The organism is candidate division TA06 bacterium (genome assembly GCA_016235665.1).
In the GTDB taxonomy this organism is placed as follows: Bacteria; Edwardsbacteria; AC1; order AC1; family EtOH8; genus UBA5202.
This window is the reverse complement of record JACRJI010000008.1, coordinates 115,344-230,686: the sequence shown is the minus strand read 5'-3', so window position 1 is coordinate 230,686 and position 115,343 is coordinate 115,344. Positions and strand designations below refer to the sequence as shown.

General features: G+C 54.0%; 95 protein-coding genes and 4 tRNA genes (2 of these 99 cut by a window edge). 90 read left to right on the top strand and 9 right to left on the bottom strand.

Translation table 11 applies throughout. The annotated features are described in order from the left end of the window. The 4 genes from HZA73_03705 to HZA73_03690 form a co-directional block, all read left to right on the top strand. Positions 1-459, top strand: partial view of a DEAD/DEAH box helicase family protein gene (locus tag HZA73_03705; GenBank protein MBI5805129.1) — the 3' end only. It extends 2,100 nt beyond the left edge of the window; the window shows 459 of its 2,559 coding nt (coding positions 2,101-2,559); the start codon falls outside the window, past its left edge; its stop codon occupies positions 457-459. A 101-nt stretch (positions 460-560) separates the two neighbouring features. Next, a complete protein-coding gene (locus HZA73_03700) occupies positions 561-1,499 on the top strand; it encodes a tetratricopeptide repeat protein (protein MBI5805128.1) in 939 nt (312 codons plus the stop codon). Continuing rightward, positions 1,500-1,751 (top strand): hypothetical protein, encoded by a 252-nt coding sequence (locus HZA73_03695; protein MBI5805127.1) that lies wholly within the window; start codon positions 1,500-1,502, stop codon positions 1,749-1,751. Between the two features lie 478 nt (positions 1,752-2,229). Continuing rightward, positions 2,230-2,673, top strand: coding sequence for a hypothetical protein (locus HZA73_03690; GenBank protein ID MBI5805126.1), 444 nt, complete (start codon positions 2,230-2,232; stop codon positions 2,671-2,673). A 206-nt stretch (positions 2,674-2,879) separates the two neighbouring features. On the opposite strand, the gene uvrA is transcribed toward HZA73_03690, so the two are convergent. Then, the gene (gene uvrA / locus HZA73_03685) at positions 2,880-5,696 is read right to left on the bottom strand and encodes an excinuclease ABC subunit UvrA (protein MBI5805125.1); all 2,817 of its coding nucleotides are present in this window, start codon (positions 5,694-5,696) and stop codon (positions 2,880-2,882) included. 384 nt (positions 5,697-6,080) lie between these two features. Here uvrA and HZA73_03680 point away from each other — a divergent pair, with 384 nt between their 5' ends. From HZA73_03680 to HZA73_03315, 74 genes are all read left to right on the top strand, one after another. Beyond that, positions 6,081-6,341, top strand: coding sequence for a hypothetical protein (locus HZA73_03680; protein MBI5805124.1), 261 nt, complete (start codon positions 6,081-6,083; stop codon positions 6,339-6,341). 51 nt (positions 6,342-6,392) lie between these two features. Further along, entirely contained in the window at positions 6,393-6,992 is a 600-nt protein-coding gene (locus HZA73_03675; GenBank protein ID MBI5805123.1) for a fused MFS/spermidine synthase, read from the top strand. Between the two features lie 56 nt (positions 6,993-7,048). Beyond that, complete coding sequence (locus tag HZA73_03670) at positions 7,049-8,521, top strand: aminotransferase class I/II-fold pyridoxal phosphate-dependent enzyme (protein MBI5805122.1); 1,473 nt, start codon at positions 7,049-7,051, stop codon at positions 8,519-8,521. Between the two features lie 294 nt (positions 8,522-8,815). Next, positions 8,816-9,037 carry a DUF1858 domain-containing protein gene (locus HZA73_03665; protein MBI5805121.1) on the top strand — a complete coding sequence of 74 codons (222 nt, stop codon included), beginning with the start codon at positions 8,816-8,818 and terminating at the stop codon, positions 9,035-9,037. A 477-nt stretch (positions 9,038-9,514) separates the two neighbouring features. Next, entirely contained in the window at positions 9,515-10,510 is a 996-nt protein-coding gene (locus HZA73_03660; GenBank protein MBI5805120.1) for a dienelactone hydrolase family protein, read from the top strand. A 60-nt stretch (positions 10,511-10,570) separates the two neighbouring features. Beyond that, positions 10,571-11,029, top strand: coding sequence for a DUF3795 domain-containing protein (locus HZA73_03655; GenBank protein ID MBI5805119.1), 459 nt, complete (start codon positions 10,571-10,573; stop codon positions 11,027-11,029). A 171-nt stretch (positions 11,030-11,200) separates the two neighbouring features. Beyond that, positions 11,201-12,067, top strand: a complete 867-nt coding sequence (locus HZA73_03650; GenBank protein ID MBI5805118.1) for an ABC transporter ATP-binding protein — start codon at positions 11,201-11,203, stop codon at positions 12,065-12,067. A 6-nt stretch (positions 12,068-12,073) separates the two neighbouring features. After that, positions 12,074-15,664 carry a hypothetical protein gene (locus tag HZA73_03645; GenBank protein ID MBI5805117.1) on the top strand — a complete coding sequence of 1,197 codons (3,591 nt, stop codon included), beginning with the start codon at positions 12,074-12,076 and terminating at the stop codon, positions 15,662-15,664. Positions 15,665-15,887: 223 nt separating this feature from the next. Next, positions 15,888-16,604 carry an SDR family NAD(P)-dependent oxidoreductase gene (locus HZA73_03640; protein ID MBI5805116.1) on the top strand — a complete coding sequence of 239 codons (717 nt, stop codon included), beginning with the start codon at positions 15,888-15,890 and terminating at the stop codon, positions 16,602-16,604. 26 nt (positions 16,605-16,630) lie between these two features. Then, entirely contained in the window at positions 16,631-17,002 is a 372-nt protein-coding gene (locus tag HZA73_03635; GenBank protein MBI5805115.1) for a cupin domain-containing protein, read from the top strand. Positions 17,003-17,364: 362 nt separating this feature from the next. Beyond that, entirely contained in the window at positions 17,365-18,771 is a 1,407-nt protein-coding gene (locus HZA73_03630) for an MATE family efflux transporter (GenBank protein ID MBI5805114.1), read from the top strand. A 56-nt stretch (positions 18,772-18,827) separates the two neighbouring features. After that, on the top strand, positions 18,828-19,613 hold the full coding sequence (locus HZA73_03625) for a GNAT family N-acetyltransferase (GenBank protein ID MBI5805113.1): 786 nt from the start codon (positions 18,828-18,830) through the stop codon (positions 19,611-19,613). Continuing rightward, a complete protein-coding gene (locus HZA73_03620) occupies positions 19,610-20,431 on the top strand; it encodes a class I SAM-dependent methyltransferase (protein ID MBI5805112.1) in 822 nt (273 codons plus the stop codon). Before HZA73_03625 ends, HZA73_03620 begins: the two co-directional genes overlap by 4 nt. 306 nt (positions 20,432-20,737) lie before the next feature. Continuing rightward, on the top strand, positions 20,738-21,742 hold the full coding sequence (locus HZA73_03615; protein MBI5805111.1) for an ATP-binding cassette domain-containing protein: 1,005 nt from the start codon (positions 20,738-20,740) through the stop codon (positions 21,740-21,742). Further along, positions 21,739-22,542, top strand: a complete 804-nt coding sequence (locus HZA73_03610) for an ABC-2 family transporter protein (GenBank protein ID MBI5805110.1) — start codon at positions 21,739-21,741, stop codon at positions 22,540-22,542. Before HZA73_03615 ends, HZA73_03610 begins: the two co-directional genes overlap by 4 nt. 517 nt (positions 22,543-23,059) lie before the next feature. After that, positions 23,060-23,860 (top strand): ABC-2 family transporter protein, encoded by an 801-nt coding sequence (locus tag HZA73_03605; GenBank protein ID MBI5805109.1) that lies wholly within the window; start codon positions 23,060-23,062, stop codon positions 23,858-23,860. 158 nt (positions 23,861-24,018) lie between these two features. Continuing rightward, entirely contained in the window at positions 24,019-25,083 is a 1,065-nt protein-coding gene (locus HZA73_03600; protein ID MBI5805108.1) for a rod shape-determining protein, read from the top strand. Between the two features lie 217 nt (positions 25,084-25,300). After that, on the top strand, positions 25,301-26,254 hold the full coding sequence (mreC, locus tag HZA73_03595; protein MBI5805107.1) for a rod shape-determining protein MreC: 954 nt from the start codon (positions 25,301-25,303) through the stop codon (positions 26,252-26,254). Continuing rightward, positions 26,251-26,751 (top strand): rod shape-determining protein MreD, encoded by a 501-nt coding sequence (gene mreD, locus HZA73_03590; GenBank protein MBI5805106.1) that lies wholly within the window; start codon positions 26,251-26,253, stop codon positions 26,749-26,751. Before mreC ends, mreD begins: the two co-directional genes overlap by 4 nt. 22 nt (positions 26,752-26,773) lie before the next feature. Beyond that, positions 26,774-28,585, top strand: coding sequence for a penicillin-binding protein 2 (gene mrdA, locus HZA73_03585; GenBank protein MBI5805105.1), 1,812 nt, complete (start codon positions 26,774-26,776; stop codon positions 28,583-28,585). Further along, positions 28,582-29,805, top strand: coding sequence for a rod shape-determining protein RodA (gene rodA / locus HZA73_03580; GenBank protein ID MBI5805104.1), 1,224 nt, complete (start codon positions 28,582-28,584; stop codon positions 29,803-29,805). Before mrdA ends, rodA begins: the two co-directional genes overlap by 4 nt. Positions 29,806-29,873: 68 nt before the next feature. Beyond that, the gene (lgt, locus tag HZA73_03575; protein MBI5805103.1) at positions 29,874-30,656 is read left to right on the top strand and encodes a prolipoprotein diacylglyceryl transferase; all 783 of its coding nucleotides are present in this window, start codon (positions 29,874-29,876) and stop codon (positions 30,654-30,656) included. Between the two features lie 146 nt (positions 30,657-30,802). Then, a tRNA-Thr gene (locus tag HZA73_03570) sits at positions 30,803-30,878 on the top strand. A 171-nt stretch (positions 30,879-31,049) separates the two neighbouring features. Further along, entirely contained in the window at positions 31,050-31,685 is a 636-nt protein-coding gene (locus HZA73_03565; GenBank protein ID MBI5805102.1) for a class I SAM-dependent methyltransferase, read from the top strand. Between the two features lie 39 nt (positions 31,686-31,724). Then, positions 31,725-33,047, top strand: coding sequence for a phosphoglucosamine mutase (gene glmM, locus HZA73_03560; protein MBI5805101.1), 1,323 nt, complete (start codon positions 31,725-31,727; stop codon positions 33,045-33,047). A 52-nt stretch (positions 33,048-33,099) separates the two neighbouring features. Continuing rightward, positions 33,100-34,932 carry a glutamine--fructose-6-phosphate transaminase (isomerizing) gene (glmS, locus tag HZA73_03555; protein ID MBI5805100.1) on the top strand — a complete coding sequence of 611 codons (1,833 nt, stop codon included), beginning with the start codon at positions 33,100-33,102 and terminating at the stop codon, positions 34,930-34,932. Positions 34,933-35,079: 147 nt separating this feature from the next. After that, on the top strand, positions 35,080-36,510 hold the full coding sequence (locus HZA73_03550) for a tetratricopeptide repeat protein (protein ID MBI5805099.1): 1,431 nt from the start codon (positions 35,080-35,082) through the stop codon (positions 36,508-36,510). Positions 36,511-37,554: 1,044 nt separating this feature from the next. Beyond that, positions 37,555-39,648 carry an excinuclease ABC subunit UvrB gene (gene uvrB, locus HZA73_03545; GenBank protein MBI5805098.1) on the top strand — a complete coding sequence of 698 codons (2,094 nt, stop codon included), beginning with the start codon at positions 37,555-37,557 and terminating at the stop codon, positions 39,646-39,648. 318 nt (positions 39,649-39,966) lie between these two features. Continuing rightward, positions 39,967-41,220, top strand: a complete 1,254-nt coding sequence (locus tag HZA73_03540) for a M20/M25/M40 family metallo-hydrolase (protein ID MBI5805097.1) — start codon at positions 39,967-39,969, stop codon at positions 41,218-41,220. A 71-nt stretch (positions 41,221-41,291) separates the two neighbouring features. After that, positions 41,292-42,155, top strand: a complete 864-nt coding sequence (nadC, locus tag HZA73_03535; protein MBI5805096.1) for a carboxylating nicotinate-nucleotide diphosphorylase — start codon at positions 41,292-41,294, stop codon at positions 42,153-42,155. 169 nt (positions 42,156-42,324) lie between these two features. Further along, positions 42,325-43,113, top strand: a complete 789-nt coding sequence (locus tag HZA73_03530; protein MBI5805095.1) for a biotin--[acetyl-CoA-carboxylase] ligase — start codon at positions 42,325-42,327, stop codon at positions 43,111-43,113. Between the two features lie 2 nt (positions 43,114-43,115). Beyond that, a complete protein-coding gene (locus HZA73_03525; GenBank protein MBI5805094.1) occupies positions 43,116-43,874 on the top strand; it encodes a type III pantothenate kinase in 759 nt (252 codons plus the stop codon). Positions 43,875-43,881: 7 nt separating this feature from the next. Continuing rightward, positions 43,882-45,378 carry an Rne/Rng family ribonuclease gene (locus HZA73_03520; GenBank protein ID MBI5805093.1) on the top strand — a complete coding sequence of 499 codons (1,497 nt, stop codon included), beginning with the start codon at positions 43,882-43,884 and terminating at the stop codon, positions 45,376-45,378. A gap of 186 nt (positions 45,379-45,564) precedes the next feature. Continuing rightward, positions 45,565-45,649 (top strand) — tRNA-Leu (locus HZA73_03515). 127 nt (positions 45,650-45,776) lie between these two features. Further along, the gene (locus tag HZA73_03510) at positions 45,777-46,742 is read left to right on the top strand and encodes a tetratricopeptide repeat protein (GenBank protein ID MBI5805092.1); all 966 of its coding nucleotides are present in this window, start codon (positions 45,777-45,779) and stop codon (positions 46,740-46,742) included. Then, the gene (locus tag HZA73_03505) at positions 46,729-47,385 is read left to right on the top strand and encodes a DnaJ domain-containing protein (GenBank protein ID MBI5805091.1); all 657 of its coding nucleotides are present in this window, start codon (positions 46,729-46,731) and stop codon (positions 47,383-47,385) included. The genes HZA73_03510 and HZA73_03505 overlap by 14 nt, the downstream gene beginning before the upstream one ends. Positions 47,386-47,589: 204 nt before the next feature. Further along, complete coding sequence (locus HZA73_03500) at positions 47,590-47,967, top strand: hypothetical protein (protein MBI5805090.1); 378 nt, start codon at positions 47,590-47,592, stop codon at positions 47,965-47,967. Between the two features lie 28 nt (positions 47,968-47,995). Next, entirely contained in the window at positions 47,996-48,346 is a 351-nt protein-coding gene (locus tag HZA73_03495; GenBank protein ID MBI5805089.1) for a hypothetical protein, read from the top strand. A 4-nt stretch (positions 48,347-48,350) separates the two neighbouring features. Then, complete coding sequence (locus tag HZA73_03490; GenBank protein ID MBI5805088.1) at positions 48,351-50,243, top strand: hypothetical protein; 1,893 nt, start codon at positions 48,351-48,353, stop codon at positions 50,241-50,243. Next, positions 50,243-50,587, top strand: coding sequence for a hypothetical protein (locus HZA73_03485; protein ID MBI5805087.1), 345 nt, complete (start codon positions 50,243-50,245; stop codon positions 50,585-50,587). Before HZA73_03490 ends, HZA73_03485 begins: the two co-directional genes overlap by 1 nt. Positions 50,588-50,713: 126 nt before the next feature. Next, a complete protein-coding gene (locus HZA73_03480) occupies positions 50,714-51,286 on the top strand; it encodes a hypothetical protein (GenBank protein ID MBI5805086.1) in 573 nt (190 codons plus the stop codon). A gap of 4 nt (positions 51,287-51,290) precedes the next feature. Beyond that, entirely contained in the window at positions 51,291-52,328 is a 1,038-nt protein-coding gene (locus HZA73_03475) for a V-type ATPase subunit (GenBank protein ID MBI5805085.1), read from the top strand. Between the two features lie 41 nt (positions 52,329-52,369). Continuing rightward, positions 52,370-53,524: a fibronectin type III domain-containing protein gene (locus tag HZA73_03470; GenBank protein ID MBI5805084.1), complete on the top strand. Its 1,155-nt coding sequence runs from the start codon at positions 52,370-52,372 to the stop codon at positions 53,522-53,524. Between the two features lie 178 nt (positions 53,525-53,702). Beyond that, complete coding sequence (locus HZA73_03465; GenBank protein ID MBI5805083.1) at positions 53,703-54,362, top strand: hypothetical protein; 660 nt, start codon at positions 53,703-53,705, stop codon at positions 54,360-54,362. 16 nt (positions 54,363-54,378) lie between these two features. Then, a complete protein-coding gene (locus tag HZA73_03460) occupies positions 54,379-55,215 on the top strand; it encodes a hypothetical protein (protein MBI5805082.1) in 837 nt (278 codons plus the stop codon). 1 nt (position 55,216) lies between these two features. Then, positions 55,217-55,822, top strand: a complete 606-nt coding sequence (locus HZA73_03455) for a hypothetical protein (GenBank protein MBI5805081.1) — start codon at positions 55,217-55,219, stop codon at positions 55,820-55,822. A 75-nt stretch (positions 55,823-55,897) separates the two neighbouring features. Beyond that, entirely contained in the window at positions 55,898-56,221 is a 324-nt protein-coding gene (locus HZA73_03450) for a V-type ATP synthase subunit F (GenBank protein ID MBI5805080.1), read from the top strand. 36 nt (positions 56,222-56,257) lie between these two features. Further along, positions 56,258-56,782, top strand: a complete 525-nt coding sequence (locus HZA73_03445; protein ID MBI5805079.1) for a hypothetical protein — start codon at positions 56,258-56,260, stop codon at positions 56,780-56,782. Between the two features lie 10 nt (positions 56,783-56,792). Next, a complete protein-coding gene (locus HZA73_03440) occupies positions 56,793-57,677 on the top strand; it encodes a hypothetical protein (GenBank protein MBI5805078.1) in 885 nt (294 codons plus the stop codon). A gap of 15 nt (positions 57,678-57,692) precedes the next feature. Beyond that, the gene (locus HZA73_03435; GenBank protein ID MBI5805077.1) at positions 57,693-58,178 is read left to right on the top strand and encodes a hypothetical protein; all 486 of its coding nucleotides are present in this window, start codon (positions 57,693-57,695) and stop codon (positions 58,176-58,178) included. A gap of 43 nt (positions 58,179-58,221) precedes the next feature. Continuing rightward, on the top strand, positions 58,222-59,964 hold the full coding sequence (locus HZA73_03430; protein ID MBI5805076.1) for a V-type ATP synthase subunit A: 1,743 nt from the start codon (positions 58,222-58,224) through the stop codon (positions 59,962-59,964). Between the two features lie 40 nt (positions 59,965-60,004). Beyond that, the gene (locus HZA73_03425; protein MBI5805075.1) at positions 60,005-60,919 is read left to right on the top strand and encodes an exopolyphosphatase; all 915 of its coding nucleotides are present in this window, start codon (positions 60,005-60,007) and stop codon (positions 60,917-60,919) included. Positions 60,920-60,929: 10 nt separating this feature from the next. Next, positions 60,930-61,823 (top strand): cysteine synthase family protein, encoded by an 894-nt coding sequence (locus HZA73_03420; GenBank protein MBI5805074.1) that lies wholly within the window; start codon positions 60,930-60,932, stop codon positions 61,821-61,823. Positions 61,824-62,295: 472 nt separating this feature from the next. Then, positions 62,296-63,708: a V-type ATP synthase subunit B gene (locus HZA73_03415; GenBank protein ID MBI5805073.1), complete on the top strand. Its 1,413-nt coding sequence runs from the start codon at positions 62,296-62,298 to the stop codon at positions 63,706-63,708. Between the two features lie 135 nt (positions 63,709-63,843). Further along, positions 63,844-64,641 (top strand): hypothetical protein, encoded by a 798-nt coding sequence (locus HZA73_03410; protein MBI5805072.1) that lies wholly within the window; start codon positions 63,844-63,846, stop codon positions 64,639-64,641. A gap of 24 nt (positions 64,642-64,665) precedes the next feature. After that, entirely contained in the window at positions 64,666-65,289 is a 624-nt protein-coding gene (locus HZA73_03405; GenBank protein ID MBI5805071.1) for a V-type ATP synthase subunit D, read from the top strand. Continuing rightward, positions 65,286-65,963 (top strand): hypothetical protein, encoded by a 678-nt coding sequence (locus HZA73_03400; GenBank protein MBI5805070.1) that lies wholly within the window; start codon positions 65,286-65,288, stop codon positions 65,961-65,963. Before HZA73_03405 ends, HZA73_03400 begins: the two co-directional genes overlap by 4 nt. A gap of 43 nt (positions 65,964-66,006) precedes the next feature. Beyond that, a complete protein-coding gene (locus HZA73_03395) occupies positions 66,007-67,260 on the top strand; it encodes a GWxTD domain-containing protein (GenBank protein MBI5805069.1) in 1,254 nt (417 codons plus the stop codon). After that, positions 67,257-68,675, top strand: a complete 1,419-nt coding sequence (locus HZA73_03390) for a GWxTD domain-containing protein (GenBank protein ID MBI5805068.1) — start codon at positions 67,257-67,259, stop codon at positions 68,673-68,675. Before HZA73_03395 ends, HZA73_03390 begins: the two co-directional genes overlap by 4 nt. A gap of 114 nt (positions 68,676-68,789) precedes the next feature. Beyond that, entirely contained in the window at positions 68,790-70,319 is a 1,530-nt protein-coding gene (hutH, locus tag HZA73_03385; GenBank protein ID MBI5805067.1) for a histidine ammonia-lyase, read from the top strand. Positions 70,320-70,429: 110 nt separating this feature from the next. After that, on the top strand, positions 70,430-71,953 hold the full coding sequence (locus HZA73_03380) for an aromatic amino acid lyase (GenBank protein MBI5805066.1): 1,524 nt from the start codon (positions 70,430-70,432) through the stop codon (positions 71,951-71,953). 36 nt (positions 71,954-71,989) lie between these two features. Next, positions 71,990-73,261, top strand: a complete 1,272-nt coding sequence (locus tag HZA73_03375; GenBank protein ID MBI5805065.1) for a M48 family metallopeptidase — start codon at positions 71,990-71,992, stop codon at positions 73,259-73,261. Positions 73,262-73,374: 113 nt separating this feature from the next. After that, positions 73,375-73,812 (top strand): IS200/IS605 family transposase, encoded by a 438-nt coding sequence (tnpA, locus tag HZA73_03370; protein ID MBI5805064.1) that lies wholly within the window; start codon positions 73,375-73,377, stop codon positions 73,810-73,812. Between the two features lie 140 nt (positions 73,813-73,952). After that, positions 73,953-75,602, top strand: coding sequence for a urocanate hydratase (hutU, locus tag HZA73_03365; GenBank protein MBI5805063.1), 1,650 nt, complete (start codon positions 73,953-73,955; stop codon positions 75,600-75,602). An 8-nt stretch (positions 75,603-75,610) separates the two neighbouring features. Next, the gene (locus HZA73_03360; GenBank protein ID MBI5805062.1) at positions 75,611-76,939 is read left to right on the top strand and encodes an imidazolonepropionase; all 1,329 of its coding nucleotides are present in this window, start codon (positions 75,611-75,613) and stop codon (positions 76,937-76,939) included. A 36-nt stretch (positions 76,940-76,975) separates the two neighbouring features. Continuing rightward, the gene (locus HZA73_03355) at positions 76,976-77,392 is read left to right on the top strand and encodes a four helix bundle protein (GenBank protein MBI5805061.1); all 417 of its coding nucleotides are present in this window, start codon (positions 76,976-76,978) and stop codon (positions 77,390-77,392) included. Next, positions 77,389-79,059, top strand: a complete 1,671-nt coding sequence (gene ftcD, locus HZA73_03350) for a glutamate formimidoyltransferase (protein ID MBI5805060.1) — start codon at positions 77,389-77,391, stop codon at positions 79,057-79,059. Before HZA73_03355 ends, ftcD begins: the two co-directional genes overlap by 4 nt. A 75-nt stretch (positions 79,060-79,134) precedes the next feature. Continuing rightward, the gene (locus HZA73_03345) at positions 79,135-80,754 is read left to right on the top strand and encodes a tetratricopeptide repeat protein (protein ID MBI5805059.1); all 1,620 of its coding nucleotides are present in this window, start codon (positions 79,135-79,137) and stop codon (positions 80,752-80,754) included. 17 nt (positions 80,755-80,771) lie between these two features. Beyond that, positions 80,772-81,647, top strand: a complete 876-nt coding sequence (locus HZA73_03340) for an AAA family ATPase (protein MBI5805058.1) — start codon at positions 80,772-80,774, stop codon at positions 81,645-81,647. Between the two features lie 156 nt (positions 81,648-81,803). Further along, positions 81,804-84,365 (top strand): tetratricopeptide repeat protein, encoded by a 2,562-nt coding sequence (locus HZA73_03335; protein MBI5805057.1) that lies wholly within the window; start codon positions 81,804-81,806, stop codon positions 84,363-84,365. A 12-nt stretch (positions 84,366-84,377) separates the two neighbouring features. After that, positions 84,378-86,711 carry a DNA internalization-related competence protein ComEC/Rec2 gene (locus HZA73_03330; GenBank protein MBI5805056.1) on the top strand — a complete coding sequence of 778 codons (2,334 nt, stop codon included), beginning with the start codon at positions 84,378-84,380 and terminating at the stop codon, positions 86,709-86,711. 439 nt (positions 86,712-87,150) lie between these two features. Continuing rightward, positions 87,151-88,767: a CTP synthase gene (locus tag HZA73_03325; GenBank protein ID MBI5805055.1), complete on the top strand. Its 1,617-nt coding sequence runs from the start codon at positions 87,151-87,153 to the stop codon at positions 88,765-88,767. A gap of 186 nt (positions 88,768-88,953) precedes the next feature. Next, a complete protein-coding gene (locus HZA73_03320; protein MBI5805054.1) occupies positions 88,954-90,207 on the top strand; it encodes a redoxin domain-containing protein in 1,254 nt (417 codons plus the stop codon). A 60-nt stretch (positions 90,208-90,267) separates the two neighbouring features. After that, a tRNA-Gly gene (locus HZA73_03315) sits at positions 90,268-90,342 on the top strand. Between the two features lie 99 nt (positions 90,343-90,441). Here HZA73_03315 and HZA73_03310 read toward each other — a convergent pair. Continuing rightward, entirely contained in the window at positions 90,442-90,750 is a 309-nt protein-coding gene (locus HZA73_03310) for a DUF3467 domain-containing protein (GenBank protein MBI5805053.1), read from the bottom strand. Positions 90,751-91,085: 335 nt separating this feature from the next. On the opposite strand from HZA73_03310, the gene HZA73_03305 reads away from it, so the two are divergent. The 12 genes from HZA73_03305 to HZA73_03250 all read left to right on the top strand — a co-directional run bounded on the left by HZA73_03305 (position 91,086) and on the right by HZA73_03250 (position 107,634). After that, the gene (locus HZA73_03305) at positions 91,086-92,474 is read left to right on the top strand and encodes an MBL fold metallo-hydrolase (protein MBI5805052.1); all 1,389 of its coding nucleotides are present in this window, start codon (positions 91,086-91,088) and stop codon (positions 92,472-92,474) included. 80 nt (positions 92,475-92,554) lie between these two features. Next, positions 92,555-93,355: a hypothetical protein gene (locus HZA73_03300; GenBank protein MBI5805051.1), complete on the top strand. Its 801-nt coding sequence runs from the start codon at positions 92,555-92,557 to the stop codon at positions 93,353-93,355. Positions 93,356-93,397: 42 nt separating this feature from the next. After that, on the top strand, positions 93,398-93,664 hold the full coding sequence (locus HZA73_03295; GenBank protein ID MBI5805050.1) for a hypothetical protein: 267 nt from the start codon (positions 93,398-93,400) through the stop codon (positions 93,662-93,664). 289 nt (positions 93,665-93,953) lie between these two features. Next, positions 93,954-94,030: transfer RNA gene (locus tag HZA73_03290), tRNA-Arg, on the top strand. Between the two features lie 60 nt (positions 94,031-94,090). Next, positions 94,091-96,055: a DUF2723 domain-containing protein gene (locus tag HZA73_03285; protein MBI5805049.1), complete on the top strand. Its 1,965-nt coding sequence runs from the start codon at positions 94,091-94,093 to the stop codon at positions 96,053-96,055. A gap of 137 nt (positions 96,056-96,192) precedes the next feature. Continuing rightward, positions 96,193-100,179 carry an Ig-like domain-containing protein gene (locus HZA73_03280; protein ID MBI5805048.1) on the top strand — a complete coding sequence of 1,329 codons (3,987 nt, stop codon included), beginning with the start codon at positions 96,193-96,195 and terminating at the stop codon, positions 100,177-100,179. Between the two features lie 122 nt (positions 100,180-100,301). Further along, positions 100,302-101,300 (top strand): DNA polymerase III subunit delta, encoded by a 999-nt coding sequence (gene holA, locus HZA73_03275; protein MBI5805047.1) that lies wholly within the window; start codon positions 100,302-100,304, stop codon positions 101,298-101,300. Positions 101,301-101,324: 24 nt separating this feature from the next. Continuing rightward, positions 101,325-102,365 carry a hypothetical protein gene (locus tag HZA73_03270; GenBank protein MBI5805046.1) on the top strand — a complete coding sequence of 347 codons (1,041 nt, stop codon included), beginning with the start codon at positions 101,325-101,327 and terminating at the stop codon, positions 102,363-102,365. 94 nt (positions 102,366-102,459) lie between these two features. Further along, the gene (locus HZA73_03265; protein MBI5805045.1) at positions 102,460-103,731 is read left to right on the top strand and encodes a hypothetical protein; all 1,272 of its coding nucleotides are present in this window, start codon (positions 102,460-102,462) and stop codon (positions 103,729-103,731) included. 6 nt (positions 103,732-103,737) lie between these two features. Next, positions 103,738-106,344 carry a leucine--tRNA ligase gene (locus HZA73_03260; GenBank protein MBI5805044.1) on the top strand — a complete coding sequence of 869 codons (2,607 nt, stop codon included), beginning with the start codon at positions 103,738-103,740 and terminating at the stop codon, positions 106,342-106,344. 131 nt (positions 106,345-106,475) lie between these two features. Further along, positions 106,476-107,453 carry a DUF4350 domain-containing protein gene (locus HZA73_03255; GenBank protein MBI5805043.1) on the top strand — a complete coding sequence of 326 codons (978 nt, stop codon included), beginning with the start codon at positions 106,476-106,478 and terminating at the stop codon, positions 107,451-107,453. 19 nt (positions 107,454-107,472) lie between these two features. Beyond that, on the top strand, positions 107,473-107,634 hold the full coding sequence (locus HZA73_03250; protein ID MBI5805042.1) for a hypothetical protein: 162 nt from the start codon (positions 107,473-107,475) through the stop codon (positions 107,632-107,634). Between the two features lie 214 nt (positions 107,635-107,848). On the opposite strand, the gene HZA73_03245 is transcribed toward HZA73_03250, so the two are convergent. From HZA73_03245 to HZA73_03215, 7 genes are all read right to left on the bottom strand, one after another. Then, positions 107,849-108,439 carry a prepilin-type N-terminal cleavage/methylation domain-containing protein gene (locus HZA73_03245; GenBank protein ID MBI5805041.1) on the bottom strand — a complete coding sequence of 197 codons (591 nt, stop codon included), beginning with the start codon at positions 108,437-108,439 and terminating at the stop codon, positions 107,849-107,851. 185 nt (positions 108,440-108,624) lie between these two features. Beyond that, positions 108,625-110,763: a hypothetical protein gene (locus HZA73_03240; GenBank protein ID MBI5805040.1), complete on the bottom strand. Its 2,139-nt coding sequence runs from the start codon at positions 110,761-110,763 to the stop codon at positions 108,625-108,627. Between the two features lie 16 nt (positions 110,764-110,779). Further along, entirely contained in the window at positions 110,780-111,421 is a 642-nt protein-coding gene (locus tag HZA73_03235) for a tetratricopeptide repeat protein (protein MBI5805039.1), read from the bottom strand. A 134-nt stretch (positions 111,422-111,555) separates the two neighbouring features. Next, positions 111,556-112,638 carry a sn-glycerol-3-phosphate ABC transporter ATP-binding protein UgpC gene (ugpC, locus tag HZA73_03230; protein ID MBI5805038.1) on the bottom strand — a complete coding sequence of 361 codons (1,083 nt, stop codon included), beginning with the start codon at positions 112,636-112,638 and terminating at the stop codon, positions 111,556-111,558. A gap of 15 nt (positions 112,639-112,653) precedes the next feature. Continuing rightward, entirely contained in the window at positions 112,654-114,144 is a 1,491-nt protein-coding gene (locus tag HZA73_03225; GenBank protein MBI5805037.1) for a DHH family phosphoesterase, read from the bottom strand. A gap of 2 nt (positions 114,145-114,146) precedes the next feature. Further along, a complete protein-coding gene (locus tag HZA73_03220) occupies positions 114,147-115,034 on the bottom strand; it encodes a hypothetical protein (GenBank protein MBI5805036.1) in 888 nt (295 codons plus the stop codon). Next, on the bottom strand, positions 115,031-115,343 hold the end of the coding sequence (locus HZA73_03215) for a CehA/McbA family metallohydrolase (GenBank protein ID MBI5805035.1). 1,049 nt of this gene lie beyond the right edge of the window; only the last 313 of its 1,362 coding nucleotides appear in the window; the start codon falls outside the window, past its right edge; it ends in the stop codon at positions 115,031-115,033. Before HZA73_03215 ends, HZA73_03220 begins: the two co-directional genes overlap by 4 nt.

The following is a 115,343-nucleotide window of genomic DNA, read 5'->3' as shown; positions in this document are numbered from 1 at the left end:
CTGTCCGACACACCGCCCTTTGTCTGGCAGTTGAATGTTTACCCGGCCAACAAGTGCATTTTCAATTATGCACCTTGCGATAACGCCTACGAGGTGGATTTTGCCAAATTCCTGGACCAGGCCGAGGATGTAAAAGCCTTCTGCAAACTGCCCGGCAAAGTCGGCTTTTTCATAGAATACCAGGACAAGGAAAGCAGCCGGCGCATGTATTACCCGGATTTCATAGTTCTTACAACTGGCAATGAGCATGTTTTGGTGGAAACCAAGGGGCTGGAGGATGTCAACGTCCAATTCAAGGACGCCCGGGCTGTTCAGTGGTGCCAGGACGCTGAGAAGAACACCGGCAACAAGTGGCGCTTTGTGCGGGTGGATCAGAAAGTGTTTGAGCAGTATCCGTATAATAAGTTCAGAGAGATAATGGCACCAAGAGATGACAAGGAAACCAGACTGCCGTTTTAATATTTATTGAACTCAAAACTACGGTTCGGCACGGCTCATCGCAGGCACGGCTCAGCCTGCAACTCAGGGCACGTAAACAGCAATTGTAAATCGTAAACAGCATGCCCCACTCCCGCCGGCATAAACTAAACGAACCCCTAACCTCCCTGTTCCAGCTTTACCGCAAACGGGGGGAGGTTTACCGCTTGATAGGCAGTTACGACAAGGCCCTGGGCGACTTTGTGCGGATGCACGCCGCCGCCGCCCTCCAGGGCGACCAGGTAAGGCAGGCCGAGGCCATCAGTTGTCAGGGGCTGGTAAGCCTGGTCAAGGGCGAGTTCGCCCAGGCCGAGGCCCATTACAACCGGGCCTTGGAGAAATACCTGGCCCACCGGGACCTCTCCGGGCAGGTGGAGTGCTACAACGGCCTGGGCAAGCTGATGCAGTACCTGGAAAAGAACGACAAGGCCTATGAATACTACGCCTCCGGCCTGGAGATCTGCAAAAAGAACGGGGATAGGAAGAATGAGTGCATATGTCTGGAGAATATAGCTGATAGTTACCATGCCACCGGGAAAGTAAATGAGGCCATAAAAATATTGGAAGAGTTGGTAGCCTATTATGAAGGCCTATCGGATATTAGAAACATCGGACATATTTATGGGTCGTTGGGTTTTTTATACAGTGAAGTTGATAATCACCAATCAGCGATTAAATATTTAAAGACATCAGAAGACATAGCCACTAAAATTGGCGATACTACTAACTTATTGAATAGTTGTTGTTTCGCCGGGCTTGCTTGCTTCAAAAGTCACCAATACAAGGAGGCCAACGCATCATTTTACAAATGCTATGATATAGCAGTAAAACAAGGAACTAAATACATGCAGGCAGTTTCCCTCTTGAACATTGGGGATGTTTACAACGAAATGAACGAGATCGGCCAAGCCCGGGAATACTTAGATAAAATGAGAGCTTTGAACATAGACATCCCCGGTCTTAACGAAGAAGCAAAAAGAATAACCAACCAGTTAAACCAAAAAGAAAAGGAGGTGAACTGAATGTACATTTGCATCCGTGAGGCAGGACCCAAATACGTGGTACACCCGTCATCCGACCAGGCCTATCAGCAATCGGTGGCAAAGCAGGAGTCCGGAGTCTGGTATTATTCCTCGGAAAAGGACGTCAACGACTTTGCCATGGCCAATGTCTTTGGAGCCTACGACACCCTGGCGATGGCCGAATCGGCCATTATCGCCTTTGATCCCGGAGCATCCAAGGTATATAAACCACCCCAGTTACCCAACGCCTAAAGACCAAAAAGCCGCCCGAGTGGGCGGCTTTTTTAATTCCCCAAAATACTATTGACACCCCTTGCCAAACGCAGTATCATCCCTTATACTTAGCAAACAGCCTAAACACAAACCGCGAAGCCGCGAAGTACGCCAAGGGGATATTAATATTCTTAGCGATCGCTTCGGTATTGCACTTCAGGTGCCAACCTCGGTAAGTCGCGTTAAAACGATCAGTGAGCATCGCAGTTGATGGCGGAAAAAGCTTGTCTGCATGTTTGAGGGCTGGACAAAGCCCGAGTTCAGACAAGCCCGTCATCAACGAGAAGCACAACGCCCGGAGAGTTTTTAGCGACGAGCTTTTTCTTTTGGTTCTTTTCTTGTTGGCGGCACAAAAAGAAAAGAACATAGTTGAGATAATATCGGAGTTATTACCGAACCTGCTTTATTCTTTTACTGATAAATTTAGAGAGACATTAATAAAGAAAAGGGGTAAGCAATGCTGCTGTTGTTCGCCGGGCCTTCAGGCTCTGGCAAATCCAGCGCCGCGGCCCTGTTAAAGGACAAGCTCAAGGCCGAGGTCTATTCCGGCAAGGGCTATTACCGCATGGCCAAAAGCCCGGCCGAGGCCTGGAGGAAGTTCCAGGCGGTGCTGCAGGAAGCCATTGACGGCAAGCGGAACGCCATCCTGATCCTGGTGGGCACCGCCAACCTGGAGAAGTTCAAAGCCATGGGCAAGTTCTGCCTGGTCCGGTTCACCGCCCCCCGGGCGGTGCTGGAAAAGCGGTTTGCCGGGCGCTCCGGCCAGGTCACCCCCCAGATATCCAAGATGATACAGGACCAGGAGGCCATGTGGCAGGACGTGCCCTGCGACCTGGTGATAGATACCAGTCTTAAGCCGGTGGAGGAAGTGGTAAAGGAGATCGAAAGGCTGGCGGGGTGACCGACCGCCCCCTCGTTCCCCCTCCGTTGCGGAGGGGGAAGCAAAAGGCCCCTCTCCACATTGGAGAGGGGTTGGGGAGAGGTCAAGAACGGGGCGGGTCAATTACATTGACCCGCCCCGTTAACGTTGACCGCCCCCTAATCCCCCTCCCGGTAGGAGGGGGAGGCTTGAACCCCTCTCCTTACGGGGGAGGGGCAGGGGAGGGGTCACAATTCCTTCTTCAAATACTGCCCGGTATAAGACGCCTTGTTGGCCGCAACCTGTTCCGGGGTGCCGCAGGCCAGCAATTGCCCGCCTTCGTCGCCGCCCTCGGGACCCAGGTCAATTATCCAGTCGCAGGACTTCACTATGTCCAGGTTGTGCTCTATCACTATCACGGTATTTCCCATGTCGGCCAGACGGTGCAGAACAGCCAAGAGCATCTTGACGTCCTCAAAGTGCAATCCAGTCGTCGGCTCGTCCAATATGTACAGGGTCTTGCCGGTGGCTATCTTGGACAACTCGGCCGAAAGCTTCACCCGCTGGGCCTCGCCGCCGGAGATGGTGGTGGCCGACTGCCCCAGCTGGATGTACCCCAGGCCCACATCGGCCAAAGTGGTCAGCTTGCGGGCCACTTTGGGGATGTTGGCAAAGAACCCCTGGGCCTCGGCCACGGTCATCCGCAGTATCTCGGCGATGTTCTTTCCCTTGTACAGTACCTCCAGCGTCTCCCGGTTGTAGCGCTGGCCCTTGCAGACCTCGCAGGGAACGTAGACATCCGGCAGGAAGTGCATCTCTATCTTCACTATCCCGTCGCCCTCGCAGGCCTCGCAGCGCCCGCCCTTCACATTAAAGGAGAACCTTCCGTTGGCGTAGCCCCGCAGTTTGGACTCCTGGGTCATGGCAAAAAGCTCGCGCAGGGTGGTGAACAGCCCGGTGTAGGTGGCGGGGTTGGAGCGGGGGGTGCGCCCGATGGGCGACTGGTCTATGTTGATCACCTTGTCCAGGTTCTCCCAGCCTTCCATTTTCCTATGCTTGCCGGGCTGGGTGCGGGAGCGGTACAGCTTTTGGGCCAAAGCCTGGTACAGGGTGTCGTTGATCAGGGTGCTTTTGCCGGAGCCGGAGACCCCGGTGATGCCGATCAGCTTTCCCAGCGGGAACTCCACGTCCAGATCCTTTAGATTGTTCTCCCGGCAGCCCAAAAGCTTCAGGCTCAGCTTGTTCCCGGCCCGGCGCTTCTTGGGCACCGGTATCTTCCTTGTCCCGGCCAGATACTGCCCGGTCAATGAAGCCTTGGTCTGCATCACCTTTTTGGGAGTGCCCAGGGCCACGATCTCGCCGCCGCCGGCCCCGGCCCCCGGGCCCAGGTCCACTATGAAATCGGCGGCCAGCATGGTCTCCTGGTCGTGCTCCACCACTATCACGGTGTTGCCGATGTCCCGCAGTTTGATCAGGGTGTTCAGCAGTTTCACGTTGTCCCGCTGGTGCAGGCCGATGGAGGGCTCGTCCAGCACATAAAGCACGCCGGTCAAGCTGGCGCCTATCTGCGTTGCTAGGTGGATGCGCTGAGCCTCGCCCCCGGAAAGGGATTCCGAGCTGCGGTCCAAAGACAGGTAATCCAGCCCCACGTCGGTCAAAAAGCCCAGGCGGGAGTTGATCTCCTTGAGCACCTGCTTGGCGATGGTCTTTTCCTTTTCGCTCAGCTTCAGCTCGGAGCCGAAGAACAGCCGGGAATTTTTCACCGATAGTTTTGAAAGCTCGTTGATGGACCTTCCGGCCACCTTCACCGCCAGGGATTCCGGCTTCAACCGCGCCCCCTGGCAGACCGGGCAGGGCAGGATGGACATGAACTTTTCCACCTCGTAGCGGACGTAGTCGGAATCGGTCTGATGGTAGCGGCGCATCATCATGGGGATGATGCCCTCGAACTTCTTGGAGAACTGGTAGACGTTGTCGTTGGAGGCCGACTCGTAGCGGACCTTGATCTCCCTGTCGGTGCCGTAGAGCAGGATGTCCCGGTTCTTCTGGGACATCTTGCCCCAGGGCTCGTCCAGCGAGAAGTTGTAGGCCTTGGCCACCGCCTCCAGGTGGCTGCCGATCCAGTGGCCCATGGGGTCGCCGTAGTGGGATATGGCCCCCTGGTTGACGGTCAGCTCCGGGTTGTGGACCAGGGCCTCGGGGTCTATCTCCATCTTGGTGCCCAGCCCGGAGCAGGCCGGGCAGGCCCCAAAGGGGCTGTTGAAGGAGAACATCCGGGGCGAAAGCTCGCCCAGCGAGATGTGGCACTTGGTGCAGGAGAGCTTTTCGCTGTACAGCACTTCCTGCTTGTCGTTGTAAATGGCCGCCACCAAACCTTCCGAAAGTTTCAGGGCGGTCTCCAGCGAATCGGCGATCCGCTTCTGGGCTTTTTGGCCGATGGTCATCCGGTCCACCACCGCGTCTATGGCGTGCTTCTTGTTCTTGTCCAGCACCGGCAGGGCGTCGATGTCATAAAGCTTCTTGTCTATCCGCACCCGCACAAAGCCCTCGCGCCGCAGTTTGTCGAACAGCTCCCGGTACTCGCCCTTGCGGCTCTGGATCAGCGGGGCCAGAATGGCCAGCTTGGTGCCCTCGGGCTGTTCCAATATGGCGTCGGTGATCTGCTGGACGGTCTGCGATGAGATGGGCTGGCCGCACTTGGGGCAGTGGGGGCGGCCGATCCGGGCGAACAGCAGTCTCAGGTAGTCGTGGATCTCGGTGACCGTGCCCACGGTGGAGCGGGGGTTCTTGCTGGCCGCCCTCTGCTCGATGGCGATGGCCGGGGACAGCCCGTCGATGAAGTCCACGTCGGGCTTCTCCATCAGGCCCAAAAACTGCCGGGCGTAGGCCGACAGCGATTCCACGTAGCGGCGCTGGCCCTCGGCGTAAAGGGTGTCGAAGGCCAGGGAGGATTTTCCCGAGCCGGACAGCCCGGTGATCACCACCAGCCGGTCGCGGGGGATCTCCAGGTCTATGTTCTTGAGGTTGTGCTCCCGGGCCCCCCGGATGGTCAGTTTGTCCATCATGTGATTGGGTGTCCTAAAAAGAATGAGGATTGATAATTGTAAAAAACATATAACTCATCCCCCGTCCCCTTCTCTTGGGAAGAGAAGGGGTTCAAGGGGTTGAGTTCAGAGACCGGGTAAGGGAAAAAGCAACCTTTGATTATATTAGCATTTGGGGCAAATGTCAAGGGACGACCTCACCCTGCCGGATTCAGACCGCCCCCTCGCTCCCCCTCCTGGCAGGAGGGGGAGGCTTGTTCCCCTCCCATTCCAGGGGAGGGGCAGGGGAGAGGTCCGGCCTAACCAATAAAATAATCATTGATTTTTTCCCAATATATAGTATCATTAACCCTCAAACATATTCTGTCAACAACAATCCAAATACAAACCACCGGAGAATTCCAAATGCCCGCCAGCAACTACTACCTGGAACACTGGATGGACGAGATCCACCTGCACGGGGTCAAAAAGACCGTGGTCAGCACCCAGACCAAATACCAGAAGATAGACATCGTGGACACCAGCAACTACGGGCGCTGCCTGTTCCTGGACGAGCGGATGCAGAGCTCGGAAAAGGATTCCTTCATCTACCACGAGGCCCTGGTGCATCCGCCGCTGCTGCTGCATCCCGACCCCAAGAAGGTGATGATCGTGGGCGGGGGGTAGGGCGAGACCCTGCGCGACATCCTTAAGCACAAGTCCGTCAAACAGGCGGTGATGGTTGACATCGACAAACAGCTGGTGGACTTCTGCCGCAAGGAACTGCCGGAGTGGGCCGGAAAAGCCTTCACCGACAAGCGTTCCAAGGTCCTGTACATGGACGCCCGGACATATTTGGAAAAGTCAAAAGAGAAGTTCGATGTCATCATCATAGACCTGACCGAGCCCATAGAGGGCGGGCCGTCCTTCAAGCTCTACACTAAGGAATTCTACCAGCTGCTCCACAACCGGCTGACCGAACACGGCATCATCACCCTTCAGGCCGGGACGACCAGGGTCCACGACACGGACATGCTGACCTCCATCGCCAAGACCATTTCCACGGCCTTCCCGGTGGTCAACATCTACCAGGTGATCATCCCCTCGTTCGGCCTGCCCTGGGGCTTCATCATGGGCTCCAAGACCTATGACCCGCTGACCTATTCCCCGGCCCAGATAGACCACCTGATCCAGAAGCGGGGACTGAAGAAGCTGGAGTTCTACGACGGCGTGACCCACCTGGGGATGTTCTGCCTGCCAAAATTCCTGCGCCGGGACTTTGAGAAACAACAGCGGGTGATCACGGACAAGAAACTGATGACGGCGAAATTTCAATAAATCGTTATTTTTAGCCCAGGCCTTAAGGCCTGGGCTAAAAAAGTAAAAAGAAAATCATGAAACATCGCACATCCCCCAACCGTTCCCCCCAGAGCCGGGCACCGCTGTACGAGGCCCTGGCCGACTACGTCAAACAGCCCAAGGTGGCCTTTCACACCCCCGGCCACAAGCAGGGCAGGGGCATAGACCAGGCCTGGCGCCAGTTAGTAGGGGACAACATCTTCCGGATGGACCTGACCGTCCTGCCGGAGACAGACTGCCTGTTCCATCCCACTGGCGTCCTAAAAGCAGCCCAGGCCCTGGCCGCCAAGGCCTACCAGGCCGACCACAGCTATTTTCTGGTCAACGGCTCCACCGGCGGCAACCTGGCCATGCTGATGGGCGTGCTGTTCCCCGGCGACAAGATCATCGTCCCCCGGCACACCCACAAGTCGGTGATCGCCGGGCTGATCATGTCCGGGGCTTTGCCGGTCTACATCCATCCCGAGGTCAACCAGGAGTGGGGGCTGATCCTGAACGTCTCGCCGGAGTCGGTGGAGCGGGCCATGGAAAAGAACCCCGGGGCCCGGGCGGTGTTCGTCTCCTCGCCCACCTACCACGGCATATGCTGCGACCTGGAGAAGATAGTGAAGGCCGCCCATCTGCGCGACAGGGTGGTGATGGTGGACCAGGCCCACGGCCCGCATTTCCTGTTCCACCCGAGTTTGCCCACTTCGGCCATGGAGGCCGGGGCCGACATCTGCGTGGAGAGCACCCACAAGCTGATCTCCGGCCTGACCCAGGCCTCCATGCTGCACGTCAAGGGGCCCAACATAGACATCCGCGATCTGGAGGAAGTGCTTTTGCTGACCCAGAGCACCAGCCCGTCCTATCTGCTGATGGCCTCGCTGGACCTGGCCCGCCGGCAGATGGCCCTGCACGGCCGGGAACTGCTGGAAAAGTCCATCAGGATCTCGGTCAAGCTGAAGAAGGACATCAACGCCGTCAAGGGCCTGTACTGCCTGAATGCCGAGGACGTCAAGCCGTTCAAACTGGACCCTTCCAAGCTGATCGTCTTCGTGGACAAGCTGGGACTGACCGGCTACCAGGCCAGCCAGATACTTAATGAGAAGTACGGCATCCAGGCCGAGATGGCCGACTGGGACCACGTGGCCTTCATCTTCACTTTGGCCGACGGACAAGCCGAGGCCGGCAAACTGCTGGCGGCGCTAAAATCATTAGCCGGTTCCTGCCAGCCCAACGCACGGCTGAAAAAACTGGACATCCAGTTCCCCTCCAACTATCCCGCCATGTCGCTGACCCCGAGAGAGGCTTTTTTTGCCGGTTACAAGGCCATACCCTTAAAGGATTCGGTGGGCGAGATCTCGACCGAGTTCTTTACCGTCTATCCGCCGGGCATCCCGGTGATAGTGCCGGGCGAGCGGATCACCAAAGAGGCGGTGGAGTATCTTAGGGACATGAAGAAGATCGGGGCCATCCTGGTGGGGCCGGAGGCCGGGCAGCCGGGGAAGATAAGGGTTGTGGCTTGAAACAATGAACAATTAACAGTAACAGCCCTTCGACATGCTCAGGGCACGTAAACAGTAAACAGGTCGTAGGCTAGGTACTTGACAAATAGCTTTTTTAGAGTGATAATTACTTATCTTTGAAAACAAACGGCCAAAAAACAAAACTCAATAAACAAGGAGCGACTTAAAATGTGCAATTGTTGCGGGTGCGGAAGCAAGATGGACTACAAGTGCGATGACTGCGGCAAGACCTCCAAGGTTCCCAAGGAGTGCTGCGGCAAGCAGATGAAGAAGCAGAAATAAACTGACTGCTTTATGGACCAGATCACCAAGGAAATGACCATCATGGAGGTGGTCAACCAGCACCCCAAGACCATCAAGGTATTCTATTCGCACGGTCTTTTCTGCGTGGGCTGCAGCGTGGCCTACCGGGAAACGGTGGAACAGGGGGCTATCACCCACGGATTGGACGCCGGCCAGCTGGTGGTAGAGCTTAATGCCTGTCTTAAGGAAGCCGAACCGGCGGAGAAAAAGTAAGTTACCTTTAAAAAGCGGCCTGTTAAAACAGGCCGCTTTTTTGTTTGACTGCGGGGAGAAGATGTATTAAAATACTTTAAATGCCTGTATGTTCTTTTCTTTTTGTGCCGCCCCTTTCGTTTGCAAGGCAGGTTGCCTTGCTCAGGGCAGGCTCCCAGAAAAAGAACCAAAAGAAAAAGCTCGTCGCTTAAAACTCTCCGGGCCACGCTTACGCCCTGCCTACGCAAAGCTTCGGCGGGCAAGCAAGGCTTCAGCGGGCCCGCGCTGCGCTTCTCGTTGCTGGCGGGCTTGTCTGAACTCGGGCTTTGGCTAAGCCCTCAAACAGGCGCAGACAAGCTTTTAACCGCCATCAACTGCGATGCTCACTGATCGTTTTAACGCGACTTACGGGGCTGGCACCGGTTGAGTATTTTGTTTCCAAAGGTTGTTGAGTAAACATAACATAAAATCTCAAATATTCAAAACGGATGGTTCAAAATGAGACACTTTAAACTCCTGTTACCACTGCTGCTGTTGCTTCTTATGTCTTCGCCCAGCATTGCCCAGAACGCCGATTCGGCCAACTACTACCTGAAACTGGCCGCCCAGGATTATCAGGCTAAGGATTATCAAAAAGCGGCCCAGGGTTACATTTCAGCATTAAGGCATTATCCCGGCTATACGGCGGCAGTCTATAACACGGCCTGCTGTTACAGCCTTTTGAACAACCAGGCCGAGGCCATTAGATGGCTGGAAAAGGCGGTGGACCTGGGTTATTACAAATTTGATCAGGACCAGGACCTGAATAATATCCGCAGCACCAAACAATACAGAAAGATCCTGGCCCGGGCTCAAATGCTTGCTGCTGAATTGAAAAACAAAATGGATAACCCTGTCATCGGGCTGCCCCAGGATATGGATACCGCCAAGACCTACGGCCTGCTGGTGGCCCTGCACGGCTACGGCAGCGATCCCAACAACATCATGCAGGCCCTGGCCGGCGTTCCGCAGCAGATGGGTTACATAGTGCTGGCCCCCTACGGTCATGAACCGGCGGGGAGGGACGGATACAGCTGGGGCGACCGGGACACGGCCGAACAGAGGGTGCTGGCCGCCATAAAAAATGCCCAGGCCCAATACAAGATAGATCCTTCAAAGCTAATACTGATGGGCTTTTCCCAGGGAGCCACCACTGCTTATTATATCGGCACCAAGAATGCTGCTCTTTTCAAGGGCATCATCCCCATGGCTGGGATGTACGATTCTTCGCTGGACCAGTTCCTGCCCCGCAGCCGGGAGAATAACCTTAAAGTCTATATCATGTTCGGGGAGCTGGAATCTGAGGCCATGATCAAGTCCAATCTGGAGGCCATAAGATCGTTCATCATGTCGGGGGTAACCGCCAGTTTCAATGTCTACGCCCGGCTGGGGCATGCCTTTCCGCCCAATCATGAGTTTGAGCTGCGGCGGGCCATCGAGTGGATAGAGAAGTAATGACCAATCCATCGCTTTTTTAATGTGATAAAACATTCAAAAATTACTAAAGGAGAATAGATGGATCATAAGAATATGACTGCGCCTTGCGGAATAGCCTGTTTCGAGTGCATCGTATTCAAGGCCAGTTCCAACCAAGCGATAAGGCAACAGATCTCGCAAAGGATCGGAATGGACCTGGAAAAGTCATCTTGCGATGGCTGCCGAGCCAGGAAAGGGAAAGCTTTTCTGGCCGACCAGAACAAAATATTTCCGGAGGGCAAGTGCTGTCTGATAGGAGAGAACGGGCAATGCCGAATCTACAGCTGCGCCGAAGACCATGGTTTGCATAACTGCAGCGAGTGTGGGGATTTCCCCTGCGAACTGCTCCAGCCGTTTGCTGATAGGGCCAATATGCTGCCCCAAAACCTGAAGGTTTATAATCTGTGCCTGATAAAGAAGATGGGGCTGAAGAAGTGGGCTGAGGAAAAGGCAGGAAAGGTATGGAGCGATTATAAGACGAAGAAAATGGATGTTTAACAATATAAAAATCACTTGAGCCCGAATGGAAAACCATTCGGGTTTTAGTCTTTTAAGAGCAAAAAACTTGAAACAAATGGCAGGGCCGGTGCGTAATCTTAATAATAACCGGTTGGAACATTAACTACTTCCATTTATTATCCTTCCAATAATTTTTAGGAGAGCACTTCCATGAACCTAATAATCAGCAATCTCACCAAGAAATATTCCAACGGAGTGACGGCCTTGAACAACGTTTCGGTGGAGATACCCACCGGCATGTTTGGCCTTTTGGGTCCCAACGGAGCCGGCAAGACCACCCTGATGCGCACCATCGCCACCCTCCAGGAACCGGATACCGGACAAGTTTATTTCGGTGAAATAGATGTGCTGAAAGAAAAAATGGAGGTCAAAAAAACACTGGGCTACCTGCCCCAAACATTCGACTTTTATCCCAAGGAAACAGCCGAATCTATGCTGGATCATTTCATATTGCTCAAGGGCATCAAAGCTAAAAAGGCCCGGCGGGGCAAGGTGGATGAACTTTTAAAAAGGGTCAACCTGTGGGAGCAAAGAAAGCAGAAACTGGGGACTTTTTCCGGCGGCATGAAACAGAGGTTCGGCATCGCCCTGGTGCTGCTGGGAAATCCGCAGCTGATAATTGTGGACGAGCCTACCGCCGGGCTGGATCCGGCCGAGCGGGTGCGGTTCCACAACCTTTTAAGCGAGATAGGACAGGACAAGGTGGTCATACTATCCACTCATATCGTAGACGACGTCTCCGACCTCTGCCCCAGTCTGGCCATCATCGATAAGGGGCGGATAGTGCTGCAAGCCAGGACGCTGGATGCCATTGCTGCATTAGAGGGAAAGGTCTGGGAGAAGGAGATACCAAAATCGGAGATACCCGAATACCAGAATAAATATGATCTGCTGTCATCGCGACTGTTTGCCGGCAGGACTTTAATTCGCATCCACAATGCCGGCGATCCGGGGGATGGTTTTATCCCCCAACCAGCCGGTCTGGAGGATGTCTATTTCCACACTCTTAAAAGGTAGTCGGCTATGATGTGGAAGATATTTATAAAAGAGCTGAAAGATCAGCTTAAAAGTCCGGTGTTTTATATCTTTGCCGGACTGCTGGCGTTAGGCACTGCCAAATTCATCGCCGAAACCAGGCCGGGTGTGACTTTTTTGTATATCACCTTCGGGCGGGAATGGCACAACGCACCGATAATAATCGCCAGACTATTAGGGAGCTATACACTGGCAGGGATACTGTTCACTATGATCATGGTGGGCCGGGCTGTGGCCAAGGATTTCAGCGCCGGGGTTCACGAGTTCTTCTTTACTGCACCGGTGACCAAGTTCCAGTATCTGGCAGGGCGATTTTTAGGCGGACTGGCGGCCAACCTGCTGGCCTTTTTAGGGATAATCCCCGGGCTTTTTATAGGAGGAATGCAGCTGCCCGAAGGTTATTTGGGACCATGGAGCATCTGGTCTTTTCTGCTGCCTTTGCTGGTGATAGTACTGCCCAATCTGATACTGGCCGGCAGCGTATTCTTCTCACTGGCCAGCCTGACCCGCAAGATGGTTAATACCTACGTGGCCGGAGTGGTATTTTTTATAGCCTATGTGCTGTCCTCCATCGCTTTTGCCAAAATGCAAGCTATCACAGCAAAAATACTGGCAGACCCCTTTGGTATTTCCGCCCTGAACGAATTGACCAAATTCTGGACAGTGGCCGAAATGAACGCCAATACCATGCCCCTTGATTATCGGTTGCTTTTGAACCGCGGCCTGTGGCTGTTTTTTGCCGCCGCATTAATGTTCTTCACTTGGAAGAGGTTTAAACTGGTATCGGTGCTGGAAGGCAGGAAGCAATTGCTTAAATCGGATGAAGCCCCTTTGGAGACGGGCGAGATCAAAACCTTAAAACCGTTGGCCGAATCCAAGCCGCAGCATTCTTTGGCCGTACATTGGTCTCAGTTTTTGGGACTGGCCGGCCGGGAATTCAAACGGACAGCCCTGCATCCTGCCTTCATCATCCTTACTTTTATGGCCATGGGCGAGATACTGACGAATTTTATCGGAAACGTCAATGAGGCCAATTATGAGGTCTATCCCTTTACTTCGTTTTTCCTGCAGTACACCAGCCATATCTGGATATACATGATACCCATCACCATTCTGTTCGGCGGGTTTATCGTATGGCGGGAAAGGGACAGCCGGTCGCACGAGTTCTACGATACCATGCCGGTGCCGCACTGGGCCAGGCTGGGCTCCAAGTTGACGGCATTGCTGTCCATCCAGTTCTTCTATGTGCTGCTTTCGATGCTGGTGGGCGTCGGCGTGCAGCTTAGTCTGGGTTTCTACGACATCGAGCCGGTGCTGTACCTGAAAGGGCTGTTCGGGATCGAGTTCGTGAAATTCGGGCTGATGGCGGTGCTGGTAGTCTTCATCCAGAATCTTTCGCCCAACAAGTATGTCGGTTTTTTCATTTCCACTGCCTGGTTTTTGGGCGACATGGCCCTGTATGAGACGTTCAAGTCGGCCTCGCCCATATTCCGCTACGGGCACATACCCAAGTATGTTTACTCCAACCTCAACGGTTTCGGGCATTACGGCCAGACGATACTGTGGTACACCTTTTACTGGCTGCTGCTGGCGGCGCTGATGCTGCTGGTCACCTCTCTTTTATGGCGGCACGGCAACGAAACCTCGCTTAAACACCGGCTGCGCCTGGCCAAGCAGAATATGAAGCCCCTGCATGTCTCTGGGATGGTGATTTTATCGCTCATGTTTTTGGGCACCGGATGGTTCATATACTACAACCGGCACATTCTGAACAAATACCAGTCCCAGGACGACCAGAAAAAGGAACAGTCCGTCTATGAGAAAAGATTCGGCCAGTACCAGGATGTCCCCCAGCCGGGCACCAGGGAGGTGAGTCTGAAAATCGATCTCTATCCTAAACAACGAAAAGTATTTCTAAAAGGCAGCTATCTGCTGGTAAATCAAACGGCAAACGTCATTCCTGAAATATACCTCAACCTGTTCGATAAATACATAAGCGGCATAAATAGCCTCAGCTTCGACAAGCCGGCCCAACTGGTCATGGGACCTGAGGAGATGGGCTTTCATATTTACAAACTGCAAACGCCGTTGCGGCCCGGCGATTCCATAAAACTTGATTTCGATCTGGTGGCCGAGGCCAAGGGTTTCACCGATAATAATCCCAAGGACGAGCTGGCGGCCAACGGCAGTTGTCTGATCTTCTCAGGTGCCGGAGGCAACGCCAAATATTTTCCCGGCATCGGGTTCAACAAGGAGCTGGTGCTGAAGGACCGCTACGACCGCAAAAAATACGGCCTGCCGGAGAATAGCCCGGTGCCAACCTTGGAAAAGGCCGATCCTACGATCCCCTACAGTGGCAACCTGATGGTCACCTATGAGGCCGAGATATCAACCAGCGGAGATCAGAAAGTGGTCTCCAACGGCGATCTGGCAAGACAATGGCAGGAAGGAGGCCGTAACCATTACCTCTATAAATCCGACATTCCCATTCACGATGAGTTCATCATCGCCTCGGGTCGTTACCAGGTGATGCGTGAGTCTCATGCCGGGGTGGCCATCGAGATCTATCATGATCCAAAACATGCCTACAATGCCAAGCGGATGATAAACGGCGTCAAAGCCGGGTTGGACATGTGCAATAGCGCCTTCTCCCCGTTTCCTTATAAGGCCCAGCGGATTGTGGAGATCCCCGATTACCTGGAGGAGGGCGGGGCCCGGTCCCAGCCCACTGTGTTCATCTGGCGGGAGAGCGCCGGGTTCGTCAGCAATCTGGACAAGCCGGACCGGCCCGACCGGGTGTTCGGCATTGCGGCCCATGAGCTGGGCCATCAGTGGTGGGCCTACTTCGTATGCCCTGCCTATGCCGAGGGACTATACCTGCCCACCGAGAACGTCTGCCAATATGTGTGGGTGATGTGTCTGGAAAAGGAATACGGCAAAAAGATGTCGCGCGACTTTCTGAAGGAGGAGATGGACATTTATCTGCGGAGGCGCAAGCGGGATACCAAGGGCGAGCGGCCGTTGCTTAGGAGCCTGGACGGACAGAGCTATCTGGCCTATCAGAAGGGCGGCCTGGCGCTGTATGCCCTGCAGGAGTACATCGGGAAGGACAAGGTCAACAACGCTTTGGGAAACATCGTCAAAAGGTTTGGCTCCCGGCGGGACAGCTTTGTCACTTCAAAAGAGATGGTGGAAGAACTTAGGGCCGCAGCCCCTGACAGTTTAAAATATCTGATAGAAGACTTATTTGAAACCATCACCATCTTCGAAAATAAGGCAGTATCCGCCGAAATCCAAAAGCTGGAAGACGGAAAATACCAGGTGACCCTGAGCGTTGAAACCAAAAAATTCCGGGCCGACAGCATCGGCAACCAGACCGAGATTCCGGTAAATGATTATATCTATCTTGGAGTGATGGACGAAAAGGGCGGGGAGCTGTATCTAAAAAAACATAAGATAGCCGCCAGCCCGGCAACCTTCCAGATTACGGTAGACGGCCAGCCGGCCAAAGCCGGGATAGACCCGCATCTGGTTTTAATAGACCGCAACCGGGAGGACAATATAGTGAGGGTGAAGTAACTCATTCCCCGTCCCCTTCTCTTTATAGGAGAAGGGGAGTAAGACCTGCACTGAGGATAGAATATATAATACTTTTGAAGGGGGTTGGATCTTTAGCCCGGATGGGAAACCGTTCGGGTTTATTTTTTATAAAATATTCTTGATTTTATATCAGAGCGGGGTGTATAGTTAGTATATTAAAAATCGGTCGATAACACATACAAATTTTTACGAATTATAACAAATGAAAAAAGCGGTAATAATTGGAGCAACCTCCGGAATCGGGAAAGGTCTGGCAGAAATTCTGGCTAAAAACAATTATCTGGTCGGAATAACCGGCAGGCGAAAAGAGTTGCTGGAAAAGCTTAAAAGCGAAACGCCGGAGAGGTATTTTGCAAAAGTCATTGATGTGACCGATACTATAAACACGATCCAACTGCTGGAAGAACTGGCGGCGGAACTGGGTGGGCTGGACTTGCTGGTCATAAGTTCCGGCACGGGCGACCTGAACGACGATCTCGATTTTGCCATAGAGAAAAGGACCATCGAAACGAATGTGACCGGATTCACCGGCATCGCCGACTGGGCCTTTAGATATTTCGAAGGTCAAGGATCGGGACACTTGGCGGCGATTAGCTCCATTGCCGGGATCCGCGGAAGCAGGCAGGCACCTTCTTACGGCGCCACCAAAGCCTACCAGATCAACTATCTGGAAGCCCTGCGGCAGAAAGCGGCCAGGTTGAAAAAGCCCATTTACGTAAGCGACATCCGGCCTGGTTTTGTGGACACCTCCATGGCCAAGGGCGAAGGACAATTTTGGGTGGCTTCGGTAGATAAAGCGGCCCAGCAGATATTCCACGCCATAAAGGGAAAAAAGAAAGTGGCTTATATAACAAAACGGTGGAGCATTATTGCTATCATCCTGAAACTTTTACCCAACGTTGTTTACGACAGAATCTAATAAACAAACCTTTAAAGGAGCAAAATATGCCAAAAGCGATAAATCTGGAAAAATGTTTCGAAATGTTCCAGGATACCTTTTCGCCCAAGATAATAGGCGAGCTTAACGGACAGCTGGTGATGGTGGTGAAATGTCAGGGCGACAAGGTGCCGTGGCACACCCACGAGAACGAGGACGAGATGTTCCTGGTGATGGACGGGGAGCTGGAGGTCCAGGAGAAGGGCGGCAGTGCGACACTGCAAAAGGGGGAGATGTATATCGTAAAGCGGGGCACCGAGCACCGGGTGGTTCCCAAGGGGCTGGTGAAGCTGATGCTGTTCGAGCCGGCCGGGATAGAACATACCGGGAAGGTGAAGTCCGAGATCACAAAGAAGAGTTTCGAGCGGCTTGAGGTATGATGAATTAGCTTGGCCTGAATGGAAGACTTTTGAGATTTAGTTTTTTTAGCTGACTATTCTTGATTTTGCCATAGCCCAGAAGTGAAAAACCCTATAAAAAATTGAAAGCAATCCGGGTGAATCTTTAAACATGTTTAATCAAAAATATGATACTTTGCTAATGCAGACAAAAACATATAAAAAGTAAAAAGACATGGCTTGAATATAAAATTTTATTCGGTTATAATACATTTTACGGTGCGGGTATCACTGCCCGCACCACTTTGTTTCGGTCCGCCAAACCTGCGAAAAGACGCCAAAATATTTTAGTGGTTTTCGCATATTTTGCGGGCAATGGTAATGAACTATTCAGGAGAAATCATTTGGACCGCACCCAGGAACTGGGCCATACCCCGGTAGGAAAACTGCTGTGGAAATACTTCGTCCCGGCCATCGTCGGGGTGCTGACCAACGCCCTGTACAACGTGGTCAACCGCATCTACATCGGGCGGGGGGTGGGCTCGCTGGCCCTGGCCGGACTGACCGTCACCTTTCCAATCATGATCATCGCCATGGCCTTTGGGATGCTGGTGGGCATGGGGGCCTCATCGCTGGTCTCCATCCGGTTGGGGCAGCAGAACAAGCCCGCGGCCGAGAAGATACTGGGCAACGCCTTCACCCTGATGGTGCTGGTGGCTGTTTCCATGACCAGCCTGGGCCTGCTGTTCCGCGACCGGATCCTGGCGCTGTTCGGGGCCGGGCCTGACACCCTGGGCTACGCCCGGGACTACATCACCATCATCCTGTGGGGGAATATCTTCGAGGTCACCGGCTTCGGCATGAACAATCTGATCCGGGCCGAGGGGAACGCCAAAACGGCCATGTACACCATGATCCTGGGGGCGGCGGCCAACGCCCTGCTGGATCCGCTGTTCATTTTTGTCTTCAAGATGGGGGTCAGGGGCGCGGCCATCGCCACCGTGCTGTCGATGGCCATGTCCAGCCTTTGGGTGCAGTCGCATTTCCTTAGGAAGGACGGGTTCCTGCGGCTTAAATGGCCGAACCTGAGGCTGGAGAAAAGCATCGTGCTGGGCATCTTCTCCATCGGAATGGCGCCCTTCGCCATGCAGCTGGCCGGCAGCGTCATCAATGCCCTGTTCAGCATCCAGCTGATCAAGTACGGCGGGGACCGGGCGGTGGGGGCCGTGGGCATCATCGGCAGCATATCCATGATGGTGGTGTTCTGCGTGGTGGCCATCAACCTGGCCTCCCAGCCCATCATCGGCTTCAACTACGGGGCCCAGCAATACGACCGGGTCAAACGGACCCTCAAGATAGCTGTAATCGCAGGAACCTCCATCACCTCGGCCGGCTTTCTGGCGGTGCAGCTGTTCCCCGGGGCGATCATCGGGCTGTTCAACCGCAGCGATCCGGCGCTGATGGCCATCGGGGTCCGGGGGATGCGGCTTCTGCTGGCGGCCTTCCCGGTGGTGGGCTTCCAGGTGGTCAGCTCCAATTTCTTCCAGGCCATCGGCAAGGCAAAGATCGCCATGTTCCTCAACCTTCTGCGCCAGGTGATCGTGCTGATCCCCCTGGTGCTGCTGCTGCCTCCGCTGCTGAAGATGGACGGGATCTGGCTGTCCGGGCCGATCGCCGATATTACTGCGGCGTCCATAACCGCGGTGATGATATTGAGGGAAGTGAAGAAACTGAATGAGAAACACGCTGCCTTAAATGGGGCGCAGACTTCGGCTAACGCTCAGTCGAGCGATAAACGCAGATTGAACTGATCTTTTGACAAATTAAAAGGTAATATCAGCGTTCATCAGCGTCCGGAAAATATTTTATGGTTATTTTAAAAGATAAAGCTGTCATCGAGTCATTCCTGCGCCAAAACACCGTCCTGCACCTGTACGAGCTAGGCGACCTGGATGATTTCTTTTTTCCCTATACTGCCTGGTACGCCTTGGAACAGAAGGGAATGATCAGTGCCCTGGCGCTCTTGTATACAGGCACAGAACTCCCGGTGCTGCTGGCATTGGATGATTCCGGTTCTGCTGCAATGCCGGGGCTGCTTGATGAACTTAAGGATAAAATCCCTAAAAGGTTCTATTGCCATTTGACTCCGGGTCTGGAAAGCTCCATGGAAGACAGATTTTTGATAGAACCACACGGCACCCATTATAAAATGACCTTGACCGGCAGCAGCAAATTGGGTGATATCGACAGCACCGGCGCCATTCAACTTGACGCCAGGGACAAAGATGAGATTCTGGACTTCTACGCTTCCGCCTATCCCGGCAACTGGTTCGACGCACGGATGCTGGAGACCGGGCAGTATTTCGGCCTCCGGCAGAAAGGCCGTTTGACCAGCATCGCCGGGATCCATGTCTATTCTCCGAAATACAAAGTGGTGGCATTGGGGAACATCGCCACTTTGCCTGAGTTCCGGGGCCAAGGGCTGGGAACCATTGTCACGGCGGCCTTGTGCCGGAACCTGCTGAAGACGGTTGATATCATCGGGCTCAATGTAAAGACCGACAACGCGGATGCCATCAGATGCTACCAAAAACTGGGTTTTGAAATAACCGCAGAATACAACGAATTCATGGCCAATGAAAGGATACTATGATCAAGCAGGAAGAGATAATCGCTTTTGCCAAGGAGGCAGGGATCTCCGAAGACGAGTCCCGGCAGTACTTTCTAAAGGAAGAAGCCCTGGAGCTCGAGGAGCAGAAGTCGCTCAAGCCGTTGTTCGATAAGCTCGTCCTGCCGGCGGTGGAGCTGGGGGCGGGCATGGGAGATTTCACCGACGAACTGCTGCAGAAATACATCAAGATCACCGGGAAGCTGTACGCGGTGGAGCGGCTGGATACCACGGCCGCCAAGCTTAAGGAACGGTTCAAGGACCTTCGGCTGGAAGTGCTGCAGTCTGATTCCACCAGCCTGCCCCTGCCGGACGGATCAGCCGGGCTGGTGATCTCCCGGATGGCCCTGCACGACTTCGTCAGCCAGGACGGCGACGTGGCCAAAGCCCTGGCCGACTGCATCCGGGTGCTGGCCCCGGGCGGGGTGTTCGTGGTCTACGATAAGATCAGGGACGGCTTTGCCGACGTGGAAACCCAGTCGGCAGAGGGGAGGATGGAGCGGATGAACGTCCAACTGGCGGCTTTGGAAGGGAAAGCCTGCTGGGGCCTGCATCTGCTGGAGGATTACATTGCTCTTCTGGGAAAGCTGGGACTGAAAGACATCCGGTCGTCAGGTCTGGATGTCCCCGACACCCCGGGTTATGTCGGAATCATGTCCAAGACCCTGGAGGAGCGGCGGTCCGCCTATATAAAACGCTGGGGGCCGGAGGCTGGGAAGCTGATAGACTCCGTTTTGGAGGATTTTGCCAAGATCCCGCTCAAAGCCCTGTCGCGGATGATAGTTTGGGGAATAAAAGTATAAAAAAACACATGGATTGCTCTAAACGCGTTAAAAAGAACGAAGTATTAGCTTCGTTCTTTATTTTTTACATAATTATTTTTGATAGCTTAATTTATTGCATTGACAGTATTTAGGACTTGTGATAAAATACAAGTTTGAATAAAATGCCATAAATTTCATAAATTCTAAGCCCTAATTCTTAAAAACTAAACAATCTCAAATATAAAAATCACAAAACTTTAAACTGATTTTAGTGTTTGAACATTATTATTTGTTTATGATTTGGGATCTTGATTTTTTCTTTATTATTCTGCCTTAAATGAGTTTATGCCGATCATCGAAGTAAATAACCTGGTCAAGGATTTCAAACGCTACCGCCGGAGGCCCGGTCTGACGGGGGCTTTCAAGGATCTTTGGGCCCGAAAATACGAGACCGTTCACGCCGTGAACCAGGTCAACTTTTCCATTGATGCTGGGGAGATCGTGGGCTACATCGGCCCCAACGGCGCGGGAAAATCCACCACCATCAAGATCCTGACCGGGATCCTGGTGCCCAGCTCGGGCCGGGTGCGGGTCCAAGGGCTTATCCCCTACAAGCAGCGCTACCAGCACGTCAAGCAGATCGGGGTGGTCTTCGGCCAGCGTACCCAGCTGTGGTGGGACATCGCGGTGATGGAGTCCTTCAACCTGCTGCAAAAGATCTACGAGATCCCGGTGTCCGATTACAAGGCCCGGCTGGAGAAATTTGACCGGGTGCTGGGACTGAAGGAACTGCTGGAGGTCCCGGTGCGCAAGCTTTCCCTGGGCCAGCGGATGCGCTGCGATCTGGCGGCCTCGCTGCTTCACAATCCCAGGATAGTCTTTCTGGACGAGCCCACCATCGGGCTGGACGTGGCGGTCAAGGCCAACATCCGGGAATTCATCAAAGAGATCAACCAGGAGTACGGCACCACCGTCATCCTGACCACCCACGACATGTCCGACATCGAGGAACTGTGCAGCCGGGTGCTGATGATAGACGCCGGAAAGATCATCTACGACGGGGAATTGAAGGCCCTCAAGGACGGGGTGGACGCCAGCCGCCGGCTGCTGCTGGAGACCATCTTCCCGGTAAAGCTGTCGGGGCTGGCCGACCTGCTTAAGGACTTTCCCCTGGACCTGCAGTCCACCGACGCCTACCACTGGGAGATCAGCTTCAACCGCAGCCAGGTGAACGTCGCCCAGCTGATGCACCTGCTGCTGTCCAGCCTGGACGTCCGCGATATCGGGCTGGAGGAGCCGCCGATCGAGGAGATCGTGCGCAAGGTCTATGAGGGGCGGAAGGTCCAATGAGGATGCGGTCCGCCAAATACTGGCAGTTCATGCGGCTGGGCTACATTACCTACCTGGCCTACCGCTTTCAGGTGCTGGCCAGCTTTGTCTCCTATCTGCTGATCATCGCCCTCAACTATTTCCTGTGGAAGGCGGTCTATTCCGGCCGGCAGGTGATAGCCGGGTTCACCATGGAGCAGATGATGACCTACGTGGTGATCGGCTGGTCGGCCCGGACCTTTTTTGCCAATCGGATAGACCGGATGATCGGGGACGCGGTCAAGGACGGATCGATAGTGATGGACCTGCTGAAACCCACCAATTTCCAGCTCTACCACTATTTCCGCTCCTTCGGCCGGGCCGTGTTCATGTTCATCTTCATGACCCTGCCCATCATAGTGGTGGCTTCGCTGCTGTTCCCGGTCCAGCTGCCTTCGGGCAAGCTGGGGCCGTATCTTTTTCCCCTGAGCATGGTCTTAAGCTTCTTCCTGCACGCCGGCATCAGCTATCTGACCGGGCTGGTGGCCTTCTTCACCCGCAACAACGAGGGGGTGTTCCGCTTCAAGCAGCTGCTGGTGGAGGTCTTCTCCGGGGTGATGATCCCCATCACTTTTTTCCCGGGCTGGGTCCAAAAGGCCCTGTTCTGGCTGCCCTTCAAGTACATCGCCTACGCGCCGCTCCGGATCTACCTGGGCATGGAACCGCTGTCCCGCGTCCACCAGGGGGTGCTGCTGCAGATAATGTGGATCATCATCATCTACGCCGCCGGGCAGCTGCTGTGGCACTATGGGATCAGGAGGCTGGAGATACAGGGGGGGTAATGAATCACACTTTGTCAAAGAAACTTTATTTCATTATTGGTATTGTATTTCTTTGTTTAACATTGCATTTTTTGAACACTAAAATGCTTTTCGGTAATATGCAGTATATTGTCAGTTTATTTATAAATTTTATTTCGTTATTAACGATTAGTATCTGTACGTTATCTTGTATTTTTTACCGAAAAACGATACCTTATTTCAGTTTCTTTACGCTTTACATAGCTATACTAATATTATCATTTATGTGTTTGTTTGCAAAACCCTATGATATATATAACCCACTTTATGGAACGCTATTTTACAAAATTCCGAGACTGTTTTCAGCAATGGGTCTATGGTCAACATTGATACTGAGTTTTTTCGGTTTCAGAATCGTTAGATCTTCGCATGGCATATTTAGAAAAGTATTTGGCTATATTGTGATTTTTTTAATATTGGCAATCAGCGCAATAATGTGTTTTAAACTAAATCCAATTGACACCCTGATTTGGTAATATATCTGAATTTTGATCATTAGATGCGACGAATTATATTCTACATAAACCTGGCCTGGGCCAACGTTTCCAACTCGCTCAAGTCCCGGCTGGCCTACCGCGAGGACTTTTGGGCCGGGTTCATAGCCAATTTCATGACCCAGATGATCGGGGTGCTTTTCGTGGCCGCCCTGTTCGGCAAGGTGCCGCACCTAAAAGGCTGGTACCGCTACGAGATATTCTACATCTACGGATTCTCCCAGCTGACCCTAGGCCTGTTCTTTTTGTTCTTCTCCAACCTGTTCGAAGTGAGCGAGCGCTACATCGTGGAGGGCTGGTTCGACCGGGTGCTGCTGCGGCCCCTGGACAGCTTCTTTCAGGTGATCATCGAGCGGGTGCACTTTGAGGAGATCTCCAACATCCTGGTGGGACTGATGATCATGGCCTATTCCCTGCACCACCTGAAAATATCCCTTTCCTTTCTGCAGCACCTGATGATCCTGGGAATGGTGGTGTCGGCCTGCCTGATCTATCTGGGGATATTCACCGCCGTTATCAGCGCCACCTTCTGGTTCAACGACCGGGGCAGCCTGGTCTCGGTGCTTCACCTGATGCAGAATTTCTCCGGCTACCCGGTCACCATCTACGATCCCAAGTTAAGGTTCATTTTGTGCTGGATCATTCCCTACGCCTTTACCGCCTTTTATCCGGCGGTGCAGGTGCTGGGCCGCAAGGGATACGGGATCTACGCCTGGCTGACCCCGGCCATCGGCCTGATCTTCTTTGGGCTGGGGATGTTCACTTGGAAACAGGGGGTCAAGGCTTACGAGAGCACCGGGAGCTGATTCTTCCTGCTGCGATAGCCTAAAGACTATCGCTAGTATCCATCAAGGCCTCCGGTGAGGCCTGCCATATACATTTGCGCTTTGCTCGATTCTCACTTTACTACTGATTCTACTTTGATACTTTAATACTTTGAACATACCATCCAATTGGAGGAATAATGATAAAACTGCCTGACCTCAGGGACATACTAAGCGACATCTTCGGATCCGTGATCTCCCACGACATGGCCATGGATCTGGGAACCGCCAGCACCCTGGTCTACGTGGCCGGCAAGGGAATCGTGCTGAACCAGCCTTCGGTGGTGGCCATCGAAAAGAAGACCGGGATGCCGATCGCAGTGGGCAACGAGGCCAAGAAGATGCTGGGCCGCACCCCCGACGAGATCCGGGCCATCCGGCCCATGAAGGACGGGGTGATCGCCGACTTTGAGATCTGCGAGGAGATGATCAGGGCCTTCTTCAAGATGGCCCAAAAGCGCCGGACCCTGATCCGGCCCCGGGTGATCATCTGCGTTCCCTCGGGCATCACCGAGGTGGAGAAGCGCGCGGTGCGCGACTCGGCCGAGCACGCCGGGGCCCGCGAGGTCTTTTTGATCGCCGAGCCCATCGCCGCCGCCATCGGGGTGGGCCTGCCAGTGGATTCGGCCATGGGCAGCATGGTGATCGACATCGGCGGCGGCACCACCGAGATTGCGGTGATTGCCCTTTCCGGCATCGTCCGCAACACCTCCATCCGGATAGCCGGCGACGAGATGGACGAGGCCATCCTGGAATATCTGCGCAAGACCCACAACCTTCTGATCGGGGAGCAGACCGCCGAGGAGATCAAGATCAGGATCGGCTCGGCCTTCCCGGTGGAGGAAAGCAAGGAGATGGAGGTCAAGGGCCGGGACGTGGTGCAGGGCATCCCCCGGGCCATCAAGATCAAGAGCGAGGAGATCCGCGAGGCCTTGCGCGAGCCGGTGTCACAGATCGTGCTGGCGGTCAAGAAAGCGCTGGAGCAGACCCCGCCGGAACTGGCGGCCGACATCGTGGACGCCGGGATTACCATGACCGGGGGAGGATCCCTGCTGAAGGGCCTGGACGCCCTGCTGCGGGAGGAGACCAACCTGCCGATCAAACTGGCGGTGGAAACCCAGCAATGCATCGTGCTGGGCGCCGGCAAGGTGCTGGAGTCCCCGGCCGATTATGAAAAGGTGCTGATGCAGAGCCGCAAGGAATAAGAACAAATAATATTTTTCCGGACGCGGATTAACGCTGATCGTATGGATAATAATCTGCGTTTATCAGCGGCCAATGAGGGTTCCCAGTCCTTCCCATAAAGAAAGGGATAATTAGTCTCATATTTTTCAATTAAGCTTATTTGTGCCCTTTATGCCACTTCGGCTCTGCTCAGTGCAAGCTTTTGTGGCTAAAGAGTTCATAAAATACTGAACATACATGCGGCTGTTAAACTTCAGATTTCTTAAAAAGACCGACTGGGCCTCGCTAGGAGCCGCAGTCATTCTGTCAATCACCCTGATGATCCTGCCCCAGGGCGCCAAACTGTGGCTGGGGCAGAAAGTGGTGGGCACTATCTTTGCTCCCCTGGAATGGCCTTTGTCCCGGGCCCGCTCTCTGCTGGCCAGCTGGAAAGAGAACGCCGTTCTAAAGGACCAACTGGCCAGCCTCAGCCTGGAGCATTCTACGCTGATGGAAGCGGCCCGGCAGAATGCCGGGTTGCGCCAGGCGTTGGAACTCAAGCAGCTGTCTTCCTGGAATCTGGTTACCGCCCAGATAGCGGGAAGGGAGCCGGTGCTGCTCAGTCCTGATCTTTTGATCGACAAGGGCGCCGGAGACAGCCTTTCACCGGGAATGGTGGTGATCTCCACCCTGGGCCTGGTGGGCCTGATCTCCAGCGCGGATGAGAACCAATCGGCGGTTCAGACCGTGTTCAGCCCGGATTCCAGGGTCAGCGCAATTGACTTGCGCAGCAGGGTGCTGGGGATATTCCGGACCCAGGCCGGAATGTCCTGCCTGTTCGACCGGGTTCCCCTGCGGGCCGATGTGGCCGTAGGCGACACCATAGTATCCTCCGGCTACGGCGGGGTGTTCCCCTACGGACTGATGCTGGGGGTGGTGGAGAAGGCGGGGGTGGACAAGAGAAAACTGGTGCTGGACGTGGAGGTCCGGCCGTCCCTGGACCTTAACCGCATCAATCAGGTGCTGGTGATCAGGGGCGGGCAGAACCCGCCGCTGCCATTGCTGACCCCGGTGGCGGCCCCGGATACCATGGCCGCCAGAGCCAGGAAAATGAAAAGATCATACCAGCCTCAGATAATCATCCGGGCGCCGGAATTCAGGATAGAACTTCCCGATACCACTCCGCTGCAGATGGAGAAAGCCCCGCAATGAGGAATTTAAAACTGTTTTTGTTGGCCTGGCTGGCGGTGTTCGTCCAGTACTCGCTTTCCGGACTTTTGTCGGTCTGGAGGCTGCAGCCGGATTTCATCGCCATGATCATCGGGCTGACGGCCCTGACCCTGGGCACCGGCCCGGGGATATTGACCGGGGTGACGGCCGGCTTCATGGCCGACTGTTACCACCCGTCCACCATGGGCCTGTTCACCCTCAGCGGAGCGGTTTCAGGATACTGGGCCGGGTCATTGCGGGAAAGGCTCTACAAGGACCAGCTTTCCAGCCAACTGCTGGTGGCCGGGCTTTTGACCCTGGTCCGGCAGTTCTTTGAATATTGGGGCCGGGGCGGAGGGGGGCCGGGCGGATACTTTTCGGTTTTACTCCGTTTCGGCCTGGGCAGTGCGCTGTTCACGGTCCTGCTGGGCGCTCTATTGATGCCGCCGATGAAGCATTTCCTGCCCCGACCCGGGAAAACAAAATTGAGCCTGGTCTAACCTTTCAACGGGGGATACATCCTTGGCAAATGAACTGGGAAGCAGGGAAAGGGTCCTTTCCATTCTGGCATTGCTGGCCCTGGGTTTTTCCGCCCTGCTGTTCAGGGCCGGATACCTGCAGGTGGTCAGGCACGGACATTACGCCAGGCTTTCCCAGCAGAACCGGCTGCGGAGGCTGATGATCCCGGCCCCCCGGGGACTGGTCTTTGACTGCAGCGGTGTGCTGATAGCCCAGAGCCGTCCTGGGTTCGATCTGGTGCTGGTGACCGTTAACGACTGGCAGGCCTCGGTCAGCAAGGCGGCCGCCCTGCTGGGGCTGGACAGCCTGCTGCTGAAAAACTCGGTGATCTCCCAGCGCCGGATATTTCCCAAGGACCCGGTGGTGCTGGTCAAGGATCTTTCTCCCGAACAGGTGGCCCGGATCGAGGAGAATATTCTGAACCTGCCGGCTTTGCGGCTGGAGGTGGAATCACTGCGCAAGGTTGAATACGGCCCCCTGGCAAGCCATCTGGTGGGATACACCTCGTCCCTGGGCCAGTCCGAGTACGCCAAATACCGGGACCAGGGCTACAGCTACGGCGATTACATCGGCAAGGGCGGACTGGAGCTTAAATACGAAAATTATCTGAAGGGGGTCAACGGCTGGGATTTCATCGAGGTCGACGCCAGGGGACGCGACCTGGGAACGGTGTCCGAAGCCGAAAGGATAGAGCCCGACCCCGGCAGCAACATAACCCTGACCATCGACTGGCGTCTGGAGGCCCTGGCGGAAAGCCTTTTTACCGGGGACATGATCGGGGCGGCGGTGGCCATAGAACCCCGGACCGGCCGGGTGCTGGCCCTGGTCAGCCGCCCCAACTTCGATCCCAACCTTTTTGCGGCCGGCATCCGGGCCGATGACTGGAACCGCCTGGTCAACGATCCCAGCTACCCCTTGTGGGACCGGGCCATCCGCAGCGCTTACCCGCCGGGCTCCACCTTCAAGGTGGTCACGGCCGCCGCGGCCCTGGAGGAATCGCTGATCACTCCGGAAACAAGGATGAAGGCCTCCTGTCATGGCAGCCTGGTGATAGGCAACCGGGCATTTAAATGCTGGAAAAGGGGGGGACACGGCTCGCTGGAACTGCACGGGGCCATAGTCAATTCCTGCGATGTTTATTTCTATCAATTGGGAATGCTGCTTAAGATAACCGGGATGGCCAAATGGGCTAAGGATCTGGGATTCAACTCTGAGACAGGAATCGACCTCCCTCAAGAGAATTCCGGTCTGATCCCGGATGATGCCTGGTATCAGAAGCGTCTGGGGAAATACGCAAAGACGGTGGGACATTCGGCCAACATGTCCATCGGCCAGGGCGAGGTGATGGCCACCCCGCTGCAGATGGCATCGCTATACGCGGCCCTGGCCAACGGGGGAGTGTGGTGCCAGCCCCATCTGCTTTTAAAGGTCGAGGATCATGCGGGAAAAGTGATGACCGGCGAGGTCATCAGCAAAAGGAGGCTGCCTCTTTCTGAAAGCACGGTGTCGGTCATAAAACAGGCGCTGTACGGGGCGGTCAACGAGCCCGGCCACACCGGGGGGGCCGCCCGGATAGAAGGGGTGAGGGTCTGCGGCAAGACCGGGACCGCCCAGAATCCCCACGGCAAGGACCATTCCTGGTTCGTGGGTTTTGCCCCCCAGGATGACCCGGCCATAACGGTGGCGGTGCTGGTGGAGAACGCCGGTCACGGTTCGGAGATCGCCGCTCCCATAGCCGGAAAGATCATGCATAGATATCTGGAAATAAGGGGCCTGCTCCCGCAACCAGGCCAGACAACGGCGGGGACACAATGAAGATCAAATTTTTAGGCTCCCGCGATTTTGACCTGCAGCTGGTGGCGGCGGCCCTGTCGCTGTGCGCCATCGGCATCGTGGCCATATACAGCGCCACCCAGATCGACCAGCCCCAGCTTTTGGGGCTGTGGCAAAAGCAGCTTTTCTCGCTGGGGCTGGGCCTGCTGCTGATGGCTGTGACCATCGCCGTTCCCTTCCGTTATTTCGAGGCCTTTGCCTGGCCTCTGTATATAGTTTCGATGATACTTTTGGTGGCGGTGCTGTTCGCCCCCCCGGTGATGAAGGCCCACCGCTGGATAAATTTCGGATTCGTCAGGTTCCAGCCCTCGGAACTGGCCAAGCTGGCCACGGTCTTCGTGCTGGCCAAGGTGCTTTCGGCCCACGATTTTTCCTTCGATAAATTCTGGAAACTCCTGGTTCCAGTCGGCATAGTGCTGCTGCCGGCGGCCCTGGTGCTGGTGGAGCCCGATCTGGGGACCTCACTGTCGTTCGCCGCGCTTTTTCTGACCATGGTGTTCTGGCAGGGGCTTTCCTTCGGCAACTTTTTTTTCATGGTCTCGCCGGTGCTCTCGATGGTGGCCGTGATCTCGATGCCCAGCTGGATAGGTTTCATGCTGCTGATGGCCCTGGCCTTCTGGTTCTTTAAGGTCAAATTCAAGTACGCCCTGCCCATATTCCTGATCAACATTCTGATCGGCAGTCTGGCCCCGGCCGTCTGGTACGGGCTCAAGGGGTATCAGCGCAAAAGGCTGCTGACCTTCATCAATCCCGACCTGGACCCCAAGGGGGCCGGCTGGCACGTATTGCAGTCCAAGATAGCGGTGGGCTCGGGCGGACTGCTGGGCAAGGGTTTTCTGCAAGGCACCCAGAAAAAACTTTCCTTCCTGCCGGAACAGCATACCGATTTCATCTTTTCCACCTTCGCCGAGGAGTTCGGCTTCATCGGGGTCCTGGTTGTGCTGTCGCTTTTCTTCTGGCTTTTGTTCCGGGGGATGACAATTGCCCGGCAGGCCCGCAACCGGTTCGCCAGCTTCACCGCCATCGGGATCATCGCCATCATAGGGTTCCACGTTTTCCTGAACATCGGGGTCACCCTGGGGATCATGCCGGTGACCGGGATACCCCTGCCGTTCCTGAGTTACGGCGGAACCTCCCTGATCACCATGCTGGTGATGACCGGGATCCTTTTGAACATCGGCCTGAGGCGGTACGAGTACTGATACAGAATGCTGAATATTGAATACTGAATACTGAATTTTGAATACTGAATACTGAATACTGTAGATAGATGCTTCCAGACATTTTTAAAATAGGGCCCCTGACACTGCACAGTTACGGGTTGATGCTGGCCCTGGCTTTTCTTGCCGGGATCTGGCTGATGGAACTGCAGGCCAAGAAATTCGGGCTGGACAAGAACCTGATAGTTGACCTGGGCGTGTTCATCATGGCCGGCTCGGTCATCGGTTCCCGGCTGATGTATGTGGCCACCCATTGGAACGAGTACTCTTCAAACCCCTGGCATGCTTTGGCGGTGTGGGAAGGGGGGCTGACCTTTTACGGCGGGTTCATTTTGGGGACCCTGACAGCGGTTATTTATTGCCGGGTGCGGAAGCTGTCATTCTGGACCATCGCCGACATTGCGGCGCCCGGGTTTGCAGCGGGCCTGGGGCTGGGGAGGATCGGCTGTTTTCTTAACGGCTGTTGTTTCGGCAAACCAAGCAGTCTTCCCTGGGCGGTCACTTTCCCGGCCAACGGCGCGGCTGGGTTTGCTTCGGGTTGCCCGGTGCATCCCACCCAACTTTACGAGGCCCTGTTTGGTTTTGCCGCCTTCGGCCTGCTGTGGGCCCTGCGGAACAGGAGAAAGTTCCCCGGCTTTTCCCTCTGTCTGCTCTTTTTGTTTTACGGGATATGGCGTTTCGTCAGCGACCAGTACCGTATCTACGAGCAGTCCCAAAAATGGAGCTTTGGTTTGACCAATAATCAGTGGATCAGCTTGGGCATCATTTTATTTGCAATCACGGCCGGTTTGATGTTAAAATTAAGGCATGAAAGGAAAATATCTGCCCACTAAAAGGCACAAAATATTATTAGCATTTCTTAGTGTATTTTGGTGTGTTTTAGTGTATTTAGTGGGATCGTTTCAGCCGCTGTAGCTTCCTTCGACAAGCTCAGGACGAGACGCAAGGGAAGCCCAGCACAACAAGATAGCACCTCCAGGCCGCTGTAGCTCAGTTGGTAGAGCGACGCTCTCGTAAAGCGTAGGTCACCGGTTCGATTCCGGTCAGCGGCTCCATGCTTGGCTTATACCTTGCCCCGCCCTGGCGGGGTCAGCGGCTCCATGCTTGGCTTATACCTTGCCCCGCCCTGGCGGGGTCAGCGGCTCCATGCTTGGCTTATACCTCGCCCCGTGATGACGGGGGCAGAGGCCCCAAATCACAATCACCAACTTGACTGCATTGACAGCATGAACAGCAGACAGATCAAAGAGACCAGGTTCTGGGATAAGTTCGCCGGAAACTACGACTCATTTATAAAGAACACGGTCAGCAAGACATACGGCATCATTCTCGATAAGATAAGCACCGAGTTGCAAAACGACCAAACTGTGCTGGAGATCGGCACCGGGACCGGGATACTGTCTTTTGCTCTTTGCACTAAAGTCTCATCCATAACCGCCTCGGATATATCGCCTGAGATGATCCGTATTGCCCGGCAAAAGCAAAAAGATCTGGGCATCGGGAACATTGACTTTCATGTCCAGGATTGTTACAGCCTGAAGATCCCCGACGGTTCTTTTGACATAGTGATCGCATCCAACCTGCTGCACCTGCTGTATGAGCCGGAGAAGCCGGTGAATGAGGTCGGGAGGATATTGAAGCCCGGCGGGATCTTTATTGCCCCGACCTTTTGCGTGGGGGAAAACTTGAAGAGCCGGATCATCGCCAGTGTGGCTGGGGCCTTGAGCGGTTTCAGGGTCGTCAATAAATGGAGCGTTGACGGGCTTAAGGTCTTTCTGCAAAACAACGGTTTCACGATCATCAAGGATGAAAAGATCGACGGCAGGTTTCCCCTGGCTTACCTGGTGATGAAAAAAACATAAAACAACAGGCGGTATATTTTGACCTCTCATGACAAATTGATGATCAGCGTGGCCGGGATCCGGGGAGTAGTGGGCCAGAGCCTGACCCCGGAGAACGTCTCCGGCTTCGCCGCGGCCTTCGGCACCTTCTGCGGACAGGGACGGATCGTGGTGGGACGCGACTCCCGCCATTCCGGGCCGATGCTGGAATCGGCGGTGGAAGCTGCTCTGCAGTCTGTCGGCTGCGACGTGATAAAGATCGGGATCGTCCCCACCCCCACCGTCCAGCTGATGGTCCGGGAGCTGGGGGCCAGGGGCGGCATCGCCATCACCGCCAGCCACAACCCGCCCCAGTGGAACGCCCTGAAGTTCGTCTCCGGCGAAGGGATCTTCCTGAGCCAACCGCAGGGCCGGAAGGTGATCTCGCTTTTCCAGGACAAACAGCAGAGATATTTGGGCTTTGATGATCTGGGTTTCTCGTTCCGCTACCAGACTGCCATCGAGGACCATGTCCAAAGGATACTGGACCTGCCTTTTCTGAATATTCCCCTGATAAAAAAACAAAGATACAAGGTGGTCACCGACACCTGCCACGGGGCCGGCGGCCCGATATTTGAAACGCTGCTGAAGAAACTGGGCTGTCAGGTGATATCGCTTTATCCCGAGACCAACGGCGATTTCCCCAGGCCCATCGAGCCCCAGGCCAAGAACCTGAAAGCGCTGGAAGCCGCGGTCAAAAGGCACAAAGCCAACATCGGCTTTGCCACCGACGCCGACGTGGACCGGTTGTCCATCGTCTCTGACCATGGGAAGGCCTTGGGCGAGGAATATTCCCTGGCCCTGGCCGTGATGTTCATGCTGCAGAACAAGAAAGGCCCGGTGGTGACCAACCTTTCCACCAGCCGGATGGTGGAGGATGCCGCAGGCCAATACGGGGCCAAGGTCATCCGAACCGCCATCGGCGAGGCCAACGTGGTAAGCGCCATGAAAAAGAGCCGGGCCTTGATAGGCGGAGAGGGCAACGGCGGCATCATAATCCCGCAGCTGAACTACGGGCGCGACGCCACCGCCGGGATGGCTTTGATCCTTCAACTGATGGCTCAAAGCGGCCAGAGCATCAGCCAACTGGCCGGGAAACTTCCGGCATACGCCATGATCAAGGAAACGCTGGAGGTGAAAGAGCCTGCAAAACTCCTGGCTTTGGTAAAAAAGAAATATGCCGGGCAGAAGATTGATGCCAGCGACGGGGTGAAGGTCATATTCCGGGATTCCTGGGTGCATGTCCGGTCTTCGGGCACCGAGCCGATAGTGCGGGTGATAGCCGAGGCTAAGGACGGGAAGACGGCCAGGGAACTGGTGAATAGCGTGAAACGTGAATTGTGAAACGTGAAGCTTACAGCTGACAGCTTAAAGCAGAAAGCTTAAGGAATAAAATATGTGCGGAATAGTAGGTTACATCGGCGGGGGCAAAGCCCTGCCGGTCTTGCTGGAGGGCTTAAAACGCCTGGAATACCGGGGCTACGACTCGGCCGGGGCGGCCCTGATCAAGGACGGCAGGCTGACGGTCAAGAAGAAGGCCGGCAAGGTCAGCGATCTGGAACACTTGCTGCAGGGCCAGGACCTGGACTCCGGGCTGGGCATCGGCCATACCCGGTGGGCCACCCACGGCGAGCCCAGCGACCTTAACGCCCATCCCCATGTGGACTGCAGCGGAACCATCGCCCTGATCCACAACGGGATCATCGAGAACTACGCCACCATCAAGAAAAAACTGCTGCAGGACGGCCACCTCATCAAGACCGCCACCGACACCGAGGTGCTGGTACACCTGATAGAGGAGATGCTGAAGAAGACCGGCGACCTGCTGACCGCGGTGCGCTACGCCCTGCTGGAGGTGGAGGGCACCTTCGGGATCCTGGTGATATCCCAGAATGAGCCCGACAAGATAATCGCCGCCCGCCGCGGCAGCCCCATCGTGATCGGACTGGGCGAGGGCCAGAATTACATCGCCTCCGACGCCTCGGCCCTGGTGGAGCACACCCGGCAGGTGGTCTACCTTAACGACGACGAGATCGCCTGCATCACCAAGGACGCCTGCGCCATCAAGACCATCCGGGACCAGGAAGTGGTAAAACAGGTGGAGCAGATCACATTGTCCCTGGCCCAGATCGAGAAGGGCGGCTACGACCATTTCATGCTCAAGGAGATATACGAGCAGCCGGAATCCATCCTTAACTGCCTGCGGGGGCGTTTGCGGGCGGAGGAGGGCGACGCCCACCTGGGCGGCCTGCATTCGGTGATCGACCGTCTGGTGAACTGCCGGAGGATCATCATCACCGCCTGCGGCACCTCCTGGCATGCGGCCCTGGCCGGAAAATACATGCTGGAGCAGATGGCCCGGATCCCGGTGGAGGTGGACTACGCCTCGGAGTTCCGCTACCGCAGCCCGGTGATCGGCCCGGAGGATGCGCTGTTCGTCATCAGCCAGAGCGGCGAGACCGCCGACACTCTGGGCGCCCTGCGCGAGGCCAAACAGAAGGGGGCGGCAGCGCTGGGAATAGTGAACGTGGTGGGCAGCACCATTCCAAGAGAGACCGAAGCCGGGATCTACATCCATGCCGGGCCGGAGATCGGGGTGGCATCGACCAAGGCCTTTACTTCGCAGATCGCAGGTTTGGCGCTGATCTCCATCATGCTGGCCCGGCGCAAGGGCATGGGCCAGACCCGGGGCAAGGTGCTGGCCGGAGAACTGGCCACCATCCCGGAGAAGGTCAAGAAAGTGCTGGAGCTGGACCAGCAGATAAAACAGCTGGCCGAAGAATTCAAGAACGTCCGCAACTTCCTCTACCTGGGCCGGGGCAGCAATTTCCCGACGGCTTTGGAAGGCGCGCTGAAGTTAAAGGAGATCTCCTACGTCCACGCCGAGGGATATCCAGCGGCCGAGATGAAGCACGGGCCGATAGCCCTGATAGACGAGAACATGCCGGTGGTCGTCGTTGCTCCCAAGGACGCCCTGTACAGCAAGGTCATCAGCAACATCCAGGAAGTGCGGGCCCGCAAGGGCCGGGTGATAGCCATAGCCAACGAGGACGACCACGAGATAGACAGCCTAGCCGAGTTCGTGATCCGGGTGCCCCGGACGGTCAGCTATTTTGGGCCGATAGTTAACGTGGTACCGCTGCAGCTGCTGGCTTATCATATGGCGGTGGCCAGGGGGTGCAATGTGGACCAGCCGAGGAATTTGGCGAAGAGTGTGACGGTGGAATAGATAGAAGCCCCGATGCGAGAGCATCGGGGCTTTGTGTTGACCCCTCCCTAAATCCCTCCCCGCTGCGGAGAGGGACTGTAAACAGCCCTTCCCGAAAAGGGAAGGAATTGGGTCAAAGTAAAACAATTTATACAATTAAGAGATGATATGTCTACGGAATCAATAACTATACTTAGTATATTAGCGGGCGGCTTATTTGGACTGCTTTTTTGGCGTAATAGTGCTTCAAAGAAAGATGCACAAAATATTCTAGCCGAGATAAAGGAACTACAAAAGCAAGTTGAACAGTCATCCAAGGTGGAGCTTTATCTTAATGGTCTCCCTGAACGAGCGAATACAAAGATACAGGGGCTTCTGAGGGATGGCCTTAAAGCTATGACCAATTATGAATGGGATAAGGCCATAGAAATATTTGAAAAGTTATTGCCCTGTGCAAGAAAAAAGGATAAAGCGATAATCTATTCCCAAATGGCATTGTGCTGGCAGAATAAAGGTAACAATGAAATTGCCATGAGGGATTATAAAAAGGCTTTTGATATATTTAATGAAATTAACGATAAATATGGCATATCGGCATGTTTTTGTAACATGGGTATTGTATTTAAGATATTGGGCGATTTACCCAAAGCATTGGTACATTATCAAAAAGCTTTGGACATATATCAAGAGATAGACAACAAGGAAGGCGTAGCCAATGCTCTCTGCAACATGGGCAATGTGCATCAGACATTGGGCGAAATGTCAAAAGCCTTGGAGCATTATCAAAAGGCTCTGGAGATATATCAAAAGATAGACAATAAGGAAGGCGAAGCAAATGTTCGCTGCAACATTGGCATTGAATATAAAACATTTGGTAAAATGCAAAAAGCCTTAGAGCATTATCAAAAGGCTCTGGAGATATATCAAGAGATAGACAATACGCAAGGCGAAGCTAGTGTTTACGGCAACATGGGCGTTGTGTATGGGATATTGGGTGAACTACCAAAGGCATTGGAACATTATCAGAAAGCTTTAGAAATACATCAAGAGACAGGCAACAAACTAGGAGAAGCCAATGCTATAGGCAATATGGGTAATGTGTATGGGATATTGGGTAAACTACCAAAGGCATTGGAACATCAGCAAAAGGCTTTGGAGATGCATCAAAAGATAGGTAACAAGGTAGGCGAAGCCAATGCTTTCTGTTGCATAGGTAATGTGTATGAGATATTAGGCGAAACGCTAAAGGCCTTGGGCCATTATCAGAAAGCTTTAGAAATGCATCAAGAGATAGGTAACAAACTAGGAGAAGCCAATGCCATCGGCAATATGGGTAATGTTTATCAGACATTGGGCGAACTGCCAAAGGCCTTGAAGCTTCATCAGAAATCTTTAGAGATTCACCAAGTTGTTGGCAACAAGGAAGGTGAAACCAATGCTCTTTGCAACATAGGCAATATATATGTGACATTGGGTGACCTACAAAAAGCCTTGGAATATTATCAGAAGGTTTTAGAAATATGCCAAGGGTATAACTTGCCGGTAATAAAGGAAAAAATTGAAGCGTGTATTAAAATTATTAAAAACCAGAGCGTTTAGATTGTACACTACCGTTTTTCATATTTCACTGACAAGCAACCACATTCCAATCTTAAGGAGGCTCATTCCACTCGTAAGGAATGGCCTTCTTTGCTTAAGGACGCTCCGTCATCGTCTAAGGAAGCACATTCCACCCTTAAGGAACCGTATTTCCCCCGTAAGGAAGCGTATTTAACCTGTAAGCAAGCATATTTTACCAGTAAGCAACCATATTTCACCCTTAAGCAAGCGCATTTAACCTGTAAGCAAGCATATTTTACCAGTAAGCAACCATATTTCACCCTTAAGCAAGCGCATTTCATCTGTAAGCAAGCATATTTCACCTTTAAGCAGGCACATTTCACCTTTAAGCAAGCGTATTTCACCTGTAAGCAAGCATATATCGAGTGTAAGGAAGCGTATTTCATGTGAAAGGAAGGACATATCAAGGGAGAAAATGCGTATAACGTGGGAAAGCAAGAGTATATCATGGGAAAGGAAGCATAAAACGAGGGAGAGAATGTGTATAGCATGGGAGAAGATGTATAAAGCGAGTGAGTAGGAAACGTATTGCATGGGGTAGGAGGCATATCACCGGTGAACCCGCGATACCGTAAACGATATCGATAGTAAATCATCAATGGTCATAAATGACCATACGTAGCAGGCCGGCGGAGTTCGGCCTTGATGAGTATGTAGCGATACCATTCATGGTATCGCTGATAATTGGTAGAAAGCATATTTGGGCACAAAACATGGGGTTTATGGGGGTAAGGGGCCAGCCCCGGGCTTCGGACCGCCCCACTTCGGTAGAAAAACAAGTTTGTCCTTCTCCGTGCGTCGCCTAATCCCCCTCCCGGTAGGAGGTGGATGCAAGTTTCCCTCTCCACCCTTCGGCAATGCTCAGGGCAAGCATTGGAGAGGGATTAAGGGAGAGGTTCGGACCCAACCAGGTTAGGTCAAAACAGAACCCCGCCTTCCCGCCTCCGCTAAAGCTTCGGCGGACAAGCCGGCGGGGTTCTGTTTTACATTGACACTTAATATCTCTTATGCTACAATAATTTCATGAACCAGTTCAAACTCGAATCCACCTACAAACCCACCGGGGACCAGCCCCAGGCCATCCAGCAACTGCTGGAAGGCATCAACGCCGGGGTCAAGGACCAGGTGCTGCTGGGCGTTACCGGCAGCGGCAAGACCTTTGCCATGGCCAACGTCATCGCCCAGCTCAACCGGCCCACCTTGATCATCTCCCACAACAAGACCTTGGCCGCCCAGCTTTACGGCGAGTTCAAGGGATTCTTTCCCCACAATGCGGTGGAATATTTCATCTCCTATTACGACTACTACCAGCCCGAGGCCTACATCCCGTCCAGCGACACCTACATCGAGAAGGACGCATCCAAGAACGACGACATCGACCGCCTGAGGCTTAAGTCCACCGCGGCCCTGCTGGAGCGGAGGGACGTGATCATCGTGGCCTCGGTCTCATGCATCTATTCCCTGGGCTCGCCCGACGAGTGGAAGGAGTACGTGCTTCTGCTGGAACTGGGGCAGAAGGCCGAACGGGAGGAGATCATGAAACAGCTGGTCCGCATCCAGTACTCCCGCAACGACGTGGCCTTTGAACGGGCCACTTTCAGGGTAAGAGGCAACTTCATCGAGGTCCATCCCGGCGACGAGAACATCGGCATCCGGATAGAGCTGGACGACGAGAAGGTGGTAAAACTTTCCCAGTTCGATCCATTGACCGGCACGGTGATGGAAACCCGCGATAGGGTGGCCATCTATCCCACCAAGCACTTCGTGGTCTCCCCGCCCCGGCTGGAGACGGCCTTTCAGGGCATCGAGGAGGAGCTCAAGTGGCGGGTGGCCGACCTCACCAACCAGGGGAAACTGCTGGAGGCCCAGCGGATCCAGCAGCGCACCAAGTACGACCTGGAGCTGATCAAGGAACTGGGCTACTGTTCGGGCATCGAGAACTACTCCCGCTATCTCTCCGGTCGCCAGGAGGGCGAGCGGCCCTTCTGTCTGCTGGATTTCTTTCCCAAGGATTACCTGCTGATAGTGGACGAGTCCCACGTCACCATTCCCCAGATCGGCGGGATGTACGCCGGGGACCGCTCCCGCAAGGAGACCCTGGTTGACTTCGGATTTAGGTTACCCTCGGCCATGGACAACCGGCCGCTAAGATTCCCGGAATTCGAGTCCATGGTCAACCAGGTGATATACACTTCCGCTACTCCGGCCGACTACGAACTCAACCGGTCACAGGGAAGGGTGATAGAGCAGATCATCCGGCCCACCGGCCTGGTGGACCCCGAGGTGGAGGTGAAGCCCATCGCCGGACAGATAGACGATCTGTTGGAGCAGATCCGCCAGCGGGTGGAGCGGAAGGAGCGGGTGCTGGTCACCACCTTAACCAAGAAGATGTCGGAGGATCTTTCGGAATATCTTGACCAGGCCGGGGTGCGGGTGCGCTACATGCATTCGGAGATAGACGCCATCGAGCGGGTGGAAATATTAAGAGGCCTGCGCCTGGGCGAGTTCGATGTCCTGGTCGGCATCAACCTCTTGCGCGAAGGCCTGGACCTGCCCGAGGTGTCTTTAGTGGCCATCCTGGACGCCGACAAGGAGGGCTTCCTCCGTTCCGAGCGCTCGCTGATCCAGGTCTCGGGCCGGGCGGCCCGCCACGTCCAGGGCAAGGTCATCATGTACGCCGACCGGGTCACCGACTCCATGAAGAAAGCGCTGGGCGAGATGAACCGCCGCCGCGCCGTCCAGCTGGCCTATAATAAGGAGCACGGCATCACGCCGCTGTCCATCATCAAGTCCATCGAAGAGGTGATGCTGGCCACTTCGGTGGCCGACTCCAAGCAGGAGGTGGTCCGGGACGAGCTGGCGGCCTACCAGGTCTCGGGGCTGTCCAATGAGGAGATCATGGCCCAGCTGGAGAAGGCCATGTTCGAGGCGGCCGCGGCCATGGACTTTGAACGGGCGGCGGTGATCCGGGACCAGATCAAGACACTGAAGGGGGACGAGGCCCCGGGAAAACCCAAGCGGACCGGAGGGATCAAGGCCCCCGCTTCCTTCGGGGCAGGCAAGCCGGACTTCGGGGTGAAGAACGTCCGTAGCAGCAAGAGAAAACCAAAAACTTAATAGGACACGGAATGACGCTGATGTATTTCTTTTCCTCCCCAACCGGGGCTCGGCCGGTACCAACCAGGGTATGTCGCGTTAAGAACCATCAGTGAGCATCGCAGTTGACGGCGGTTAAAAGCTTGTCTGGCGTGTTTGAGGGCTGGGCCAAAGCCCGAGTTCAGACAAGCCCGCCGGCAACGAGAAGCACAGCGCCCGGATGGTTCTTTGCGACGAGCTTTTTCTTTTGGTTCTTTTCTTGTTGGCGGTACAAAAAGAAAAGAACATAATTGTAAAGAATTAAGATTGACAGCCATTAAACATAATAATAGGATTAAAATGCTCAACGCTCACCAGATCCTCAAAGAGCTCAACTTCGAGCGACTGGCCGGTTCGGCCAACGAGACCAAGGCCATCAAGATCATCACCAAATACCTCGGCCAGCTTAAGGTCAAGCACCAGCTTGAGCCGTTCCAGCTACACGCTTTTGACACCGGCACCGCCAGCATCTCCTGCGGGGGAAAGACCTTCAAGGCCCATCCCTTTGGCCTGACCAAGAGCCAGATCATCAGCGGCGAGCTGGTCTACCTGGAAGACCTGGAGGTCTTGACCAACGACCGGGGCTCATACAAAGACAAGATCATCCTGACCTATTCCTACGGCCGCAAACTGGTGGAAGCCATCAAAAGGTCCGGGGCCAAGGCCCTGATAGACATTGGCAGCCCGCAACGGGAGGCCCCCAGCTGGTCGTACCGCCAGAAAAACTATGAGGAGGGATACATCCCTTCGGCCACGGTGTCCTACGAAGACGGCGCCAAGCTGGCCGGGCTGTCCGGTAAAAAAGCGATTCTCAAAATAAAGCAGACCGTTTCCCGGCGCACCGCCCGCAACATCATCGTGGACATCAAGGGCACGGGCAAAGACCGCACTTTGACCCTGGCGGTGGGGCATTACGACAGCGTGGCCCGCTCTCCCGGCTCCTGCGACAACGGCGGCGGGGTGGTCTCATTGCTCAAGGCCGTCGAGCATTTCTCCAAGAACCCTCCGGCCCGCGACCTGCGGGTGATATTCTTCTCCGGCGAGGAGATGGGCCTGCGTGGCAGCTTTTCCTATGTGGAGAAACACAAGAAGGAGATCGCGGAACGGGCCGGGCTGGTGGTCAACATCGACGTAGGCGGAGACGATCTGGGGCTGAACCATTTTGAGGTGCTGGGCACCGCCCAGCTGCAGGGGTATGTCTGCGGCATCACCCGTGAGATCGGCCACTATTTCCGCAGCGCGGTGGACATATATTCCAGCGACTGCATGCCGTTCTCGGTCTACGAGGTGCCTTCGGTCAACATTTCCCGGGAGGGCGGCCAAAGCTCGTTCAATATCCACACCCCGGGGGACACGGTGGAGTACACCTCGGCCCGGGGCCTGCAGCCCACCATCGAGGCCGGGATAAATCTTCTGGACCGGGCGCTCAACGCCAAAATATATCCGGTCAACAAGGAGATAGACCGGACGCTGAAAGACAAGATAGAGAAATACCTGTGGAACGCCCTGCAGGTGCCGCCGGAGATGAAATGGGCGCCGGAGTACAAGAAGTAACTTATAGCTGTAAGCTGTCAGCTATAAGCTGTAAGCAATGACAATCAAAGTATAATATTTGATTAAGTGCCATGAAGCTCAATCTTAAAAAAGTAAATCCCCTGATCAAACAGGCCCTCAAGGAGGACATCGGCAAAGGGGACATCACTACTTCTTACACCGTTCCGGAAGAGGCCCGGGGGCTGGCCCTGATACTGAACAAACAGGAGGGCGTGCTGGCCGGGATAGATGTCTGCCGGCAGGTGTTCTTGGCGGTGGACAAAGACCTGCAGATGGAAGCTCCACTGGCCGACGGCATCTGGCTGGAATACGGCCAGGTGGTGCTGACCATCCAGGGCCGGACCAAAAGCATCCTGACGGCCGAGCGGACCGCCCTGAACTTTCTCCAACATCTCTCCGGCGTGGCCACCGCCGCCAACGATTTCGTTAAAGCAGTGGAGGGCACCCGGGCCAAGATACTGGACACCCGCAAGACCACTCCCGGCCTGCGCTATCTGGAAAAGTACGCGGTGGCCTGCGGCGGCGGCCAGAACCACCGGATGGGGCTGTACGACATGGTGCTGATCAAGGACAACCATATCGAGGCGGCCGGCGGCCCGGCGGCGGCCATTGAGATGGTCAGGCAGAAGAACAAGAAGGTGCAGATAGAGATCGAGGTCCAGAGCCTGGCTCAGCTGGAGGAGGCGGCTGCGCTGGAGCCGGACGTCATAATGCTGGACAACATGAAGCCGGAGATGATGGCCGAGGCCTGCCGGATGGTCTTTTCCCTGCCAGCCCGGGACAGGGGGAAGCTCAAGCTGGAGGCTTCGGGGAATGTCAGCCTGGAAACTGTCCGCCAGATCGCCGAGTGCGGGGTGGATTACGTTTCCGTCGGCGCCATCACTCATTCGGCCCCGGCCCTGGATTTTTCTTTGGGCTTGAAATCCCTTGGGTGATGCATAAAGTGCTTTTATAAGGAATCCATGAAACCATGAACACTCAACATTGGAAACTTCAATAGATTCCTGCATTCCTGGTTTCCTTATAAAATTCGTATTCTGAACTCAATATCCGTAGCAATGGTTTTTTCTTGAATTGTCAATGCTTTTAGGTTATTATTACACCATGCATATATTAGAAATAGACTACATAAAACAAAACCTCAAGACCGCCGGTTTCGGCCAGAGACTTTATTACTTTGAAAAGCTGGGATCCACCAGCGATCAGCTGAAGGAACTGGCGGCGGGCAATGTGCCGGACGGCACCATCGTCATCGCCGAGGAACAGAAGGCCGGGCGGGGGCGTTCCGGGAATTCATGGTATTCACCGCCCGGAGTGGGCCTGTATCTTTCATTGCTGCTCCGGCCCAAAGCCAATCCCATCAAAATGCAGGGGCTGACTTTGGCCCTGGGCTGTTCGGCCGCCAAAACACTGGAAGCCGCAGCCGGGATCCCGGTGGAGATAAAGTGGCCCAATGATCTTTACTGCAGGGGCCGCAAGCTGGGCGGGATATTGTCCGAGTCAGATCTCAAGGCCGGACTGGTGGACAACGTAGTCATAGGTATGGGATTCAACCTGAACAACCAGATGCTTCCCCTGGAACTGTGCGAAACCGCCACCTCGCTGGAACTTGAATCCGGCAAACATATTTTCCGGGAGGACCTGCTGATAGCCCTGCTGACGAACTTGGAAAAAGATCATCAGAGATTTATGGAACAGGGTTTTTCGGCCTTCACCGGGGAACTTAAGCCCAGGTTCTTCCTCAACCAGAAATGGGTGCTGGTCTCCGGCGATGACGGGCAGTTCCAGAAGGGCGTGGTCACCGGATTTGACGCCCAGGGCGCTTTGCTGCTGCTGGACCAGGACGGCCAGGCCATTTGCTGCAGTTCCGGCACGGTGGCGGAGATCGGCTGATCATGCGGCTGCTGATAGACATCGGCAACAGCAAGCTGGGGCTGGCGGTCTTCTCCAAGAACAAATGCGTCCGCCAGGCCAGGATGGAGCACGGCGGCCGGCCGGACTACGACCGGGTGTACAACTTCCTGGACAAGGCCATGGGGGTAAAATCCATCAAGTCAGCCGCCATCTGCTCGGTGGTCCCGGAAATAACCCAGCATACAGTGACGGCCGTCAAACAGCTGCTGGATATTCACTGCCTGGTGGCCGACGCTTCAACCTTGAAAGGTTTTAAGACCCGGTACCGGTTGCCCCAGCAATTGGGCTGCGACAGGGCGGTCTGCTCTTACGCTGCCGCCAAACTTTACGGAATGCCGGTGATAGTGGTGGATATCGGCACAGCCATCACTTGGGACGCCGTGGATCCTTTGGGCCGGCATCTGGGCGGGGCCATTGCCCCGGGGCCGGCGACCATGGCCAGGTCCTTGAACGAAAAGACGGCACAGCTTCCGTTGATCCCCATAAAAAGGCCCAGGGCAGCCATCGGCCGCGACACCGCCGGGTCGGTAGAATCCGGTATATACTGGGGAACCATCGGGATGGTAAAGGAACTTGTCGCTGTCATCTCCGCCGAGATGAAGGGGCGGCCCAAAATAGTTGTTACCGGTGGCCTGGCCGGAATGGCCGGGCCGCACATCAAAAATTCAATAACCGACCAACTGCTGATCTTCAAGGGTTTGAACCTGGCTCTGCAGGAAAAAGAGGAACAAGAAAGGTAAACTTTACATGGCCATAGATATCATCATAAATGCCACCGACCGCGAGATGCGGATAGCCGTATTGGAGGACGAGGGCAAGCTCTCCGAGTTCTGGGTGGAGCGCCCCCAGGAAACACTTTCGGTGGGCGACATTTACAAGGGGGTGGTGGAAAAGGTGCTGCCGGGACTGAACGCCGCCTTCGTCAACATCGGGACCTACAAAAGCGGTTTTCTGTCGCTGGATGACGCCATCTTTGACCTGAGCGACCTGGCCGATGATGAAGCCGGGGCCAAGCCCGCCTTTAAACCGCAGAAAGCCGCCCTGAAGGCCGGTCAGGAGATCATGGTCCAGATCTCAAAGGAACCGTTGGGGAGCAAAGGCCCCCGGCTTACCTCCTACGTCTCTTTCCCCGGCCGCTTCTGCGTGCTGATCCCCAACCAGGGCGGCATCGGCATTTCCCGCAAGATCGAGAACCGGGAGGAACGTTCCCGGCTGCGCAAGGCTCTTCAGCCTTCGCTGCCCAAGGGATCCGGCCTGATAGTCAGGACCGCCGCGGTGGGGGCGGACCAGAAGGTTTTGGAACGCGACGTCAAGGAGCTGGTGAAGAACTGGCAGCAGGTGCAGAAACAGTATGTAAGGGCTAAAGCGCCCTACCGGGTGCACGCCCAGCCGCCCTTCATCATCAGCCTGCTTAACGACCTGGCTTCCTACGACATCCACAGCATAGTGACCGACCACAAGAACACATTCAACCAGATCGCCGGCCACCTGAAGGGGACCGATGACGGGCTTAAGAAAAAACTGCTGTGGTACCGGGAGGAGATCCCCCTGTTCGAGGCCTACCAGGTAGAGACCCAGGTGGAGAAGGCGCTGAACCGCAAGATCTGGCTGAAAAGCGGGGGCTATATCGCCATCGACCAGACCGAGGCCCTGACAGCGGTGGACGTCAACTCCGGGAAGTTCACCGGCAAGAAGGACGCTGAGGCCATGGTGCTAAAGGTCAACCTGGAGGCGGCCCAGGAGATAGCCCGCCAGGTGCGCTTAAGGGACATCGGCGGCATCATAGTGGTGGATTTCATCGACATGAAATATTCCCAGCACCGCAACCGGGTGCTCCAGGAGTTCACCCTGGCGGTCAAGGCCGACCGGTCCAAACCCAATGTTTACGCCATCTCTCCGCTGGGGCTGGTGGAGATGAGCCGCAAGCGGATCAAACCCAGCCTCTGGCAGTCCCTGACCGAGACCTGTCCGGCCTGTAACGGGGCGGGCAGGATATTCACCGCCTATACCAGCGCCCAGATGCTGGAGCGCAAGATGCTTTCGCTGAAGCCGGACGTCAAGCGTCGCCGGCTGGCCATCAAGGCCGGCAACCTTTTGTTCGATTATCTCTCCGGCCCCGGCCAGGCCATCCTCAAGGCGCTCAACCGGGAGCTGAGGACGGAGCTGAGGATCTCTTCCGACCGGAAGATGCCGGTCAATTCCTTCAAGATCATCAATCTGGAGGACGAGCAGGAGATAGTCTGATTTCCGCGGACCAAATATAAATGTAAAAAAGCGAGAGCTGACTCTCGTTTTTTTATTGACAAAAGATGAATTTCTGCAGGATTTTTGTTTGAACCGATTTTTAGTATTGACAGCAGGTTAAGTTTGTTATAAAATATTAGTTCTCTAACGATTTAACCCGCCCTGAATGGTTAAATTGACTGAGAAGCCGGGATGGTGAAATTGGTAGACACGTACGTTTGAGGTGCGTATGGCGCAAGCCTTGTGGGTTCAAGTCCCACTCCCGGCACCATTATTTAAACCTTTGGTTTTAAAACCCGCTTAAGCTATAGGCTTGGCAGGATCTTTTCCGGGAACTGCACATCGGGTAACGACCTAAAATCCTGTTTTCGCATAACCCCAATGAAAGGCCTTGAGCTATGGTGTTCGTCAAACAGATATTTGACCAGCATTGCGCCCACCAGCTTTTAAAGCTGTCCATCAATGCCTTCAACCAGGGTGATTACCAGACAGCCATAGACCATCTTACCGTAATCCACGAACACGAAAGTTCAGTGGGGAGACGGTGCAGCGAGGTGGTCCTTTTTTATTTGATAGAGGCTCACACTTCTTTGGGGAAGATCTACTGGCAGCGGGGCAGCCTGGATGATGCCATAGAGGAATACCATACCGCTTTGGGGCTGGCCCCCAAATATGCCGACCTGTATTTTACCCTGGCTAAAATATATTCCGAGCACAAAGAACCTGCCAAGGCCCGCCAGGCTTTGAGTCAGGCGCTTTCCATCAATCCCAATTACAACGAAGCCAAGCTGAATCTGGCTTTTCTGGAAGCCCAGGCCGGCAACAATAAAAAGGCGCTGGATATATTCTGCGGGTTGTCCCAGACCGACAGCTTTTACGACCAGGTGACGTACGATAAGGCGCTGGAGGCCTCTGCCAAATCGGATTTCCGGGCAGCCTTTAAGCTGTTTGCCCAGGCTTTCCGGGTGACGCCCGACCGGGCCCGCTCGCTTTGCGCCATGGGCCAGGACGCCCACCGGGAATGCCGCTACGACGAAGCCATCAAATATTATCATCAGGCAAAAAAACTTCAACCAAAATATGCCGATGTATACAACCTGCTGGGAGTCAGTCTGGCCCAGAAAGGGTTGAATAAACAGGCCATAGTGCAGTTCCAGAAGGCTGTGAAACTGGCCCCGCGCTTCAGCCGGGCCTGGCTTAACCTGGCCTATGCCTGGAACCAATTGGGACAAGTCTCCAAGGCAAAGACGGCTCTGTCCAAGGTGCTGGGCATAGACCCCAGCAACCGTCTGGCCAATGAATTGGCTAAAAAAATGAAAAATACCCCAGCCAGCAGGAGAGGCAAAGGCGATGTCCGAAAATAGGGATTATTACAGCATTTTGGGAGTGGACCGGATGGCGGGAGAGGCTGATATCAAAGCGGCCTACCGCAAGCTGGCTCTAAAGTATCATCCCGACCGCAATCCCGGTGAATCCCGGGCCGGTCTGGCCAGCACTTCTTTCCAGTCCGTCAACGAGGCCTACCATACGCTGATCGACAAGGAAAAGCGGGCCAAGTACAACAAGGCCCTAACCGAAAAGGCCGCCGGGGTGGAAGGAGCCACAGTCCAGTCAAACCAGGCCGAGATGTCTTACCGCTACGGGCTGGAGGCCTATAAGACCTCGCAGTTCAAGCGGGCGGTGGAATATTTCCGGGTGGCGGTAAAACTTAATCCCAAAAAAGCCATTTATTTCAACCGGCTGGGGCTGTCCATCATCAAGGCCGCCGGGCCGCTGGAGGATGCCAAGGCCAGTTGTGAGCGGGCCATTCAGATAGAGATGTACAATCCCGAACATTATCTCAGTCTGGGGATAGTCTATCAGACAGCCGGCATGAACGACAAGGCCCGCGATCAGTTCAAGGAGGCTCTTAAATGGGATCCCAAGAATGTCCAGGCCCAGAAAAGGCTGGAGATGGTGGGCAAGGGCGACAAGGGGTTTCTGGGCGGACTTTTCGGCAAGAAGTGATAACGGAACAGACAGGAGTGCCGCCCTCGAGAGCGACAAATAATAGCGTAAGCGAATTAACGTGATTCTAATGGATAAATAAAAGGTGATATTCAGTCAGTATAAATCATGTAAATTCTGTCAAAAAGTACCTCTATTCTTCTACCTGAACATAAGGCAAAGTTCAGACGGTTAATTCCCAAATCAAAGCATTGAGGTGATACTATGGAATCAGCCAGCAGCAATTACGAAAAATTGTTGAAGGAACTGACCGATCTTATCCCCGGAGCGGTCTCGGCCAGCCTGACCGGCGTAGACGGCATCGGAATTGCCTTCTACAACATCGACCCGGCCTTCGATCCCACCCTGGCAGACGCAGAGTTCGCCACCATGCTGGCCACCGCCAACCGGGCCGCCCAGAGCCTGGCGGTGGGCGACATTTCCGAGCTGATATTTTCCACCCAGAAGATCACCATAATCCTCAAGATGGTGGGGACTGATTTTTATCTGGAAGTGGGCCTTCAGGCCGGCATGGGGAACATCGGCATGGCCAGGATGCAGATGCGCAGGGCATCCGAGGCATTCATCAAGGTGCTGTATTAATCTGTAAGCAAATAATTGGAGTTTAAAATTGTCAAACCACGAACACAATAGCCCCGATCAGGCCGGTCAGGTGATAGAAAGCATCGCCCAAAGGGAGCAGGAGCTGCAGGGCATGCTTAAAGGCGCCCAGGCCGAGGCTGAAAGAATATTGAACGAAGCCAGGACCCAGGCCGGGCAGCTTTTGAAATCAGTCCAGCAGGATCTTTTGCAGCAGGCCGGCCAGCAGAAAAAGTCCAGGGAAGAAAAAGAACAGAAGATCAGGGAGCAATTGTTGGACAAGGCCGGTAACGAGGTGGCCGCCCTGGAACAAAAAGCGCTGGCCAACCGCCAAAAGGCCGTGGAGGCAATAGTGCAACAGGTACTGCCGGAGGAGCAATAACAGCATGATCGTGGCAATGGCCAAAGCGCTGGTGATAGGACCCAAGGCCCTGCAGCCCCGGGTCATCAAAACATTGCAGACCATGGGCCGGGTGCATCTATCCGGCCTGGACTGGAATGGGCACAAGCTAAAACCATATGATCTGAGTCCCCAGCAATTGGCCCGTAAACAGTGGCTGGAACAGATCGGTTCGGACATCGACCAGGCCTTGGCTCTGCTGGGCTTCCGGGGTAAGCCAGCCAGGATATCCTCGCCTGATTGGGAAACCCTGCCTGCGGTTATTGCCGCCTGCCAGCAAAAGGCCAAGGAGCTGGCCCGGGAGAAAATGGAATTGGAGGATGAATTGTCGCTGGTGGAAAGCTACCGCGAAGCCTACCGGGCGCTGGCTCCTTTGATGTCGCGGCTGGAATCCAGTCAAAAGCTTAAAGCATTCGGATTCATAGTCAAAAGCGGCGATGTTAAAGTAATAACTGCGCTTTCTCTCCAGCTGAAAAAAGCAACCTCCGGACGGTGTGAGTTATTCAGCCACCCTTTGAACGACGGCCGGACCGCGGCCCTGGCGGCTTATCACGCAGCAGATACCGACAAGATAAAGGCCTTCTTTTCCAAGGCCGGGATCAGCGAGCTTAAATTACCTACCTCCCTGGAGGCTAGGCCCATGGCCGAGGTGGTGTCTTTGCTTAAGGAAAAATCTTCGGCCCTGCCTAAAAGAATGGAAGAGATCGGACGGGAGCTGGCTGAATTGTCAAGTTCGTCAGGTCCCGTTTTGCTGGGTTACCGGGAGCTGATGGCCGATGAGCTGTCCCGCTTCGGGGCCTCGGCCCAGACCGGCCAGGGGAGCCTGACCTTCGTTATACAGGGCTACCTGCCCCAGAGCCAGGTGGAAGAATTAAAATCCCTGCTCCGGAAAGAGTACCAGGACCAGGTCACCGTGCAGATAGTGGAGATAGACCATCACCAGGCGGAAAATGTCCCGGTGGTGTTAAAGAACCACAGCCTGATAAGACCTTTTGAGATGATGCTTTCCATATTCAACCCGCCCCGGTATGGAACGGTGGATCCCACGCCTTTTATAGCTTTTTTCTTTCCGTTGTTCTTTGGGTTCATAGTCGGCGACATAGGTTATGGGATTCTAATGCTGGTTGCCTCAATTCTGGTCATGATCAAGCTTAAAAATAACGCGCTGGCCAGGTCGCTGGCAACCATCTTCATGTTTTGCGCCGTATGGACCACCATCTTCGGAGTTATTTTCGGGGAGCTGTTCGGTGATTTCGGCGAGCACATGCACTGGATCAAACCAATGGCCGAGAATCTTAATCGCCTGAGCAGCGAGTCCATCATGACCCTTTTCAAGATCGCGTTGATGATCGGTGTGGTTCAGGTCTATGTAGGTTTTGGGATCATGCTTTACATCGGCATCAAGCACCGTAACCTGCACCATATTCTGGAACCGCTGGCCTTTGCCCTGGGTATTATCGGTGTTTTCGGTGTATTCTTTACCATGATGATCAAAATGCTGCCGGCATCGTTCATGTGGCCGTCAATAATCCTGACCGGAGCCAGCGCGGTTACCCTGGGCATCCTGGCCGGGGTGGCCGGCCCTATCGAGATCTTCGGAGCTGTCGGCAACATCCTGTCCTATGCCCGTCTCTTTGCCATCGGGCTCTCGGCGGCCTACCTGGCTTACGCCGCCAACCTGATAGGACGGACCATTGGAGGCGTGGCTGGTTTCCTGGTGGCGGCCCTGGTCATCCATCCGCTGTTCTTTGCCCTGGGCCTGATCAGTCCCATCATGCAGCCTTTCCGTCTGCAGGTGGTGGAATTCATGACCAAATTCAAATACCACGATTATCCAGGTAAACAATACAAACCATTAAAAACAATAGGAGGTAAGTAATGCGGAAACTTTTGGTTGTGGTCCTGTTATCCCTGATCTTAGCGCCCCTGGCTTCAATCGCTTTTGCCCAGGATCACGGTGCTACCCCGGCCACCGAAACCCAGCCGGCCGCCCCGGCCAACAATAACAGCGTCGTGATCTGGAAGGCCCTGGGAGCCGCTCTGGCCATAGGCATTTCGGCCCTGGCCACTGCCTGGGCCCAGAGCCGGATCGGTTCGGCCGCAGCCGGAGCCATGGCCGAGAAGCCCGAGATCGGCGGCGTGATGATCGTGCTGGAGGCCCTGCCCGAGACCATCATCATCCTGGGATTCGTGATCGCCATCATGATTGTGGGTATCAAGTAACCAATTTCCCGGTCATTTGCTGACAGGCGCTGCGCTATGCAGCGTCTGTCAAAACGATTATCTTTGGAAGATATTCCGGCCCTTAACTTCGCAATCAATGCAATTAAATTTTAATATATAAGCTTTATGGAATCCGAACTCTTAAAACTGATAGAGAACGAGGCCCAGGCCGAAAAGCAGAGGATACTGGATGCTGCCCGGCAGGGCGCCCAGGATATTATGGACAAAGCCCGAGCCCAGGCTGGCCAGATGAAGGAGTCCCAGCAAGCCCTGCTTGCCGCTGAAGACAGCATTGCCATGCTCAAGTCTCAAAGCGCCGCCCACCTGGAATCATCGGCTTTGGTGCTTTCGGCCAAGGACAGGATCATCAGCGGCATCTTTGCCGAAGCAGCCCAGCAGTTGAACTCGCTGAGCGGAGCCCCGCTGAAGAAGGCCCTAAAGAACCTGATGGCCGAGGCCTGTTCCCAGTTCGGACCCGGCATGGTGGTGACGGTGAAAAAAGAAGATCTGGCGCTGGCCCAGCAGATAGCCAAGGAACTGAAGCTGGACGCCAAGCTGGAAGCGGATCCTCAGGTCAAGGACGGGGTGATCGTCTCCAGTCCTGATAAGACATCGGTGGTGCTGAACCGCTTTGCCGACCGGATGGCCCGGGCCAAGCCGGCTTTAACCTCGTCATTAGCGCAATTATTGTGGGGTTAATATAATGCCGTCGGATTATGGTTACATAAACGCCAGGATCAGGGGGCAGCACAGCCGTCTATTAAAACCGGGTGCCTACGAAGAACTGCTGGCTTTGCCGGGGTTTCAGCCTATGGAAAAATGGATGGAATCCAGCCCGTATTCAAAGCAATGGCATCTGGCCAGGGCCAGGTATCAGGGGCTGGAGGCCTTGGAGTGGTCGCTGGAGAAGAATTTCTGCCAGACCACAGAATTGCTTTTGAAGATAGCCGAAGGCCGGCCGCATGATCTGATCACCATCATTCTAAGGCGCTGGGACCTTTCAAACCTGATCGCAGTGGCCCGAGGGATATACGGCGGGTGGAGCACGGCCGAGATACTGAAAAGCGTTCTGCCGGCAGGCAGCATCAGTGAAGTGAAATTGCAGGAACTGGCCAGCCAGCCGGATCTGGCCGGACTGGCCGATACCCTGTATACCTGGGGAGATGATTTTCATCTGCCCATTAAACAGGCGCTGGAAGAGTATCAAAAGGAAAAGGACCTGGCTCCGGTGGAACTGGAGTTGTATAAATATTATTATTCCCGGGTCTTTAAAAAACTTCCGTTATGGGGTGAAGATTCCGCCTCGCTGAAAGCTCTTTTCCAAAGGGAGATCGACATACTGAATGCCAAGGCCCTAAAAAGGCTTAAGGAAAAAAAAGATTTGAAGCCCGAGTCGATCCAGAAATATTACATCCCCGGCGGCACTCTTCTATCTAAAGAAAGGTTCATAAGATATTTTGACCGCAAGGAGGGGCCCAAGGTGCTAGCCTCGCTTAAAGGATCGCCATATTACAGCTATCTGTCCGGCAAGGGCAGCGACCAGAGAACGGAAGAGAACCTGGAGCAGGAACATTTCAAGGAATTGTCAAAACTTTATCAGGGGAACCCGCTGGGCATAGACCTGGTGCTGGGCTTTCTCTGGCAGAAGTATTACGAGGTCATAAACCTGAGGCTGGTGGCCCGGGGCAAGTTTTACGGCATCAGCGGCGACCAGATCCGTGACCAGCTTTTGCTGTGGTGAACATCCATAAAGAAGGAAAAATTACAGGTAAGGGGTTTTAAATGAAAAAATGCTTGATAGTGCTGCTGGCGGCCGGGTTGTTCCTTCCGGCTCTGGCCATGGACCCGCCGGGGAACCTGCAGGTACGGGATGTTCCCAATGACGACGGGCGTTCGTTGATCCTGACCTGGGACAAGGCGGCCGCCGAAACAGCCGATCCGGCCGCTTTCAAAGGCTACCGGATACTGCGGTCAGAAACTGCCGGCGGCCCCTATGCCGAGGCGGGCTATGTTTTTCCGGGCAGCCTGGAGTTCACCGACAACACGCTCACCCCCGGCGTGCAGTACTACTATCAGATCAACGCCGTTACTTTTACCGACTCCGCCCAAACCGCACCTTTAGGTCCGGTGCAGTCCAGCGCCCAGTGGTTCAACACCGCCCGGGCAAACATTTTGATAGCCTTTTTGGTTTTTACCGGACTGATACTGCTTTACATCTATAAGGCCCGGCACGGGGCCGATCTGTTTGTCCGCCGCATCGCCGGACTTTCGGCGGTGGATGAGGCCATCGGCCGGGCCACCGAAATGGGGCGGCCCATCCTTTATCTGCCTTCGGGCGGTCTTTCGGCGGTGTCCGACATCCAGACCCTGGCCAGCCTGGTGATCCTGGGCCGGGTGGCCAACAAGGCGGCCGAATATGACACCCCGTTGCTGGTTCCCTGCTCCGATCCCCTGGTGATGACCCTGGCCCAGGAGATAGTGAAATCAAGCTATATGAACGCCGGACGGCCCGATGCCTACCGGGCGGAGAACATCCGCTACCTGACCAACGAGCAGTTCGCCTACACCGCCGGGGTGGACGGGATGATGGTCCGGGAAAAGCCGGCCGCCAACTTCATGATCGGTACTTTTTACGCCGAATCGCTGATCCTGGCCGAGACCGGCTATTCCACCGGAGCCATCCAGATCGCCGGTACCGCCATGATCACCCAGCTGCCGTTCTTTGTGGCGGCTTGCGACTATACCCTGATCGGCGAGGAGATCTATGCTGCCTCGGCCTATCTTTCCAAGGAGCCGGTGCTGTTGGGCACCATCAAGGCCCAGGATTGGGGCAAGGCGGCGGTGATATTCCTGATCCTGATAGGTGCGGTGATGCAGACTTTGGCCCTTAAATTCCCCCAGCTGGGTTTCTTCGCCGGCTGGCTGATGCCGCGGTAAACAAGAACACAAGTTTACTGCTAAAAAAGACTATATTATCATGGAACTGACCGGATTTGCGGGATAAATTAAAGGTATGGTAATCAATCCTGTTAAATCATGTAAATCCTGTCTGTTTCGTAAATATTTTTCAGTTGTTTGAAACATAATCATCCGGCGATAATTTCGGAGACCTGATATGAAAAAAACAATTCCTCTGGCGATAACCTTCCTGGCCGGGTTTTACATGATCCTGGCCTTCTTTGTACCGCATCCCATAGTGGCCAATTCGGCCCAGGAGATGCAGTCCTGGGAGATCATCATCGTGGCCTTTACCCTGGTGCTGGGGATCGGAAACCTGATCTTCGTTCACGCCGAGAAGATCCAGCGCCGGCGCCAGGGCTGGTTCTACAGCCTGACCCTGCTGGTCTGCCTGGCTTTTATGATGGTGCTGGGATTGTTCTGGGGCATCAAAGAGGGAACTGCCTACTACTGGCTTTATGACAACGTGATGGCCCCGCTGTCCTCGGCCATGTTCTCGCTGCTGGCCTTCTTCATAGCTTCCGCCGCCTATCGGGCTTTCCGGGCCCGCAACAAGGAGGCCACCCTGCTGCTGATAGCCGCCGCCATCATCATGATCGGGCGGGTGCCGCTGGGTAGCTGGCTTTGGCAGCATGTTCCGTTTTTGGGCGCCAAGGTCCCGGCCCTGCTGGACCAGGTCACCCAGTGGGTGATGGAGATCCCCAACACGGCCGGCCAGCGGGGCATCAAGATCGGGGCCGCCCTGGGAGCGGTTTCCATGGCTTTGCGGATGCTGCTGGGGATCGAGCGCTCCTACCTGACCACCGGCGGCAATTAGAGGGAGGATGACGAATATGAAAACATTTTTGGAAAGATTGACCCGGATAGACCGGCGCTGGATATTTTTGGCCATGGGCCTGACCGTGGCTTTGGCTTTGCTGATAAACGTCAAACTGCCCATGACAGTCTCCGGCGACGTGAAGCAGGCCTATGACCTGCTGGAAAAACTGCCCGAGGGAAGCCCGGTGCTTTTCTCCTGGGATTACGATCCCGGCTCCATGCCCGAGCTTTATCCATTGTCGGCTGCCATGCTGCGCCATGCCATGCGCCGGAACCTGAAAGTAGTGATGATGGGTCATTGGGTAACCGGGACCCCGCTGATCGAGAAGCAGGTGTCCGAGGTCATCCGGACCGAATATCCCGGCAAGGTCTACGGCCGCGATTACGTCAACCTGGGCTACAAGTCGGGCCAGGCGGTGCTGGTGGTGACCATGGCCAAGAGCATTGCCGACGCCTTCCCCCAGGATTATTACAAGAACAGGACAGACACTCTGGAATTGATGAAGCAGGTCAAGTCGCTTAAGGATATGGGGGCGGTGGTCTCTTTTTCGGCCGGCGACCCGGGGCTGATAATGTGGATACAGTTCGCCTGGCAGCGGTTTGGGGTCCCGGTCACCGGGGGCTGCACCGCGGTCTCGGCCCCGGAGTTCTCGGCTTATTTGCAGTCGGGCCAGCTGGTGGGTCTGATGGGAGGGATGAGGGGCGCAGCCGAATACGAAGTTCTGGTAGATCATCCGGGCGCGGCCTCCACCGGGATGTCGGCCCAAAGCCTGGCTCATTTCCTGATAGTGGGATTCATTTTGGTGGGAAACATAGCCTTTTTCCTGACCCGCAAAAAGGAGGAGAAGTAAAATGGCAGTTTTCGGAATATGGCTGGGCGCTCTTTTAACGCTCTGCATCTACAGCTTTTTGTACAAGGACAACCCCCTTTACAAATTTGCCGAGCACGTCTACGTGGGGATCTCGGCCGGATACTTTGTGGCGGCCGAGTTCCATAACGTGGTGCTGCCCAATCTGTGGAATCCACTGACCACGAATTTCGCCCACAAGTATTATCTGATCATTCCCGGGGTGATGGGACTTTTGGTCTTCTTCGCCTTCTCCCGCAAACACAATTGGCTGCTGCGTTTCCCCATCTCCATGGTGGTGGGGATGGGCGCCGGGCTTTCGGTGACCGCCTTTTTGTCCACCGACGTCCTGGCCCAGACCCAGGCCACTTTGATCCCGATGAATTCCCTCAACAACTTCCTTTTGGTCTTGGGAGTTCTGGCCACCCTGGTCTATTTCTTCTTTTCGGCCGAGCATAAGGGGTTCATCGGAGCCGGAGCAAAGCTGGGGGTCTGGTACTTGATGATCGCCTTCGGGGCGGCCTTCGGGTACACGGTGATGGCACGGATCTCACTGCTGATCGGCCGGATGCAATTCCTGCTGGGAGACTGGCTGCACATACTGAAATAGAGAGGCCTTTTGGGTCCTCAATTAGCCACAGAGGCTCAGAGGCACAGAGAAAACCAATTTAAAGTAAAAGGTTGCATGAACCGTTTAGCTATAATAACCGACAGCGGCACGGCCACCGGGTTCCGGATGGCCGGAGCCGAGACTTTTGAGGTCAAAGATAACAGCGAGCTTCAGGCAAAAGTGCTGGAGTTGATCCATGCCGAAAGCTACGGGCTGATAGCGGTCAACGATCAGCTGGCCGGAGACCTGGGCGAGGATGTGGCCCGGGCCCTTAAGAACAAGGCCTTGCCTGTAGTTCTGCCGTTCCCGGTGCCCAAGGAGGGCCAGGTGATTAGCGGGGAGCAGTATCTGGCAAAATTGGTGAAGGATGCCATAGGATTTTACGTAAAACTTAAATAAACGAGCATTAACATTAAATAATGGAATCAGAAAATTATGAAGCCTGCGAAATTTGTTCTGTTTGTTTTCTCTTTTGTTGCTGTTTTGTCTTTTTATGCGCAAGCTCAAGACATAGGAACGTCTTCTATGATAATCGGGCAAAAGTATGATTCGTTATATCAATACAAGTCTATAAGGACTCTGCATACTTTTTGGAGCGGCCCAAAGCTATTAATAAACGGCGATACATATTCATTGAAATATATGTCGGATATTGGTAAACCATTTAAATCTGTGATGTCGGAATATAAATACTACCAATCTTCAAATAGAATAAAAAACATTTCATTCACGACGGCTTTTATACTATATTGTGCGGCGTTCATTCCGCAATCTAAGGATAATCCCAGCAATAGCGATTATACTTTATCGCTTTCCTTGCTCGCCGGTTCGCTTGTAAGTATCATTATTGGCGGGATAAATGAGATTGCTGAAGCGAACCATATGGAAAAGACCATATGGCTTTATAACCGGGAAGTAATGAGACCTCAAATTACAATATCTGATACGTTAAATCAATGATTTGGTTAGAATGAATCTGAAAAGACTTTTACTTGGTACTTATATATTATTTTCGGCCTGTACTTTTTCTGCTGCCAGCCCCGTACCGGGTATGGCTTCGCTGGAAAGGCTGCTGAATAAGTTTGAATTCATGCCGGAGTTCCATCTTACCGCAGATGTGATGGTCTATGCCAATCACAAGAGCACCGAGTACCGTCAGCGCTTTTTCATAGAGACCAATTCCGACATGGAGTTCGTCTTTGTTTCCTGGCGTAACCTGATCTTTTCGGACTGGGCCCTTTACGTCAAAACCGGCATGGGCCGGCAGGACGGGGCGGTGATCTTCGATCCCAGGGACGTCCGATATGGAATAACACCCTCGATCGAACTCAGACTAAAACCGCTGGATTGCAAACTGGGGCTGGAGCATTTCTGTTTTCACGACATTGACCGGGACGACGGGGTGACCGAATATTGGAACAAGGGGTTCGGGGAGATAGGATCCAAGAACTTCAAACTGCCGGTCTACCGCCAAAGACTCAATGCCGATAGTGTTTGGGATTTCAAAACACAGTTCAGCTATGGAGTGAGGCTGGGCCATTACTTTAAACGGGCGCTGGGCCTGCTGCCCGAGGCCGTGCTGGGCGGAGGGCAAAGATACAACTGGGAACTAACCTTGGATAACCGCTATGCCTTATTTAAGACCCATGACTGGCTGGTGAACGTCAAGACCCTGGTCAATGTCAATTATAGCCGCGAGTACCGGCCGATGCAGACCTACGTTGCAGGAATAGAAGGGCATTTCAGAAGGGGGGCCGGCGGATCTCTGTTGTTCGTCAATTACAATATCCTTGACCAGCTGACGGTCAGGCCCAAGGATAAATTAATTGAGTTGGGTGTGAGATTCTACAATTAATGGATATATGATGATATGAAATCAAAGATCTTCAGGAAGATAGCTGCGATTGCATTGTTTGCTACCATCTCAATACTAATGACGGGTTGCAGCAAAGACCCTTCCGAAGTGGAAAAAACTCCGGCACTTACTTCCGTCAGTCTGACGGATTCGATACATGCGGCATTCAACAGTACTTATGCCAGGGAATGCCAGATCGACATTCAACTGGTTTATAAAATTCAGGACTATTCTTTTATCCAATCAGGTTCTGATTCGGAGGATGTATTGGTATATTTACACAATGGCAAAACAATAATCGAGCCTTTCAATTGTTTCAGTCTTTTTAGCATTGAAGAAACATCGGGTCTTATGACAAAAACTATTGGAACCGGTTGGATTTCCGACACCACGGCCTATTTGCTCAGGGCTTCGGATACCCTGACCACCATAGACAGTGCTGCAGTCAACATCTGGTGGTGGTACAACGGCAGCCGCCAGACATTCCATAATAAGTTTTAAATTGTTCAGTAAATAATATCTTCATATAACCTCAGGAGAATCTATGCAGGGCATCATTCAGAAAATATCGGGACCGGCAGTCATCGCCAAGAACATGATGGGCGCCCGGATGTACGACATCGTCAAAGTGGGCAAATTAGGTTTGGTGGGCGAGATCATCCGCCTGGACGGGGACACCTGCTTTATCCAGGTCTACGAGGATACCTCCGGCCTGTTTGTGGGCGAGCAGGTGATCACCACCGGCGAACCTCTCAAGGTGGAACTGGGCCCCGGACTATTGGAAGCCATCTTCGACGGCATCCAACGGCCCCTGGACCAGATCAAGAAGAAGGAGGGCGACTTCATCGCCCGCGGGGTGGAGGTGCCCAGCCTTAACCGTGAGAAGAAATGGAAGTTCAAGCCAACTGTTAATAAAGGCGACCAAGTGGATGAAGGCGATGTACTTGGCGAAGTCCAGGAGAACGCCTGGTTCATGCATAAGATACTGGTCCCGCCGGCCAAAAGCGGCAAGCTTAAAAGCATTGTCAAGGAAGGCGAATACACCGTGGCCGACCCCATCGCAGAGTTGGAGGACGGTACCAAGCTTTTCCTGATGCACTCCTGGCCGGTGCGCCAGCCAAGGCCTTTCAAGAAGAAAATGGACCCGGACGAGATGTTCATCACCGGACAGAGGATCCTGGACACCCTGTTCCCGGTGGCAATGGGGGGGACCGCCGCCATTCCCGGACCCTTCGGATCCGGCAAGACCGTGGTCCAGCAGACCCTGGCCAAGCACTCCAACGCCCAGGTGATCATCTACGTGGGCTGCGGCGAGCGGGGCAACGAGATGACCGAGGTGCTGACCGAGTTCCCGGAACTGCTTGATCCCAAGACCAAACGCCCCCTGATGGAGCGGACGGTGCTGATCGCCAACACCTCCAACATGCCGGTGGCGGCCCGCGAGGCCAGCATCTACACCGGTATCACTTTGGCCGAGTATTTCCGCGACATGGGCTTCTCCGTGGCCATGATGGCCGATTCCACCAGCCGCTGGGCTGAGGCCCTGCGCGAGATCTCGTCACGGCTGGAGGAGATGCCGGGCGAAGAAGGCTATCCCACCTATCTTTCCAGCAAGCTGGCCGCTTTCTACGAGCGGGCCGGCCGAACGGTCTGCGTCGGCAGGGACGCCCGGGTGGGCTCGGTGACCATCGTGGGGGCGGTTTCGCCTCCGGGCGGAGACTTTTCCGAGCCGGTCACCCAGAGCACTTTGCGGATCGTGGGCACCTTCTGGGCATTGGACGCCAGCCTGGCCCAGCGCCGCCATTTTCCGGCCATCAACTGGAACCGGTCATATTCGCTCTACGCCGAGATGCTGGGCGGCTGGCTTAAGGAGCATGTGGCCCCCGACTTCGCCGAGGTCCGCAAGCAGGCCTCGGAGCTGCTGCAGAAGGAGGCCGCCCTGCAGGAGGTTGTCCAGCTGGTGGGCCCCGACGCCCTGCAGGACCAGGAGCGGATGGTGATCGAGGTGGGCAAGATGCTGCGCGAGGATTTTTTGCAGCAGCACGCCTTCTCCGAGGTGGACGGCCACTGCAGCCTGGAGAAATCATACTGGATGCTAAAAGCCATCCTGGCCTTCTACGACGGGGCCCGCCAGGCCATCGAACGGGGAACCATGCACATCAACGACATCCTGAACCTACCCCAGATAGAACAGTGCGCCCGGTTCAAGGAAGTGCCCCAGGCCCAATTCAAAGCGCACATAGATGCTTTCATCGCCGGGCTGGGCGAGACCTTTGCCAAGAAATAGCCAGACCAAGAATACTGAATACTGAATACGGAGGTTTACCATGCGCCTTGTTACCAGATCCGATTTTGACGGCCTGATCTGCGGGGTCCTGTTAAAGGAGGCCGGGGTCATCGATCAGTTCAAATTCGTCCATCCCAAGGATGTTCAGGACGGCAAGGTGGAAGTGACGGCCGATGACGTGCTGGCCAACGTGCCCTACGCCAAGGGCTGCGGGATGTGGTTCGACCATCATTTGTCGGAAAGCGAGCGCAAGGCCTTTCCCGATGATTTCAAGGGCAAGTCCGAGCCGGCCAAAAGCTGCGCCAGGGTGATCTACGATTTTTACGGCGGGGAGAAGAAGTTCCCCAACTTCGCCGAGATGCTGAAGGCGGTTGACAAATCCGACTCCGGCGACCTGACGGTGGAGGAGATCGCCGCGCCCAAGGGCTGGATCCTGCTGGCCTTCATCATGGACCCCCGCACCGGGCTGGGCCGCTACTCCGACTACCGGATCAGCAACCTGCAGCTGATGCAGGACCTGATGGAATACTGCCGTACCATGAACATCGTGGAGATCCTGGACCTGCCGGACATCCGGGAGCGGATCCAGCGCTATCACGAGTCGGAATGGCTGTACAAGGAGATGATCAAGAAATACTCCACCGTCCACCAGAACGTGCTGGTGACCGACCTGCGCAAGGTGGAGGAGATCCCCACCGGCAACCGTTTTGTGGAATACGGGATGTTCCCCAACATCAACATCTCCATCCGGATGATGTGGGGGATGAAAAAGCTGAACGTGGTGTTTGCCGTCGGGCACAGCATCATCAACCGGACCTCCAGGACCAACGTGGGCTCGCTGATGCTGAAATACAACGGCGGCGGCCACGCCAAGGTGGGCACCTGCCAGGTGGCGATAGAGAAGGCGGACGAGGTGCTGTCTGAATTAGTCAAGCAGATGAACGAGGACGGGTAAACGATATTAAATGATATACGAGAATATACTCCAGACCATCGGCAATACACCACTGGTAAGGATAAACCGTCTAAACCCCAATAAACACGCGGACATTTACGCCAAGATAGAGGGAGCCAACCCCACCGGCAGCATCAAGGACCGGATAGCTTTGAAAATGATCGAACAGGCCGAGGCAGAAGGGGCGCTGTCAAAGAACAGGGCCATCATCGAGCCCACCTCGGGCAACACCGGCATCGGCCTGGCAATGATCGGGGCGGTCAAAGGCTACAAGGTGGAGATCGTTCTGAGCCGGGCCGTCTCAGCCGAACGGGTCAAGATGATCAAAAGTTTTGGGGCCAAGGTCACACTCACCGATGCCAGGCTGGGGACCGACGGGGCGATCATCAATGCCCGGGAATTGGTCAAAAAAAATCCCCAAAAGTATTTCATGCCGGATCAGTTCTCCAATCATTACAACAAGATGGCCCATTACAAGACCACGGCCCAGGAGATCTGGAAGCAGGTCAACGGCAATATCGATTATCTGGTCTCCTCCGTTGGCACCTCGGGCACCATCATGGGAGTTGGACGGGCCCTTAAGGAGAACGACCCCCGGATCAAGATAGTAGAGGCTCATCCCGTTAAGGGCCACTATATCCAGGGCTTGAAAAACATGGAGGAGGCCATAGTGCCTTCCATCTATGAGCCTTCGCTGATAGACGAGACCGTGATGGTCAGCACCGAACAGGCCTTTGACACCGCCCGGAAGATAGTGGAGAAAGAAGGGATCTTTGTGGGGATGAGCAGCGGCGCGGCCATGTACGCGGCCATTCAGGTGGCCAGGAAGATCAAAAAGGGCAGGATAGTGGTCATCTTCCCGGACCGGGGGGAGAAGTATTTAAGCACGAAGCTATTCAAGTGATAATTGAGCGGCGACGGACGAGGTGCTTAAGGAACTGGTAAAATAGATGAATGCGGACGGGTATAATATTTTGCGATCATTTGCGATAGGCTGAACCCTATCGCTGGATTTCATCAAGTCCGCTGGTGCGGCCTGCTCTGGTAGGCTCAATAGAGCCTTGATGAATTAATAGCGATATCGTTTACGGTATCGCGATAATGAGAAGGATAAAAATCCAATCCGACATACAAACAACGAGGCATTCATGGACCTAACCACCAAAAAATACCAGAGCATTTTACAATTAGGTGGTTATTCGGTACAACGAGGGATGCGATAGGTTGAAACCTATCGCTTGATATCAACAAGGCCGCCGGTACGGCCTGGGGTTTAGGTTTGGAAGAACCTTGATGATAACCAGCGATATCATTCATGGTATCGCGATAATGAGAAGAATAAAAATCCAATTCGACATACAAACAATGAGGCATTCATGGACTTAACCACCAAAAAATACCAAAGCATTTCCTACATCTCCGGCCCGCTGCTGTTCGTGGACAACGCCAAGGGGCTGTCCTACGGCGCCATCGTGGAGATAGAACTCCCCGACGGCAGCAAGAAGGGCGGGCAGACCATCGAGGTTTCGGAGAAATACGCCGTGATCCAGGTGTTCGAGGAGACCCGGGGCCTGGACCTGGCCAAGAGCTCGGTCAGCCTTAAGGAGGACGTGGCCCGCATCCCCGTCTCCCGCGACATGATCGGACGGCGCTTCAACGGGCTGGGCGAGCCCATCGACGGCCTGCCGCCCATCATCCCGGAAAAGAGACTGGAGATCATCGGGCAGCCCATGAACCCAACCTCCCGGGCCAAGCCCGAAGAATTCATCCAGACCGGCATCTCCACCATCGACGGCTTCGCCACTTTGGTGCGGGGCCAGAAACTGCCCATCTTCTCCGGCGCCGGACTTCCGGCCAACGAGATCGCCGCCCAGATCGTCAAACAGGCCAAGGTGCTGGGCGAGAAGGAGGAGTTCGCTGTGGTCTTCGCCGCCATGGGCATCACCTCGCGCGAGGCCACCTTCTTCATCACCGAGTTCGAGCAGTCCGGTGCCCTGGCCAAGACAGTGGTCTTCATGAACAAGGCCGACGACCCCACCATCGAGCGGATCCTGACCCCGCGGTGCGCCCTGACCTGCGCCGAGCACCTGGCCTACGACCACGGCATGCAGGTGCTGGTGATCCTGACCGACATGACCAACTACTGCGAAGCCCTGCGCGAAGTGGGCACCGCCCGCGAGGAGATCCCCGGCCGGCGCGGTTATCCCGGCTACATGTACACCGACCTGGCCCAGATCTACGAGCGGGCCGGCCGCATCCACGGCCGCAAGGGATCCATCACCCAGATCCCGATCCTGACCATGCCCGACGACGACATCACCCACCCAATAGCCGACCTGACCGGCTACATCACCGAGGGCCAGCTGGTGCTTTCCCGGCAGCTGCACCGGATCGGCTGCTATCCGCCCATCGATCCGCTGCCCTCGCTGTCCCGGCTGATGAACAACGGCATCGGGGAGGGGCACACCAGAAAAGACCACCGGGAATGGTCCAACCAGCTTTATTCGGCCTACGCCACCGGCCGCGACCTGCGCAAACTGGTGGCCATCATCGGCGAGGAGGCTTTGACCGAGGTGGACCGCAAGTACCTGAAGTTCGCCGAGGGCTTTGAAAAGGAGATGATCAACCAGGGCCAGGCCGACCGCAGCATAGAGGACACCATGAACACCGGCTGGAAACTGCTGTCCCTGCTGCCGGTCAAGGAACTGAAGCGCATCAGCAAGGATCACATCCATAAGTATTACCACGGCGAGACCATGGAGCAAATGCACGGGAAGACGGGGATCTGATAACCGGGAACTAAAGTATTAACGTAGGAAAGTATTAAAGGAGGAGGCAGTTCAATGTTTTCCCAAAAATCAAATCGTTGGTGCTTGCTTGCGGAACTTTGCATCTTTACTACTTTACTACTCAGTACTACAGCGTTGAGCGAAACGTTAGACGTTACCATCAAGGGCTTTGACAACGGCAAGAAGACCTCCCGCCAGCAGGACTACAAAGAGGCGGTGCTGGATGCCAAGCGCCAGGCCATCGAGCAGGCCGGGGTGACGGTGGAATCCAAGTCCACTGTCAAGAACTCGGTGCTGCAGGAGGATTACATCGAGTCCCAGGCCAAGGCGGTGCTTCTGCCCGGTTTCCAGATCATGGACATCGGCTACATGCAGGACGGCACCTATCAGGTGGTGCTTTCCGGCAAGGTCCAGGTCCAGCCCAAGCCTGTCTCAGCCGAAGGCGACAGCGGGGCACTGATGTTGCTGATGGATGTTTACAGCGTGCCCGTCACCTTCCAACTGGACAACAAACCTTTGGACGCTGCCGGGAAATTCACGGCCCTTGTACCTCTCAAGGACAGCACCGGTCTGACAGTCCTTAACAGCATCCGCGAGGTCAAAAGGAATTACAACAACCTGACGCACTACTTTGTCTACCTGCTTAAACTTCCGGCCGGAAAGCATAATATCAAGATCACCGCCAGCATCATCGGCGGCAGCGGCCCGGACAAGGATGGCAATATAGTGGAAGCCGAGATCCCATCAGGCAGACCGCTGTTCTATGAATACCGGGCCGACCCGGAATACAACTTTGCCGCAGCCGACAGCGGTTTCCTGTTCAGAAAACTGGGATCAAACCAGAAACCGGCCGACACCACCGGGGCTTATGGGCGGAAGTTGAGGCAGGATTTGATCGCCCAATACGAGAAATTCACTGGCTTTAAATTCTAATTTCATTCATTCGATTTGCTTTAAATGGAAAACGTATCACCAACCAGAATGAACCTGCTGGGCCGCAAGGCCCAGGTATCCCTGGCCAAACAGGGCGTGGACCTGCTTAAAAAGAAACGGGACGCCCTGGTCACCGACTTCTTCGTGGTGGTCAAGAATTCCCTGGCTTCCCGGGAACAGCTGAACCAGACCTCCCAGCAGGCGGTGGAGCTATTGAACCTGGCGGTGGCCTTTGAAGGCCGCCAGCCCTTGGAGTCTTCGGCCCTGCCGGGCCGCCGCGACATCCGGCTTAATGTCTCGGAAAAGAACGTCTGGGGCATCAAGATCCCGGAGGTCTCGGCCGGCAGCGTGGTGCGCGACCAGTTCACCCGGGGATACAGCCCCACCGCGGCCACCCACCGTTCGCTGAAGACGGCTGATTCCTTTGAACAAATGATAGACCTGCTGATAGTGGTGGCCGGCAGCGAGACCCGGCTAAAACGCCTGGGTTCCGAGATCAAGAAGACCACCCGCCGGGTCAACGCCCTGGAGCAGGTGGTGATCCCCAGGATATACCGGGAGATGAGCTACATCAAGGGCGTGCTGGAACAGAGGGAACGGGAGGACATCTTTAGGCTTAAGATGATCAAGAAAAAAGGCGAAGAATGAAGCTTCGCCTTAAACTTTATCCGGCCATTTTGCTCCTGAGCATTGCCTGCTGCGGCTGTTTTTCGGTGGATGTCCAGACTGCGGTCAACCGCCGGGGCGGCGGAACCAGGACGGTTGAGGTAATAATGGATCCGATGATGGCCGGATTGTATAATAAGACTGCAGGGTCGGGGAAACTTTTCAGCATCCCGGGCCAGGGTTTGCAGGAAAAGCCGGGAGTAAAATTGACCGGCTCCGCCAAAACTGAACTGGAAGACGGCAGCCTCAAACTTACATGGAATTACAAGTCTGACAAGGTGGGGCTATTCTCCAGCGGGAACGATTCAGTAAGGATCAATATCATAAACGCAGGTCTGTGGGTTTATTACGAATATTTGGAAAGTATCCCAGCCGCAAAGCCGGAACCTGCCTATCCTGGTGACGGCCGGGATGTTTACCGGATCAGACATGAACTGTCTCTGCCTGGACAAATCGTCAGCCACAATTCCGATTCAATCCAATCCGGTCGTCTGGTCTGGAACCGCCCGCTGGGGCAGGTTACTGCTTCAGGATTGTTCATGGAAGCCCGCAGCCGGGAGTTAAATCCCTGGTATCTTTTGCTGGCGTCAATATCACTGGCGGCCGGAGTCGGATATTTTTACTGGCATAAGGTCAAACCTGTAAATAATCCATAATATTGCTTGATATCCGGCCGTTTTTATAATAAACTTGAGTGTTATGAGAAAAATCAAGATACTGCTTCTTTTGACCGGCTTGAACGCTTCGTTCCTGTGGGCTATGGGGACAAGATCATCTGGCCTGGGGCAAAGTTTCGGCCTCAGCCAGGGGGCGGTCCGGTTTTACTATCAGGTGACCCAGTTCCAGACCCCGGACGGGATCAGGGCGGAGATCTCCTATTCCCTGCCTTATGACCAGGTCCAATTCGTGTCCCAGGGAACTCAATTCAGGGCAGCCTACAGTTTTTCGGTGATCGTGACCGATGCCAAAGGCGGCCAGGTAGCCGGTGATTCCTGGGAAAGGTCCCTGACGGTGGGAAAATATCAGGAACTTCAGAAGGGCAATTATCTGGCCTGCGACACCTTCAGTCTGAAGGTCATTCCCGGGAGGTACAAATTCCTGATAATCTGCACCGACAACAACTCGGAACGCCGGGGCGAATCGGAAATGAATGTTGAAATAAGGGACCTTTCGGGGGGTCTGCTTGAATTAAGCGGCCTGAGGTTCCAGAAGATGCAGAACGAGAAACTGGTTCCCTGGCCCAAAAGGCAGTACGGTGACGGCCACGGCGACATCATGTTTTATTATCAGATCTATTCATCCCAGCCGGAATCCATCCTGGCCGGTTATAGCCTGTCCCGCATTGGTTCCACCGACGCCGCCTGGTCGTTGAATGAGACTCTGGGACAGTCCGGGAATCCGGGCATAACAAAGTCCGTCAGGTCCGACAGCCTTTTGACCGGAAGTTATATTCTGAAGCTGGAAGTCCGGCAAGCCGGGCGATCTGTCGTTTCCTCCGAATCTCTTTATGTCCGCAACTCAAAATTCATAACAGACCGAGATTACCGGGAACAGGTTGATCAACTGGAATACGTTTCCAAGGGCAGGGAGTTTGATTCATTGCGTAAGGCCTCTCCGGCTTTAAGGGAAACATTGCTGCTGCGTTTCTGGCAATTAAGGGATCCCGATACCACCACCATGGTAAACGAATTCCGAGACGGCTATTACGACCGGATAAACTATGCCAACGAACAGTTCGGGTCGATATTTAAACCTGGCTGGAAAAGCGACAGAGGAATGGTCTATATCCTTTTCGGACCGGCCGATGAAATTGAAAGGCATCCTTTTGACATTGAATATCCGGCATACGAGATCTGGTATTACTACTCTGACGGGCGCAGGTATGTGTTCATGGACCGCAAGGGAATTGGCGAGTATGAATTAATTTATCCAAAAAGGGAGAAGATAAGATGAAATATACTTTAAAAATACCGAGGACCCGGATAATGACCCTGGTCCTGGTCTTGGCGGCCTTCTCTCTGGCTCACGGCTGGCCTTTTAGCTCTGACGGGACCATAAAGTTCTGGGTGGACGGAGCCGGTTTTGCCGGAGACAGCGGAAAGACCTGGCAGGAGATCTACTGGAGCTTTCCCGTCGGCGATTTCGTGGTCAGGCAAAACGCAGGACTGAGAACCATCAGTTTTAAGACAGTGATTCAGCTGCGGGATTCAAGCGGAAGGTATTTAATCAACGAGGACTGGATTTCAACCCTCAATGTCCCGACCGCTCAAGAGATAGAGCGCCGGGATCTGGCGATACAAGACCTGTTGGTATCCAACAATTTAAAACCTGGGAACTACTCACTAAAATTCATGATCAGCGATTTGCAGGGAGGAAAGATTGGCACCCTGGAAAAGGAGATAATCGTTCCGCAACTCAACCCCATCCATCTGACCATAAGCCAGATAGAGGTGGCTGCGGACATTTTTGTTGATTCTAACAAAAGCCGTTTTTCCAAGGGAAATCTTCAGATCAAACCCCATCCTTCCCGGGAGTTCGGGGGAGCCTATGGCAATCTATATTATTATTTTGAGATATACCGCCCGGCCTACGATACGGCAGGCGGAGGAAGATTTGTGCAGATATCCCTGAATTCAACCACCCAACCTGTGATCACTAATATCGCCAATAATGAGATCACCGCCAGGACCGGGCAGATCATTCAGACCGGAGGCGTCAATCTGGACAGTTTCCCTGACGGACTCTATATTCTGAAGGCTCAGTTGAAGGATGGAAGCGGAAGGGCATTAGCCTATTCCCAGGCAGGGATAAAGATCAACAGGAAATCACTGGCCGAAGTGACCGGGGCGAAGGATAAACTGGATGACGAAATTCAGGCTTTGCAGAAGGAGGGCGGTGAATATTTTTATGAAATCGAGTACATAGCCCACTCCAGGGAAATTGAGCAGCTGAAGAAACTTGATGAAAACGGGAAAAATGAATATTTAAGGAGGTTTTGGAAAGCCCGCGACAGTGATCCGACTACCCCGGAGAATGAAACCCTGCTTGAGCATGCCAAACGTTATAAAACGGCCGATATCAAATTTGGAGAAAAAAACCGAGGCGGTATGAAGGGTAGCCGTACCGACCGGGGCAGGCTATACATCAAATACGGACTTCCCAATGAGGTTGAGACCAAGACCATGCAGGGGCAATACCGCCCGATTGAGATATGGCGCTATTATAACGGCGACAAATTTGTTTTTGTGGACAGATCAAGCTTTGGCAGATTTCAGCTGATGTATTCAAAATCAAAGGACGAGAGGACCGATCCCAACTGGAGCAAATATATCAGCCCCGACGTTATCCAAACCGAAGAGCTGAAATAACCTCCATCTCCATTTTTTCTTAAAGCTCCCGCTGTTTTCCGGGGGCTTTTTTCATTGACTTATTCGGGCAAATTGGCTAAAATATAAGTTTAAAATGCTATAGAAGTTGATATGATGCAAAAAGTTATTATCGGGCATAAGCCGTTGGTGCTGGAAACTGTCGGAGCGGTGGCGTCAGTGAAAACGCAGCTGTCGTTATCGGAGTCCGCTCTGTCCCGCCTGGTTTCCGGCCGCAAAGTGGTGGAGCGGATCATCAAGGAGAACCGGACGGTCTATGGCGTTACTACCGGTTTTGGAAAGTTCGCCGAGATCCGGATCTCGCTGGATGAGATCGACCGGCTCCAGGAAAACCTGATAAAAAGCCACGCCACCGGGGTGGGGCAGATGTTCCAGCCCAGCCAGGTCAAGGCGATCATGCTTTTGCAGGCCAATCAGCTCTGCCAAGGAGCTTCTGGAGTTCGTCCGGTGGTGGTCCGGCAGCTGCTGGGGCTTTTAAACAACGACATCATACCGCTGGTCCCGCAGCAGGGTTCGGTGGGCGCCTCCGGCGACCTGTCGCCCCTGGCCCATATCGGGCTGGTGATGATCGGGCGGGGGCAGGCCTTTTATATGGGCAAGATCGTCAATGGGGCCGATGCCCTGAAAAAAGCGGGAATGAAACCGTTGGTTCTTAAAGCCAAAGAGGGCTTGGCGATAACTAATGGTACCGAAGTGATGACTGCGATCGGCATCCTGAATCTGCTGGAGGCTGAAGATCTCTGCAAAATGGCAGATATTGCCGGGGCCATGTCTTTGGAAGCTTTGCGGGGTACCGACAAGGCTTTTGATCCCCGGATCCACGCCTTAAGGCCGCACGGCGGACAGATGGATTCGGCCGAAAACCTCAGAAAACTTCTTTCCGGCAGCCAGATCAGAAGTTCCCATAAGGACTGCCAGAAGGTGCAGGATTCCTATTCCCTGCGCTGCATGCCCCAGGTGCACGGGGCCACCAAGACCGCCCTGAAGCACATCCGCCAGGTGCTGAAGACGGAGTTGAATTCGGTCACCGACAATCCCCTGGTATTCGCAAAAGAGCACGAAGTGCTCTCGGGCGGAAATTTCCACGGACAGCCGGTGGCTTTGGCCATGGATTGCCTGGGCATCGCCGCGGCCGAGCTGGCCGACATCTCCGAACGGCGTTTGGCGCGGCTGCTTGACGCCTCGCTCTCCGGACTGCCGGGTTTCCTGACCGAGCACGGGGGCCTGAACTCCGGGCTGATGATCACCCAGAACACAGCCGCCTCCCTGGTCTCCGAGAACAAGGTGCTGGCCCACCCTTCGTCGGTCGATTCCATTCCCACCTCGGCCAACCAGGAGGACCATGTTTCCATGGGCACCTTCGGGGCCCGCAAGGCCGGGCAGATCTGCCGCAACGTCCGCTATGTGCTGGCCTGCGAACTGCTGGCCGCCGCCCAGGGGCTGGAGTTCCTGAAGCCGCTGAAGCCGGGGAAGGGGGTGGATGCGGCTTATCGGGCCATTCGCCAGGGAGTCAAAGCGTTCAAGCAGGACCGGGAGTTTCACCTGGACATCGAAGCCATAAATGATATGATGCTGGATGGAGATATCTTGGATGCTGTTGAAAAGCAGATCGGAAAACTCAAATAACCTAACTCAACCCCCTGTCCTTTCGCTTTGCTTTGGCATGCTCAGCACGGGTCCATGAGAAGGGGAGAAAGGGGATGAGTTTAAAAAATAGATTGCAGGAGAACAGTAACATGCCCATCATACTCAGCGGTTACGGGTTGACCATCGATAAAATAGTAAGGATCGCCCGCCATAACGAAAAAGTGGAGCTGGCCCCCGAGGCTTTGGAGCGGATCAAAAAATGCCGGGCCATGCTGGAGAAGAAGATAGCGGCCCATGAGATCATGTACGGGGTCAACACCGGAATCGGAGAATTCTCCGAAGTTGTTTTGAACGACGACCAGGTCAAGGACTTTCAAAAATACCTGATATACAACCACGCCGCCGGGATCGGCGACCCGGCCCCCATAGAATATGTGCGGGGAGCCATGGCCGGGCGGATCAACGTCCACGCCCACGGCAACTCAGGAATTCGGCCGGAGGTCACTTTGACCCTGGTGGAGATGCTGAACAAGGGGGTTACCCCATATGTCTGCCAGAAGGGGTCAGTCGGCGCCTGCGGCGACCTGGCTCCCATGTCCCAGATAGCCCTGCTTCTTTTGGGGGAGGGACAGGCCTATTACCAGGGACAGCTGCTGCCCGGCAAAGAGGCCATGGATAAGGCCGGGATCATGATACCCGGACTGCAGGCCCGCGACGGACTGGGCACCATTAACGGCTCCAACGTGCTGACCGCCATGAGCGCAATCTTCCTGTACGACGCCAACCGCTGGCTTAAGCAGGCCGAGATAGCGGCCGCCATGTCGCTGGAGGCCCTGAAAGCCAACATGAAACCGTACATCGCAAAATTGCATGAGGCCCGCGGCTTCAAGGGCGCGGTGCGGAGCGCGGCGGCCATCCGCAAAATGGTGGCCGACGGCGACCTGAACGAGGGCCGGGTCAAGTGCAAGGTCCAGGACGCTTATTCCATGCGCTCCACCCCCCAGGTGATCGGCGCGGCCCACGACGCCCTGGCCTATGCCCGGTCCCAGGTGGAGATAGAATTGAACGGGGTGGGAGACAATCCAATCTTCTTCCCGGAGGAGAACCTCCAGCTGTCCGGGGCCAATTTCCAGGGTTCGCCGGTGGGGGTGCCGATGGACATGGCCGGGTACTGCATCACCATGGTCAGCATCCTTTCCGAGCGCCGGATGAACCGGCTCAACAATCCAGCTCTCAGCGTCGGGCTTCCCGCTTTTCTGACCAAAAGCGGAGGGATGTTCTCCGGCCTGATGCTCTCCCAGTACACCGCCGACACCCTGATAGTTGAACAGAAGATACTTTCAACCCCGGCCTCCATCCAGTCCATCCCGGCGGCGGCCGACCAGGAGGATTTTGTTTCCATGGGCATGAACACCGCCATCAAGAATTTCCAGATACTGGACAACGCCTATGGCATATTGGGCATCGAGATGATGGCCGCCGCCCAGGCTCTGGATCTGCGCGATTACAAGTTCGGAACCGGCACCGCCAAGGCCAAGGAGATCGTCCGGAAACACGTTGATTTCCTGGAGATCGACCGCCCGCTGTACAAGGATCATACTGCCATGAAGGAATTGGTCAGGTCCGGCCAGGTATTGGAGGAAGTGGAGAAGGCAGTAGGGAGCCTTGACTAAAAAACAAATCTAAAAAATCAAAAATAAAATATTCTCATGATTTTGGTCATAGGCATATTGATTTTCGGATACCTGGTTTCCAGCCTGTTGTCCTGGCTGAATCTGTCTCACCTGAGAGCTAGTATTAAGAAAGGTCTGCCGCCGGAGGTTTCGGATCTGTTTGACGCCGCAAAGGTGGCCCAGATCGCCGATTATACCGGGGCGAAGACCAAACTGGGTTACTGGAGCGAGTTCGTGTCGACCATAGTGGTGATAATTCTTTTTACCGCCGACATTGTGACCAAGATAACCATTTGGGCCGATGGGTTGAATATCGCTCCGTTGCTGCAGGGTCTGGCCGTGATGCTGGTTCTGCTGCTCATCGGCTATCTGTCCGGCATCCCGGCCTCGCTCTATTCCGATTTCAAGCTGGAAAAGAAATACGGGTTTTCCACCATCACCATCAAGACCTGGATGGGAGATCAGGTAAAGAGCCTGCTGGTCTCGGGAGTTTTGATGGGCCTGCTGTTCTCCGGTTTCTACCTTTTCATCAACTGGCTGGGGAACTGGTGGTGGCTGGCAGCCTGGGGACTGGTGGTGGCCTTTGCCTTCCTGATGATATTCCTGTCGCCGGTGGTTTTGATGCCGCTGTTCAACAAATTCGTGCCGCTGGAGGATGAGGAGTTAAAAACAAAGATCCTCAACATGGCAAAGCAAGCTGATTTCCCTTTGGCCGGTGTCTATCAGATGGACGCCTCCAAGCGCAGTACCCACGACAACGCTTTCTTCACCGGAATGGGCAAGACCCGGCGGATCGTGTTTTACGATACCATGGTCAAAAATTACAGCCACCGGGAACTGTTGTCAGTGATGGGCCACGAGATCGGCCATTGGAAGATGAAACATGTTTTTAAGTTGATAGCCGCGGTTTCGCTGCTCTCGGGGGTTTTATTGTTCGCCGCGTCAAGGATCCTGGCCCATCCCTGGATATACAATGCCATCGGACTGGGCGGGCTGTTTGAACAACAGGGTTTCAAAGGACCGTTGGTCGGCGTGGCCCTTTACGTGGTGTCGATCCTGTTCGAGCCGCTGAATCTTCTGATCTCACCGCTGATGAACTGGCAATCGCGCAAATATGAATACCAGTCAGATGCCTACGCATTACAGCTCAATCCTTCGGCGGCGGATATGAAGGGGGCGTTGATGAAACTCAGCCAGAAGAACCTGAGCAACCTTTTCCCGCACCCGCTGTATGTCATCTTTCACTATTCCCACCCGCCGCTGCTGGCCCGGCTAAAGGCGATAGACGAGATAGGCAAAAGGCCGTGAACGGCCTGGGGTGAATCGATTGATGTGTTCTTAACCCAGGCATTAATGCCTGGGTTAAGGAGGATAAGGAAGAAAATATAGGCCATTCATGGCCTTAAGATTTACAAAGTACCATGCCACACTCATATCATAAAATCTGGATCCATCTTATTTGGGGCACCAAGGAGCGGTTTCCTGTTTTAATCTCTGATTTACTGCCTCAGGTTCTAGAACACATCCGAGCCAAGGCAGAGCAGGAGGGTTATCTTCTGGACACCATCAACGGAACCGCGGATCATATACATTGTTTGATAGAGATCGGCTTGACCAATAACGTCTCCACTATCGCGAACTTGCTAAAAGGGGAATCGTCTCATTGGATAAATGCCGGGAAGCTGACCGGAAGCCATTTTGCCTGGCAGGAAGGATATGGGGCCTTTTCGGTAAGCGCTTCGCAGCTTGATAAAGTAAGAGATTATATCAGGAACCAGAAGGAACACCACCGGCATAAAACCTACCGGGAAGAGTTGGATGAGTTCCTAAACGCATATGATACAGAAAAAAGACAGTGAACGGTCCGGGATGTGTTCGGTCATGTGCCCTTAACCCAGCCCTTAAGGGCTGGGTTAGACAACAGGGTGAATACAATAAAGATCATCCATGGCCTTAGTAAATGATAGAAATAATAAGTAAGTAAACGGAGAATATAATCATGCCCCAAATAATCAAATCCCCCCACGGCACAAAGATCTCCTGCCAGGGATGGCAGCAGGAGGCCGCCATGCGGATGCTGATGAACAACCTGGACCCGGCGGTGGCCGAGAGACCGGAAGACCTGATAGTCTACGGCGGCAACGGCCGGGCGGCCCGCAACTGGGACTGCTACCATGCCATCATCAGATCGCTGAAGAAACTCAAGTGCGATGAAACACTCCTGGTCCAGTCCGGCAAGCCGGTGGGCATTTTGCAGACCCATCCCCATTGTCCGCGGGTGCTGATCGCCAACTCCAACCTGGTGCCCCACTGGGCCAACTGGGACTATTTCCGCAAGCTGGAGGCTTTGGGGCTTATCATGTACGGCCAGATGACAGCCGGCAGCTGGATCTACATTGGCACCCAGGGTATTCTGCAGGGAACTTATGAGACCTTCGGGGCCCTGGCCCAAAAGCATTTTGGCGGAAGCTTGAAAGGCAAATGGGTGCTGACCGGCGGCATGGGCGGGATGTCCGGGGCCCAGCCCCTGTCCGTCACCATGAACGAGGGCGTGATACTGAATGTCGAAGTGGATCCGGAGAGGATAAAAAAGCGGATATCCACCGGCTATTGCGACGTGATAAGCGTCAATCTGGACAACGCTCTTAAGCTGGTTCTTGAAGCGGTGAAAAAGGGCGAACCCTTGTCAGTCGGTCTGGTGGGCAACTGCGCCGAAGTGCTGCCCGAACTGGTCAGGAGGAATATCATTCCCGACGTGGTCACCGACCAGACCTCGGCCCACGACGAGCTCAACGGCTACGTGCCTCATCGCATGACCCTGGCCCAGGCCAATGAATTAAGAAAGAACGACCCCGAAGGATACAAACGCAAATCATACGAGGCCATGGCCATCCACATGCAGGCCATGCTGGACATGCAAAAGCAGGGAGCCATCGCCTTTGACTACGGCAACAATATCCGGGGCCAGGCGGTGAAGCACGGCATCAAGAACGCCTTCGACGTGCCGGGCTTTGTGCCGGAATACATCCGCGACCTGTTCTGCGAGGGCAAGGGCCCGTTCCGCTGGGCGGTGCTGTCCGGCGATCCAAAGGACATCGCGGTGACAGATGAAGCGGTCTTAAAGCTGTTCCCCAAGAATGCCCACCTGGCCCGCTGGATCAAGATGGCCCAGAAGAAGGTCCATTTCCAGGGCCTGCCGGCCCGGATCTGCTGGCTGGGCTACGGCGAGCGGGATAAGGCCGGCCTGTTGTTCAACGACCTGGTGAAGAAGGGAAAGATCAAAGCGCCCATCGTCATCGGCCGCGACCATTTGGACTGCGGCTCGGTGGCCTCGCCCAACCGCGAGACCGAGTCCATGAAGGACGGTTCGGATGCTATCGCCGACTGGCCATTGCTGAACGCCATGGTCAACGTGGCCTCGGGGGCTTCGTGGGTCTCCATCCACCACGGCGGCGGGGTGGGGATAGGGTATTCCATCCACGCCGGGCAGGTAACGGTGGCTGACGGAACCAAGGAGATGGCCAAGCGCATAGAGCGGGTGCTGACCAACGACCCGGGGATGGGCATTTTGCGTCACGTGGACGCGGGATATGACATTGCCAAGCAGGTGGCCAAGAAGAAGAAGGTTAAGATACCTATGATGGAATAGTTATTGTTATGCACCTCATCATCCAACATATCGGCCAACTGCTGACGCTAACCTCTCCCTCTAATCCCTCCCCTCGAGGGGAGGGAAGGGTGGGGTTAGCCATGTCCGAGCTCGGCATCATCGAGGACGGCCTGGTGGCCATAGAAGACGGCAAGATCGTGGCCGTGGGCAAGACCATGGAGCTCAAGCCCAGGCTGAACCTTTTACCCCACACCAAGGTTATCGACGCTGGGAATCAAGTGGTCATGCCCGGTTTCGTGGACTGCCACACCCACCTGGTCTACGGCGGCTCCCGCGAGGACGAATTCGAGTTGCGGGCCTCTGGCGTTTCGTACCAGGAGATCGCCGCCAAGGGCGGCGGCATCCGCTCCACCGTCAAGGCCACCAGGCAGGCTTCCCGCGAGGTCTTAAAGCGCGACGCCCTGAAGCGCCTGGACCGGATGCTGATGTGGGGAACCACCACGGTGGAATCCAAAAGCGGCTACGGTTTGGAGACCAAAAGCGAGATCAAACAGCTGGAGGTCAACCGGGACCTGAACGGACTTCAGCCGATAGAGGTGGTTTCTACCTTCATGGGGGCGCATGAGTTCCCGGAGGAGTTTCGTAGCTCGCCCTTCGACACGGACTTCGACAAGCTCAGCCTGGCAGCTCAGGGCTCGGGAAAGATTGACCGGGAGGGATATGTCCGGCTGATCTGCGAGGAGATGATCCCGAAAATAGCGGAGATGAAGCTGGCCGAGTTCTGCGATGTGTTCTGCGACCAGGGGGTGTTCACGCCGGAAGAAGCCATCAAGATCCTTGAAACTGCCAGCAATTACGGGATGATCCCCAAGATCCACGCCGATGAGCTGGCCTCTGTCGGCGCGGCCGAGGCGGCCGGAAAGGTCAAAGCCATCAGCGCCGAGCACCTGCTATACCCCTCGCAGGCCGGGCTGGAGCTGATGAAGCAGGCCGGAACCATCGCCGTGCTGCTGCCGGGCACCAGCCTGACCATCAAGAAGAACTATGCCCCGGCCCGGAAGATGATCGAGATGGGCATCCCGGTGGCCCTGGCCACCGACCACAACCCAGGTTCCTGCACCATCGAGAACATGCCGTTCATCATCGGGCTGGCCTGCCTGTACCTGGGGCTGACCCCGGCCGAGGCCATCTGCGCCGCCACCTACAATGCGGCCTGCGCCCTGAACCGCGGCGGCCGGATCGGGTCTATCGAAGAAGGCAAGCAGGCGGACCTGCTGATAATGGACATCCCCAATTACCGGTATATTCCGTATCATTATGCGGTGAATTACGTCAAGACGGTGGTCAAGCGCGGGCGGATCGTCATTGGCCAATAAATGGACATTTATTGACATTGGTTGACATTGAGTATTATGGCAAACAAGATTGTTGATTTTACTGATTTGATAATCTACCAATTGGCAGTTGACTTGGCTGATTGGATATATGAACTTACTGCCAGGTTTCCGGAAGACGAGAAGTATAATCTCACTTCACAGATACGAAGGTCTTCAACTTCGGTCTACAGCAACATTGCCGAGGGCTTTGGAAGATACCATTACAAGGAGAACAAGCAGTTTTGCCGGATAGCCAGAGGATCTTTGTACGAGATAAAATCCCATGTGTTGTTCAGCCATAAACGCGGGTACATATCTCAGCAAGTACTTGATGAATACCAGAAGAGACATACAACTCTGGCCATAAAACTGAACAATTACATCAATGCCACCGGCATTAGTGCCCGTAAAATGTCAAGTAATGTCAATATAGAAAAGCAGGAGTCAAAATGACCAAGCTAGTTGAATGCGTACCAAATTTTTCCGAGGGCCGCGACCGCAAGATCATCGATGCCATTTCCGACGCCGTCCGCGGTGTGGCTGATGTCAAGCTTTTGGACGTAGATCCCGGGGCCGACACCAACCGCACCGTCTATACCCTGGTGGGCACTCCGGAAGGCGTCAAGGAAGCTGCTTTCCAGGCCGCCAAGAAGGCCCACGAGCTGATAGACATGTCCAAACACAGCGGAGCGCATCCCCGGATGGGGGCCATGGACGTCTGTCCCTTTGTGCCGGTATCCGGTGTAAGCATGGACGAGTGCGTCCAGATCGCCAAAGACCTGGGCAAGCGCCTAGGTGAGGAACTGGACATCCCGGTCTACCTCTACGAATTCGCCGCCGCCTCGCCCGAGCGTCAGAGCCTGGCCGACATCCGCACCGGAGAGTACGAGGCATTGGAGGAGAAGCTGAAGGACCCCAAATGGAAACCGGACTTCGGACCGGCCAAGTTCAAGCACAAGTGGGGAGCCAGCGTGGTGGGGGCCCGGGAATTTTTGATCGCCTACAACGTCAATGTCAACACCAAGGACAAGAAGCTGGCCAACGAGATCGCCCTGAACATCCGGGAAGGCGGACGGGCCAAGAAGGACGCTGCCGGCAAGATCGTCAAGGATGCCCAGGGCAATTCGGTCAAGGTCCCCGGCCGTCTGAAGGCGGTGCGGGCCATCGGCTGGTACATCGAGCAGTACCGCCAGGCCCAGGTGTCCATCAACCTGATAAATTACAACACCACGCCGCTGCATGTGGTCTTCGAAACCGCCCGGGAAGAGGCGGAAAAGCTGGGCCTGATCGTCACCGGCTCGGAGCTGGTGGGCCTGGTGCCGTTGAAACCGATGCTGGACGCGGGAAAATTCTACTTGAAAAAACAGGGCAAGTCGGCCGGGGTGCCGGAGAAGGAACTGGTGGAGACCGCCGTCCGCTCCCTGGGCCTGGACCAGCTTTCGGAATTCGACCCGGCCAAGAAGATCGTGGAATACAATTTCCTTAAACCGGCCCCGCTGATGTCCATGACGGCCAAAGATTTCGTGGACGAGGTATCATCGGAATCACCGGCCCCGGGCGGCGGCTCGGTGGCGGCCCTGGCCGGCAGCCTGTGCGCGGCCCTTTCGGCCATGGTGGCCAACCTGACTGTCGGCAAACCCGGTTACGAGAAGGTCTGGAAAGAGATGTCCGAACTGGCCGAACAGGGGCAGGAGATCAAGGACAAACTGTCAAAAGCGGTGGACGAGGATACCAACGCCTTTAACGACCTGATGGAGGCCATGCGCCTGCCCAAGGCCACTCCGGAACAGAAGGTTTTCCGGGACCAGGCCATGGAGGAAGGCTACAAAAAGGCGGCGGCGGTCCCGCTGGAGACCGCCAAAACATGTTTAAAGGCGATGGAACTTTCCCTTACTGCGGCCCAAAAAGGCAACGCCAATTCGGCCTCCGACGCCGGAGTGGCGGCCCTGATGGCCCGGGCTGGGGTGGAGGGTGCCGGACTGAACGTGCTGATAAACCTGGGTTCCATCAGGGACCAGGGGTTCGTAACAGCCCACAAAAACGAGGTGACCGGGCTTAACGCCAGGTCAGCCGAATTGTGCCAGCAGGTTCTGTCGGCCCTAGCCGGCAACATTAAATAAAAATAGTTCAAATAACTATTGATTTAAGCCCTTGATTTTTGTATACTTTAGTTTTGGTATCGGCTTAACAAAAATATGCCCGACATAAAACGACTTAACGAACAGGCCCATCTCTTTTACCAAAAAGGCGAGTGGGAAAAAGCCCGCCGGGCTTACGAGCAGTTGACCATGGTCGATGCCGAAAACCCGGAGCATGTGCTTACTTTGGCCAATATCTACCGGGAGACCGGCGAGGACCGCAAGGCCCTTGAACAGTATGAGGTGGCGGTGCGGATCGGCGAAAAAACAGGGGACCTGCCCCGTTCCATAGTGGCCGCCAAGAAGATTTTATCTATTGACAAGGGCCGGATAGAATTATATAATAAAGCTGGAGAGTTATACGCCAACGGCCAGCTAAAAAGCGGAGCCGTAAGGGAATGGCTTCGCTTTGCCGACCAGCTTAAGATCCGGAGCGATTTTGTGGCCATGTCTTCGGTATACAAGAAGATCACCGCTCTTTTGCCGGAGAATCAGGGACTTAAGGAACTGGGTCTGAAGATTGAGCAGATGGTGTCCAAGATGGCCTCGGATAATTCCGAGGACGCGCCGGATCCGGCGGATATCGTGCCTTATCATCGCTTGCTGGACGTGGCCATGAAGATGGGCAACGCCAAGAAGATACTGGAGACACAGCTGACCTATGCCCGGGTCCTGCAAAAAAGGGGTTTTGACCGCAAAGCCAAGTCGGTCTATCAGAAGATACTGGAACGGGATCCCAAGAACGAGGAGGCCCTTTCCAGGGTTTTGTCCTCCGGCAGCAGCCCGGCCATGGATCAGGTGCAGCTGAAGGAAGAGTTGTTCCTGTTTTGCAAGGATTTCCAGGACGCGGTCTGGTCCAACATCAGCGAAGCTTACGAAAAATATTACGACGTTGGCATGCTTTACCGCGAGGTAGGCTTGCGCGACGACGCTATTGCCGATTTTCAGCTGTCCATCAAGGGGGGGGACAGACAGCTGAAAGGATTCGAAATGCTGGCCATCTCTTTTCTGGAGCAGGGCGATTACGGTCTGGCCAGCGAGGTGCTGAACCAGGGCATCTCGGTAAAGAAGTTCCTTGATAACGAATACGTGGGACTGCATTACAATCTGGGCCTGGCCAACGAACAACTGGGCGACCGGCAAAAGGCCTTGGAGGAATACGAGCAGGTCTATATCCTGGACATCAACTACAAGGACGTGGCCCAAAGGATGCGGAACCTGCTGGAGAAAAATTCCCAGATCCAACCGCAGACCGGGCCATCCCAGCTGCAGCCCGAGCTTGCGACGGCGGAAGAAACAGTGACGGAAACAATTCAGCCGTCGTCCGATCTGGAAGAAACGGCTGTATTAGCGGAAGAGCCCGCACCTGCAGGTGAATATATTCAGCCCGAATCCGAAACTGCTGCCGATGAAGCAGTGCTGGATGTTGAATATCAGGAATTAACCGCCTTCCAGGCTCAGGCCGAGGAAAATGTACCGCCGGAATTGCAGGGAATGGACGAGGGAATTCAGAATGAAGACACTTTCGGTGATGCCACAGTAGAAGTAATAATGGATCAGCCTGCCCAGCCTGAGGCCAAGACGGAACCTGAAAGAACAGTCAAGCCTGTTCCGGTCCAAAAGCCCGATGATGACCCGTATCTGGGATCCAACCAACAGGGACTTTCATTTTTGTAAAGCTTTTAAGGAGTTCCATGGATTACGAACGTTTTTTCAAACTCAGCGCCGATCCTTTTTCCAACGTACCCGACAGCCGTTTTTATTATGACAGCCCCCAGCACAGCAACGCCATCATGCGGCTGGCTCACGTGGCTGAGCGGATGCGGGGTCTTGGCGTCCTGATCGGGGAAGTGGGCTCGGGCAAGACCATGCTGGCCCGCCGCCTGCTGGACATCCTGCGCGAGGATGGAAGGTTTGAAACTTCGCTCCTGATCCTGACCCACGCAGAATTCAGTCCCATCTGGTTCCTGCGCCGGATCGGATCGCTGCTGGGGGTCAAGGAACTTTCCGAAGACAAGACCCAGGTCTCTTCGGCGGTGGCCCGGCGGCTGATGGAGATTCACGCCGAAGGCCGCAAACCGGTGATCCTGATAGACGAGGCAAATCTGTTGCGTGGCCAGGCCATTTTGGAGGAAGTGCGGGGCCTTTTGAATCTGGAACTTTCGGACGTCCGATTGATCACCTTCATCCTGTTTGGCATGGCCGAGATAGAGCAGAATCTTTTGGTGGATTCTTCGCTTAACCAGAGGGTGGCGGTAAAGTATTACCTGGACGCTTTGGATGAGGCCGCCATCAAGGAATACGTCCAGCACCGGCTGGTGATAGCCGGACGGGAGGAGGAGCTCTTTACCGAGACCGCCTATGAGCTGATCGCCCGTTATTCTCAAGGGCATCCCCGGTTGATCAACGCCATCTGCGACAACTGCCTGAGAGAGGGATATCTTTTGGAAAAGGACATGCTGGACGCCTCGGTGGTCCAGACGGTGGTATACAACCTGGGGATCGACCGGGGACATGAGGAACAGACTCCGGCCAGCGAGACATCAGTAGGCAGTGATTACCAGTTTTAACGTAATGGTTCCGACCACAATACACAAAATCACTATTCACTATATCACGATTTGCTTGGTGTCTTGGTGTTCCTTCGGCCCCGGCCGGGAAAAGCTTAGCGGTTATTTAGTAAAGTTCTAACGCAAACGAACAATTTTTCGACATATTGAAATTAAGTGGCAAAAGTTGATCAAATAAGGACCAAGGCAGCCGAATTCTTCCAAAAGGGAGATTACGCCAAGGCGGTGCTGGAGTACAAGAAGGTGTTGGAGCTGGAGCCCGGCAACGCCAGCGTGTACAATTTCATCGGCGATGCCTTCGTCAAGCTCAACAACATTGACGAGGCGGTGACCAATTACATGGAAGCCGCCAAGGGGTACGGCAACGATGCTCTGTACAACAACGCCATCGCGGTCTGCAAAAAGATCCTCCGCAGCCGGAAGGACGATCCCGAAATATACAAGATGCTGGGTGATCTCTACATTCAGCAGGGACTGATCAACGAAGCCATCACCAACCTGCTGGAGTACTCGGAACGCAAGATCAAGGAAGGTAAGCCCGATCTGGCTTTCCCGGTATATCATCAGATAGTAGAGCTCAACCCCCAGAACCTGGCCATCCGTTCCAAACTGGCCGACATGTATCTTTCCCAAAAACGGGTGCCCGAAGCCATAGAAGAATTCACCAAGCTGGCCCAGGCCTACCGGGAGAACGGCCGGATGATAGAGGCCGAGGCCATTGACGCCAAGGTCCGCAGCATGAAGGGCGAGACAGCCGCGCCCAGCGCCGTTGCTCCGGCCCCGGCCCCCGAGATCCGGCCCCAGCAGGTGATAGATGAACTGACCCACCATGCCAATCCAGAAATCCAGTTGGAAGTCCCGCCCCAGCGGGAAAAACCGGCAATGGATATTCCTACTCTGTCCATCCAGAGAGAGCCGGAGAAACCGGCCGCGCCGGAACCACCAAAACAGGACTGGGCCACCAACGTGGAATTGGGAGATCTGCTGGTGGAGATCGGCTCCACCCAGGAGGCCCTGGACCAGTATCATACCGCGGCCAATGGTTATCTGGGCGACGGCAACATTTCCAAATCCATTGCCATATACAAGAAGATAGCCGAGCTGCAGCCTCTGGAGTTGAGGAGCCGGCAGAAGCTGGTGGAGATATCACTGCAGGCCAATCAACCCGAAGCCATGGTGGACGCCTATCTGGGTCTGGCCGAGTGTCTTTACCGCCGGGAACTGAAGGAACAGGCGGCAGCGGTCTATCAGAAAGTGCTGGAGATAGACCCGGTCAATGAGACCGCCTTGGAAAGCCTTTCCCTTCTGCTTCCGGAGATGCCCGAAGGGGCAATGGACACGCCGAGCTTCCAAGCCCAGCCCGAACCCAAGGCCCCGCCCCAGCCAATCGCTCCACCGGCAGCACCGGCACCATCCATCAGTATTCAGCCTCCGTCGATCAGCATCAAACCTCCGTCAATAAACATTCAATCCCCGGTACCGGAGACAGCCCCGGCCGCATCTGCCAGTTTTGATTTTTCATCCATTCAGCCAGCCATATCCCCCCAGATGGAACCGGCTGCTCCCGAAACTCCCAGCTGGCAAATGCCGGTACAGGAACCGGGAACGGGTCTGTCCGATCAGGGCTTTATGCATTCCCAGCCGTCGGAGGAACAGGAAGAAGAGCACAGCCATTTGACCTCCGAGCCCCATGGCGGCCAGCCCGCCCAGGACGACAACGTCCATTGGGGACGGGAGATGGTGGAAGGAGGCCGTCAGTCGCGGGTCAAGTTCAGCGTAGCCGACGACGACCAGTCCCAAACGCCTCAGGCTCAGGAGGAATATCTTTCCCTTAACGATATCCTGGCCGAGTTCAAGGAAGGTGTTTACCAAAGCATCAAGCAGGAAGATTTTCAGGGACACTACGACCTGGGCATCGCCTACAAGGAAATGGGCCTGGTGCAGGAGGCCATCGCCGAATTCCAGATATCTTCCAAGGGAGACAAAGAAAGACTGAAATCCTTTGAAATGTTGGGCATTTGTTTCATGGAACGGGGGGAATACAAATTCGCCATCCGCCAGATGGAACGCGGTCTGGCCACCCCGGGTTTCGAGGAAGAGGCTTACATGGGTCTGCGCTACAACCTGGCCCAGTCCTACGAAAGCGTGGGCGAGATAGACAATGCCATCAAGGCTTACGAAGAAATATATTCGGCGGATGTTTCCTTTAAGGACGTAGCTCAAAAACTACAGCAGCTTAAACCGGCAGCGGCAGCCCCGGACCCGAAACCAGCTCCGGCCCAGCCGGTCAAAGCTCCTTTACCAGCGCCCCCGCCGCCCCGCCCGGCTGCCCAGCCGGTGCCCCAGCCAACCCAGGCGCCGCTACAGGCTCAGCCTGCTTCTCTGCCGCCCCGGCCCGCAGTTCCGCCCGCCATGCCCCGTCCGGCGCCGGCTGCTCCCCAGCCCCAGTTTCAACCGCCTTCCCCGCCCGCGCCCCTGCCGGCAGCCCCGCCCCGGCCCAGCATTGCCCAGCCCCAGCCTCAGATGCATGCCCCGACGGCAGCAGCACCGGCTCCACGGCCGGCGCCTCCCCAGCCTGCTGCTCCGGCCTATGCACCCCAGCCGCCCGCCCGGCCCCAGGAAGAAATGCCTTCGGCTGAGATGGATACCTCGCCCAAACCCAAGCCTATACCGTCCAAGCTAAAGAAGCCGGAGAAACAGAGAATCTCTTACGTTTAAAACGGTGTTTTGATGGACAGAACTCCGGCCCTGAAAGTGTTCTTATTGTTTTCCCTCGGGATACTGGCCACTTCGGCGGTTAGTATCCCGATTATTTTTGCCGTTCTGGCGGTGATTATCTTTCTTTTTCTGACGTTTGTTTTCCGGTCCAAAGAAAGAATTTCACAGGTTTGGCTGGCGCTGCTGATCATTTCCGCCGGATTTTTGGGTTATCAGTTCAGAATCTCGGTCAAAAACTGCCAGTGGCAGGAGGGAAGGCAGCAGATAGCCATGGTACAGGTGGTTTCCGAGCCGCAATCCAGCGAAGGCCGGTACCGCTTCACCGCCCAAGTGCTTTCCTATTTAGACAGCAGCGATGTCTGGCGGCCGGCCGATTTCAAGGTTTTAGCACGTTCAGTCCCAGACCCTGAGCATATACCCGATTACGGTGAATTATTGTTAGTGCAGGGTAAATGGAACCTTCTGCCCCAAAGAAGGAATCCCGGAGGTTTTGATTACCGGGCTTACCTGGATCGCAGCGAGGTCCGGGGTTCTCTCAGCCTAGAGCACATAAGACTGGCAGAGACCGGCCGGGGCGGTTGGTTGATGCCAAAAGTGGTGATCCCGGCACGGCAGTATATCCGAGGTCTATCTGATAAATATTTGCAGTGCGACGAGAAGGCCCTGCTGTTGGGTCTGGCTTTGGGCGAGCGCAGCGGCCTTTCGGCCAGGGTGCAGGAAGCCTTCTCCAATACCGGAACCACCCATGTTTTGGCGGTCTCCGGCCTGCATGTGGTGCTGGTGGCCTTCATCTTGTTCCTGGTGCTGAGAATAGTCCGGGTTCCCCGGCGCTGGGCGGCTTTGGGGACCTGCACCGGACTGGTGTTCTATACTCTTTTGACCGGATCGCCGCCATCCATTGTCCGGGCCGCCATCATGGCTATAGCAGTATTGCTGGGAGGGCTGTTCGAAAGGCAGGGGAACGGCCTAAACATGCTGGGCCTGGCCGGGCTTTTGATCCTGTTCTTTTGGCCCCAATCGCTGTTTGACGTGGGTTTCCAGCTTTCCTTCGCCGCCACCGCCGGGATACTGGCTTTGACCCGGCCCATCCAAAATCAGTTGTTTAGGATCACAGAGAACGAAGTTCTGAGGGAATGGCTGCTATTGCCCCTGGCGGTATCCCTGGCCGCCCAGATATTCACCGCCCCTTTCCTGGCTTACCATTTCCACAAGATACCTACCATATCACTTTTGGCCAACCTGGTGGTGGTACCGACCACCAACCTGCTTTTGGCCCTGGGGCTTTTGATGTCCATGCTGTATCCTTTGGGCAGTTGGGTGGTATGGCCGCTGGCCGCCTCGGCTTACGCCGCCAGCTGGATATCCTTGAAATCGGTGGAGCTGTTCGACATGGTCAAATTCGGAGTCATTACCTGGCCAAGGCCTGATTTAAGTCAAACTTTAATTTATACCACAACATTAATTATAATTTTTAACTTTAATAAGATTAAGAAGATACGATTTGTAATTATTGTATTTTTATTGACTGTTTTGAACATATTCATCTGGTCTAAGACATTCGTAACTGTTGATAAACTAAAGGTAACTTATCTGGATGTAGGGCAGGGTGACGCCGCTTTGATCCAATTTCCCAACGGTAAAACCATTCTGATAGACGCCGGACCCAGCCAGGAGAAGTTTGACTCCGGCCAGCGGACCATATACCCGTTCCTGAAGTACCAAGGTCTTAATAACATTGATCTGTCCATCATCAGCCACGGGGACGCAGACCATGCCGGAGGGTTTTCCCACCTGCTTTCACATGTCAATATAAAGAAACTGATGATTTCTGGCCACCAGTGCGACCAACCCTTGTTCCTATCAGCTATGGAGGCTGCAGTCAAGTCCAAGACCGATATCGATACCCTGTGGGGCTACGATACCTTGTCCGGCATCTCTCCCGCCCGGGGTTTCGTCTTCTGTCAAAGGGACTCGGCATCGGACGCCAACGAGTCTTCCATAGTCTGTTTCATCCAATACGGGCAGAAGTCTTTCCTGTTCACCGGGGACATGGGCCCGCAGTTGGAGGACACCTTGTATGCCAAATGCCTTTTGCCCAAATGCACGGTACTGAAGGTCCCGCACCACGGCTCGCACATCAATAATTCACCGGCGGTGATCAGTGCCATCAGCCCTGAGATAGCCGTGATCCAAGTGGGCCAGAACAACCGTTTCGGGCATCCTTCGCCGGAGGTGGTGGAAGGCTACCAGGCAGCCGGGGCCAAGATCTACCGGACGGATGAGCAAGGTGCGATTGAGATGGAGACGGATGGGAGCAGGCTGGTTGTGAAGACGATGGTGGAGTGAGATTATTTACTAATTTCTTATTATTGGAATATAACTAACTAATGCAATGAGATTGGTAATGAGAAAGATTATTAAAGTACTAGGCATCATTTCTACTATTTCACTTGCGACAGCAGTTGTTTGGTCATTTGTTAATATGTATAGAAGAATTGATATACCAGAGTTTATAATAAGTTTGTTTTTTTTAAGCATGTTTTGTTGCATGCTAACGGTGTTTTTATTGTTTGTAACAAAGAAATCCTAAAGCGAATTTAAACGCAATCTAATTTAAGCTTTTTCATTGAAAAGTATTGCCTCACTATTCCATTGACATAAATTTTATTTTAGGTTAAACTTACGGTTTGTTGTATGTAATATGATATTCTCTATGTTTCTGCGCCCCTTCGACAATGCTCAGGGTATTCTCTGTGGCTAATTGGAATTAAATAATCGGAGATATATGAAACGCAAGGTCAAGTTCATTTTTGTCACCGGGGGAGTGGTCAGCTCGCTGGGCAAGGGTATCGCCTCGGCCAGCCTAGGTTACCTGCTTAAGGCCCGGGGGCTTAAGGTCAACATCCAGAAATTCGATCCGTATCTGAACGTGGATCCCGGCACCATGAGCCCGTTCCAGCACGGCGAGGTCTTCGTCACCGACGACGGGGCCGAGACCGACCTGGACCTGGGGCATTACGAAAGGTTCATAGACCGGCCGCTTAAGAAGGAGAACAACCTGACCGCCGGGCAGGTCTACGAGACCGTGATCACCAAGGAACGCCGGGGAGATTACCTGGGCAAGACCGTCCAGGTGGTGCCCCATGTCACCAACGAGATCAAGGCCCGGCTGCTTAAGCTGGCCGACAGCCCGGACGTGGACGTGCTGATCACCGAGATCGGCGGCACGGTGGGCGACATCGAGGGCCTGCCTTTCCTGGAGGCCATCCGCCAGTTCCGGCTGGAGGCCGGCCGGGAGAACTGCTGTTACATTCATTTGACATTGGTGCCTTACATCCACGCCTCGGGCGAGCTCAAGACCAAGCCCACCCAGCACTCGGTCAACAAGCTGCGGGAGATCGGCATCCAGCCCGACATCATCATCTGCCGTTCTGAAAAACCGCTGGACAAGGACATCAAGGAGAAGATCGGCCTGTTCTGCAACGTGATGGCCGAAGAAGTGATCGAGGCCATAGACGTAGAGAGCATCTACGAGATCCCGCAGCATTTCCACCAGGACGGCCTGGACGAGATCGTGGCCCACAAATTGGGGGTTGGCTTCCATAAGCCGGACATCAGCGAATGGCTGAACATGCTGAAGAATCTCAAGGAACCCAAAGGGGAGATCACCGTCGGCATATGCGGCAAGTATGTGGACCTGCACGACGCCTACAAAAGCATCATCGAATCCCTGCTCCACGCCGGCATCCATAACCAGGTCAAGGTAAAACTGGACTGGATAGACACCGAGGCTCTGAACCAGGGCAATCTCAAGGACCGGCTGAATGACTGCCAGGGCCTGCTGGTCTGCCCCGGCTTCGGCGAGCGGGGGGTAGAGGGCAAGATCCTCTGCGCCAAGTACGCCCGGGAGAACAAAGTTCCCTATTTCGGCATCTGTCTGGGGATGCAGGTGGCGGTGATCGAGGCCACCAGGAATCTCTGCGGCCTGCGCAACGCCAATTCCACCGAGTTCGTCAAGGACTGCCAGGACCCGGTGATAGACTTTTTGCCGGAACAGCGCCAGGTTAAGAACATGGGCGGGACCATGAGGCTGGGGGCTTATCCCTGCCGGTTAAAGGCCGGGACCAAGGCCTTTGCGGCCTACGGCCAGGAGGAGATCTCCGAGCGCCACCGGCACCGCTACGAGGTCAATAACGACTACATTGACCGGCTGGAAGAGAAGGGCATCGTCTTCTCCGGCAAATCCCCGGACGGGATGCTGATGGAGATGATGGAGGCCGAGGGGCACCCCTGGTTTGTGGGCTGCCAGTTCCATCCAGAGTTTAAGTCCCGGCCGATGCGGGCCCACCCGCTTTTCCGGGAGTTCATCCGGGCAGCCAAGGAGTTCAAAACGCATAAGTAAAACAGATACTGACGACCATTGTCCACGAAAAACGCGAAATGGCGCGAAAATTATTTCCAGGTTACTATTCATAATGTACAAGTTACTAACCAATTGGCCAATGCGTTAAGTCAAATATTCAGCGTAAATCGGCGCAATCGTTCGGTTAACGCTCACGACGGCGTCTGCGGATAGTAAGGAGAAAAAATGAAGAAAGTTCCTTTCCTGTTGAAATTGATGATGGCCCTGAGCCTGGCGGCCGTCATCGGCTCTTCGATGATCTGGTTTGACCGCCAGAGCAAGCTGATCAAGATGTCCGAGCAGCTGGAGGCCGAAGGCGATCCGGGCAAAAGGATAGAACTGGCCAAAGGGTTCCTGAAAAACACAACCTGGCTGGACAAGAACGTCCAAAAAGGGCTGTACGTCATCATCGCCCAGAACCATTCCCAGCTGGGCCAGGGGCCGGAGATGGCTGAAGGCTTCAAGTCAGCGATAGCGCTCGATCCCAAAGACCACAATCTGCTGAACAACCTGGCCTACGAGTTGGCCAGGAACAAGACAGACTTGGATTCGGCCGAAACCTATTCCAAAAGGTCTATCGATCTGGCCAAGGAAGAGTTCAAAACCAAACCCTGGGACATCACCCAGGAACGCTGGGACAGAACCAAGTCCCAGACCATCGGCAATTATCTGGACACCTACGGCTGGGTGTATTACCAGCAGGGAAATTATTTCAAGGCCTTGGAGCAATTGCAGGAAGCCTTCAAATACATCTCTGAACCAACCATTGAATATCATCTGGGCCTGGCTTATTATCAGACCAGACAGCTTGATTCGGCAATCACCCATCTGGCCGATGCCTTGGCCGGACAGGTGGAGGATCCCCAAAAGGCCAAAACTGATTTTGAAACGGTTTATCTGGCCCGTTATAAGAGCAAAAAGGGCATGGAAGATATTTTGACCAAGGCCCGGGATAAAAAAACAGCGGAGGAGATCAAGGCCGATTCAACCTCGGCCGCATCTGTGGTCGGCCGGCCGGCTCCGGAGTTCAGCCTGCCTGACCTGGATGGCGCAATGCACAAGCTTTCGGACCACCGGGGCCAGGTGGTGGTGCTTGATTTTTGGGCCACCTGGTGCCAGCCCTGCAAGCTGAGCCTGCCCCTGGTGGACAAGGCCTTTCTGGCCAGCCAGGGCAAAGGGGTCCTGTTCTTTGCCGTGAATTTAGAAGGAATTGACAAGAAGGACATAGTAAGCTCATTCTGGAGCCAAAAAGGCTATGGTTTCCCGGTCCTGATGGGAGGGATGATGGGCAACGGCATTGACAAGGTCTACCAGATAACCGGGATCCCCACAACTTTTGTGGTCGACAAGGCCGGCATCATCCGGTATCGCCATATCGGCTACCGGGATAATCTGGACCAGCTTTTGCTCAAAGAAATTGAGGAATTACTGAAACAGTAACCGCCCCGGAAAGCCAAAGGATTGACAAATTTCCCCAAATCTTGTAAAATCACTATTGTTGCGGGTGTAGTTCAGTGGTAGAACGTCAGCTTCCCAAGCTGAATATTGTGGGTTCGATTCCCATCACCCGCTCCATAATAAGAAAAACCGCCCGATATAATATCAGGCGGTTTTTCAGTTGCAGTATATGAATTAAGAAATCCGGTAAATCATGTAAATCCTGTTTGTTTCGGTTTACGATTTGTCCCCGACCTTGAAGCCGATCTCCTTGCCTTCGGAGGCAAAGGTCTTGATGGCCCCGAACTGGGCCTCGTATTTCTTGATGTTCTCCTCAAGCGCTCCCATGAATGATTTTACATGCTGGGGCGTGGTCACGATCCTGGCATAGACCTTGGCCTTGGGGATCCCGGGCAGCAGCCGGGCGAAATCCAGCACGAATTCCGATGGGGAGTGGGAGATGAAAGCCAGGTTGGAGTAGATGCCCTCGGCCTCTTTTTCGTTTATCTCTATGTTCACCTGCTGGGGATGGGGGTTGTTTTCCATTTTGTCCTCGTGTAATAATGTAGTTGATTATGAATTATCCAAGTTAACATTTACCACTGAAACACGGAACGGCTGAAACACTGAAATTATTTAATCAGGGTTTTCCGTGTTTTCCGGGTTCAGTGTTTCCGTGCCTGCACGCCCAATTGCAAACATTACAGCTGTTTCGGCACGCAGGCGTGGTAAGTCTCGCAAGGGCACTAATTCTTGCTTACATTGTATCAAAAACCATTGATGGCTGTCAAGCGCATTGACCTCATTTAAAAACGTTGAAATAGTTTTGATAACGGTGTATAATAACTTAACTCTGAATTATGAATTGATATGGGAACAAAATGAAGATCACTTTTTACGGGGCGGCCCGTACTGTCACCGGCTCGATGTATGTGATAGAGGTGGGCGGCAAGAAACTCCTGCTGGAATGCGGGATACATCAGGGACGAAGGGAAGAGAGCGAACAGCGGAACCAGAAACTGCCCTTTGATCCCGCCAAGATCGACGCCATGATCCTTTCCCACGCCCATCTGGACCACAGCGGCAACATCCCGACCCTGGTCAAGCAGGGGTTTGCCGGAGACATTTCCATGACCTCGGCCACCCGTGATCTTTTGGGCTTGATGCTGAGGGACTCGGCCCATATCCAGGAAGCGGATACGGTCTTTGTAAATAAAAGGAGAAAACGGGACGGTCTTCCTCCCAAAGAACCCCTGTATACCATGTCCGACGCCGAAAAAGCGCTGGATTCCTTCGTCAGCTATTCCTACGAAAGAACCTTCAGCCCCATGCCAGGGGTCAAGGCGGTGTTTCACGACGCCGGGCACATCCTGGGTTCGGCCATGGTGGACCTGGAGTTGACCGAGAACGGAAAGACCAAAAGATTCTTCTTCACCGGTGACCTGGGGCGGAAGGGCCTGCCCATCATCCGCGATCCCTATCAGCCGGAAGGGGCCGATTACCTGATGATGGAAAGCACCTACGGCGACCGCCTGCACAATCCGATAGAACAAAGCGTCCAGAAACTCCAGGACCTGGTGCGCCAGGTCTGCCAGCGCCGGGGCAAGGTCATCATCCCGGCCTTTTCGGTGGGAAGGACCCAGGAGGTGGTTTACGAACTGCACAAGATGTTCGAGGCCAATATCCTGCCCCGGGTGCCGATCTATGTGGACAGCCCGCTTTCAACCAACGTTACCGGCATCTTCAAACTGCACCCCGAGTGCTTTGACACCGAGACCCGGGCCATGATTACCAATCACGATGATCCCTTCGGCTTCGGGCGGCTGAGCTACGTCACCAATGCCGAGGATTCCAAGAAACTGAATTTCTTGAAGGAGCCGGCCATCATCATCTCGGCCTCGGGAATGTGCGAAGCCGGGCGGATATTGCACCATCTGCGCAACTCGGTGGGAGATCCCAGGAACGCAGTGCTGATCGTGGGTTTTCAGGCCGAGGGGACCCTGGGCAAGAAGCTGGTGGACAAATGGCCGTCGGTCCGGATCTTCGGCGAGGAGCATCAGGTGAAAGCCCAGGTGGAGGTGCTGAACGGGTTCTCGGCCCACGCCGACAGGGATGAACTGCTGGGCTTCGTCCGGCAAGCCAAGAACGGCTTCAAACAGCTCATTTTGGTACACGGCGAGGAAAAACAGTCCCTGGTCTTTGCCCAAGGATTAAAGGACTTAAATTACAAAGTGGAAGTGCCGGTGGCCGGGCAGGTAATGGAATTGTAAATAAAGCACCTCGCAAAAAAAAAGTTAATTTAGACAAGCTTGATAGAAACTACAAATAATTTACGGAGGCTTTGTCATCTATGCTTAAATACTTGAAAGAAAATATAGTGACAATATTAGTTACAACTTCAATAACATTTTTAGGCACATTTTGGGGAATTAAAGCTACTGTCAATAGAAGAGAAATATCTTATATTATTGGAGAAAAAAATAGGATATTTGACAGTCAAAATAAATCATCGAAAATTAAGGTCATTGATTGTGATTCACAAGTAATAAATGATGATGTTTATCTTACAACCTTTGTTTTATGGAATTCAAATAATACGGATATAGATTCACAAGATATCTATCAACCGGTTAAAGTTACCGTAACAAACTGCAAGAAGATATTCGACTATAGCATTATTAAATCAACGGATTCCGATATTGCTAAATATGAACTACGCCCGGATGATAATGATACGGTAAAATCAGTTATTATACATTGGAAGCATTTGGTATCAGGGTCTGGTTTAAAAGTAAAATTAATTTATTCGGGCAATAGTGAATCCAATCTGAAATTAACGGGACATCTTCGTGGCAATAATATATTGAAGGAAGGGACGCCTTTCATTGTTAAAAATAACTGGGTAGTCCTACTCATTTTTGCTATTGCAGGTGTTATTGTCTTTCGTATTATAGGTAGTGGAATGTTCTCTAAACCCACAACTAATATTTTAAATTATTTTAGCGATATGCCAAAATATATAGGAAAACTGTTTACTATTGTTACTTCTTTGATAATGATTATTTTTATATTAGCTATGATCTTTGGAATTACGTTTGGAACATGTAAACTAATCGAAATATTTGGAAGCATAAAGCAGCCAATTTTATAAAATCATACAACATCATTTTAACTTAAGTTACGGAGGTGTCTGATGGCAGGTGTTAAAAGGAAGGGATTCGGGGGTTGTGGTTTCGAAAAATCTTCCCCCACTGAATTCAAAAAGGATACAAACACAATTTGCATAACTATACCATTTGAAGATGCATTAAAGCTAAACCTTGCGATTGCTGAGGGAGTTAGGCATCTGAATGAATATACGAAGAATACAGAATTTGGTAAAAATGCTTCTTTTTCCTTAATAATTCATTTTGGCACTAAACGTATACGTGTGGAACCTGATCCAAATTATACAAAATAATTATAACACTTGCAGAAAACTTTCGGGTCCTAAGAATGGGTAGATTTTAGTGATTACAATCATCAAAAGTTTGGGGTGGGGTCACGAGTAGTTCTCAGTTTTGTCGATAAGCAGTGACCGTACTTTCACCGACTCCACCCAGTAATTTTTGATACTTCTTTTAGAGCCCTTTGTTTTAATCGTGAATAATCTCTTGACTTTGGACAGCCGGTAAAGTTATAATTATAATTTGTAGGCGTTTGGGTCGTTTCCCAAAAGTCTTGGGACAAAAACAATAAAATCAATAAGTGCGCCTGTAGCTCAATTGGATAGAGCGTCGGCCTCCGAAGCCGCAGGTTACACGTTCAAGTCGTGTCAGGCGCACCATAATGCATGTGTAGAATGGACAATTCACCCAGCATGAACAGAATAATGCCGCGGTTCATAATGACGAGCATCCGCCCGCAAAACGGGGCCTGGCTCGTCTTTTTTGTTGTCCTGGCAGCTTACGTTCTAACGGCTGGCCCCAGCATCGGCCCTATTGATTCCGGAGAGCTGTCCCTGGCGATAAATACTTTGGGTATAGCCCATCCCACCGGATATCCGCTTTTCACTTTGCTGGGAAAGATATGGGTCACTCTTATGTTCTGGGGCGATCTGGCCTTCAGGCTGAACATATTTTCCGCTTTGATCGGCACCTGTTCTGCCTTACTTTTATTTATGGTACTGCGGGATTTGGAGATCCGTCCGGAATTGTCCATCGCCGGAAGTTTCTTATGGGCCTTCTCGCCGGTGATCTGGGATCAGGCTACTGTGATGGAGGTATATGGTCTGACATCCCTGCTGGGCCTGATGCTAATCTGGTTGTCGCTGAAATACAAGAAGGACCATGACTTCAAAAAATTGGTCCTGATCTCATTTATATCAGGACTGGGTTTGGGAAATCATCTGAGTTTGTTATGGTATTTGCCCGGAGTCCTGATAATGGTATTTGACAGATCCATCGTCACCAGCTGGAAAAAGATATTGCTGATGGGTTTTCTCTTTCTGCTGGGCCTTTCGGTCTACCTGTATCTGCCGCTGCGTTCGATCAATGAACCGCTTATGAACTGGGGGGATCCGTCAAACTGGTCAAGGTTCCTAAGCCACGTTACCGGACGGCAGTACCGGGTATGGATGTTCAATAATTCCTTGTTGGAACTTTGGCAAAATTTTATCCGTTTCCTGAAAATTGCAATTGCTCATCCATGGTCGTACTTCAGCTGGCTGGCAGTCCCCGGGTCCATATATCTGTTCATCAAAAACAAGAGGCTACTGGCGGCCCTGGCCGCGATCCTCCTGGCCGCGGTCCTTTACGGTATAAACTACAGCATACCTGACATAGCAGCCTATTTCCTGCCGGCTTTGGCTACGCTGAGCATCATGGCCACTTTGGGATTGCAGGCTTTAACGGAGCTGGCCTCGGCCAAGTTTGGCATCAAAGCATCAAAGGCGTTCTGTTGGACGGCCCTGGCATTGGTTGTGACAGTACCCGCAATTAACTGGAAGCAGGCAGACCGCAGCCGGGATCATTTCACGGTTGATTTTGCCAACGACATTCTGGTTTCGGCCGGGCCAAATGCCGTGATCCTTACCGACAACTGGGACGTCTATGCCCCCTGTCTGTACCTGATCAATGAGCAAGGTCTGCGTTCCGACGTGGTACTGATAGACAAAGAGCTGCTGCGCCGCAGCTGGTACTACCGCTATCTGCAAAAGCAGTATCCCGAGTTCTACGGATCCTGCCGGCCGGAGATAGAAGCTTTCCTGCCGCAGCTGCAACTGTTTGAGCACGGCAGCACTTATGACCCGGCTGAGATCCAGTCCCGGTATATCCGGCTGCTCAATGCCCTGGTGCTGCGGAATTATTATGACAGGCCAGTCTACCTGACAAGGGCCGACCTGGAAGATGATTATCAGAATCTGGCCCAAAACTATGAACGCGTCCCGGAAGGATTGTTGTACCGGATCACCTTGCCGGGAGTTGTTGCCAGCTTTCAGGCCGACAGCATGTTCTGTCAAAAGACAAAATCTGGGGACACACTGGGACTATCGGACAGGGAAAGGCTGCTTTATAAGACATATCCCAAGATGTTTTATCACCGGGGCCTCTATCTCTCAAAGTATATGCAATACTCGGATGCATTGCCTTATTTCATAAAGGCCCTTGGTTACGATGACCGGCATCCTTTGATCTATATCGGCCTGGGCGGGGTATATACTGGGTTGAACAGGGTGGAGGAGGCCATCACAGCTTTTAAGAAAGCCTTGGAGCTGGATCCTGCAAATCAAATAGCCCAGGAAAACATCGACCGCCTGATGATGTTCACCCCGGGCGGACCCAAAACCTACAGAATGGAGGTCCGGCCCTGAGCGAGGATGAGGAGATATCCATGAACGGCCCCAAAATATATTCCCATTTGGCTTGACAAAGCTTAATATTTTGATACAATATAGGGATACTGTCCGCAATCAGATATTTTAATCTTAAACCAAGGAGGTAATATTCCATGAAAAAAGTATGGCTTCTAATGCTGCCCCTGCTGATGTCATTTTCCATCGGATTTGGGGCCACCTATTACTGGACCGGAAGCACCGATACCCAGTTCTCAACTTCAACCAACTGGAGTCCGGTCCGCAGTGTCGGTCTCACCACGGACACTTTGGTGTTCCAAGCTGACAGCACTGTAAATGATACAGTGACCCTGATTCCCACCCAGACCGTATCGTTCTTCAAGATAACCACGTCAACAAATATCATTGTTCAAACCGGATCCGGGAAACAGACACTTTCCATAGGGGACAGTCTGATCATAGACAGCGGCGCATCGCTTACCGTCAACAGCCCCGTATCAGCCGCCGACACCCTGGTCATATACCTGAACACCAATGCCAGGGGCGCGATAGGCGGATCGGTCACATTTAATTATTTCGGTACCACCACCGGACCGAGGCACCGCTTAAGCGCCGCCGATTCCTTGGCCATCCAGTTCACCTCTGGCTCGGCCTTGGTGCAGAATACCATCGGAAATATTTTCGGAACCAACGCGGGGAATAACCGGGTGGTGTTCGGCCCAGGCTCACAATTCATACAGTATCTGGGATCGAACCCGTTCGGAGTGAGCGCCCCCGGGTCAAAGGTCCTGTTCCAGCCCGGAAGCTGGTTCCGCCTCAGAATGAATTCGAGCCCTTCGTTTTCGGGCCGCAGTTACGCTAATTTTGAGCTGGACTTTCCAGCCTTTTCACAGACCGCCACCGGCGGTAACCCGGTGTCCATTGATACACTGCAGATAACGGACGGCAGATTGACCCTGGGTTTGCAGCGCATCAATATCAAAGGTGATATCATGATTGCCGCCGCTGAAACATTGCTTTTCCGCCAGGCGGGTACCGGCGGCGTGGCCTGCAGCCTTAAGTTCTACGGCACCGCGCCTCAAACGATAGACAGTTCCGGGCAATTGCTGTTCCTCAACGACTCCACCAGCGTATATGTTGATAATGCATCCGGACTGACCATCAACAGAGTGTTCCCGGTCGGATACAACTTAAGCCTGATCAACGGCGTGGTGACCGCCAATGATACCCTGAAGATGCGAAGCGATCAGATGATACAGAGGACCAATGGATATGTGGTGGGCAACCTTACCCTGCATGTGGCCACCACCGGAAGCATGAACCGGACCTTTCCGCTGGGGACAGCCAACGGCTATTCTCCGGCAGTAGTGGTGTTCAGTACCGTGACAGCGCCCGGTTATCTTACCTGCAGAGCAACTCAAACGACGCATCCCGATGCCGCCATTCCAGCCAACTCGCTCCAGAGATACTGGTCGTTCGCCAATGAAGGAGTGTCTTTTGACAGCTACCAGCTGAATATGTCCTACCGGTCAGGCGATTTCAATTCCGGGTTCACGGAATCAGCTGATGAGAATTCTATGCTGGTCGGAAGAAATGATTCCGGCACCTGGACGTTTCCCTCGATCCTTTCCAGAGACACCGCCCTGAATTACATTGAGGTATTCGGCAACACTTTTTCTGATTTTACGCTGGCCAAGAACCAAAATGCACTGATACCTGATACCGTTTCTCCGGCCATCACCGGGACATCTCCGGCCGACGGCGCCACTGAAGTGGCTTTGGACGCCGGGATATTCATTGCCTTCTCCGAACCCATGGACACCTTGTCGCTGGCAGGCAGCATGACGCCCAGCCCCAATGAACAGCCGGCCTGGAGTGGTACCATGGACACGCTGTTCCTGCCCCACGATCCGATGGCGGTTAACACCGCTTACACGGTAAGGCTCACGGCGCTGAACGACCTGGCCGGGAACCCTCTGACGGTGCTTCCTGACAGCTTCAGCTTCACCACCACGGTCGGGGATACTGTCAAACCCTACATTATCTCTACCTATCCGGCCGACGGGGCTATCGATGTTGCCCGCGACGTGACCATCTATCTGGCATTCTCGGAACCCGTCAACCCATCAAGCTTTGAAGGCTATTCAACGCCGGAGTTGTCGGCAACAATGTCCTGGAGCGCCGGCTTTGACACCCTGTGGATGGACCCGGACACCCTGATGGCCTACAATACGAAATTCACCCTGGTCTGCACCACAGCCGCCGATCTGGCCGGAAATCCGCTGGCAGTTCTGCCTGATAGTTTCAGCTTCACCACCACGGTAGGGGATACTGTCAAACCCTACATTGTTTCCACCTCTCCGGCTGACGGCGACAGCAATGTTCCGCGTAACCAGCCGGTCATGCTCTCCTTTTCGGAGCCTATTGACCCGGCCAGCTTCAACGGTTATTCGGTGCCGGACTGCAATTTCAATCCATCATGGAATGCCACCTTTGACACCCTGACCCTGTCTCCCGATACTTTGTACTCGTACAGCACCACGATTACAATGTCCTGCACTACCGGCACCGATACTTCCGGGAACCGCATCGCCGGTCTGCCGGTGACTTTCAGCTTCACCACCATCGCCAACCAGGGACCGGCCATAACCCTGGTCGAACAGCCCCAGGACAGCTACGACGGCGCCGGACCATTCCTGGTTCGGGCGGTGATCACCGACCCGGCTAAGGCGGGCATTGCGGCCGACACCCTGTGGTATTCCGACAGCCGGGCCAACTGGTGGGCCGTCACCCATTCAACCATTGACGGGGATACATTCAATTTCAGCATTCCGGGGCCGTTTGCGTCCGGAACAATCATAGAGTATTTCTTCGGGGCCTGGGATGACGGAGGTGAGGTGCAGTATGATCCCGGCATGTACCGGGGATACCAGTTCAGAATCCTCGACCCGCTGCCGCCGGACAGCCTGACGGCTGTTGCCGGAGACCAGCAGGTCCAGTTGGAATGGGCTCCCCCGGCCGAAGTGTTGGAATATGACGATGCCCCCAATTATTTCTGGAATTGGTCGGCTGGCAACATATTTTCGACTCGTTTTACTCCCCAGCATTACCCCTGCAAGATTGAGCAGGCAGTATCCATGTGGTACAATTCGGGTGCCGGGGTGGATTCAATAGAAGTACATATCTGGCCTGATGATGGGACCGGCATCCCGGACACCATGGTAGAATTAACAATGCCATTCAAGGTGCTACCCGATACCTATCCGAATTGGACGGTGATAGACATCAGCGCTTCCAATATTGTATTAAGCACAGGAGATTTTCACATTGGGTACGTATGCCAGACTGCGGACCAGCCTACGCCCCTGTCGGACGGAAGCGGTCCGGGACTTCACACTATGGTCTACGACGGGAGCAATTGGGGGAATCTAATTGCTATGACTACCAACTATTACGATTTCAACAACAAGGCCTCCGTCAGCTACTCAAACTATTCCAAGGGACTTGCTTTAAAATCTTACACCTTGCAGCCGGGCGCCAAGATACTTCCAGTGATATCTGGGTTGAAGCCTAAGGCAATTCCCAACAAAAAGGCACCGGCATATCCCAACCTGGCAGGAGCCCTTTTCATAGCCAAGAACATTAGCGGCTATAGTATCTTCCGGGGTAACGTTTCAGGCGGGCCTTATACCTTGGTCGGAACGACAGGCCTGCTTAACCACATCGATTATAGCGTCATCAATTACAACACTTATTACTACGTGGTCCGTGCTGAATATTCAACGCCAGACACTTTCAGTGCCTGGTCCAACGAGGTCTCAGCCTCGCCCACAGGGGTAGAGGGACAGCCTGGAACCCAAAACTACAGCTTTTTCCTGTCTCCGGCCAACCCCAACCCGGTGAAAGGTAATGCCGAGTTCCGGTTCGGTTTGCCTAGGGATGGGAAGACCAGCCTGGAAATATACAACGTGCTGGGACAGCGGGTGAAGACCCTGGTCAACGGCAATCTTCCGGCCGGAAGCCATACTGTCAAATGGAACGGCTGTGACGAGGACGGAAGGAAGGTCTCATCCGGTGTGTATGTCTACCGGCTGATAACCGGGGATAACACTTCCACCAGAAGGTTGACTGTCATCCGGTAAAACTAATCCTGAAAAGCCCTGCCTTTAAATGGCAGGGCTTTTTAATGAATTCCGGATGAAAATTTAAATTAACTTTAAAATATTGTTGACAAATCGCTTAATAATTAGTAAACTAATGTGTTATGACAACAATTTCTAATTTAGATGCCGATATACTTAAGTCCCAAATTCATCCGGCTTACTGCTTTGTAGGCGAGGAAGAGTATCTCAAAAGCCTTTATATCAGAAAGATCGCCGGGGCTTTTCTGGGTGCCAGCGTAGATCATGGTTTGGAAGTGGTTTACGGCTCCGAGACCGATGCCAAGGAGATCATCGACCGGGCCCAAAGCCTGGGCATTTTCGCCGAAAAACGGGTGTTGGTGGTCAAAGATGCCGATGCCCTTTCGCCCAAAAGCCGCAAGATGATGCTGGAACACCTTGGCCGCGAAGCGTCTCCCGACACCTGTCTGATACTAAGTTCTTTTAAGCTTGATGCCAAGTCCGCATTTTACAGGGATCTTCAGGAAAATACTGTTTTTGTCTCCTTCGATCCCCTGAAATCTGAAAACCTGGTTGCTTGGGTAATACAAAAATCCAAGGAATTAGGCTGTAAGACATCTTTGGCATCTGCTCAAATGCTGATCCAGATAACCGGACCAAGCCTGGGGCTTTTAGAGCAGGAACTGCTTAAACTGTCTGCCTACCTGGAAGGCGGGGCTGACCGGGAGATCAGACCGGAACACATAAAACTCCTGGCTGGAGACACTAGTGAAGTGGGCGGGTTCGAACTGGCCGAGGCCTTGGCAAAAAAGGATCTGAAACAATCCCTGGCCCTTTTTCACAAGCTGCTACGGACCGGAGAGGATCCTGTAAAAATGCTGTCAGGCATCAATCACAAGTTCAACACCCTGTGGCGGGTCAAACTGATGCTTGTCCAGGGCCTTTCACCGGAAGCAATGGGAAGGAAGATGAGGATCCATCCCTATGCCTTGAAAATGGCGATACCGGCCGCCCAAAAAAGGACCGAAAGGGAGTACTGGGATCTGTTCAACGGGCTGTTTAACGCCGAAATGAAACTGAAATCGGGATCCGGAGATCCCAAAACCTTGATGCAGCAGGTAATCTTCAAACTATCCAGTTAATCATTATTTAGAAAAGCAAAAAAGATGGCACAGGAAGTTCTGACCGGAAATGAAAGCATTGAAGAACTGCAAAAACTTTACGATGTTTTCACCAACAGGATCAGGCTGATCGACGAGAAGAAGGCCAACACCAAACCTGAGATATACCAAAAGGTGCGGAACGAATACGATGCCAAGCTGCTGGAGCTTCAGGTCCTGCTGGAGGAAAAAGGCGCCGGACTGGAGGAAGCGCTGAACCAGGCCTTGGCCGAAAAGGATCAAATACTTCCCCAGTTGCAGGAAGTGTCCAACACACTGGAAGAGCTGGAACTGCGGGTGGTGATCGGCGAAGTTACCGAAGAGGAAAAGGCCGCCCAGGAACAGGTCCTGCTGGCCCAAAAAGCCGAGATGGAAAGCAATGCGGCCGCCCTGGCTGAAAAGATCCAAAAACTGAATAGTTTTGTCAAACCCAAGGCTCCCCAGCCGGTAGCCCCGCCGCCACCGCCTCCGGCAATACCTGCGGCGCCGGCCCATGTTCCGCCAAAGCCTGTGCCGGCGGCCACTCCGCCGCACCCGTCCCCAAAACCCCCGGCTCCACCGGCACCCCGGCCGGTCCCTGTTGCGCCGCAGCCCCAGCCTCCGGCCCGACCGGTTCCTCCGCCACAACCGGTAATGCAGGCACCAACGCCGCCTGTTCCCGCTGCACCCGAACCGGCCCCTGCACTTCCGGAGGCATTGCAGCCCCCGCTCAACGAGATGGCCGAACTGGAAAAGCAGTTTGCCAGCATTTTGGGTTCCAGCTTTGGCGAGACCCAGGCCCAGCCGGCTCCGGCTATGGAAGAGGTTATGCCCCGGGCCCCTGAACCTCCTGCTTTTGACATGACCCCTGAATTCCCGGCCGCCCTGCAGACCCCGGAAGAACCTGTGGCCGAAGCCGTTCCGGAAGCCCCGGCCGAGGAGGAATCCCACGAGGGAGAGCTTAAATGCCCCAAGTGTGCGGCCTATAACCGGGCCGACAACTGGTACTGCGAAAAATGCGGCAATGAGCTGCTGAGCGCCCAGGATCTTTTTGGAGGCGGAAAGTAAGTATTTTGATTTGAATGAAAAAGCCTTCAGTATTTCTTTGTGCTGAAGGCTTTTATTCATGAATAATTTAACCATAATAAAAGGGGAAACGGCTGTGAAATTTATTAATATTCTGCTGGTCATTTTGTGCACCTGTTCTGCCAGTCTGTTCGGGCAGGACAAATCCACTTCCACCGGCAGCCTACAGCTGAAGATCGATGTGGCCGATGACAATGGGGTAGATGCCATAACTCAGGTGGTTATATTAAAGAATCTAGTGGCTTCCGAGATAGAACCTTTCATCCAGGCCCGTCTATCCCGCTACGGCGCGGTACAGGTCAATGATCCCACTAATACGATCATCATAACCGACAAGCCAATAAAGGTAAAGGACCTGGTATCCTTGGTTCAAAAGCTGGATGAGACCGGAATAAAGGATTTCCTAAGGCTGGAGACAGAGGCCATCAAATTGAAATACATTGCACCCAGCAAGATCATGCCATATGTCGAAAAACGTTTGTCGTCCGAGGGCATAATTTCATACAATGACGAGCTTAATATGCTGGTCATAACAGATCTGAAAAGCCGGATAGAGAACATCAAAAAAATACTGCCGCAATTTGACGTGATGCCCAAGCAGGTGGTGGTGGAATTGAGGATTTATGATCTGACCTCGATCAAGGGCAGTAAAACCGGTTTGGACCTGTTTGAACTGCTGCAAACCATGGATGGCAGCGGACGCTTTGATGTATATGAACGTGATTATGTTAGTAAAAATCAATCAAATAGCACTACTACCTACAACCCCGATTATGAGTCAAAGGATTATCGGCAGAATAATGATTTTCAGAGATCAAAGGGCGCTAATCTTTATTTAAACTACGAACAGATAATAACTGCAATCGAACAGAATGCAACACAAAATAAATTATTTTTAGCCTCCAATCCTGTACTGCTGGTCCAGAATCGAACCTGGGGCCAGATGTCATCCGAAGTAAGTTATTATTATGACCATTCAAAATACCAGGGACTTAGCTACAACGACAGAGTCAGCGTCTCGTTATTCCCCAAGATCACCGAAACCGACATTGTTGAGCTTAACATCAGAATAAACATTGACAATTACACCCAATCGACGATCGACGGTTTTTTGGAGAGCAACGTCACTACAATCAATAATAAAACGATCCTGTTGGGCAAGATATCAAAAAAGATTTCTAAAACCAACCGCAGGGGAATACCTTACCTTAAAGATATCCCGTTTTTAGGGTTTTTCTTCGGCAAGGAAGTAAAAGTCACCGAAGATCACCAATTCCTGGTTCTGGCTACCCCGCATATATACGAAGCCGGGTCAGGAATGACCGATTCACTTAATATCAAAGAATAAATAAAAATGCCCAAATTCTACGATCCAAGATCCATCGAGCCCAAGTGGCAGAAAAAATGGGAGGAGGAGAAGACCTTTAAGGCCCCCGATTCCTCCGATAAACCCAAATACTACGCATTGGAAATGTTCCCCTATCCCTCGGGCTCCGGCCTGCATGTGGGCCATTTGAAGAATTACGTACCGCTGGACGCCTTCTGCCGCTACAAGAGCATGAAGGGCTTCAGCGTGCTGCACCCCATGGGCTGGGACGCCTTCGGCCAGCCGGCCGAGAACGAGGCCATCAATCGGGGCCGCAATCCCCGGGAGATGGTGCCGGAATATGCCGCCAATTACAAGCGGACCCTTAAGCTGGCCGGATGCAGCTACGACTGGGACCGGGAGATAGATTCCAGCCGGCCCGAGTATTACAAGTGGACCCAGTGGTTCTTTCTTCTGCTCTATAAGAAGGGCCTGGCCTACCGTTCCACCGCGCCCATCAACTGGTGCCCCCAGTGCAAGACTGGCCTGGCCAACGAGGAAGTGAAGGAGGGCCGCTGCTGGCGCTGCGACTCCCTGGTGGAAAAACGCCCCATGCCCCAGTGGTTCTTCAAGATCACGGACTACGCCGACCGGCTGCTGAAAGATCTGGATTCCCTGGACTGGTCCGAGGGGATGAAGGAGATGCAGAGGGACTGGATAGGGCGGAGCGAGGGAGCCACTGTCACATTTCAAATTGCAAATCCCAAATTGCAAATTGAAGTCTTCACCACCAGGCCGGATACCTTGTTCGGAGCCACTTTCATAGTCCTGGCGCCGGAGCATCCTATGGTCAAAGACATTACAACGTCTGAAAAGATATCCGAAGTTGAGGCCTATGTCAAAAAGGCCAAGGCCGAGACGGAGATGGACCGGATGAATGCGGAGCGCACCAAGACCGGCGTCTTTACCGGGGCCTATGCCGTCAATCCGGTCAACAATAAGGAAGTGCCGGTGTGGATCGCCGATTACGTGATGATGGGCTACGGCACCGGGGCCATTATGTGCGTACCGGGGCACGATACCCGGGATTTTGAGTTCGCCAAAAATTTCAACCTGCCCATCATCCAGGTGGTCAGCAGGGACGGCAAGGTCCACGAGCTGGCCCAGGCCGAGCCCGAGGAGGGCCTGGCGGTCAATTCCGGCAAATATGACGGGATGAAGACCTCTGATTTCAAGGCCACCATCACCAAATGGCTGGAAGAACAGAAGATAGGGCATCACACTGTAAATTACCGGTTGAGGGACTGGCTGATCTCACGACAACGTTATTGGGGCGCCCCCATACCCATAATTCATTGCCCCAAGTGCGGTGAGGTGCCTGTACCCGAGGACCAATTGCCGGTGGCCCTGCCCGAGGTGGAGAACTACAAGCCATCCGGGACCGGTGAGTCGCCGCTGGCCGGCATCCCTGAATTCGTCAATACCAAATGCCCCAAATGCGGCGAAGCCGCTAAGCGGGAGACCGATACCATGGGCGGCTATGCCTGCTCGTCGTGGTATTTCTTCCGTTTCGCCGATCCCCACAATGACCGGGAGTTCGCCAATAGGGAAAAGATGGCCTACTGGATGCCGGTGGACCTGTATGCCGGAGGCATCGAGCATGCCCGGTCGCACCTGTTGTATGCCCGGTTCTGGACCAAGGTGCTTTATGACGCCGGGTACATCAGCTTCCAGGAGCCTTTCAAGATACTTAAGAACCAGGGATCCCTGCTGGCCCACACCCCGGGAAGAAAACCCAAAAGCTCAGAGGGATCTGATGACTCCGAGAAGATCCTTGACTGGATAGTGCTGAAGCCCGAGGACCTGGAGGGCTTTCCCCGGGACCAGATCGTATGGCGCTGGGCCCGGATGTCAAAGTCCAAGGGAAACGTGGTGACCCCGGAGGAGATCGCCCACAAGTACGGGGTGGACAGCCTGAGAATATTTGAGATGTTCGTGGCACCGTTCGAGGATGATGTCCAGTGGTCGGAGGAAAGCATCAACGGTTCCTACCGCTTCCTTAACCGGACCTGGAAGTGGCTGGACGCCGCCCTGCCGCATTATAAAAAGGACTGGAGGGAGGCCCTTCCCAAGGAAATGACCGGAAGGGAGGCCCAGGTCCGCCGTAAACTGCATCAGACCATGCACAAGGTGGACGGACATATAGCAGGATTCCAGTTCAATACCGCCATTGCCGCCTTGATGGAGCTTTTGAACGAGCTATACGACTACTGGCAGCCGGTGGAACAGGAGCGCAAGGGGCCAGCCAACGAGGCAATTCTGGCCGAGATCCTGGAGAACGTGGTGCTGATGATGGCGCCGTTCGCCCCGCACATGGCCGAGGAGCTTTGGCAGGAGATAGGCGGCAAAGGGACCATTTACAAGGCACAATGGCCGTCTTTTGATGCTAATGTTGCCAAAGACAATGAGATAACACTGGTTATTCAAGTTAATGGAAAGGTTCGCGAGAAGATGGTCATATCAGCGGGCTTAAATGAAGATATTATAAAAACTAAAGCATTGGAAAACAATAAAATAGCGGAAATGGTTAAAGGTAAAGAAATACTTAAAGTATTGTTGATACAAGGTAAACTAATTAATATAGTTATCAAGTGATTAATAAAAAAGCCCTCAATAATGAGGGCTTTTTCGTTTGCATTCCAGACTAACATGAAACAAAAAGAACTGGCAAACGTATTTTGATACTGATGACGTTGTTCACAAAACATAAACTGAAGGGGATCAAGATGCAGTGGAAAGTATGGAAACCGGTAAGTTTTTATCTAGCCGCGGCTTTAGTCCTCAGCACGATGGCCGCAGCCCAGGAACAGGTCGTGGACGATGACTTTAAAACCACAGTAACAAAACCAGCCTACACAAATGGTGGTCCAACAGTGGTGATAGATGAGGCCCACGATAATTTTCATACTGCGAATGGCCAATACCGCCCATTTGCCGAATTGCTGAAGAATGACGGATATTCGGTGAAGCCGCTCACCGGCAAGTTCAACCCGGAAAATCTTGCCGGTGTCGGAGTGTTGGTCATAGCCAATGCGCTTCCGGCTGATACCGTAAACCTGGCTAAGCCGGCATTTACGGCCGAGGAGTGCAATGCGGTAAGGAAGTGGGTGCGTGAAGGAGGATCTCTTCTCCTGATCGCCGATCACGAGCCTTTCGGAAGCGCAGCCTGCCAGCTTGCCAGCCGCTTTGGTGTGGCTATGGGCAAGGGATGGGCCTTCGACAGGACTGATTCCGGGGGAATCTCCGCAACCTTGACCTTTTCCCGGGAAAAAGGTACGCTCGGAAGCCACCCGGTGATCCAGGGGCGCTCGGCCGGCGAGGAGATCGGATTGGTAAGGACATTCACCGGCCAGTCCCTGGGAGTGCCTGCCGGAGCCGCGGTGCTTCTGCTTTTAAGTCCGAGTGCCCGCGAAGCCGCAACCCAGGACGACCTGAAAGACGAGAAGGCGGCCGCCAAGGAAAGCTCAGTTTCGCAGGATGGTTACGGATCGCATTCCACGCCTGCCGGAGGCCGGGCCCAAGGCGTGGCAATGGAATACGGAAAAGGCCGGGTGGTTGTGCTGGGCGAAGCTGGTTTTTTGTCGGCTCAAATGATCCGCTGGCCCGACGGCAGGGAAATGCGCTTTGGGATGAATGTACCGGGCAATGATAACAAGCAATTCGCGCTGAACGTCATGCACTGGCTTTCAAGGTTGATAAAATAAGCGCTTGGTGATAAAGTGTATGAAAAAAGCCCTCAATAATGAGGGCTTTTTCCATTTTAGATATTTCTTTTACAGACCAGCGATAGTTATGAGGAACTTACCGGCCCACGCCACAGCCCAGGTCCAGGATGGAATGGCAATTGAGTTTCTTGAATTGAGAGGCGGCATACTCGGAGCATAGGGACTTGGGAGCGGAGAGAACCCGAGGATCTTCAGCGTAAAAGCATGTCCATCTATTCATATTCATAGTTTACATAATATTTATTATGAGACAAATGAAGGATTAAGATACTGTATGAATTGTTTGATTTGATTTGAAACTAAGCCTTTGTCATATATAAACTAAGCCACTCTCGGCAGTACAAACAACCCAATATTGTTTGGTAACATAGTTATTACTCTAACACTTTTACTTCCGTTATTACCGGCGGGAGCCTAAAATTCTTACTTCCTTCATACCAACTGGCATTCTTAGCCAATCTGACCTTTATCTGCAGCAAAGCCACATTGTACAACTCAGTTCCTTCTATGACCTGATTATCATCCAGGTCAACTTCCTTCAACCACAACTCCGGGGACATGGACATGGCTTCCATCTTCTTGGGCATGTAAAGGAACTGACACTCAGTCACTTTTACCCCTGCCGGGAATTGCCGAGAATCGCCCAGGTAAAGCATGCTGTCGGTCCGGTCCCAGACCGCTATAACAGAATCCCCGTTGTGCAGGATAAAGGTAAAACTGGTTGGCGTGCCATTGATCCAGCCAAAGGCCGACGACAGCTGGGTATCCAGGCGCTTGAAAACGGCTTCTGATTCCCGGCCCAGCATAATGTTGGTCTGCTGTTTCTGCACCGAGCGGTTGAAGTTGACCAAAAAACTGATGATCGTGCCCACCACGATGGAAAATACCACCAGCGCTATCATCATTTCGATCAGACTGAACGCCCGGATCGAGGGTCCATTTTGTTTTATTTTATGATGCTTCATTTTTAGTAACATTTCGGAATTTCTTTCAATCACACAAAGCCACTAAGGGCACAAAGATATTTCTTTAATAAATTTGCTCGATTATTCTACAAGGTATTTTCTCCTGGAACATAGTTATTAAGCCTCTCTGCGGGCTTTGTGGACTTTGTGTGAGAAAATATTGACGTTTTATAATAGTAAAACTCTCAAGCGCCCCAGTTATTGGCCCCGAACTCTCCATCGGGCACTTTAAAACTTATCGGGCTCCTTATGGGATGACGCTCAACTGTCAGGCCGTTCTGGACCAGCGCGACATAAAAACTGATCGTGTCTCCCGGCTTCGCTTCAATGGCCGTGAACGGCAGTTTGATCTCGATTATCTTTCCATAGGCTGAACTTATGGCGGACCCGTTCTCCGGTACGCCGGGTTTCACTTGGATGGTCCTGACCGGCTGGCCCTGAAATTCCAGGTTTATGGACAGGGCTTGGATCTCGGTAATGTCTGCCTTTTCATGGGGATCAAGCCGGAGATATAGATTCCCCTGGTCAAATCCGAAATGGACCACTTCCAGCAGGCTTTGGCCACGGTGCATGGTCCCGCCGTCCTGCCTGATGTTGTAAGAGCCTGCCCCCGCCCACTCGTAGAAATCGCTGACCCGGCCGTCTATCTTCGGGACGATCAGGTCTATGGGCTGGTTGATCAGGATATCCAGGTCCTTCCCCAGCGAGATGGGGCTGAACAATTCGCGGGGTGCTTCCACATTTAACAGCTGATATATCCACTGAAGGTGGCTGCGGAACAGGCTGTCGAAATCCTCCAGGTTCTCGCTGGAGAAGTTTCCGCCATACCACCAGCACCAGTCGCTTCCTTCGGCTATCTGCAGTTCCCTGGTGATCTCCGGCATAACAGCCGGATCCACAGATTCCTTCTGGCGGTCTATCGCCTGCCGGGCCGCCAGCAACAGGTTCCAGGCCCGGTTGTCTTCCTCCTGGCCTATCCAGATGGAGAAGTCGTGGTTGATCCAGGAGCCGGGAAAGATCCTGCTCATTTTCCCGGGTTCCGGATCCTGCTCCAGATACTGGCTGAAGGTGCAGCATTTAAGTTTGGGGCTCTGGGCCAATTGCTGGTATAACTGATCCAGGAATACCTGCCCGTCCTGGGGAAAGGCTTCCCAGGCGTTCTCGCCGTCCAATATCACCGGAACGATGTGGTCCGCCGCCCGGCTGCCCAAGGCATCCGCTTTCCTCTCCAGCCGTCCCACCAGGTCCCGGGCCGCCGCCTGGCCGTCCCATCCGTAATAGGCGAAGCCTATCAGATCGGAAAGCTGCTGGTCGCGGAAGAATAACCGGGTCGTGTCCGCCTGATCCCAAATGTGCGAGCGGTAGAACTGGCCTGCTTCGCCGGGATCCTCCCGGTTGCGGCCGGCCTTGCCCAGGCTTTGCTCCCATATCTTCTCATCGCTGGCCATCCATTTTACCCCGGCCTGCCGGATCAGTTCCACTGTCTTTTCGCTGACACTGCCTTCTGAAGGCCACAGCCCGCTGGGCCGCCTTCCTAACAGCTTTTCCATATAATCCAGCCCGCTTGTTATCTGGGCCTGAGCATCCCCGGGATAACTGAACCTTTGCGGCAGAGGCGCCCCCGGCATGCATTCCCGGGCGGTTTGGGTGTCGCACAGCAAGGGTAAAATGGGGTGATAGAACGGCGAGGTGGCGATCTCGATGGATTTCTGATCCCAGGCCTTTTTGTAGGCCGGGATGATGGACCTTAAGATGTCCATTTGCTGGTCTAAAAGCCGGTCCTTGTCTTCCAGCGTAAAATTCTTTCCCTTGGCTTTAAGTTTGGCCAGTTCCGCTCTTTGCTTAAAATGCAGGGGGTCGATCCAGCAAAGATTGAACCAGACCATCAGGTCCAGCAGTTCCTGATCGCTGAAGGTTTGGCTGATCTTGGGCAAGGCCGAAGGATGGAAATGCCTCCCTCTTTTCTCCAGCAAGGCCAGATACCGGGGGTAAGGCTCCACCATGTTGGGCCAGTGGGCCATGAAAAAGTCCTTGAGAATGAAACAGCGTTCTTCTTCGCTTAGGTCCGAAGGTTGTTTTTGGGAAACAATGAAGTGCTGGTCGGTGGCCCGGCCTTCGGTGTAATCCTGCAGCTGTTCCAGCAGTCCGGGAACCAGGTTGAATGATACCTTGATCTCCGGGAATTTCAGGGCGTTGGACAGCATGTCGTAATAGTCCTTCAGCCCGTGCAGACGCACCCAGGGAAGGCGAAAAACCCTGCTATCGGGGATACGATAACAGGGTTGATGCATGTGCCATAAAAAGGCTACATTCAGTTTTGACATGAGTTATCCGTTCTGGTCAGCCCGGCAGCTGCGCCATCTGCGATTTTGCCTCGGCGGCGGCGGCTGTGCCGGAATAATCATTTATGATCTGCTGATAAGCGGCTTTGGCCTTATCCATAAGATTGCCTGCGGCAAAACAGCGCCCGGCTGAGATCAGGGCGTTGGTGGCCAGGTACTGGTCCTTGGAATACTTCTTGGCGATCTCCAGATATTTTTCCCCGGCCTCGGGCAGGCGCCCGGTCTGTTCAAAGCAGGCGGCCAAGCCGCTGATGGCGGCAGACATGATCAGCGGATTGGAACTGCCGGCCTTTATTGCCCGGTCGTAGCTCTTGATGGCCTCTTCGTACTTGCGCTGGTTAAAATTGATGTTGCCCAGGTAGACCAGCGCCTCTTTGGCTGAAGAACTGGAACCATGCTTGCTGACGATCTCTTCGTAGGCGGTCTGGGCATTGGTCATATCGCCGCTAAAATAGGCGGAGTGGGCCATTCCGATCATCATGGCGGATTCTTTTTCGCCTTTAGCACGGTTCTGGCCCATCAGTATCAATCCGGCGATCACGACCAGTATTGCTACGGCTACTGCCATGGCTTCGGTGGTATGCTTGCGGACAAAAGTGACCATCTTTATGGCATCATCGGCGAATTCATCGCGTTTCAATGTATGTTTGCTTACCTGGTGCGACACTTGGTGCTCCTTAAGAATTATTCATTTTTGATTGTAAAACTCAATTATATCTGAAACCGCGGGCACTGTCAAGACGGTTTTTGTAGCATGCTCTTGTCTCCGGCTCTTCAGTTGATGCGCCTCTCGGTCTGACCGTCGAAGAGATGGATAGCCTTTGGTTTAATGGCAGCTTTTAGATTGCTCCCCGTTTCGTATCTCAGATTGCCAAGGGCCTTGACCACCATTTTCCGTCCGCTGGCGGCGGTCAGGTATATCAGCGATTCCCCTCCCAATTGTTCCACGAAATCAACCTGGCCCTTGATCCCGGCATCGTTGTCCGGAACCAGTTCCAGGTCCTCCGGACGTATGCCTAAAAAGGCTTTGGGAATAGAACCAAGCTTTGGGCTTGATGCCGGAAGCTCCTGGCGGATGTCGCCGTTGACGAACACCGCCCCGCCGTTCTCTGTCCTGATCTCCCCTTCTAAGATATTGATGCCCGGGGTGCCTATGAAATTGGCCACGAACAGGGTCTGGGGCCGCTGGTAGATGGCCAGCGGCTCGTCCACCTGCTGTAGGCGGCCGTCCTTTAGCACCGCTATCCGGTCGCCCAGGGTCATGGCTTCGGTGCGGTCATGGGTCACATAGATGGCGGTGGTGGCCAGCTGCTGTTGAAGTTTCTTCAGCTCGGCCCGGGTTTGGGTCCTTAGCTGGGCGTCCAGGTTGGAAAGCGGTTCGTCGAACAGGAAAACTTTCGGCGATTTGACGATGGCCCGGGCCAGGGCCACCCTCTGCCGCTGTCCGCCGGAGAGAGCTTTGGGCTTCCGGTCCAGATATCCGGAGATGGAGAGCATCCCGGCTGTCCGGCGCACCCGTTCATCGATCTCTTTTTTTTCTGTCTTGGCCATTTTCAGGCCGAAAGAGATGTTCTGATAGACCGTCATATGGGGATACAGGGCGTAGTTCTGGAACACCATGGCGGTGTTGCGGTCCTTGGGCGGCACTTCGTTGACCACCGCCCCGTCTATGAATATCTCTCCGTCTGTTATCTGTTCCAGCCCGGCGATCATCCTGAGGATGGTGGTCTTTCCGCATCCCGAAGGCCCCACCAGCACCAGGAACTCCTTGTTCTTTACGGACAGGTCGACCTGGTCCACCGCCTTGACCTTATTATCGTAGATCTTCGTCAAACCGGACAATATCACTTCGGCCATAGATGATTCCGATGCTTATGTTAATTGATGTGCTTTTATTGACAGGCTGATCCGGCCGGTGCTGGTCGCGTCCAGCGAGACTGACGCCTGGACTGCCGGCAAAACCACCTGGCGCTGGAGCGGCAGCAACTCATCCAGCCAGAAGGACTGGTCAGGAGCCGCGCCCTCCGGCAGCCTGATATTGCCGATCAGGCATAGCGGCCAGGGATTTCCGGCCCCATAGGGACTGTTTTCCAGAAATTGCGGGATCCTTTCGCTCAATTGTGCCAGATCGTCAAACCGGTGATCATACTTTTGGTCCGGACGCGAACTTCTGATCAGGTCCCGGTGTCCGGCGGAATAACGTTCCACTGCCGGGATAAATTCCTCCAGAGCCCCTGGTTTAAGGGTAAAACCGGCCGCCTGCTTATGCCCGCCATACTGTATGAAATAGTCCTTAAAACCGGAAAGCATTTCCACAAAATCAAACGGCAGATACCCCCGGGCTTCGCCCACGTAGGCAGTACCTTTCTTCCCGACGACAATGGCCGGAAGATTCAGAGAATCCCTCAAACCGCCTGCCAAAGGACCTATCATATCTCCCTGGAGTTCCGGATCCACCACGGTCATTATCTTCATTTCCCGGTCATTGACCGCCGCCAGCTTTTTTTTCAGCTCCTGCCCGAACCTCCGGCGCCAGTCTATCTGTTTTGTCCACAGATCCTTGACCGTAATCTCGTCAATGCTTCCCAGCAAAAGTTCCACCATCGGATGCCTGCCTCCCTGTGACTGGGAAGCGGAAAATAACGGGATGAAACTGTTCTGCAATGTCAATGGCGACAGGCCCCGGGAAAGATCGAAACCAAGCATGCAGGCCAGCCGGGCCAATACAGAATCCTCCGGGATGACCTTCAGGCCGGCCCTGAGAATCATCCGGTTCTCTTCCAGCAGGGGAACGCGGTCGGAAACTGTGGCCAACGCGGCCCAAGCCAGCCTTTTACTGTTTGCCTGCAGCCAGCCGTCAGAACCTGCCCCATCCATTGCCGCCGCCAGATACAGGGCCACGGCCGCTCCGCAAAGATTTGCATAGGGCGATCCGGCTTCCTGAATTTTGGGATTGACCAGCTCCGTTGCCGGCGGCAGGACGGCGGGCAGCTCGTGGTGGTCGGTGATTATCAGGGGAAGGCCCTTGTCCCGGCAGTATTGGGCTTCGGAATGGTTAGATATCCCTCCGTCCACCGTGATGATCAGTCCGGTCCCATCCGCGATCAATTTGTCAATGATCTTGATGTCCAGGCCGTAATGCACTCCATTCTTGGGCGGGATATAGTAGTTGACCTCGGTCTTGCCCCGCAAGGCATCCAGCATGATGGACGTGCCGGCGATGCCGTCCAGGTCATCATGCCCCCAAATGGTAATGGTCCTATTCTCCCGGCTGGCATTTAAAATCGCTCCCGCAGCTTTTTGGAGCGAAGCCCAGCCGGCGGGAGAGGCCGGGAAGCCATAATTCTCAAGAGAAGCCGTCATTTTTAGAAATCGATCCCCATGGTCAGGGCCTGTATGTTGCCCAGAACTCCGTAGGAGCGGTAACCGTAGATCACGCTGAGGTCGGTCCGCCCCAGTTTCTTAACCTCCAGCCCCAACCCCAGCGGTGACCGTTCCTCGCTTGCGGGATCATTCTCATAACCAAGCTTAAGGCTGAACGCCGGTGTTGGCGCTATCTCCAGCGATAACGATGGATAAGAGCGGCCATCATTGGGCAGGTTGTACTGCAGGGAACCGCTCAATTTCCCCTTCATGAAAACAGCCTTGAGTCCGACGATATAAAGAGTATTGAGGGGATAGCGGATTTCGTTGTTTCTGGGATAATCAGGCCCAAGGTCCCGGATCAGGATGCTTCCGGTATAACGGTCCCTTTTATAGCTGACAGCCAGGTCGGAACTCCAGCCCCAATCGTACCTGCCGGGCAGATTCAAGCGCGACGCTTTGACATCCAGTCCCAGACCCCAGGTCTGATAAACAACCAAACCATAACCCAGCCCGGCGTTAACTGACTGTGACTGAATTGTGCCCAAAGGCTGGCCGCCATCGGATATTTCGGTGACAGTTCCCAGCGACCAGTAGCTCATGTTAACGGCGAACGTTCCGGATTTGCCGGCCGGCTGGGTATATCCCGCCGAACAGCCGTATACATCCTGCCACCATTGGATCCCGGAAGCGGAGAAATTGCGGTATCTTATGAATCCCAGGGCGGCGGGGTTCTGCATCAATCCCTGCGGAGCCTCGGATTGTACCAAATACCCTTGCCCGAAGATCACTTGCTCGGCCGATGCCGGCATGTTCCAAAAGATCAATTGGGCCTGGGCCAGATGTGCCCAAAGCAACAGCACCGGGATTAAAAATAGATTCTTTTTCATCGGGACACCATCGTCTTTCCCAGGCAGGTCCTGGTTTCGGTTGCCGATCTCTGCTCCAGACGTATCACATACATTCCGTTAGGCACCAACCTCCCGGCCTGGTCCTTGCCGTCCCAATTGATGGGCTGGTCGGGCTGGTCGCCGTACAATTCCCTGACCTTGCCGCCGAAGAGATCATAGATCAATGCTTTTACGGTAGTAGCCCCTTCCAGCGGAACGAACACCAGCCTGGCGTCCAGTTTCACCGGAGTGGGCCAGGTGGCCACCTGGCTGCCGCTGAAATTATTGATGGCGTTCTGGGATATCACT

Excerpts from the sequence above, each read along its gene's own strand:
- HZA73_03700 (MBI5805128.1), top strand. The coding sequence starts at position 561 with ATGCCCCACTCCCGCCGGCATAAACTAAACGAACCCCTAACCTCCCTG.
- HZA73_03695 (MBI5805127.1), top strand. The coding sequence starts at position 1,500 with ATGTACATTTGCATCCGTGAGGCAGGACCCAAATACGTGGTACACCCG.
- HZA73_03690 (MBI5805126.1), top strand. The coding sequence starts at position 2,230 with ATGCTGCTGTTGTTCGCCGGGCCTTCAGGCTCTGGCAAATCCAGCGCC.
- uvrA (MBI5805125.1), bottom strand. The coding sequence starts at position 5,696 with ATGATGGACAAACTGACCATCCGGGGGGCCCGGGAGCACAACCTCAAG.
- HZA73_03680 (MBI5805124.1), top strand. The coding sequence starts at position 6,081 with ATGCCCGCCAGCAACTACTACCTGGAACACTGGATGGACGAGATCCAC.
- HZA73_03675 (MBI5805123.1), top strand. The coding sequence starts at position 6,393 with ATGGTTGACATCGACAAACAGCTGGTGGACTTCTGCCGCAAGGAACTG.
- HZA73_03670 (MBI5805122.1), top strand. The coding sequence starts at position 7,049 with ATGAAACATCGCACATCCCCCAACCGTTCCCCCCAGAGCCGGGCACCG.
- HZA73_03665 (MBI5805121.1), top strand. The coding sequence starts at position 8,816 with ATGGACCAGATCACCAAGGAAATGACCATCATGGAGGTGGTCAACCAG.
- HZA73_03660 (MBI5805120.1), top strand. The coding sequence starts at position 9,515 with ATGAGACACTTTAAACTCCTGTTACCACTGCTGCTGTTGCTTCTTATG.
- HZA73_03655 (MBI5805119.1), top strand. The coding sequence starts at position 10,571 with ATGGATCATAAGAATATGACTGCGCCTTGCGGAATAGCCTGTTTCGAG.
- HZA73_03650 (MBI5805118.1), top strand. The coding sequence starts at position 11,201 with ATGAACCTAATAATCAGCAATCTCACCAAGAAATATTCCAACGGAGTG.
- HZA73_03645 (MBI5805117.1), top strand. The coding sequence starts at position 12,074 with ATGATGTGGAAGATATTTATAAAAGAGCTGAAAGATCAGCTTAAAAGT.
- HZA73_03640 (MBI5805116.1), top strand. The coding sequence starts at position 15,888 with ATGAAAAAAGCGGTAATAATTGGAGCAACCTCCGGAATCGGGAAAGGT.
- HZA73_03635 (MBI5805115.1), top strand. The coding sequence starts at position 16,631 with ATGCCAAAAGCGATAAATCTGGAAAAATGTTTCGAAATGTTCCAGGAT.
- HZA73_03625 (MBI5805113.1), top strand. The coding sequence starts at position 18,828 with ATGGTTATTTTAAAAGATAAAGCTGTCATCGAGTCATTCCTGCGCCAA.
- HZA73_03620 (MBI5805112.1), top strand. The coding sequence starts at position 19,610 with ATGATCAAGCAGGAAGAGATAATCGCTTTTGCCAAGGAGGCAGGGATC.
- HZA73_03615 (MBI5805111.1), top strand. The coding sequence starts at position 20,738 with ATGCCGATCATCGAAGTAAATAACCTGGTCAAGGATTTCAAACGCTAC.
- HZA73_03610 (MBI5805110.1), top strand. The coding sequence starts at position 21,739 with ATGAGGATGCGGTCCGCCAAATACTGGCAGTTCATGCGGCTGGGCTAC.
- HZA73_03605 (MBI5805109.1), top strand. The coding sequence starts at position 23,060 with ATGCGACGAATTATATTCTACATAAACCTGGCCTGGGCCAACGTTTCC.
- HZA73_03600 (MBI5805108.1), top strand. The coding sequence starts at position 24,019 with ATGATAAAACTGCCTGACCTCAGGGACATACTAAGCGACATCTTCGGA.
- mreC (MBI5805107.1), top strand. The coding sequence starts at position 25,301 with ATGCGGCTGTTAAACTTCAGATTTCTTAAAAAGACCGACTGGGCCTCG.
- mreD (MBI5805106.1), top strand. The coding sequence starts at position 26,251 with ATGAGGAATTTAAAACTGTTTTTGTTGGCCTGGCTGGCGGTGTTCGTC.
- rodA (MBI5805104.1), top strand. The coding sequence starts at position 28,582 with ATGAAGATCAAATTTTTAGGCTCCCGCGATTTTGACCTGCAGCTGGTG.
- lgt (MBI5805103.1), top strand. The coding sequence starts at position 29,874 with ATGCTTCCAGACATTTTTAAAATAGGGCCCCTGACACTGCACAGTTAC.
- HZA73_03565 (MBI5805102.1), top strand. The coding sequence starts at position 31,050 with ATGAACAGCAGACAGATCAAAGAGACCAGGTTCTGGGATAAGTTCGCC.
- glmM (MBI5805101.1), top strand. The coding sequence starts at position 31,725 with ATGATCAGCGTGGCCGGGATCCGGGGAGTAGTGGGCCAGAGCCTGACC.
- glmS (MBI5805100.1), top strand. The coding sequence starts at position 33,100 with ATGTGCGGAATAGTAGGTTACATCGGCGGGGGCAAAGCCCTGCCGGTC.
- HZA73_03550 (MBI5805099.1), top strand. The coding sequence starts at position 35,080 with ATGTCTACGGAATCAATAACTATACTTAGTATATTAGCGGGCGGCTTA.
- uvrB (MBI5805098.1), top strand. The coding sequence starts at position 37,555 with ATGAACCAGTTCAAACTCGAATCCACCTACAAACCCACCGGGGACCAG.
- HZA73_03540 (MBI5805097.1), top strand. The coding sequence starts at position 39,967 with ATGCTCAACGCTCACCAGATCCTCAAAGAGCTCAACTTCGAGCGACTG.
- nadC (MBI5805096.1), top strand. The coding sequence starts at position 41,292 with ATGAAGCTCAATCTTAAAAAAGTAAATCCCCTGATCAAACAGGCCCTC.
- HZA73_03530 (MBI5805095.1), top strand. The coding sequence starts at position 42,325 with ATGCATATATTAGAAATAGACTACATAAAACAAAACCTCAAGACCGCC.
- HZA73_03525 (MBI5805094.1), top strand. The coding sequence starts at position 43,116 with ATGCGGCTGCTGATAGACATCGGCAACAGCAAGCTGGGGCTGGCGGTC.
- HZA73_03520 (MBI5805093.1), top strand. The coding sequence starts at position 43,882 with ATGGCCATAGATATCATCATAAATGCCACCGACCGCGAGATGCGGATA.
- HZA73_03510 (MBI5805092.1), top strand. The coding sequence starts at position 45,777 with ATGGTGTTCGTCAAACAGATATTTGACCAGCATTGCGCCCACCAGCTT.
- HZA73_03505 (MBI5805091.1), top strand. The coding sequence starts at position 46,729 with ATGTCCGAAAATAGGGATTATTACAGCATTTTGGGAGTGGACCGGATG.
- HZA73_03500 (MBI5805090.1), top strand. The coding sequence starts at position 47,590 with ATGGAATCAGCCAGCAGCAATTACGAAAAATTGTTGAAGGAACTGACC.
- HZA73_03490 (MBI5805088.1), top strand. The coding sequence starts at position 48,351 with ATGATCGTGGCAATGGCCAAAGCGCTGGTGATAGGACCCAAGGCCCTG.
- HZA73_03485 (MBI5805087.1), top strand. The coding sequence starts at position 50,243 with ATGCGGAAACTTTTGGTTGTGGTCCTGTTATCCCTGATCTTAGCGCCC.
- HZA73_03480 (MBI5805086.1), top strand. The coding sequence starts at position 50,714 with ATGGAATCCGAACTCTTAAAACTGATAGAGAACGAGGCCCAGGCCGAA.
- HZA73_03475 (MBI5805085.1), top strand. The coding sequence starts at position 51,291 with ATGCCGTCGGATTATGGTTACATAAACGCCAGGATCAGGGGGCAGCAC.
- HZA73_03470 (MBI5805084.1), top strand. The coding sequence starts at position 52,370 with ATGAAAAAATGCTTGATAGTGCTGCTGGCGGCCGGGTTGTTCCTTCCG.
- HZA73_03465 (MBI5805083.1), top strand. The coding sequence starts at position 53,703 with ATGAAAAAAACAATTCCTCTGGCGATAACCTTCCTGGCCGGGTTTTAC.
- HZA73_03460 (MBI5805082.1), top strand. The coding sequence starts at position 54,379 with ATGAAAACATTTTTGGAAAGATTGACCCGGATAGACCGGCGCTGGATA.
- HZA73_03455 (MBI5805081.1), top strand. The coding sequence starts at position 55,217 with ATGGCAGTTTTCGGAATATGGCTGGGCGCTCTTTTAACGCTCTGCATC.
- HZA73_03450 (MBI5805080.1), top strand. The coding sequence starts at position 55,898 with ATGAACCGTTTAGCTATAATAACCGACAGCGGCACGGCCACCGGGTTC.
- HZA73_03445 (MBI5805079.1), top strand. The coding sequence starts at position 56,258 with ATGAAGCCTGCGAAATTTGTTCTGTTTGTTTTCTCTTTTGTTGCTGTT.
- HZA73_03440 (MBI5805078.1), top strand. The coding sequence starts at position 56,793 with ATGAATCTGAAAAGACTTTTACTTGGTACTTATATATTATTTTCGGCC.
- HZA73_03435 (MBI5805077.1), top strand. The coding sequence starts at position 57,693 with ATGAAATCAAAGATCTTCAGGAAGATAGCTGCGATTGCATTGTTTGCT.
- HZA73_03430 (MBI5805076.1), top strand. The coding sequence starts at position 58,222 with ATGCAGGGCATCATTCAGAAAATATCGGGACCGGCAGTCATCGCCAAG.
- HZA73_03425 (MBI5805075.1), top strand. The coding sequence starts at position 60,005 with ATGCGCCTTGTTACCAGATCCGATTTTGACGGCCTGATCTGCGGGGTC.
- HZA73_03420 (MBI5805074.1), top strand. The coding sequence starts at position 60,930 with ATGATATACGAGAATATACTCCAGACCATCGGCAATACACCACTGGTA.
- HZA73_03415 (MBI5805073.1), top strand. The coding sequence starts at position 62,296 with ATGGACTTAACCACCAAAAAATACCAAAGCATTTCCTACATCTCCGGC.
- HZA73_03405 (MBI5805071.1), top strand. The coding sequence starts at position 64,666 with ATGGAAAACGTATCACCAACCAGAATGAACCTGCTGGGCCGCAAGGCC.
- HZA73_03400 (MBI5805070.1), top strand. The coding sequence starts at position 65,286 with ATGAAGCTTCGCCTTAAACTTTATCCGGCCATTTTGCTCCTGAGCATT.
- HZA73_03395 (MBI5805069.1), top strand. The coding sequence starts at position 66,007 with ATGAGAAAAATCAAGATACTGCTTCTTTTGACCGGCTTGAACGCTTCG.
- HZA73_03390 (MBI5805068.1), top strand. The coding sequence starts at position 67,257 with ATGAAATATACTTTAAAAATACCGAGGACCCGGATAATGACCCTGGTC.
- hutH (MBI5805067.1), top strand. The coding sequence starts at position 68,790 with ATGCAAAAAGTTATTATCGGGCATAAGCCGTTGGTGCTGGAAACTGTC.
- HZA73_03380 (MBI5805066.1), top strand. The coding sequence starts at position 70,430 with ATGCCCATCATACTCAGCGGTTACGGGTTGACCATCGATAAAATAGTA.
- HZA73_03375 (MBI5805065.1), top strand. The coding sequence starts at position 71,990 with ATGATTTTGGTCATAGGCATATTGATTTTCGGATACCTGGTTTCCAGC.
- tnpA (MBI5805064.1), top strand. The coding sequence starts at position 73,375 with ATGCCACACTCATATCATAAAATCTGGATCCATCTTATTTGGGGCACC.
- hutU (MBI5805063.1), top strand. The coding sequence starts at position 73,953 with ATGCCCCAAATAATCAAATCCCCCCACGGCACAAAGATCTCCTGCCAG.
- HZA73_03360 (MBI5805062.1), top strand. The coding sequence starts at position 75,611 with ATGCACCTCATCATCCAACATATCGGCCAACTGCTGACGCTAACCTCT.
- HZA73_03355 (MBI5805061.1), top strand. The coding sequence starts at position 76,976 with ATGGCAAACAAGATTGTTGATTTTACTGATTTGATAATCTACCAATTG.
- ftcD (MBI5805060.1), top strand. The coding sequence starts at position 77,389 with ATGACCAAGCTAGTTGAATGCGTACCAAATTTTTCCGAGGGCCGCGAC.
- HZA73_03345 (MBI5805059.1), top strand. The coding sequence starts at position 79,135 with ATGCCCGACATAAAACGACTTAACGAACAGGCCCATCTCTTTTACCAA.
- HZA73_03340 (MBI5805058.1), top strand. The coding sequence starts at position 80,772 with ATGGATTACGAACGTTTTTTCAAACTCAGCGCCGATCCTTTTTCCAAC.
- HZA73_03330 (MBI5805056.1), top strand. The coding sequence starts at position 84,378 with ATGGACAGAACTCCGGCCCTGAAAGTGTTCTTATTGTTTTCCCTCGGG.
- HZA73_03325 (MBI5805055.1), top strand. The coding sequence starts at position 87,151 with ATGAAACGCAAGGTCAAGTTCATTTTTGTCACCGGGGGAGTGGTCAGC.
- HZA73_03320 (MBI5805054.1), top strand. The coding sequence starts at position 88,954 with ATGAAGAAAGTTCCTTTCCTGTTGAAATTGATGATGGCCCTGAGCCTG.
- HZA73_03310 (MBI5805053.1), bottom strand. The coding sequence starts at position 90,750 with ATGGAAAACAACCCCCATCCCCAGCAGGTGAACATAGAGATAAACGAA.
- HZA73_03305 (MBI5805052.1), top strand. The coding sequence starts at position 91,086 with ATGAAGATCACTTTTTACGGGGCGGCCCGTACTGTCACCGGCTCGATG.
- HZA73_03300 (MBI5805051.1), top strand. The coding sequence starts at position 92,555 with ATGCTTAAATACTTGAAAGAAAATATAGTGACAATATTAGTTACAACT.
- HZA73_03295 (MBI5805050.1), top strand. The coding sequence starts at position 93,398 with ATGGCAGGTGTTAAAAGGAAGGGATTCGGGGGTTGTGGTTTCGAAAAA.
- HZA73_03285 (MBI5805049.1), top strand. The coding sequence starts at position 94,091 with ATGACGAGCATCCGCCCGCAAAACGGGGCCTGGCTCGTCTTTTTTGTT.
- HZA73_03280 (MBI5805048.1), top strand. The coding sequence starts at position 96,193 with ATGAAAAAAGTATGGCTTCTAATGCTGCCCCTGCTGATGTCATTTTCC.
- holA (MBI5805047.1), top strand. The coding sequence starts at position 100,302 with ATGACAACAATTTCTAATTTAGATGCCGATATACTTAAGTCCCAAATT.
- HZA73_03270 (MBI5805046.1), top strand. The coding sequence starts at position 101,325 with ATGGCACAGGAAGTTCTGACCGGAAATGAAAGCATTGAAGAACTGCAA.
- HZA73_03260 (MBI5805044.1), top strand. The coding sequence starts at position 103,738 with ATGCCCAAATTCTACGATCCAAGATCCATCGAGCCCAAGTGGCAGAAA.
- HZA73_03255 (MBI5805043.1), top strand. The coding sequence starts at position 106,476 with ATGCAGTGGAAAGTATGGAAACCGGTAAGTTTTTATCTAGCCGCGGCT.
- HZA73_03250 (MBI5805042.1), top strand. The coding sequence starts at position 107,473 with ATGAAAAAAGCCCTCAATAATGAGGGCTTTTTCCATTTTAGATATTTC.
- HZA73_03245 (MBI5805041.1), bottom strand. The coding sequence starts at position 108,439 with ATGAAGCATCATAAAATAAAACAAAATGGACCCTCGATCCGGGCGTTC.
- HZA73_03240 (MBI5805040.1), bottom strand. The coding sequence starts at position 110,763 with ATGTCAAAACTGAATGTAGCCTTTTTATGGCACATGCATCAACCCTGT.
- ugpC (MBI5805038.1), bottom strand. The coding sequence starts at position 112,638 with ATGGCCGAAGTGATATTGTCCGGTTTGACGAAGATCTACGATAATAAG.
- HZA73_03225 (MBI5805037.1), bottom strand. The coding sequence starts at position 114,144 with ATGACGGCTTCTCTTGAGAATTATGGCTTCCCGGCCTCTCCCGCCGGC.
- HZA73_03220 (MBI5805036.1), bottom strand. The coding sequence starts at position 115,034 with ATGAAAAAGAATCTATTTTTAATCCCGGTGCTGTTGCTTTGGGCACAT.